The organism is Aeromonas sp. 5HA1 (genome assembly GCF_029237245.1).
GTDB lineage: Bacteria > Pseudomonadota > Gammaproteobacteria > Enterobacterales > Aeromonadaceae > Aeromonas > Aeromonas salmonicida.
Genome location: NZ_JAACFW010000021.1, coordinates 1 through 85341, shown reverse-complemented (window position 1 = coordinate 85341; position 85341 = coordinate 1). Strand labels below are relative to the sequence as shown.

Annotated in this window: 78 protein-coding genes, 1 pseudogene and 1 riboswitch; of the genes and pseudogenes, 50 read left to right on the top strand and 29 right to left on the bottom strand. The window is 60.0% G+C overall.

The genetic code is table 11. The features are described 5' to 3' along the window. Window positions 1–166: 166 nt before the first annotated feature. Window positions 167–1264 carry a calcium:proton antiporter gene (locus GWQ27_RS17600; protein WP_159165178.1) on the bottom strand — a complete coding sequence of 366 codons (1098 nt, stop codon included), beginning with the start codon at window positions 1262–1264 and terminating at the stop codon, window positions 167–169. A 280-nt stretch (window positions 1265–1544) separates the two neighbouring features. Between GWQ27_RS17600 and GWQ27_RS17595 the strand changes: the two genes are divergently transcribed. Together GWQ27_RS17595 and GWQ27_RS17590 are read left to right on the top strand one after the other, a co-directional pair. Next, window positions 1545–2195 (top strand): histidine kinase, encoded by a 651-nt coding sequence (locus GWQ27_RS17595; protein WP_275907905.1) that lies wholly within the window; start codon window positions 1545–1547, stop codon window positions 2193–2195. A gap of 662 nt (window positions 2196–2857) precedes the next feature. Next, window positions 2858–4786 carry an EAL domain-containing protein gene (locus GWQ27_RS17590; RefSeq protein WP_096117708.1) on the top strand — a complete coding sequence of 643 codons (1929 nt, stop codon included), beginning with the start codon at window positions 2858–2860 and terminating at the stop codon, window positions 4784–4786. A gap of 22 nt (window positions 4787–4808) precedes the next feature. On the opposite strand, the gene GWQ27_RS17585 is transcribed toward GWQ27_RS17590, so the two are convergent. Then, window positions 4809–5756, bottom strand: coding sequence for a pyridoxal-phosphate dependent enzyme (locus GWQ27_RS17585; RefSeq protein ID WP_275907904.1), 948 nt, complete (start codon window positions 5754–5756; stop codon window positions 4809–4811). Between the two features lie 69 nt (window positions 5757–5825). Here GWQ27_RS17585 and GWQ27_RS17580 point away from each other — a divergent pair, with 69 nt between their 5' ends. The 26 genes from GWQ27_RS17580 to tldD all read left to right on the top strand — a co-directional run bounded on the left by GWQ27_RS17580 (window position 5826) and on the right by tldD (window position 34695). Next, window positions 5826–6689, top strand: a complete 864-nt coding sequence (locus GWQ27_RS17580; RefSeq protein ID WP_005316385.1) for a hypothetical protein — start codon at window positions 5826–5828, stop codon at window positions 6687–6689. Next, complete coding sequence (locus GWQ27_RS17575; protein WP_275907903.1) at window positions 6689–7282, top strand: PilN domain-containing protein; 594 nt, start codon at window positions 6689–6691, stop codon at window positions 7280–7282. The genes GWQ27_RS17580 and GWQ27_RS17575 overlap by 1 nt, the downstream gene beginning before the upstream one ends. Further along, complete coding sequence (locus tag GWQ27_RS17570; RefSeq protein WP_275907902.1) at window positions 7282–7929, top strand: MSHA biogenesis protein MshJ; 648 nt, start codon at window positions 7282–7284, stop codon at window positions 7927–7929. The genes GWQ27_RS17575 and GWQ27_RS17570 overlap by 1 nt, the downstream gene beginning before the upstream one ends. After that, a complete protein-coding gene (locus tag GWQ27_RS17565) occupies window positions 7922–8242 on the top strand; it encodes an MSHA biogenesis protein MshK (protein WP_125608582.1) in 321 nt (106 codons plus the stop codon). The genes GWQ27_RS17570 and GWQ27_RS17565 overlap by 8 nt, the downstream gene beginning before the upstream one ends. A gap of 70 nt (window positions 8243–8312) precedes the next feature. Continuing rightward, window positions 8313–9983 carry a pilus (MSHA type) biogenesis protein MshL gene (gene mshL, locus GWQ27_RS17560; RefSeq protein ID WP_275907901.1) on the top strand — a complete coding sequence of 557 codons (1671 nt, stop codon included), beginning with the start codon at window positions 8313–8315 and terminating at the stop codon, window positions 9981–9983. A gap of 92 nt (window positions 9984–10075) precedes the next feature. After that, a complete protein-coding gene (locus GWQ27_RS17555; RefSeq protein WP_169047238.1) occupies window positions 10076–10966 on the top strand; it encodes an AAA family ATPase in 891 nt (296 codons plus the stop codon). Next, window positions 10963–12027 carry a tetratricopeptide repeat protein gene (locus GWQ27_RS17550; RefSeq protein WP_275907900.1) on the top strand — a complete coding sequence of 355 codons (1065 nt, stop codon included), beginning with the start codon at window positions 10963–10965 and terminating at the stop codon, window positions 12025–12027. Before GWQ27_RS17555 ends, GWQ27_RS17550 begins: the two co-directional genes overlap by 4 nt. Window positions 12028–12059: 32 nt before the next feature. Next, a complete protein-coding gene (gene mshE, locus GWQ27_RS17545; protein WP_275907899.1) occupies window positions 12060–13769 on the top strand; it encodes an MSHA fimbrial ATPase MshE in 1710 nt (569 codons plus the stop codon). A 74-nt stretch (window positions 13770–13843) separates the two neighbouring features. After that, a complete protein-coding gene (mshG, locus tag GWQ27_RS17540) occupies window positions 13844–15064 on the top strand; it encodes an MSHA fimbrial biogenesis protein MshG (protein WP_059168885.1) in 1221 nt (406 codons plus the stop codon). A gap of 234 nt (window positions 15065–15298) precedes the next feature. Further along, the gene (locus GWQ27_RS17535; protein ID WP_058394768.1) at window positions 15299–15760 is read left to right on the top strand and encodes a hypothetical protein; all 462 of its coding nucleotides are present in this window, start codon (window positions 15299–15301) and stop codon (window positions 15758–15760) included. A 77-nt stretch (window positions 15761–15837) separates the two neighbouring features. Beyond that, window positions 15838–16509 (top strand): type II secretion system protein, encoded by a 672-nt coding sequence (locus GWQ27_RS17530; RefSeq protein WP_058394769.1) that lies wholly within the window; start codon window positions 15838–15840, stop codon window positions 16507–16509. A 14-nt stretch (window positions 16510–16523) separates the two neighbouring features. Beyond that, a complete protein-coding gene (locus GWQ27_RS17525) occupies window positions 16524–16961 on the top strand; it encodes a prepilin-type N-terminal cleavage/methylation domain-containing protein (RefSeq protein WP_169047241.1) in 438 nt (145 codons plus the stop codon). Window positions 16962–17017: 56 nt separating this feature from the next. Continuing rightward, window positions 17018–17506: a prepilin-type N-terminal cleavage/methylation domain-containing protein gene (locus GWQ27_RS17520; RefSeq protein ID WP_275907898.1), complete on the top strand. Its 489-nt coding sequence runs from the start codon at window positions 17018–17020 to the stop codon at window positions 17504–17506. Continuing rightward, complete coding sequence (locus tag GWQ27_RS17515; protein WP_275907897.1) at window positions 17493–18056, top strand: prepilin-type N-terminal cleavage/methylation domain-containing protein; 564 nt, start codon at window positions 17493–17495, stop codon at window positions 18054–18056. The genes GWQ27_RS17520 and GWQ27_RS17515 overlap by 14 nt, the downstream gene beginning before the upstream one ends. Then, window positions 18056–18967, top strand: coding sequence for a type II secretion system protein (locus tag GWQ27_RS17510; RefSeq protein ID WP_275907896.1), 912 nt, complete (start codon window positions 18056–18058; stop codon window positions 18965–18967). The genes GWQ27_RS17515 and GWQ27_RS17510 overlap by 1 nt, the downstream gene beginning before the upstream one ends. A gap of 37 nt (window positions 18968–19004) precedes the next feature. Beyond that, window positions 19005–19430 carry an MSHA biogenesis protein MshP gene (locus tag GWQ27_RS17505; protein WP_275907910.1) on the top strand — a complete coding sequence of 142 codons (426 nt, stop codon included), beginning with the start codon at window positions 19005–19007 and terminating at the stop codon, window positions 19428–19430. Further along, entirely contained in the window at window positions 19430–23113 is a 3684-nt protein-coding gene (locus GWQ27_RS17500) for a DUF6701 domain-containing protein (protein WP_275907895.1), read from the top strand. The genes GWQ27_RS17505 and GWQ27_RS17500 overlap by 1 nt, the downstream gene beginning before the upstream one ends. Before the next feature lie 204 nt (window positions 23114–23317). Beyond that, window positions 23318–24358: a rod shape-determining protein gene (locus tag GWQ27_RS17495; RefSeq protein WP_005308111.1), complete on the top strand. Its 1041-nt coding sequence runs from the start codon at window positions 23318–23320 to the stop codon at window positions 24356–24358. A 42-nt stretch (window positions 24359–24400) separates the two neighbouring features. After that, complete coding sequence (mreC, locus tag GWQ27_RS17490) at window positions 24401–25291, top strand: rod shape-determining protein MreC (RefSeq protein WP_159165191.1); 891 nt, start codon at window positions 24401–24403, stop codon at window positions 25289–25291. After that, complete coding sequence (mreD, locus tag GWQ27_RS17485) at window positions 25291–25776, top strand: rod shape-determining protein MreD (RefSeq protein WP_005316354.1); 486 nt, start codon at window positions 25291–25293, stop codon at window positions 25774–25776. The genes mreC and mreD overlap by 1 nt, the downstream gene beginning before the upstream one ends. 100 nt (window positions 25777–25876) lie before the next feature. Next, window positions 25877–26464, top strand: coding sequence for a Maf family protein (locus GWQ27_RS17480; protein WP_058394774.1), 588 nt, complete (start codon window positions 25877–25879; stop codon window positions 26462–26464). A 94-nt stretch (window positions 26465–26558) separates the two neighbouring features. Beyond that, window positions 26559–28028 (top strand): ribonuclease G, encoded by a 1470-nt coding sequence (gene rng / locus GWQ27_RS17475; protein WP_005316349.1) that lies wholly within the window; start codon window positions 26559–26561, stop codon window positions 28026–28028. After that, window positions 28029–31928, top strand: a complete 3900-nt coding sequence (locus GWQ27_RS17470) for a YhdP family protein (RefSeq protein WP_275907894.1) — start codon at window positions 28029–28031, stop codon at window positions 31926–31928. A gap of 49 nt (window positions 31929–31977) precedes the next feature. Next, window positions 31978–32298 (top strand): Dabb family protein, encoded by a 321-nt coding sequence (locus GWQ27_RS17465; protein WP_275907893.1) that lies wholly within the window; start codon window positions 31978–31980, stop codon window positions 32296–32298. A 29-nt stretch (window positions 32299–32327) separates the two neighbouring features. Continuing rightward, window positions 32328–33161, top strand: a complete 834-nt coding sequence (locus tag GWQ27_RS17460; protein WP_275907892.1) for a carbon-nitrogen hydrolase family protein — start codon at window positions 32328–32330, stop codon at window positions 33159–33161. Window positions 33162–33246: 85 nt separating this feature from the next. Further along, a complete protein-coding gene (gene tldD, locus GWQ27_RS17455; RefSeq protein ID WP_058394778.1) occupies window positions 33247–34695 on the top strand; it encodes a metalloprotease TldD in 1449 nt (482 codons plus the stop codon). Window positions 34696–34820: 125 nt separating this feature from the next. Here the strand turns inward: tldD and GWQ27_RS17450 are convergent, their stop codons facing one another. From GWQ27_RS17450 to GWQ27_RS17440, 3 genes are all read right to left on the bottom strand, one after another. Next, window positions 34821–35024 (bottom strand): hypothetical protein, encoded by a 204-nt coding sequence (locus tag GWQ27_RS17450; protein ID WP_170321042.1) that lies wholly within the window; start codon window positions 35022–35024, stop codon window positions 34821–34823. A gap of 163 nt (window positions 35025–35187) precedes the next feature. After that, a complete protein-coding gene (locus GWQ27_RS17445; protein WP_005316335.1) occupies window positions 35188–35904 on the bottom strand; it encodes a MarC family NAAT transporter in 717 nt (238 codons plus the stop codon). A gap of 143 nt (window positions 35905–36047) precedes the next feature. Continuing rightward, complete coding sequence (locus GWQ27_RS17440) at window positions 36048–37364, bottom strand: MFS transporter (RefSeq protein WP_275907891.1); 1317 nt, start codon at window positions 37362–37364, stop codon at window positions 36048–36050. A 181-nt stretch (window positions 37365–37545) separates the two neighbouring features. Here GWQ27_RS17440 and GWQ27_RS17435 point away from each other — a divergent pair, with 181 nt between their 5' ends. Continuing rightward, window positions 37546–38226: an adenine nucleotide alpha hydrolase gene (locus GWQ27_RS17435; RefSeq protein ID WP_270687695.1), complete on the top strand. Its 681-nt coding sequence runs from the start codon at window positions 37546–37548 to the stop codon at window positions 38224–38226. Here the strand turns inward: GWQ27_RS17435 and GWQ27_RS17430 are convergent. From GWQ27_RS17430 to GWQ27_RS17410, 5 genes are read right to left on the bottom strand one after another with little or no spacing between them, the layout of a single operon-like run. Further along, window positions 38223–39344: a two-component system response regulator gene (locus tag GWQ27_RS17430; RefSeq protein ID WP_275907890.1), complete on the bottom strand. Its 1122-nt coding sequence runs from the start codon at window positions 39342–39344 to the stop codon at window positions 38223–38225. The genes GWQ27_RS17435 and GWQ27_RS17430 overlap by 4 nt on opposite strands. A gap of 9 nt (window positions 39345–39353) precedes the next feature. Continuing rightward, on the bottom strand, window positions 39354–42020 hold the full coding sequence (locus GWQ27_RS17425; protein WP_275907889.1) for a response regulator: 2667 nt from the start codon (window positions 42018–42020) through the stop codon (window positions 39354–39356). Further along, the gene (locus GWQ27_RS17420; protein ID WP_275907888.1) at window positions 42021–43085 is read right to left on the bottom strand and encodes an ATP-binding SpoIIE family protein phosphatase; all 1065 of its coding nucleotides are present in this window, start codon (window positions 43083–43085) and stop codon (window positions 42021–42023) included. 6 nt (window positions 43086–43091) lie between these two features. After that, window positions 43092–43463 (bottom strand): anti-anti-sigma factor, encoded by a 372-nt coding sequence (locus GWQ27_RS17415; protein WP_345893575.1) that lies wholly within the window; start codon window positions 43461–43463, stop codon window positions 43092–43094. A 15-nt stretch (window positions 43464–43478) separates the two neighbouring features. Next, the gene (locus tag GWQ27_RS17410; protein ID WP_265420747.1) at window positions 43479–44699 is read right to left on the bottom strand and encodes a PAS domain-containing protein; all 1221 of its coding nucleotides are present in this window, start codon (window positions 44697–44699) and stop codon (window positions 43479–43481) included. A gap of 259 nt (window positions 44700–44958) precedes the next feature. Between GWQ27_RS17410 and aphA the strand changes: the two genes are divergently transcribed. Then, complete coding sequence (gene aphA / locus GWQ27_RS17405) at window positions 44959–45669, top strand: acid phosphatase AphA (RefSeq protein WP_234575870.1); 711 nt, start codon at window positions 44959–44961, stop codon at window positions 45667–45669. Between the two features lie 124 nt (window positions 45670–45793). On the opposite strand, the gene GWQ27_RS17400 is transcribed toward aphA, so the two are convergent. Then, window positions 45794–46057, bottom strand: a complete 264-nt coding sequence (locus GWQ27_RS17400; protein WP_275907886.1) for a hypothetical protein — start codon at window positions 46055–46057, stop codon at window positions 45794–45796. A 175-nt stretch (window positions 46058–46232) separates the two neighbouring features. On the opposite strand from GWQ27_RS17400, the gene GWQ27_RS17395 reads away from it, so the two are divergent. Together GWQ27_RS17395 and GWQ27_RS17390 are read left to right on the top strand one after the other, a co-directional pair. After that, a complete protein-coding gene (locus GWQ27_RS17395) occupies window positions 46233–47054 on the top strand; it encodes an HDOD domain-containing protein (RefSeq protein ID WP_275907885.1) in 822 nt (273 codons plus the stop codon). 116 nt (window positions 47055–47170) lie between these two features. After that, window positions 47171–47692 carry a GNAT family N-acetyltransferase gene (locus GWQ27_RS17390; protein WP_275907884.1) on the top strand — a complete coding sequence of 174 codons (522 nt, stop codon included), beginning with the start codon at window positions 47171–47173 and terminating at the stop codon, window positions 47690–47692. A gap of 146 nt (window positions 47693–47838) precedes the next feature. Here GWQ27_RS17390 and GWQ27_RS17385 read toward each other — a convergent pair whose 3' ends face one another. After that, complete coding sequence (locus GWQ27_RS17385; RefSeq protein WP_021139540.1) at window positions 47839–48015, bottom strand: hypothetical protein; 177 nt, start codon at window positions 48013–48015, stop codon at window positions 47839–47841. A gap of 467 nt (window positions 48016–48482) precedes the next feature. Further along, complete coding sequence (locus tag GWQ27_RS17380; protein ID WP_275907883.1) at window positions 48483–49760, bottom strand: sodium:proton antiporter; 1278 nt, start codon at window positions 49758–49760, stop codon at window positions 48483–48485. A gap of 215 nt (window positions 49761–49975) precedes the next feature. Between GWQ27_RS17380 and metH the strand changes: the two genes are divergently transcribed. Together metH and rimK are read left to right on the top strand one after the other, a co-directional pair. After that, window positions 49976–53671, top strand: a complete 3696-nt coding sequence (metH, locus tag GWQ27_RS17375; RefSeq protein ID WP_275907882.1) for a methionine synthase — start codon at window positions 49976–49978, stop codon at window positions 53669–53671. A gap of 239 nt (window positions 53672–53910) precedes the next feature. Continuing rightward, a complete protein-coding gene (gene rimK, locus GWQ27_RS17370) occupies window positions 53911–54807 on the top strand; it encodes a 30S ribosomal protein S6--L-glutamate ligase (RefSeq protein ID WP_005316298.1) in 897 nt (298 codons plus the stop codon). A 70-nt stretch (window positions 54808–54877) separates the two neighbouring features. On the opposite strand, the gene GWQ27_RS17365 is transcribed toward rimK, so the two are convergent. Then, window positions 54878–56137, bottom strand: coding sequence for a HAMP domain-containing sensor histidine kinase (locus tag GWQ27_RS17365; protein ID WP_059111654.1), 1260 nt, complete (start codon window positions 56135–56137; stop codon window positions 54878–54880). Window positions 56138–56178: 41 nt separating this feature from the next. Then, window positions 56179–56847, bottom strand: coding sequence for a response regulator transcription factor (locus GWQ27_RS17360; RefSeq protein ID WP_275907881.1), 669 nt, complete (start codon window positions 56845–56847; stop codon window positions 56179–56181). Between the two features lie 90 nt (window positions 56848–56937). On the opposite strand from GWQ27_RS17360, the gene GWQ27_RS17355 reads away from it, so the two are divergent. From GWQ27_RS17355 to GWQ27_RS17305, 11 genes are all read left to right on the top strand, one after another. Beyond that, window positions 56938–57354 (top strand): hypothetical protein, encoded by a 417-nt coding sequence (locus GWQ27_RS17355; protein WP_275907880.1) that lies wholly within the window; start codon window positions 56938–56940, stop codon window positions 57352–57354. 86 nt (window positions 57355–57440) lie between these two features. After that, window positions 57441–57920 carry a hypothetical protein gene (locus tag GWQ27_RS17350; protein ID WP_275907879.1) on the top strand — a complete coding sequence of 160 codons (480 nt, stop codon included), beginning with the start codon at window positions 57441–57443 and terminating at the stop codon, window positions 57918–57920. Window positions 57921–58219: 299 nt separating this feature from the next. Further along, on the top strand, window positions 58220–59698 hold the full coding sequence (gene aerA / locus GWQ27_RS17345) for a beta-barrel pore-forming toxin aerolysin (protein ID WP_275907878.1): 1479 nt from the start codon (window positions 58220–58222) through the stop codon (window positions 59696–59698). A gap of 105 nt (window positions 59699–59803) precedes the next feature. Beyond that, window positions 59804–59917, top strand: a riboswitch (TPP riboswitch). Between the two features lie 262 nt (window positions 59918–60179). Then, window positions 60180–62186, top strand: coding sequence for a phosphomethylpyrimidine synthase ThiC (gene thiC / locus GWQ27_RS17340; RefSeq protein ID WP_275907877.1), 2007 nt, complete (start codon window positions 60180–60182; stop codon window positions 62184–62186). Then, the gene (gene thiE, locus GWQ27_RS17335) at window positions 62183–63757 is read left to right on the top strand and encodes a thiamine phosphate synthase (protein ID WP_275907876.1); all 1575 of its coding nucleotides are present in this window, start codon (window positions 62183–62185) and stop codon (window positions 63755–63757) included. Before thiC ends, thiE begins: the two co-directional genes overlap by 4 nt. Continuing rightward, window positions 63747–64520, top strand: a complete 774-nt coding sequence (locus tag GWQ27_RS17330) for a HesA/MoeB/ThiF family protein (RefSeq protein WP_275907875.1) — start codon at window positions 63747–63749, stop codon at window positions 64518–64520. Before thiE ends, GWQ27_RS17330 begins: the two co-directional genes overlap by 11 nt. Next, complete coding sequence (thiS, locus tag GWQ27_RS17325) at window positions 64517–64729, top strand: sulfur carrier protein ThiS (RefSeq protein ID WP_125608607.1); 213 nt, start codon at window positions 64517–64519, stop codon at window positions 64727–64729. The genes GWQ27_RS17330 and thiS overlap by 4 nt, the downstream gene beginning before the upstream one ends. A 1-nt stretch (window position 64730) precedes the next feature. Then, the gene (locus GWQ27_RS17320) at window positions 64731–65498 is read left to right on the top strand and encodes a thiazole synthase (protein WP_275907874.1); all 768 of its coding nucleotides are present in this window, start codon (window positions 64731–64733) and stop codon (window positions 65496–65498) included. Between the two features lie 29 nt (window positions 65499–65527). Beyond that, window positions 65528–66748, top strand: a complete 1221-nt coding sequence (gene thiH, locus GWQ27_RS17315) for a 2-iminoacetate synthase ThiH (RefSeq protein ID WP_275907909.1) — start codon at window positions 65528–65530, stop codon at window positions 66746–66748. A 676-nt stretch (window positions 66749–67424) separates the two neighbouring features. Next, window positions 67425–68030 carry a peroxidase gene (locus GWQ27_RS17310; protein WP_265433499.1) on the top strand — a complete coding sequence of 202 codons (606 nt, stop codon included), beginning with the start codon at window positions 67425–67427 and terminating at the stop codon, window positions 68028–68030. A gap of 12 nt (window positions 68031–68042) precedes the next feature. Then, a complete protein-coding gene (locus GWQ27_RS17305; protein ID WP_275907873.1) occupies window positions 68043–69164 on the top strand; it encodes an XRE family transcriptional regulator in 1122 nt (373 codons plus the stop codon). Window positions 69165–69510: 346 nt separating this feature from the next. Here the strand turns inward: GWQ27_RS17305 and GWQ27_RS17300 are convergent, their stop codons facing one another. Continuing rightward, complete coding sequence (locus GWQ27_RS17300; protein WP_275907872.1) at window positions 69511–70011, bottom strand: hypothetical protein; 501 nt, start codon at window positions 70009–70011, stop codon at window positions 69511–69513. Between the two features lie 22 nt (window positions 70012–70033). Next, the gene (locus GWQ27_RS17295) at window positions 70034–70672 is read right to left on the bottom strand and encodes a Vat family streptogramin A O-acetyltransferase (RefSeq protein ID WP_345893574.1); all 639 of its coding nucleotides are present in this window, start codon (window positions 70670–70672) and stop codon (window positions 70034–70036) included. A gap of 221 nt (window positions 70673–70893) precedes the next feature. Between GWQ27_RS17295 and GWQ27_RS17290 the strand changes: the two genes are divergently transcribed. Continuing rightward, on the top strand, window positions 70894–71475 hold the full coding sequence (locus GWQ27_RS17290) for a penicillin-binding protein activator LpoB (RefSeq protein ID WP_275907908.1): 582 nt from the start codon (window positions 70894–70896) through the stop codon (window positions 71473–71475). A gap of 67 nt (window positions 71476–71542) precedes the next feature. Here GWQ27_RS17290 and GWQ27_RS17285 read toward each other — a convergent pair whose 3' ends face one another. Together GWQ27_RS17285 and GWQ27_RS17280 are read right to left on the bottom strand one after the other, a co-directional pair. Then, window positions 71543–71959 (bottom strand): GNAT family N-acetyltransferase, encoded by a 417-nt coding sequence (locus GWQ27_RS17285; protein WP_155602136.1) that lies wholly within the window; start codon window positions 71957–71959, stop codon window positions 71543–71545. Window positions 71960–72105: 146 nt separating this feature from the next. Continuing rightward, window positions 72106–72423 (bottom strand): hypothetical protein, encoded by a 318-nt coding sequence (locus GWQ27_RS17280; RefSeq protein WP_005316246.1) that lies wholly within the window; start codon window positions 72421–72423, stop codon window positions 72106–72108. A gap of 877 nt (window positions 72424–73300) precedes the next feature. Here GWQ27_RS17280 and GWQ27_RS17275 point away from each other — a divergent pair. Continuing rightward, a complete protein-coding gene (locus GWQ27_RS17275; RefSeq protein WP_275907870.1) occupies window positions 73301–74356 on the top strand; it encodes an HAAAP family serine/threonine permease in 1056 nt (351 codons plus the stop codon). A 68-nt stretch (window positions 74357–74424) separates the two neighbouring features. On the opposite strand, the gene GWQ27_RS17270 is transcribed toward GWQ27_RS17275, so the two are convergent. Next, complete coding sequence (locus tag GWQ27_RS17270) at window positions 74425–75063, bottom strand: exopolysaccharide biosynthesis protein (RefSeq protein ID WP_005316240.1); 639 nt, start codon at window positions 75061–75063, stop codon at window positions 74425–74427. Between the two features lie 247 nt (window positions 75064–75310). Here GWQ27_RS17270 and GWQ27_RS17265 point away from each other — a divergent pair, with 247 nt between their 5' ends. Further along, entirely contained in the window at window positions 75311–75931 is a 621-nt protein-coding gene (locus tag GWQ27_RS17265; RefSeq protein WP_111589218.1) for an outer membrane beta-barrel protein, read from the top strand. A gap of 27 nt (window positions 75932–75958) precedes the next feature. Here the strand turns inward: GWQ27_RS17265 and GWQ27_RS17260 are convergent, their stop codons facing one another. Further along, on the bottom strand, window positions 75959–76216 hold the full coding sequence (locus GWQ27_RS17260; protein WP_275907907.1) for a YdhR family protein: 258 nt from the start codon (window positions 76214–76216) through the stop codon (window positions 75959–75961). Here GWQ27_RS17260 and GWQ27_RS17255 point away from each other — a divergent pair. Beyond that, window positions 76193–76372 (top strand): annotated as a pseudogene (locus GWQ27_RS17255) (winged helix-turn-helix transcriptional regulator); the annotation flags it as partial. The gene GWQ27_RS17260 and the pseudogene GWQ27_RS17255 overlap by 24 nt on opposite strands. Here GWQ27_RS17255 and GWQ27_RS17250 read toward each other — a convergent pair. The 7 genes from GWQ27_RS17250 to GWQ27_RS17220 all read right to left on the bottom strand — a co-directional run bounded on the left by GWQ27_RS17250 (window position 76369) and on the right by GWQ27_RS17220 (window position 83918). Next, a complete protein-coding gene (locus tag GWQ27_RS17250) occupies window positions 76369–76803 on the bottom strand; it encodes an N-acetyltransferase (RefSeq protein ID WP_111589217.1) in 435 nt (144 codons plus the stop codon). The pseudogene GWQ27_RS17255 and the gene GWQ27_RS17250 overlap by 4 nt on opposite strands. A gap of 125 nt (window positions 76804–76928) precedes the next feature. Continuing rightward, entirely contained in the window at window positions 76929–77501 is a 573-nt protein-coding gene (locus GWQ27_RS17245; RefSeq protein ID WP_096117769.1) for a hypothetical protein, read from the bottom strand. Window positions 77502–77651: 150 nt separating this feature from the next. Continuing rightward, window positions 77652–78689 carry an acyltransferase family protein gene (locus GWQ27_RS17240; RefSeq protein ID WP_275907869.1) on the bottom strand — a complete coding sequence of 346 codons (1038 nt, stop codon included), beginning with the start codon at window positions 78687–78689 and terminating at the stop codon, window positions 77652–77654. A 177-nt stretch (window positions 78690–78866) separates the two neighbouring features. Next, window positions 78867–79487 (bottom strand): PepSY-associated TM helix domain-containing protein, encoded by a 621-nt coding sequence (locus GWQ27_RS17235; protein ID WP_275907868.1) that lies wholly within the window; start codon window positions 79485–79487, stop codon window positions 78867–78869. A 66-nt stretch (window positions 79488–79553) separates the two neighbouring features. Next, window positions 79554–81596: a TonB-dependent siderophore receptor gene (locus GWQ27_RS17230; protein WP_275907867.1), complete on the bottom strand. Its 2043-nt coding sequence runs from the start codon at window positions 81594–81596 to the stop codon at window positions 79554–79556. A gap of 250 nt (window positions 81597–81846) precedes the next feature. Next, window positions 81847–82734, bottom strand: a complete 888-nt coding sequence (locus GWQ27_RS17225; RefSeq protein WP_275907866.1) for an ABC transporter substrate binding protein — start codon at window positions 82732–82734, stop codon at window positions 81847–81849. 122 nt (window positions 82735–82856) lie between these two features. Further along, window positions 82857–83918 carry a porin gene (locus GWQ27_RS17220; RefSeq protein WP_021138938.1) on the bottom strand — a complete coding sequence of 354 codons (1062 nt, stop codon included), beginning with the start codon at window positions 83916–83918 and terminating at the stop codon, window positions 82857–82859. Between the two features lie 217 nt (window positions 83919–84135). Between GWQ27_RS17220 and glpX the strand changes: the two genes are divergently transcribed. Continuing rightward, window positions 84136–85146, top strand: coding sequence for a class II fructose-bisphosphatase (gene glpX, locus GWQ27_RS17215; RefSeq protein WP_005316208.1), 1011 nt, complete (start codon window positions 84136–84138; stop codon window positions 85144–85146). A gap of 16 nt (window positions 85147–85162) precedes the next feature. Here glpX and GWQ27_RS17210 read toward each other — a convergent pair. Beyond that, a partial coding sequence (locus GWQ27_RS17210; RefSeq protein WP_275907906.1) for an integrase core domain-containing protein occupies window positions 85163–85341 on the bottom strand: 179 nt, incomplete at its 5' end.

Genomic DNA, 85341 nt, shown 5'->3' with positions numbered 1-85341 from the left:
GTTTGTGCTGCCGGCACGAAGGGAACGAAGCTACCCCCGCTGCGTGAAGCCAAGGCCACAGAAATACAGTGTAAAAAAAGCCAATAAAAACAATGCCAGTCAGGCTTAACTGACTGGCATTAGCCCATCGGGCGGTCTTTTCGTTGCTGGCGTTGGCTGGCGCGGGTTATTCGTGTTCAAACATCAGGAACAGATAAACCACGAACAGCACCAGGTGGGTAGCGCCGTGCAGCACATTGGTGCGGCCGCTGCTGAAGGTGACCTTGCATACCATAAGCGTGGTGACGAGCAGCACCATGTCGGCGGCGGAGAGGCCGAGGCGCACCTCCTGGCCCAGCATGGCGCCGATGAACAGCACGGCCGGTACTGTCAGGGCTATGGTGGCCAGCACAGAGCCGAAATAGAGGTTCATGGCCCGTTGCAACTGGTTGTTGAAGGCTGCCTTGATGGCACCGACTGCCTCGGGGGCCAGTACGATACAGGCCACGATAAAGCCACCCAGCGCAGGAGGCGCCGCCATGATCTTCACGCCGAAGTTGATGGGCACGGCCAGGGTCTTGGCCAGCAGGATCACCACCACCAGGTAGGCGAGCAGCAGTATGGTGTGATAGACGTTGCTGCGCAGCGGGCCATGATGCTCCTCGTAATCCTCGTGGTCGCTGTCGACGAAGAAGTGGCTGTGGCTGCGGGTCTGGATCAGCAGGAAGATACCGTAGAGCAGGATGGAGATGATGATCAGCATCCAGGACATGGGGCTCGACATGCTGCCAATGGTGCCACCCCGGGTGAAGTTGGGCAGCACCAGACAGAGCAGGGCCAGCGGTATGATGGCGACCAGATAGGATTTGACCCCATCCAGATTGAAGCTCTGGGTGTGGTAGCGCCAGCCGCCAAACAGCAGGGTGAAGCCCACCAGGCCATTGGTGACCAGCATCACCACTGCAAACATGGTATCGCGGGCCATCACGGGATTGGGGTCGCCTGTGAGCATGACGGAAGAGATCATCACCACTTCCAGCGAGATGACGGAGAGCGTCAGGATAAGGGTACCGAAGGGTTCACCCAGCTTGATGGCGAGGGCATCCGAGTGGCGCACCACAGAGAAGATGGCCCAGGTGACGATGGCAAGCAGCGCCGCCGAGACAGGCAGATAAATCCCGAGCGGAGTCGCCTCTGTCAGCAGCTCGCTCCCTGTGGTCTTGAAGAACAGCAGGGTCAGCAGGCCAACGGGCAGGGCAATCTCTTGCCGGATAAATGACTTCATAGGCAATGGTTCTCATCTCGGGGCGGCATGAGCCGACGGGGTATGGAGGCAATGATGCAAGGTCACGGCAGGTGACGACCCCGACAATGATAAAGGCTGTTGTCCGGATCGGGAAAAATCATTTTGTTACAAACCAAGTAGTGATGGGCTTGTCTGACACCCGTGGTCAGCCGATGGTCGGGATATAGATAGCTAATCTGACCGTATGCTGCGTAGCATGGACTATGCCGATCGCATTCATGCTCTTGTGGATCTGGCGGCATTCCGACCAAGGACTCCCATGTCTGTTGTGCGTCTGCGCTATCACACCATAGAGTTTGGCGAACTCGACATCCACTTGCGCACCCTGCGCGACAACCAGCAATTCTCCGATGACGAGGGGGAGGCGGAGGCGCTCGGCATCTCTTCAGCCTTCTGGCCGCTATTCGGTATCGTTTGGGATTCCGGCAATGTGCTGGCCCATCTGATGGTGGAGTACAAGATAGTTGGCTTGCGGATCCTGGAGGTGGGCTGCGGCATCGCCTTGGCGAGTCTGGTGCTCAACCACAGGCTGGCCGACATCACGGCCACTGATTATCACCCGGAGGCGGGCGCCTTTCTGGCGGAAAATGTGCTGCTCAACAAAGGCAGCCTTATCCCCTTTATTCGCACCGGTTGGGCAGATGCCACCACGGCGCTGGGTCGCTTCGATCTCATCATCGGCAGCGACCTGCTCTATGAGCGTGGTCAGGTCGAGACCCTGGCCGCCTTTATCGAACAACACGCCAAGCCCCATTGCGAGGTGATCCTGGTGGACCCGGGTCGTGGCCTGCATGCCCGCTTCAGCAAGCGGATGGTGACCCTGGGCTATCAGCACAGTCAGCACAAGCCACTGGATGTGAGCTATCTGAGCCAGCCATTTCGTGGCCAGATACTGCAATACCGGCGCTAGTCATCGGCAGTATGGGCTGCCGTCGCGCCAGGCTTCCCTATCCGGTAGTGGTTTCTTTATCGACCCGGTGGGCGGTCAAGGCCGCGGCGGCATAAGCCTGAGGGCGGGATTTGTCGCAAGGGGGAAGGGTTTGATACACGGATGGGATGCAAATGGGAGGCGTTGTTCTGGTGCATTAGCTGTATCAATTTGATCCGCAGGGAGTGCCGTGGCAATGATAAATTATAACTCAATGATAAATATGGATTTTATAAAATACGCTGATGAAGATTCAATCGCTTACCTGTCATAAGTGACAATTGTCCAGCTTATCTGAAATGGCTAGAGTAGCCGTGCGGTTTGACTCACCGTGTGTTCAATACTCCTGTATCTGTTTTTTTGTCAGTAGCACAGAGTGTTAGTTTTGATATGAGTGTTTCTTTCGGTCCCCTTAGTGGGACCATTTTTCTGCCTGAAATTCCCTGATCCTGTCGCCCATCTTCCGTTTCCTGCCCCTGTGGTCATTTTTCACGGCCGACTCGCCGTCAGGCTTGGTGTTCCTGTGTCCATTTGGTTATGCTCGCCCGCTTAATTCCAGAAGCGGGATCTTCGTCCATAGGCGCGCTTCGGCGTTGGCTGATACGATGAAGCCACATGGATGTTGTCGGGCATACGGAAGGCATATGAAACTGACTACTCAGCTTGTCTCGTTTATTACCCTGTGCGTGATCGCCTCCATGGCCATGGTGCTGCTCGGTGGTGTGTTCAGCTTTCGTGAGCTGGGGATGGAGCTGCAGCAAAAGAAGGTCAACTCTCTGGTCGAGGTGATCGACAAGCAGCTGGAGGTGGCCGATGACCATCAGGAACTCACTCGCTGGTTGCCGACCCTGCTGCGTTCGGCTCACGTGGTGGAGCTGGAGATCCGTCAGGGCAAGCAGCGGATTTACTGGTTTCGCGACGTGCAGCAGCAGACCGACGAGAGTCTGTTGATCCCCTACAGTCAGCCCATCTCTCATCAGGCAGGCATGCAAGCCGACTTCAAGCTGGAGCGACCGTTCAAGGAGTTCGAATACTCCATGAAGGCCATGTCCGGCATCTCTCTCGGTATTTTCATCGTCATCTTCGGGCTCTGGTACTCCATTCGCTGGTTGCGGCTGCAACTGCGAGGCGCCGAGCTGCTGGCCGAAAGGGCCCAGCTTATTCTCGACAATAAGCTCACCAAGCTGGCCCACGATCCGGCGGAGGAGTGGCCCGTCTCCGCCAGTCAGGCCCTGGATCATCTGCTGGCCGAGCTGGCGGATGCCCGCAAGGAGCGCAGCCGCTTCGACAACTTCATCCGCAGCAACGCCTTCGTCGACAAGATGACCGGCATAGGCAACCGCCTGTTCTTCGACAACCGACTGGAGAGCGCCATCATGGAGGCGAGCGTGATGAGCGGCGGCGTGCTGCTGATCGAGCTCGCCGGTCTGGAGGACCTGGATCCCGAGCTGAGCGGGCGCCAGAGCCAGGATCTGCTGATGGAGGCGAGCGCCTCCATCGCCGCCTTCGTGCGCAAGCACAGCGGCGCCCTGCAGGCCCGCTATGCCGGTCAGGTGTTCGCCGTGCTGCTGCCCAACATGTCCGAGAGCGAAATGGTGGATGGCGCGGGTCAGCTGCACAAGAGCCTGCAGCGACTGCACTGGCCCGCGGCGGTCAATGTCGAGACCGCCGTCTACCTGGGCGCCGTCTGCTATCAGGCGCAGGATTCCCTGCTCAAGGTGCAGGAAGAGGCCGAGCTGGCGCTCAAGAGCGCGCGGCTGCAGGGTCATACCGGCTGGTTCCTCTACGAGAAGCAGCTGGATGAGGAGCAGAGCAGCAAGGGCACGGTACGCTGGCGCACCCTGATAGGGCGCCGCATCGAGGAGCATGGCATCGATTTTTACGTTCAACCGGTGCAGCAGGAGCGGGATCAGGTGGTGTTGCAGCAGGACTTGCTGATCCGCATTTACGACGAGCAGGGGCGGGCGTTGCAGGCCGGTGTCTTCATGCCGATGGCCGAGAAGGCGGGGCTGCTATTGCCGCTGGATCGGCTGGTGGCGGAGCAGACCCTGCGGCTGCTGCGTCAGCGCTCAGAGCAGAGCTGCCCCATCAGCCTGACCCTCTGCGCCCAGAGCCTGCTGCACCGGGAGTTCCAGCGCTGGCTCTTCTTCGATCTGTTCCAGCTGCCGCGCAGCACCAACGAGCGGCTTATCCTGCAATTGTCAGAAGCCCAGGTGACTCGCCACTATGAGGCACTCAAGCGGCCGCTGCGCGCCCTGCGGATGCTGGGCTGCCAGCTGGCCATCGATCACGCCGGTCAGGATGTGGTGAGTACCCAATACATCAAGGAGTTCGAGATCAACTTCCTCAAGCTCCACCCCAGTCTGGTGCGGGAGATCCACACCCGACAGGTCAACCAGATGGCGGTGCGCAGCCTGGTGGGAGGCTGCGCCAACACCCGTACCCGGGTGATCGCCGTCGGGGTGGAGAGTGGCGACGAGTGGAAGATGTTGCGCCACCTCGGTGTTCATGCCGGTCAGGGACCCTGGTTCGCCGAGCCGGAGCGGCTGGTGATGGAACCGGCCGGCGCCTGATGGTGTGGCCGCAGGGCTGCCCTCAGATCCGGCCCTGCTCCTTCAAACCCGCCAGTCCCTGCATGCCACCCGTGTGGATAAAGACTATCTTGCTGCCACGGGGGATGCGCCCGGCGGCCAGCTCGCGAAACAGGCCCCACATTGCCTTGCCGCTGTAGATGGGTTCCAGCGGCAGGCCTGTCTCGGCGCTGAAATCCTGCACCCACTGCCACAGGGCCGGGCTGAATTTGGCATAGCCACCATCATGGTGATCCAGCGCTATCTGCCAGCCGGGCGTGCTGGCAGCGGCGGGATGGAGGCGACACACCTCGTCAGCGATAAAACCGCCCCCCTTCAGTACCGCGATGGCGAGTATCTGTTCCCGATCCCGTTTGCCGGCGATCAGGCCAGCCAGGGTGCCGCCGCTGGCGCAGGGCAGCACCCAGAGATCCGGCGAGAAGGGCACCTCGTCGACCAGCTCGGCCACCCCGGGAATGGCGAGCGGGCTGCTGCCTCCTTCCGGCACTATCAGGGTATCGGACGCCGCAAACTGGGCCAGCCAGTCGGGGTCCTGACGCCGCCGGTAACTCTGGCGGTCGACAAAAATGAGATCCATGCCCCAGCCTTTTGCTGCGCTCAGGGTGGAGTTGCTGACGGCCTCTGCTTCACCACGTATGATGCCGGTAGTTCTCAGGCCAGATTGACTCCCAGCTGCCGCCAGCGCATGAATGTGGTTGGAATAGGCACCGCCAAACGAGAGCAGGTGCTGCATGCCCTGTTCCCGGGCATGTTGCAGCTGGTACTTGAGTTTGCGCCACTTGTTGCCCGAGATGGTCGGGTGGATCAGGTCATCTCGTTTGCACCAGAGCTGGACGTCGTATTGCCGCAGCAGAGGGTGGGAGATGGCTTCCAGTGGCGAGGGCAGCCGGGCCGGTTGCAGGGTAAACGCCTGCGGGCGGGTCGAACTGGGTAACAATGAGTAATCCGTCATTTATCTGGAGGCTAATGCCCTGTTTATGCTAAGGTTTAATGCGTTTTATGCAGCCAGGTGCGGGTTTCAATGAAACAACTTTTCAGACGTTCAACCCCAAGCCGTCAGGTGGGGCTCCTGCTTGCCAGCGACCGGATCATGCTGGCCTCGCTGGGCAACCCCCCTGTCTTCGCCACCCGCGCCATCAACGGCCCGCAAGAGTGGCCGCTTGCCATGAGCGAGCTGTTCAGCCGCCATGGCCTCGCCAAGTCTAAAGTGCGGGTCGCCCTCGCCGCCACTCTTTATCAGCAAGTCCAGATCGACAAGCCCGCCGTGCCCGAGGCAGAAATGGCGGGCGCTCTGCCCTGGGCCATCAAGGATTATGTCAACGAGCCCGTGTTGCAGCTCGCCATGGATTACGTGGACTTGCCCACTCCGCCTGCTGGCAGGCCGCGGATCAACGTGATCTGCGTGCCCAAGGCGCGGGTGCAGCAACTGGCGGATGCGGTCAACAGCATAGCGAGTCTGGATGCCATCGTCAGCGACGAGTTGGCCATGACGGCGCTTTATGAGGCCGACAACACAGTACGCATGTTGCTGTGGCAACCCAGGGGGCAGGATCTGCAACTGCTGGTATTCCATCAGGGCGGGCTCTGTTTCTCCCGCCAGCTGCGTGGTTTCACCGCCCTCACAGGCGAGCATGAGCCGGACAGCATGCTGCTCGATTCGCTGGCGCTGGAGATCCAGCGCTCCCTCGATTATCTGGCCGGCCAGCTCAAGCTGCCGGAGCTTGGCCAGATGCAGCTCGCCATCGCCTCCTCCTTCATCGGCACCCTTGTGCGCCACATGGAGCAGACCTTCGGTTTTGCCGTCTCCGCCATGGCCAACAAGGCTGTGTTGGCCGGTGTCGAGTACCTGTCGGCCTACGCCGCAGCCATCGGGGAGCCTGCCTGATGAAACGTCAGATAAACCTCTATGGTGCAGAATTTCGCCCCAAACGCCAGTGGGCCAGCCTCAATCAGATGGCGCTGGTGTGGGGGGGCTGCGTGATCCTGTTGCTCTGCATGGCAGCCTTTTACGGCTGGCAGCAGCAAGAGGTCAGCCGTGAACTGGCACAGGTGCGCGCGGCGCTGGAGGTCAAACGTGGGGAGGCCCAGCGGCTGGATGCCGCGCTGACTCGCCATCAGGCCAACACACTGCTGCAACAGCAGCTGGCCAACAAGCAGGAAGAGTTGACTGCCAAGCAGGGGCTGATGCGTCAGCTGGGCAGCCTGGCGTTGCAAAAGTCCCAGGGCTACGCCGGCCTGATGGCCGATCTCTCCCGCATTCGGGACAAACAGCTCTCCTTGCAGCGGATCGAGATCGCCGAGGGGCGCATCAATATCTCCGGCTTCGCCGGTCGCAGCCAGGATGTGCCCGCCTGGGTAAACCGTTTCAAGCAGACACCGTCGCTGGCGGGCAAGCAGTTTGGTGAATTGACCCTGAGCCGTGACAAGGAGGGCCGCCTGGCCTTCCAGCTCAGCGGTATCGAGCGGGAGAAGCCCTGATGAGCCTGAAAGCACAATGGCAGGCGTGGGCAGACAAGATTGCCACCCTCAGCCAGCGCGAGCGGATATTGATACTGTTGACCGGGCTGGTGCTGGTCTGTGCCGGTGGCATTTATGGCTGGCTGGATGATGCCACCCTGCGCCTTGAGCAGGAGCGCGCGGCCTTGACCTCGGCCCAGCGGGATCTGGAGATCATGGATCTCGAGAATCTGGGCAAGCAGGCGCGTCTGGCGCGGGATCCCGATCAGAATGTACGGGAGCAGCTGGCGCGGGTTGAGGGTGAGCTAGGCAAGCTGGATGCCGAACTCAAGGCCCAGACGGTGGATCTGATCCCGGCCCACGAGATGCCGGAGGTACTGGAGGTCTTGCTGTCACGCTCCACCAATCTGCACATGCTGGCGCTGACCTCCCTCGCCCCTGAGCCGCTGATGGCGGGGGATCAGGGCATCAACCTGTTCAAGCACGGTATTCGTCTCAAACTGGAAGGCGGTTATTTCGATGTGTATCAGTACCTGAAAGCGCTGGAGGCGCTGCCTCGTCACTTCTACTGGAAGCAGTTTGACTATCGGGTGGAAGCATACCCCAAGGCGGTGGTGGAGATGGAAATCTACACCCTGAGCACCAGCAAGGAGTTTATTCGTGGTTAGATGGCTGACGCTATTGTGTTGCCTGCTGGGCTCAGTGGCCCAGGCCGAGGTGCTGCAGGATCCCACCGAACCGCTCGAGGGAGTCAACAGCCAGGCGGGGGCGGTAGAGAGCCAGAGCGCCGGTTTGCCCAAGTTGCAGAGCGTGGTGCTGGGCAACGGCCCGGCGCTGGCGGTGCTCAACGGAAAAAGTTACCGGATAGGCCAGCAGGTCGAGGGATATCGACTGGTGGCCATCAGTGCAGATGCCGTTGTGCTGGAGAAGGGGGGCAAGCGCCAGTCGCTGACCCTGTTTGCCAGCAAGGTCCGTATCTGAACGGGCCCTGCCCGGGATGGGCGGGGCAAGGTTTGTCGAGTTTAATTGCAAGTCAGGGTGCACTCATTACATGAAAAAAAATCATCTCTGCCTGATCTCCGTAGCCGTTCTGGCTGCAGGCTGTACCAGCTACCGGCACCCCGAACCCGTGCAGGCCAAGGACGCACTGAAACACGCCATGACCGAGCAGAACAAGGTCGGCGCCCTGGCGACCGTACCCAAGTCGGTACAAAGCGAACTGCTGCAGATGAATCGGCCGCCCCAGGCCATCAGCATGCCGGAACAGCGGCTGCGCATCGCCGCCCACGATGTGGAGGCGGTGGAGTTTTTCGGCTCCCTGTTCAAGGGCTCCCGTTATAGCGTGGCCGTGCATCCAGGGGTGGGCGGGCTGGTTTCCGTCGAGCTCAAGGACGTGACCCTGCCCGAGGTGCTGGCCGTGGTGGGTGACATGTACGGCTTCGACGTGCAGCGCAAGGGTAACGTGTTCCACGTCTATCCGGCGGGCCTGCGCACCGAGACCATACCGGTGAACTATCTGATGATGTCCCGCCGGGGTCTGTCCCGCACCTCTGTCAGTACCGGCGGTGTGACGGCCAACGACAACAACAGCAATAACAGCAGTGTCGACAATGCCAACGGCAACAGCAGTGGCAGCAACAACTCGTCCAACGGCAGTTCCGGCTCGAACAGCAGCAATGGCACCCGTATCGAGACAGACACCAACAGCGACTACTGGACCGATCTGCGCGGCTCGCTGGAGATGCTGATCGGCAGCGGCGATGGCCGCGCCGTCATCACCAGCCCGCAGGCGGGTCTGGTCACCATCCGTGCCTATCCCAAAGAGCTCAAGGCGGTGCGTGAATTCCTCAGCCAGTCCGAGACTCACCTCAAGCGTCAGGTGGTGCTGGAGGCGCGGATCCTGGAGGTCGCCCTCAACGAGGGGTACGAACAGGGGGTGGACTGGAGCGGTCTCTCCGCCAGCTGGGATGGCAACAAGGGCATTACCGGTGGTGGCTCTCTCTCGCTGACCCAGTTGCCCACGACTCCCAATCAGATCTTCACCGCACTGGGTGGCGGGGCCGGTTTCAAGATCTCCGACGGCAACTTCAACGTGGCGGTCAATCTGCTCAAGACCCAGGGGGATGTGAATACTCTCTCCAGCCCCAGGGTGACGGCGACCAACAACCAGAAGGCGGTGATCAAGGTGGGGACGGACGAGTACTTCGTCACCAAGGCCTCGACCACCATCACCAGCAACTCGTCTGGGGTGTCGGATAGAACACCGAACGTTGAGCTGACACCTTTCTTCTCCGGGATTTCGCTGGACGTGACGCCGCAGATCGACGAAGAGGGCAAGGTGCTGCTGCATATCCATCCTTCCGTTATCGATACGGAAGAGCAGAACAAGGTGATCGACATGGGCACCTCCGGTGGCCGGCTGGAACTGCCGCTCGCCAAGAGCTCGATCCGCGAGTCCGATACAGTGGTACAGGCCAACAACGGTGACATCATCGTCATTGGTGGCCTGATGAAGACCGACAAGCAGGAGATCGTCAGCAAGGTGCCCTTGCTGGGGGACATTCCCTGGATTGGCGAAGCCTTCACCAACCGCCGTGAGAGCACCAAGAAGGTGGAACTGGTGATCCTGCTCAAGCCAACCGTGGTGGAGAAAGACACCTGGCAGAACGAGCTGAAACGCAGCGCCGATCTGCTGGACAAGTGGTATCCGCCCAAGGGCTAAGCCATGAAGCAGCGCGCGGTCAGCCTTACTCCATGTGCCCTCCTGCCCTGCGTCACCGCAGGCTTCTTGCTCGGGATGGCAGGTAACAACCCATGTACCTGAACCACTTCGGCTTGCAGGAGGCGCCGTTCGGCCTCACCCCCAACACGGGTTTTTACTATGGCTTGCCGCCCCACGAAGAGGCGTTGCAGGTGCTGAACTGGGCGCTGGCACAGGGGGAGGGCTTCATCAAGGTGACCGGCGAGGTAGGTACCGGCAAGACACTGCTCTGTCGCAAGCTGCTGAGCGAGCTGGGGTCTGAGGCTCACCCCGTGCGTCTGGCCTGGTTGCCCAACCCGCACCTCACGCCGGCCGAGCTGCGCACAGCCCTGGCGCTGGAGCTGGGATTGTCGGTGCGGGAGGGTGCCGAGCTGGATCTCACGGATCGTATTCATCGCCACCTTATCAGCCTGCATCAGCAGGGCAGTCGAGTGGTGGTACTGATCGACGAGGCGCAGGCCCTGCCGGACGAGACCCTGGAGGCGATCCGGCTGTTCGGCAACCTGGAAACGGAGTCGAACAAGCTGCTGCAAATCGTGCTGTTCGGTCAGCCCGAGCTGGATGTCCGGCTGGCAAAGCCTCATTTGCGCCAGTTGCGTCAGCGGATCGGCTTCTCCTACTGCCTGCGTCCCCTGCGCTTTGACGAGACCCGTGCCTATCTGGAGCACAGATTGCAGATCTCCGGCTATCGCGGTGCGCCGCTGTTTGCCGGTCGTGCCATGCGCCTGCTGTGGCGGGCGTCGCGCGGGATCCCCAGGCTTATCAACATACTGGCGCAGAAGTGCCTGATGCTGGCCTATGGCCAGGGGGCGCGCCAGATCGACAGCCGTCTGGTGCGGCTCGCCATTCGTGATACCGACGATGCCAGCCGCTTTGCGCCGTTGCGCTGGTGGCCCCTGTTACTGTTGCTGGGGTGTGCCCTGGCTTATGGAGTCTGGCCATGAGCGTGATCAACCAGATGCTCAAGGATCTGGAGCAGCGCCAGCAGGGCGGCGAGGGGGCCGTCTATGTGCCGCCCGTGCGGCAACAGGGCTGGTGGATGCTGGTGCTGACCCTGATCTGCGGCCTGGCCCTCGGCATTCTGGGCTGGCGGACCTGGATTTACTGGCAGCAGAGTCTGGTCCAGGCCAGCGAGCCAGGGCCTGATGCCGTTGCCCGCGCCGTGCCCGCCACGCCGACCTATGTAGAGCAGGAGCCGGTGGATCTGGTGGTGGCTTTGCCCACCCCTGGCTCCGGGCCCGAGACCCGCTCTCGGCCTGCAGTCGAACCCGGGCTGGCGCAAAAGCAGGATGAGATCGCCTATGAAGAGGCTCCGCCAAGCGATGAAGAGCTGCAACCTGAGCTCTACGCCGAGCTGGAAGCGGAACAAGAGGCGGTCGCCCCGCCGCCGCGCAAGCCGGGGGTGCTGAAGATAGAGACGGTGAACCTCTCCGAGGCCGAACTGGCCACCCTGGCCGAGCGCAAGGCCACTACCGCCATGGCCAGAGGGCAACTGCGCGACGCCCAGGACAACTACTATCAGGTGCTGGTTCACGACCCCCACAATCAGGGCGCCCGCGAACAGCTGGCGGGTCTGCTCTACGGCGAGGGGCGGTTGAGTGAGGCTGGCCAGTTGCTGGAAGAGGGGATACGGCTCGATCCGGCGCAGGCGGATTTCCGTCTGCTGCTGGCACGGCTTGCCATCAGCGGCGGCGATCAGCTCAAGGCTCTTGGCTGGCTGACTGGTTATCAACCTGACTTGGCCAGCAATCTGGATTATTACGCCACCTGGGCCGGGTTGACCCAGGAGCTGGGCCGCAACGCCGAGGCGGCAGAGATCTATGTGAAATTGCTGCGTCAGCAGCCGGATCAGGGGCGCTGGTGGCTCGGGCTAGGTGTGGCCGAAGATGGCCAGGGCCACAGCCTGCGGGCGCTCGATGCCTATCGCAATGCCCAGTTGCATGGCAACCTCGGCGAGGCGTCGACCCGCTGGATTGAACAGCGAATTGCCCAGCTCGCTCCCTGACGGGCGGGACGGTTAACTTTTTTGGAGTTTGCATGGCACAACCCAGACTGAAAATGCGCCTCGGCGACCTGCTGGTACAAGAGCAGATCATCTCGGATGATCAACTGCAGCTCGCCCTGCAGCAGCAGCGTCAGACCGGCCGCAAGCTGGGCACCACACTGATCGATCTCGGCTTCATCAGCGAGGTGCAATTGCTGCAGTTCCTCGCCCGCCAGCTGGACGTGCCCTTCTTCGATCTCAACAACCTCACCATAGACGCCTCTGCGGTGCCGCTTCTGCCCGAGGTTCAGGCGCGCCGTTATCGCGCCCTGGCGGTCAATCTCACCGACAACCGGGTGACTGTGGCCATGTCGGATCCGGCGGATCTGAGTGCCCTCGACGCCATCGCGGCCTTGCTCAGCCCCAGGGAAATGGTGCTGGCGGTGGCGCGGGAAGGTCAGCTGCTGGAGTATTTCGATCGCCTCTATCGCCGTACCCGCGAGATAGAGAGCTTTGCCGAACAGCTGCACGAGGAGTATCAGGACTCCGGCTTCGAGCTGGGTTCCAGCAACCTGGGCGCCGGCGACGAGGGGGAGGCGACGGTGGCCAAGCTGCTGCGTTCCCTGTTCGAGGATGCGGTGCAGGTGGGGGCGTCCGATATCCATATCGAGCCGGATGAGAAGGTGCTGCGCATTCGCCAGCGGATCGACGGCATACTGCACGAGAATATTCTCAACGAGGTGCGTATTGCCCAGGCGCTGGTGCTGCGCCTCAAGCTGGTGGCCGGGCTCGACATCTCCGAGAAGCGGCTGCCCCAGGATGGCCGCTTCAACATGAAGGTGCGCGGCCGGGACGTGGATGTGCGTATGTCCACCATGCCGGTGCAGTACGGTGAATCCGTGGTGATGCGGCTGCTGGATCAATCCTCCGGCATATTGTCCCTGAGCGAAACCGGCATGCCGCCGGAGATCCTGACCCGCTTCCGTCGCCAGCTCAAGCGCCCCCACGGCATGATACTGGTGACAGGCCCGACCGGGAGCGGCAAGACCACTACCCTCTACGGCGCTCTGTCTGAACTCAATCAGGCCAGCAACAAGATCATCACGGTGGAAGATCCGGTGGAATACCGCTTGCCCAGGGTCAATCAGGTGCAGGTCAATCCCAAGATAGGCCTCACCTTCTCCCATGTGCTGCGCTCCACCCTGCGTCAGGACCCGGACATCTTGCTGGTGGGGGAGATGCGGGACAACGAGACGGTGGAGATAGGCCTGCGTGGCGCCATCACGGGCCATCTGGTGCTAACCACACTGCACACCAACGATGCGGTCACCAGCGCCCTGCGTCTCATCGACATGGGCGCGCCTGGCTATCTGGTGGCGAGCGCGCTGCGTGCCGTCATCGCCCAGCGGCTGGTGCGGCGGGTGTGCGAGCACTGCGTCGAGGAGAAGGCGCCTGACGAGGGGCAGGCGACCTGGCTGAGGGTGCTTTCCGGCGAGGCGCCGGGTCAACATGTCTACCACAAGGGGCGTGGCTGCCAGAGCTGCAACTTCACCGGCTACTCTGGCCGGATCGGGGTCTACGAGCTGCTGGAGCTGGATCAACCCATGATGGATGCCCTGCGCCGCAACGATGCGGAAGGCTTTGCCAAGGCGGCGCGTCAGCATGAGCACTACCGGCCGCTGGCCCTGACAGCGCTCGATTATGCCCGCCGGGGGATCACGTCGGTGGACGAGGTGCTGCGGTTGGCAGAGGACCTGGGGTAAGTGATGACCAACTTCATCGGCAATGAGCAACCCGGACGGCAGCGCCCTGCCACTCGGCTTGTGCGGGGCGCGGCATGAATACCTTCGCCTACAAGGGTCGCGACAGTCAGGGCAATGCCGTCAATGGCGTGGTCGATGCTGCCAACGAGATGGCTGCCGCCGAGCAGCTGATGCGCCGTGGCGTTATGCCCACCGAACTCAAACCCGGCAAGGCGAAATCCGCGGCCATCGACTGGTCTTTGCTGCTGGAAGGTGGCGTCAAGCTGGACGAGCTGGTGGTATTCAGCCGCCAGATGTACGCCTTGACCCGGGCAGGTATTCCCATTCTGCGTGCCATCGCAGGCCTGGAAGAGACCGCCCACAGCAAGCCGCTCAAGCGGGCGCTGCATGCGCTGGGAGAGGATCTCGGCAACGGTCGGCCCCTGTCCAGCTCTATGCAGGCGCACCCCAGGGTGTTCAGCAGCCTGTTCGTCGCCATCATTCACGTGGGCGAGAACACGGGTCAGCTGGAAGAGGCCTTCCTGCAACTGGCCAACTATTTCGAGCTGGAGCTGGAGACCCGCAAGCGGATCAAGACCGCCATGCGCTATCCCAGCTTCGTGATGATTGCCATCGGCATCGCCATGGTGATCCTCAACATCATGGTGATCCCCGTCTTCGCCGGCATGTTTGCCAAGTTCGGGGTCGAGCTGCCGCTGGCCACCCGCATTCTGCTCGCTACCTCCCACTTTTTCGTCAACTACTGGTGGCTGCTGCTCGGCATTCTGCTGGCCATGGTGTTTGGCTGGCGGCGCTGGGTCGCCACAGTCAAGGGCAAGCTGACCTGGCACAGATGGCAACTCAAATTGCCCATCGTCGGCACCATCATAGAGCGCTCCCTGCTGGCCCGTTTTGCGCGCAGCTTTTCCATGATGCTCAAGGCAGGTGTGCCGCTCAATACCGCACTGACCCTGGTGGCCGATGCGGTGGACAACGCTTATATGGCGGGTCAGATCCGCGACATGCGGGCCGGTATCGAGCGGGGCGAGAGCCTGCTGCGCACCGCCGGCAGCAGCGGTCTGTTTACTCCCCTGGTGATGCAGATGATAGCGGTGGGGGAAGAGACGGGTCAGGTCGATGATCTGTTGCACGAGGCGGCGGAGTATTACGAGCGAGAGGTGGATTATGACCTCAAGAGCCTGACCGCCCGCATCGAGCCCATCCTGATCGGGATCGTGGCCGTCATGGTACTGGTGCTGGCACTGGGTATCTTTACGCCCATGTGGGACATGATGAGCGCCGTACGCGGCAAGTGATGATCTTTACTCCTCCTGATGGGGGAATGATGAGTGCCGTACGCGGCAAATAAGCAGGTATCTTTACCCTCCCGATAGTGGGACATGATGAGTGCGGTGCGCGGCAAGTGATGATCTTTACTCCTCCTGGTGGGGGAATGATGAGCGCCGTACGCGGAAAATAAGCAGACTCTTTATTTCAACGTAGGGGCCTGATGCTGAGTGGGTGGTCAACAGGGTGCGGGAGAGGTGCGGTTGAACAGACAGTCACAACAGGATGATCGCTGGCTGGGAGGGTATCGACGGATGGCCGTGCTGATCTTGCTGCTGATCATGGTGGCGACCCTGGCCCAGAGCTATCGTAGCCACAGGGCCGAGGCGCTGGCCCTCAGCCTGACCCTGCTGGGGGAGCAGTTTGCCGAGCGGGTACAAAGGTTGCACGGTCTCTGGCTGGATCAGCGCCGTCCCGCCGTCCTGCATGCAGATGGGGTGGCCTGGCAATTCGATGCCAGGGGCTGGCCTCTGGGTGTTGATGCGCTGCTGGCCCCTTCGGAAAATTGCCGCCAGCTCTGGTCGTCGATCATTGGCACACAGAGCCAGGCCCTGCCGCCGTTGCAGGCCATGGCGAGCCGAGATGGCACGGGATGCGAGTTCGGGTGGGAAGATAATTGGCTGATTTATCAATTTTATGATGGCAGAGTGACACTAAAGCCTTGAATGAGGCCGATAGTGTGGTTCAGTTAAATGATTTTTTTATATCTGCATGAAATAATGCGGGTTATTACGGAGGGACCATGGCAACAAATCGAATGGCACCAAGACATCCCGCGTCGATGATGACGAGTCGGGCTGCCGGTTTCTCGTTGATCGAGCTGGTGATCGTCATCGTTATCTTGGGGATACTGGCGGTGACCGCCCTGCCTCGCTTCCTCGATGTGACCGATGAAGCCAAGAAGGCCAGCGTGGAAGGGGTCTCTGGCGGTTTCGCCACTGCGGTTTCGCTGGTACGGGCCCAGTGGGAGGCAGAAGGACGTCCCAAGGAAGACGGTCAGAACACTGTGCTGTATGACGGCTCTCGTTTCTATCTGACGACCCCGACCGAGACGCAGGTCAGCAATGGTGAGCTCTCGCCTGGCTATCCCATGGATACATCGGCAGGGGGTGGCATAGATGTTGATCCGGCCAACCTGACAGCCCAGCGCTGTCTCAAGATTTGGGAGGGATTATTACAGAACCCACCCAAGGCTACCGCCAGCTTCAACGAGGTGAGCGGTAGCGGCAATGACCTGAAATACTATGTCAGTGTGACCAATAACGGCCTGGACTCGGTCTGCCGCTACTATCTGGTCAATAGTTTGAGTAAGGGTAGTGATGGCAAGTATCAGGATCCGCAAGGTAGTACTGATGCATTCATGAGTTTCAGTTACCGTCCGGCTTCCGGTCAGGTGACCACCAATATCAATTGACAGAGGATAGTAAAATGAAAAAACAGGCGGGTTTTACCCTGATCGAACTGGTCATAGTGATCATCATTCTGGGCATTCTGGCAGTGACCGCTGCGCCCAAGTTCCTGAATTTGCAGGATGATGCACGTAAGGCTGCTGCGGATGGCGTGAAAGCATCACTGCAAAGTGCTGCTCAGATGATATATAGCAAGGCTGCCATAGTTGGAATTGAGAGTACTTCTGGAGCAGTCTCTGTAGCGGGAGCGACCATCAACACCCTGTTTGGTTATCCGGTGACTGCTGATGCGGCTAAGACTGTTGCGTTGGATGGTTGGGCGGAAGTATCTGGCTCTGCGGGGACGTTCAAACCGAGTAATGAGCCAAACAGCAAGTGTGCTGTGACCTATGCCAATTCTATTACTACAGCGGGTGGTGTTCCCTCCATTGCCGTCAGCGCTGACTGTGGTAAGTAATGGCTAAAAAGGCGAGGCTTCGGCCTCGCTTTCTCTTTCCCCTTGTGAGAATCCCAATGCCTGCAGCCAAGGGCTTTACCCTGATTGAATTGGTCATTGTGATCCTGCTGCTCGGGATTCTGGCCGCCTTTGCCGTGCCCAAGTGGCTGGGCAAAGGCGGCGTTGAAACTCAAACCGTACGCGACGAATTGCTGGCCCGGCTGCGGCTGGTGCAGACCGTCAATATGCACGAACCGGCCAATCGTTGTACCTCACTGCGGGTTGACGCGGGCCAGTTTGGCCACAGCACGCTCTCCCCTTGTGGCGATCCTGCGGCCATATCGAGCTGGAACGCTAATCAGCTCACCCGTGGTCGTCCGGTGACTCTGTCTGCCGGGATCACCCTCTCCTCGAACAAGGGCACGCCTCCTTTTGTGATCCGCTTTGATCAGATGGGCCGCCCGCTCGGTAGCTGCGCCGGTGGCTGCGAGCTGCAAGTCACCAATGGCCGCGAGAGTGGCCGTATCAAAATTGAGTCAGAGGGATTTATCCATGAGATCCCCTGATGGCGGTTTTACCCTGATTGAGCTGATTGTCGGCATAGTGCTGTTGGCGGTGGCGCTAACCGGCATTCTGGGGCTCTTGATCAATCAGGCGCCCCAGGCGGTGGATCCGGTGCAGCAGGTGCGTGCCGCCCAGCTGGCCCAGCGTCTGGCCGGCGAAATGCTGCAAAAATCGTTCGATGAGCAGTCTGATCATAACGGTGGCCGCTATCGCTGTGGTGAGACGGTCACGGGCGTCACGATTCCTGCCTGTTCGAGTAGCTATGGCCCCGATGGCGAGCCAGCGCCTTATGCCTACAACGATGTGGATGACTTCGATACCGCGGGCAACTGGGTGGATGCCAATCGGTTTACCCAGACTGCGGCGGGGATCAGCGGCGAGGAGTATCGCAACTACCAGGTGAAAATTGCGGTGAGCGGGGTCGTTTTTAATGCTGATGGTAGCTTCGATAGTTGTAGCGATCACTGTTCGATGGGCAAACGCATCGATCTGCAGATCAAGTTGCCTGACGAGAGTCGGCTCGACTTCTCCTTCTATCGGGGGAACTACTGATGGGTCGGCTTTGCGATCGTATCCGAGTGTCCGATCTTGCTTCCGATGTCCGATTACGCCGGCCGGCGAATCGAACCTGCGCCAGACGTGGGCGTGCCCGCGGTTTTACCCTGGTCGAGCTGGTGATGGTGATCCTGCTGCTGGGCATAATGGCGACCTTTACCAGCCAGTTTATCGGCATTGGCAGCCAGATCTATGGGGATGCCAGCAGTCGCGAGCAGCTGATGAGCGATGCCCGCTTCGCCATGGAGCGACTCAACCGCGAAGTTCGCGATGCAGTGCCCGGCTCGGAGCGGATCGAAACGACAGATGGGGTCTGGGTCGATTCGGGCGCCTGCCTGCGGTTCTGGCCCATCAGCACCTCCAGCCGCTATCTGGTGCTAAACCGCGCCATATCGGGGAGCACGGCCACCCTTGAGCTGGTGATGGCGACCCCGGCCTCTGCTGCCAATCCACTGGATGTGGATGCCACCGCCGTCAAAAAAGATGATCAGCTGATCGTATTCCCTGTGCCGGACAAAAATGCCGGTTCGCTGACCGCTGGCTGCGATTATGGCCGCTGCGTAGCCAAGGTCACTGATGTGCTGACTCCCGTCTCCGGGGCGCAAACCATTCGCTATACCAGCGCCGAGAGCCTGGCGGGCCTCTCGCCCGGCAGCCGAGTCTACTTTGCCAACCAGCAGGTACGTTACTGTGTGGAAGGGAGCACGCTCACCCGTACCACAGCTCCCATTGGTGCATCTTTGCCTGCGCAGGGCGTGTTGATGGCAGATTCCCTTCGTATTGGCGCTTTCTATCGGGAAACCTCTGCGTTTAACGCTGAAGGGGAGTTTGGCATGCGCTTTGTGTTCGAGCGCAAAGGGGAGTCAGTCACCTTCAACCACAAGATAGAGGTGCTCAATGTGCCCTGATACACACGCGCTTGGACGCATGCGTGGCAGTGCCCTGATGATTGCCTTGTTTGTCATTGTGGTGATGGCGCTGCTGGCGGCTGCCATGGGCCGCTTTCTGGTGGACAGCAGCGAGAAAAATACGGTAGAGGTGCGCAGTGTACGCGCCTTGCTGGCGGCACAGAGCGGACTGGAAATAGCCTTGTATCAACTGTTCCCCAATAGACCGACACCGCCATCACCGCTTGATCGCTGCGAGTGGGTACTCTCATCACTTGTGTTTAATGGCAATTCTGGACTGGCTGGCTGCGAGGCAAGGATCAGTTGCGTGCAACTGCCCGTGACCTATAACGGAGAGGTGACCAATGGCTACCGCCTGCTCAGTGTCGGCTCCTGTGGCTCGACCGACCTCGGCAGTGCCAACCCCGACTTTGCCGTGAGCAGGACAGTGACGGCCGAAGCCTATGATGGAGGTAACCTCTGATGCGCCGCTTCTGGTTAGCCATATCTATTTTGTGCTGTGGTTCTGCAAATGCATTTCAGGCTATAGATACATCCGTCTATTTTCCCGCTGTCGTTCAAGGACACAGAGGTGATACCAATTGGTCCTGTAATACTCTCGGCAACCCCCCGCTGAACCAATACAATCAGGCAAAAATATCGGGAACTGGTGGTGCTTCGCTGAGATTTTGCAGTTCAAATCAGGGCTCTGGCATGCCCACGGATGGTTGTGATAATGCCAATGGTTCTCGTCGTTTATGTACCGTCAACAACTCAACCATTCGGGGCTTGCCGATCACTGTCGGCAGTGGCAATAGTTTTCAGACCAGTAGCGGGGCACATGGTGGGATCGGTTTTTGCTCTGCCGGGCAAGCACTGACACTCGGAAGCGCCAGCCAAAATCAGTTTTCTGCTATCTCGTTGTATGACGCCTGTACCTTGAGTTTTGCTCAGAACCAAACTGACTACCGTATCCAGAGTCTCTCTGTGGGCGGCGGCGCCACAGTCGTATTCACAACCGGCGATTACTGGATTGATTCACTGTTGCTGAATCAGGGGGCCCGGATTGAGGTCCAGGGGGATGTTCGAATCTTTGTCCGTCAGTCAGCCCAGCTGAACAGTGCTCGTATCAATGAGTCAGGTCTCGGCTCCTTGCTGTTGTTCGGGTACAACGATATAGAACTCAATGGCGATACCTTGATGGATGGCTATCTCTACTCACATCAGGCCGTGAGCATGAATGGTTCTTCCACTATCAATGGCCGGATGACAAGCCGTTCTTTGTCCATGACCACCAGCTCTGCTATCAACGATCAGGCTTTTACTCCGCCCCTGACCTGTTTCAGCGATACGTTCAGCTCATCCCCGCTGAGTGATGACTGGGTCGTTGCCCGCAGCAGCGGCAACTTTACGCCTTCCATCGTTGGCCAGCGTTTACGCCTGACCCAGGCGGTTGGTAATCAGTCCACCTCTACGACTTATCAGCGCCTGTTCCCCGCCGCCAGCAACCTGGTCACCATCGAATTCAACCACTATGCCTATAACGGCAGCGGTGCTGATGGCATCGCCGTTGTGTTGTCGGATGCCAAGGTGACTCCTCAGCCGGGAGCCTTTGGCGGGCCGCTAGGGTATGGTTTCAAGCCCGGTATCTCAGGCTTTGCAGGTGGTTGGCTCGGGATTGGCATTGATGAGTTCGGTAATTTTTCGGGTGAGGGTGGCGTTGCCAACGTGGGGCAGCGGCGTCAGTCTGTGGTGGTGCGGGGCTCAGGGGTTGGCACCAGTGGTTACAACTATCTGAGAGGCACTTGCAGTAACGGCACCACCAGTATCAATGGCAACTGCCTCAATCCGAGGGTGGACAACAACGGTAGCGCCAACCACGGTTACCGGCTGACAGTGGATTCTCGGGTTGTGGGTCAGTCCATGGTCAAGGTCGAACGCAATACCGGCTCTGGTTATGTCACGCTGATCGACAGTTTCAATGCCATGGCTCAGGCCGGTCAGGCAGCTGTGCCAGAGGATTTCTTGTTGTCGTTGACCGGCTCCACAGGGGGCTCCACCAATATTCACGAAATCGACAACGTACAGATCTGTGCCCTGCGATCCAGCCCGGTCGGCGTACAGATCGACCATTTCCAACTCGAACACTCCGGTCAGGCGCTGACGTGCAATCCGGAGACGGTCACTATCAAGGCCTGTGCCGATGCGGCTTGTAGCGCCCTGATTACCGACCCTGTTACGGCGACCCTGAGTCTGACGCCGACGTCCAGCAGCAATGGCTGGATCGGCGGCAATACGGTGACCTTCAGTGGCGGCTCCACCACGGTCCAGCTTCGCAATAACACCGCCTCGGCGGTCACTATCGGAGTATCAGGCTCGACCCCGACCACCAAACCATTCAGTACTACCTTGTGCAAGTCAGGTAATGGCACCCCCAGCGTGGCCGCCTGCACCCTGAGTTTTGCCGATAGCGGCTTTTTCTTCGACGTGCCGGATACCTATTCCAACCAGCCGCAGACGGTGACCATCAAGGCGGTCAAGAAGAGTGACGTGACCAAACAGTGTGTGCCCGGGTTTGCCAGCCAGACCAAGAGCATCAAGTTCTGGGGCAGCTATATCTCTCCGGCCAGCAATCCTTACAACAGCAATATGAGCGTTAACAATAGTGTGCTCGGTACTAGTCAGGGGACTGCTGTCTCCGTGTCCCTGGCGTTTGATGCACAGGGGCAGTCGACCATGACGGTCAAGTATCCGGATGCAGGCAAGGTGCAACTTGATGCCCGTTATGATGGCACGGGCAACGAGGCGGGTCTGGTGATGCTCGGCTCAGACCAGTTCGTGGCGCGTCCTGTCGGCTTGTGCATTACACCCCCGCAAGGGGTCTGCGCGGTAGGTGATAGCAGCTGCCCAGTGTTCAAAAAAGCGGGGGAGACGTTCCAGGTAGATATCAAGGCGATGGCCTGGGAGTCGGCCAATGATGGGGATATCTGCGCGGGGAATCAGACAACCCCCAATTTTGTGCTGAACGGCATTGGCTTGGGCAGCACCCTGGTGGCGCCAAGCCCAGGTACCAATGCGACAGTGGGTACCACCACCTATAACCATGTGGCTGCGACCGACAGTCTCAACAGTGTCAACCAGACGGTGAGCGAGGTGGGGGTATTCAGGATGACGGCGACACCGCTCGCCAGCAACTACTTCGGATATACCATCCCTTCTGCTCAGAGCCAGCCGGTGGGCCGTTTTATCCCCGCTGATTTTGAGCTGGTCAGTGGCGACATAGTGCCTGCCTGTAGGGTCTTCTCCTACATGGGCCAGCCATTCGGGGTGACGCTGGATATCATTGCCCGCAATGTGGCGGGGGGACAGACCCGTAATTACACCGGCGACTTTGCCAAGGGCAATGCTTATATCACCACCGCCAATAGCAAGAATGGTACTTCTCTATCCAGCCGCTTGCGCAGCCTGCAACCTCTGCCCTGGCTAAATGGGCAGGCGGCGTTCAGCGGCAGCAGCGAGTTTGTGCGCCTCTCCGATACCCAGCCGGATGGCCCCTTCAAGGCACTGCTGTTTGGCCTCTATATGCAGGATAACGATGGCGAACGCACCCTGATGGCCAGCCCCGATTTCAATGAGGTGGTGACTGGCGATTGCAGCGGAAGTAACTGCAATGCTCGCCTTATCGATGCGACACCCATGAAAGCCTATTTTGGCCGCTTGCTGGCGGGCACTGGGGCTGGGCTCGCAGCAGCGCCGCTGGCCATTCCACTGCAAATGCAATATTACGAATCAGGCGACTGGCTGCTCAACGAGGAAGATCAATGCACTCTGCTCTCCCTCGCCGGTGATGGGATCAACTTCATCAATCCGAGTCACACCTTTGATGCGGCCATCCGAGACCTGAATTTGGGAGCAAATCGCAAGATCAGGCTTGGGTTGGGTAGCACGCCTCCAGGGGGGATATCGGCAGTCGCCAAAGATGGCGAGATCCTGTTCCACTTTGCCAAGCCGGATATCTCGGTACGCATTCCCTACAAGGTCGACTTGTCAAAACAGCCGGCTCAACCGCTCTGGTTATCTGACCCCGTTAGCCTGCAGGGTGAGGCCATTTTTGGCTCCAGCAGAGGTAATGACAGAATTATTTATCGGCGGGAAGTGATGCAGTAGCGGAGGCGGTGCGGCGGATCTTCGGGATCTTCCCCCCTATTTTCTTGTTTATTAGCGTTCGTCGGCCTGTGCGAGTGAGTGATGACTCGCATTTTTGTCGCGACTGATTGATTGGCGACAGTTTGAGCGCTTGCCCATTGGGGTAGGCATTGGTAAAGTTAGCCGGTTTTCTGCACCTCCAAATTCTTAGGATTTCCCGTAGCCATGTTCAAAAAGCTCAGAGGCGTCTTTTCCAACGATCTGTCGATCGACTTGGGAACTGCCAACACCCTGATCTACGTAAAAGATCAAGGGATCGTCCTTAACGAACCCTCAGTTGTCGCCATTCGCCAAGAGCGCGGGAACGCCAAATCGGTCGCTGCCGTCGGTCATGCCGCCAAGCAGATGCTGGGTCGTACCCCAGGCAACATCTCCGCTATCCGTCCGATGAAAGACGGCGTCATTGCCGACTTCTACGTGACCGAGAAGATGTTGCAGCACTTTATCAAGCAGGTTCACGACAACAACTATTTCCGCCCCAGCCCCCGTGTGCTGGTGTGCGTGCCGTGTGGCTCTACCCAGGTAGAACGCCGCGCCATCAAGGAATCCGCACTGGGCGCTGGCGCCCGTGAGGTTTACCTGATCGACGAACCCATGGCTGCCGCCATCGGCGCCGGCTTGCCGGTCTCCGAAGCGACCGGTTCCATGGTGGTCGATATCGGTGGCGGCACCACTGAAGTGGCCATCATCTCCCTGAACGGCGTGGTTTACTCCCAGTCTGTCCGTATCGGTGGCGACAAATTTGACGAAGCCATCATCAGCTACGTCCGTCGCAACTACGGCAGCCTGATCGGGGAAGCGACCGCCGAGCGCATCAAGCACGAAATCGGCTCCGCCTATCCGGGCGAAGAGGTGCGCGAGATCGAAGTCCGTGGTCGCAACCTGGCCGAAGGTGTGCCGCGCAGCTTCACCCTCAACTCCAACGAGATCCTGGAAGCGCTGCAAGAGCCGCTGTCCGGTATCGTCTCCGCCGTTATGGTGGCGCTGGAGCAGTCTCCGCCGGAACTGGCGTCCGACATCTCCGAGCGCGGCATGGTGCTGACCGGTGGTGGCGCACTGCTGAAGGATATCGACCGTCTACTGATGGAAGAGACCGGCATACCAGTCGTGGTTGCCGAAGATCCCCTCACCTGTGTGGCCCGTGGCGGCGGCAAGGCGCTGGAGCTGATCGATATGCACGGTGGCGACCTGTTCCACTACGAATAAGACCCAAAGCCGGCCAGCGCGCCGGCTCTTTTTTGACGACCCATGAAACCCATTTTTGGTAGAGGCCCTTCGCTTCAGTTACGGTTGTTTCTCGCCGTCATCATCTCCATTGCTGCCATCGTAGCGGACTCCCGCTTCGGTGTGTTTACCCACGTCCGCGTCTACCTCAGTTCCCTTGTCAGCCCGCTGCAATACATAGCCAATGCGCCAGGTATCATGCTCGATACCATGTCGACCCAGGTGCAGACCCGGGCAGGCCTTATCGAACAGACCAAGCAGCAGGAACAGCAGCTGTTCACCCTGCGTTCGCGCCTGCTCAAGATGGATCATCTGGAGCATGAGAACCAGCGTCTGCGTGAGCTGCTCGGTTCGCCGGTGCACAAGGAGTCCCGCAAGATGGTGGCCGAGCTGCTGTCTGTGGATTCCGACCCCTTCAGCCATCAGGTGCTGATCAACAAGGGGGCGCTGGACGGTGTCTATAACGGCCAGCCGGTGATCAACGATCAGGGGGTCATAGGTCAGGTGCTGCACGTGGGTTCCACCACCAGTCGCGTCCTGCTTGTGACCGACTCCAGTCACGGCATTCCGGTGCGGGTGCTGCGCAATGACCTGCGCGCCATTGCCTCCGGCAGCGGCGAGCTGGACAAGCTGGAGCTGCGCAACCTGCCGCGCAACACAGATGTGCAGGTCGGCGATCTGCTGGTCACCTCCGGGCTCGGCGGCCGCTTCCCGGAAGGTTATCCGGTAGCGACCGTGACCCGCTCCGACTATGTGGAGGGCAAACCCTTCGCCCAGGTCGAAGCCAAGCCGCTGGTGGCGCTGGACAGATTGCGCTACCTGCTCTTGCTGTGGACCGACAAGAAACCGGATGTGCATGATGATGACGTGGCGCCAGCCGCGCCGGCAACCTCGGCAGCGGGAGCAACACCCTGATGCTAGAACCCGCCAGCGGCAGGATCTGGATCTGGATCTCGATCCTGCTGGCTCTGTGCCTGTCGATCCTGCCGCTTCCCTTTCAATTTGAACCCTTCCGTCCGGACTGGCTCGCCATGGTGCTCATCTACTGGGCGCTGGCCTTGCCGCACCGCACCAACGTCGGCTCAGCCTGGGTGGCGGGCCTGCTGCTGGATGTGCTGCTGGGCAGCACGCTCGGCGTGCGGGCCATGGCCATGGCCATCACCACCTATCTGGCGGCCTTCCAGTTTCAGAAGATCCGCAACTTCTCCCTCTGGCAACAGGCGCTGATCATCGGCTGTCTCTCGCTGGTGGGCAAGGTGACCATCTTCTGGGCCGAGCACCTGTTCAGCCGTGCCAGCCTCAATTTCGCCTACTTTTGGTCGACCCTGAGCACGATGCTAATATGGCCCTGGGTTTTTCTGGTCTTGCGCAAGGTGCGCCGTCGCTTCAATATCAAGTGAATATGAGCAAAAACAACGAACTACAACTTTACCTCAGCTCATTAAGCGAATATGAATAAGCACAGCGAACTGCAACTCTACCTCATCTCATTAAGCGAATATGAACAAGCACAACGAACTGCAACTCTATCTTGCCTCGGGCTCGCCCCGCCGCCATGAACTGCTTGCCCAGCTGGGCTACCGTTTCGAGGTACTCAGACTGGACGTGCCAGAGCGGCGTGAAGAGGGTGAAAAGGCACAGGATTATGTCTGTCGCCTCGCCCGCGACAAGGCGATGGCCGGGGTGGCAGCCGCCCCGACCATGCTGCCTGTGCTGGGTGCCGACACCATAGTGGTGCTGGGTGATCGGGTGCTCGAGAAGCCCTCCGACCTGCTCGACGCCAAAGACATGCTGGAAGCGCTCTCCGGCAAGGTGCATCAGGTGATGACGGCGGTGGCGCTGGCCACTCCGGATCGCTGCGATGTGCGACTGGTCACCACCAATGTGGCGTTTCGCAAGCTGGATGAGGCCGAGATCGAAGCCTACTGGCGCACGGGTGAGCCCTGCGACAAGGCCGGTGCCTATGCGATCCAGGGGATTGCCGGCAAGTTTGTCAGCCGGATTGAGGGGAGCTACAGCGCCGTTGTCGGTCTGCCCCTGCTGGAAACGGATCTGTTGATCAAGCATCATCTGGAACAGGTCCGATAATTTTTCGTCAGCTGTGCTCTGCTGCGTTCTCCCTTGCGCGCGTTGTACCGGATTGGCTTTATAGAATTCAAAACTGGAACAGGCAAGGTAACTTATGTCGGTAGAACTGCTGGTGAACGTCACCCCCTCCGAAACCCGTGTCGCCCTGGTCGAAAACGGTCTGCTGCAGGAAGTGCACGTAGAGCGTCAGGCCAAGCGTGGCATAGTGGGCAATATCTACAAAGGCAAGATCAGTCGGGTTCTGCCCGGCATGCAGGCGGCTTTCGTCGATATCGGCATGGACAAGGCTGCGTTCCTGCACGCTTCCGACATAGTGCCGCACACCGAGTGTGTGGCGGTGAAGGAGAAGGAGCAGTTCCAGGCCGGCAACATCGCCGAGCTGGTGCGCCAGGGCCAGGACATCATGGTGCAGGTGGTGAAAGATCCGCTGGGTACCAAGGGGGCCCGCCTCACCACCGACATTACCCTGCCATCCCGCTATCTGGTGTTCATGCCAGGCAGCGCCCACGTCGGTGTCTCCCAGCGTATCGAGTCCGAAGCGGAGCGCGAGCGCCTCAAGCGTACCGTGGCCGGTTATGTGGACGATCTGGGGGGCTACATCATCCGTACCGCCGCCGAAGGGGTGGGTGAGCAGGAGCTGGAGCAGGATGCCGCCTTCCTGAAACGCCTGTGGCGCAAGATCCTGGAGCGCAAGCACAAGTATCCTCCCTGCAAGATCCTCTACGAGGATCCCAGCCTGGCGTTTCGGGTGGTGCGCGACTTCGTCGGTGCCGAACTGGACAAGATCCGGGTCGATTCACGCCAGAGCTTCGATCAGCTCAAACGCTTCACCGAGGAGTACGTGCCCGAGCTGGCCGGCAAGCTGGAGTATTACCCGGGCGAGTCGCCGATTTTCGATCTCTACGATGTGGAGAACGAGATCCAGCGCGCGCTGGAACGCAAGGTAGAGCTCAAGTCCGGCGGCTACCTCATCATCGACCAGACCGAAGCCATGACCACTGTGGACATCAACACGGGCGCCTTTGTGGGTCATCGCAATCTGGAAGAGACCATCTTCAATACCAACGTCGAGGCGACGGCGGCCATCGCCCGCCACCTGCGCCTGCGCAACCTCGGCGGCATCATCATCATCGATTTCATCGACATGCAGTCGGAAGATCATCGTCGCCGTGTGCTGCACAGTCTGGAACAGGCGCTGGCCAAGGATCGCGCCAAGACCAACGTCAACGGTTTCTCCCAGCTTGGTCTGGTGGAGATGACCCGCAAGCGCACCCGCGAAAGCCTGGAGCACGTGCTCTGCTCCGAATGCCCCGAGTGCAAGGGGCGCGGTCGGGTCAAGACGGTGGAGTCGGTCTGTTTCGAGATCCTGCGGGAGATCATCCGGGTCAACCGCGCCTATGATGCGGATCAGTTCACCGTTTACGCCGCACCGGCCGTGATCGACTATCTGCGCGGCGAGGAGTCCCACAGTCTCGCCGAGCTGGAGGTGTTCATCGGCAAGCAGGTCAGGGTGGTGAGTGAGCCCCTCTGTGGTCAGGAGCAGTTCGACGTGGTGATGATGTAATTGGTCTATCGCTGGTTGAGTCGGGGCTGGTTGGCCCTTGGGGTCTTCTTCGTGCTGCTGGCCATTCTGGTCAGTCTGGTGCGCGTTGGTGGCCCCTTGCTCAATCAGCACAGACAGGCACTGCTCGATGCCCTGCTGGCCGGCAATCAGCTGGAGGCCAGTGTTGAACACATAGGCCTGGACTGGACCCAGCGTGGCCCGGCGCTCGAGCTGCAACAGCTGGTGATAGCGCCGGATTCGGGTCGCTTCGCCCTGCGTCTTGGCAAGGTGTGGGCTCACCTCGACTTCTGGCGCTCCCTCAATGAACTCAGGCCTGTGTTCGGCCAGCTCATACTGAGCGATGGTGACATAGCGCTGGATCTGGCCCGGTCCGCCGAGCCCGATACCGGTGGCGGCGTCGATCAGCAGCAGGCGTTGCTGCGCTTTTTTCTCACCCAGCTCTCCACTTTCGATATTCACGATACCCGCCTCAGCCTGACGACGGCGCTGGGGGAGGTGCGGGCCCTCGATATCGCCCAACTGCGCTGGCAGAACCGCGGCAAACGCCATCAGGGGGTCGGCAAGGCCTATCTCATCAACGGGGTGGGCGAGAGCACCATAGATCTCATCCTGGATGTGGATACCCCAGAGGATCGGTTCGATCGCTTGCGGGGCCAGCTCTACCTCGGCGCCAGCCAGTTCGACGTCAGCCCCATGCTGGCGCGGATCCACGCCGGTGAGCCCAAGGTCGCTGGCCAGCTCGATTTCCAGCTCTGGAGTGAATTTGCCGATGGCCAGCTGGGAGAGTCCCTGCTGGCGTTTGGCGACAACTACCTGATCTGGAAGGATGAGAAGCAGGATGTCATGCACCGTCTCGGCCTGCAGGGTGGCAAGATCCAGCTGCGCCGGGATGGTGAGGAGTGGCAGCTCGCCAGCCATGACATGACCTTCAAGCTCGATGGCAAACCCTGGTTGCGCAGCCGCTTGCAGCTCGAGCGGATCGGCTCCCGCATCCAGGGTTATGTGCCTGCCATCGACCTCGATCAGGTCGCCAACCTGAGCCAGCTGGTATCGGGTCTCTACCCCGAACTGACCGAAACCCTCAAGCGTACCCAGCCCAAGGGTCAGCTGCAGGATCTCATTTTGCAGGCCGATGCCGGCTGGCGGGGGCTCTCTCTCAGCGGCCGGCTATCCCACATCAAGGTCAGCGCCTGGCAGGATGTGCCCGGCGTGCAGGATCTCAATGGCGAATTCTGGCTGACCCCAACGGGGGGCAGTGCCCGACTGGCCCTTGCCAATGACAAGGTGGATCCGGCCCGCCACTTCAAGGAGCCGATCCCGGTGGACAGCTTCTCGGCACGGCTCGACTGGTGGCAAGTCCCGCAGGGCTGGGTGCTCTATGGTCAGGATGTGGCGCTGGACAACCCGGATTTGCGCCTCGACAGCCGCTTCAGGATGGATCTGTTCGAACATACTTTCCTCGCGCTGACAGGCCGCATCGACGTCAAGAATGCGGGCAATGCGGATCGCTACTACCCGTTGCAGGTGATGGACAAGAGCCTGGTGGATTACCTGAGCGGCGCCATCAAGGGGGGTCAGGCCAAGGGCGCCGACCTGCTCTGGTACGGCGAGTTCAAGGATTTCCCCTACAGCAAGGGCGAGGGCATCTTCCAGGTGGCGGTTCCGCTCGAGCAGGCGACTTTCCAGTTCTTCCCCGGTTGGCAACCCCTCACCGACCTGCAGATCGATCTGCTGTTCCAGAACGCCAGTCTCGACATGAACAGCCGTTCCACCCACCTTGGCAAGGCCAGCTCCGATTCGGTCCATGCCTGGATCCCGGATCTCTATCCCGGCGCCCATCTCTATGTGGATGCCAAGGTAGAAGGTGAGGGCAAGGCCATCAGCGACTACTTGCAGGACTCTCCGCTGGGGGATTCCGTCGGTCAGGCGCTGCGTGAGATAGAGATCCGCGGCCCGCTCAAGGGGTCGGTCAAGCTGGATATTCCCCTCGATGGTGAAAGCGAGGTCAAGGCGAGCGGCGATGCCCTGTTCAACAACAACAAGGTGCGGGTCGCCAGCCTGGATCTGCCGCTGGAGCAGGTACAGGGGCGCCTCGAATATGACAATGAGCAGACCCGGTTCAGCAACCTCAAGGCCAGCCTGTGGAACCAGCCGCTGACCCTGGATTATCAGGGCAAGCAGCTGCCGAACCGCTATCAGGTGGATCTCAAGTTCAAGGGGCAGTGGGACAGCCGCCGCGAGCAGCGCAAGATCCCCGCCCTCGATATCCTCAAGGGGCGCAGCAACTGGGCTGGTACCCTGGGGCTGACCCTGCCCAATGACAAACCGTTCAGCTTCCAGCTGGCGATGGACTCCAACCTGCAAGGCATGGCGCTGGATCTGCCGCTCCCCCTGACCAAGGTAGCCAACAGCCGATTGCCGCTCAAGGTGACAGTGCGCGGGCGTGACGGCAGTGCCGACATTCGCACCGTGCTGGGGGCCGATGTGGATTTGCAGAGCCGACTGGTTTATGGGGACGGGGTTCCTTACTTCAGCCGGGTCAGGGTGAACATAGGCCAGCCGGGGGCACGGGTGCTGCGTGACAAGCCCATGCTGCTCGCCATCAACCAGCAACAGGCCGATGTGGCTGGCTGGCTGGCCAGACTCAAACAGTGGGTGCCTGCGAGCAGTGAGCCGAGCGGCAGTGCCGTGGTTGGCCCTCCTTTCCTGCCGCAGGAGTGGTGGGTGGATGGCCAGCTGGCCCGCGCCGATATCGGCAGTGCCAATCTCAGGGCTGTGCACTTCACCGTAGGCCCGGTCAAGGACGCCACAGAGGTGATGATCGACAGCCCGGACGTCATGGGGGTGATCCGCCTGCCGGTGACTGACCGTCAGCCCATCGATGCCAAATTCGCTCGCATCCATTGGTCCGGCAAGAGTTCGGATCTGAGCCCAGAGCCTGATGCGCGGCAGGACAAAGCCATCATGGATGCCATTCCCTGGCTCACCTTCAGTTGCGTGGATTGCCGCTTCGGCGAACTGCCGCTCGGCGAGGTGAAGGGAGAGCTGCTCCCCGGGGCCAACAAGCTGACCCTCAAGGGGCTGGATATGCGGCTGGCGGGCAGCCAGCTGACAGGTACAGTGGATTGGCTTGCTGAGGCAGGCCGGATGCAAACCCATGCCAGAGCCAAGATCACCAGTAAAAACAGTGAATTGCTTCTAAAACGGATCGGCTATACCTCACCCATTGGCGATGCGCCTGGCAAGATGGCACTGGATCTGAGCTGGAATGATGTGCCCTACCGACTGAGCCTGCCGACCCTGGCTGGCAGCGCCAACTATCAACTGGAAGGGGGCACACTGCGGGAGGTCAATGACAAGGGTGCGCGATTGCTCTCCCTGCTCAGCCTCGACTCCCTGCTGCGCAAGTTGCGGCTCGATTTTCGCGATGTATTCGACAAGGGCTTCTACTTCGAGTCCATGTCCGCCTCGGCCAAGATCAAGCAGGGGGTGATGGATAACAAGGACTTCTACATGAAGGGGGCTGCGGGCAACCTGCGTGGTGAAGGCATCGCCGATCTGGTGCGCTGGCGGCTTGACTACGAGCTGAGTTTCTCCCCCAATCTGGGCGGCACCCTGCCGGTGGTGGCGGCCTTCTCGCTGACGCCGATCACGGGTCTTTATGTGCTGGCACTCTCCAAACTGCTGGAGCCAGTGGTGGATGTGGTGACCCGCATCGATTTTCGGGTTGAAGGGCCGCTGGACAATCCCAAGCTGATCGAGGCCGGACGAGATAGAGCCCGCATCAAGCTCAACCAGCAGCAGAAACAGGCGGTGGATACGGTGGCGCCCAAGTTGCCTGCCGCCGAAGTCACCCCCTTCCTGCTGAATTCACAACCGGGTAGCCCGCGTCAGCCCTGATGCTGGCGCCATCCCTTATTTCGACCTGCTTACGCTCAAGGAGAGAGCCATGATCCGACATATTCTGCTGATTGCCTTCAAAGCGGGCACCCAGGCTGACGATATTGCCGCTGTCAGGGCGGCTTTTCTCGGCATACCCGCCAGGGTCAATGGCGTGGTGGCGGTCGAGTGGGGGCAGAATGACAGCCCCGAGGGGCGCGCCGAAGGCTTTACCCACAGCGTCTTGATGACCTTTGCGGACGAGGCGGCCCGTCAGCGTTACCTGCCCCATCCGGATCACGAGGCCCTCAAGGCCATTTTTCGTCCCGTGCTGGACCGTATCATAGTGCTGGACTACACACTGCAAGCCAAAGACGCTGTCAGCCTCTGACGGCTTGCACCAAGGACAAGGAGCGCGTCATGTGGTTAGCCGCAATGCAGCTGGTATCAGGCCGTCACTGGCAGGATAACCGGGAGCAGATCGCCGCCGAGCTGGCGGCGCTGCCAGCCGAGCGTCCCTTGCTGGTACTGCTGCCGGAAAACTTTGCCCTGTTTGGCGAGCGGCAGGGCTATCTCGATGGCGCTGAACGGATCGGTGAGGGGCCTATCCAGCAGCAACTGGCTGCCTGGGCCAAAGAGTACGGCATCTGGCTGGTGGCTGGTGCCATGCCCACTACTATCGCAGGTTCAGACCATATCCATACCAGCTCGCTGGTGTTTGACCCGGCAGGGGAGCTCAGGGGTCATTACCACAAGATCCACCTGTTCGATGTGGACGTGGCCGACAATCAGGGACGCTATCGGGAGTCGGAGACGTTCAGTCCTGGTCAGGACTGCGTGCTGATAGACTCCCCCTTTGGTCCCCTCGGCCTCTCTATCTGTTATGATTTGCGCTTTCCTGAACTCTATCGCCAGCTGGCACGCGCCGGTGCCAGGGTGTTGCTGGTGCCTGCCGCCTTTACTGCCGTGACCGGCGAGGCGCACTGGGAGCCGCTGCTGCGGGCCCGCGCCATCGAAAATCAGTGCTATGTGGTGGCTGCCAATCAGGGGGGCACCCATGAAACCGGGCGCCATACCTGGGGCCACAGCATGGTGATCGACCCTTGGGGCAGGGTGCTGGCATGCCAGCCGTCGGGCCGCGCGACCGTGTTGGCTGCCATGGATCCCGAGCTGGGCGACGAATTGAAGCGAACCATGCCAGTGCTGCAGCACGCCCGCCTGTTGTCGGCGGGTCAGGTCTCTGACAACGAATGAACAAGGCACGCCCCGCGTGCTGACCCATGCCGCCTATGGCATGGGATCTTATTGTGAAATCCCGGATCGGGAGTGGAGAGAAAGATTGAGTCTATTGAGCCAGGTTAGTGCCTCCCTGTTGGCCCCGAACGACCTCGACGAAGGGCGGCTGCAGCAGCTGCTCGGCAGCCTGATGAGCCACCAGGTGGAGTTCGGCGATCTCTATTTCCAGCGCAGCTGGCACGAGTCCTGGATGCTGGAGGACGGTATCGTCAAGGATGGCAGCTACAACATCGACCAAGGGGTCGGGGTACGCGCCGTCAGTGGCGAGAAAACCGGCTTTGCCTACTCCGACGAGCTGAGCCTGCTGGCGCTGCAACAGTCGGTCACGGCTGCCCGCGGCATTGCCGCTGCCGGTGCTCAGGGCAAGGTGAAGGCCTGGGCTCGTACAGAGGCCAACCTGCTCTATCCGGCCATGGATCCCCTGCAGACCCTCGACAAGCACCAGAAGATTGCCTTGCTGGAGCAGATGGACAAGTTTGCCCGCAGTCTTGATCCCGTTATCAATCAGGTGATGGCCTCCATCAGCGGTGTCTATGAAGAGATACTGGTGGCAGCCACCGACGGTACGCTCGCTGCTGACATACGCCCCCTGGTTCGGCTGTCGGTGACCGTCATCGCCGAGAAAGGCGAGCGCCGCGAGCGTGGCAGCGCCGGTGGTGGTGGTCGTTGTGGTTATGACTATTTCCTGGAGCTGGACGGGCTGGAGAGCCGCGCCTTTGGCTATGTGCGCGAGGCCGTGCGTCAGGCGCTGGTCAACCTGGAGGCCATTGATGCTCCCGCTGGCACCATGCCGGTGGTACTCGGTGCCGGCTGGCCCGGCGTGCTGCTGCACGAGGCCGTGGGCCACGGCCTGGAGGGGGACTTCAACCGCAAGGGCTCGTCTGCATTTGCCGGCCGTATCGGCGAACAGGTGGCCTCCAAGCACTGCACCATAGTCGATGACGGCACACTGCCGGGTCGGCGCGGCTCCGTCTCCATCGATGACGAAGGGACGCCGGGCGGCTACAACGTCTTGATCGAGAACGGTATCCTCAAGGGTTACTTGCAGGACAAACAGAACGCCCGCCTGATGGGGGTTCCGCTCACAGGTAACGGCCGTCGCGAATCCTACGCCGCCATGCCGATGCCACGCATGACCAACACCTATATGCTGGCGGGTCAGTACGATCCGGCGGAGATCATCGCTTCGGTGAAGAAGGGTATCTATGCTCCCAACTTCGGCGGTGGTCAGGTGGATATCACTTCCGGCAAGTTTGTCTTCTCCGCCTCCGAGGCCTACCTCATCGAGGATGGCAAGATCACCACCCCCATCAAGGGCGCGACCCTGATAGGCAATGGTCCGGAAGCCATGAGTCTGGTTTCCATGGTGGGCAGTGATCTGGCACTGGATCGTGGTGTCGGCGTCTGCGGCAAAGAGGGGCAGAGCGTGCCGGTCGGTGTCGGCCAGCCCACACTCAAGCTGGATCAACTCACAGTGGGCGGCACCCAGTAAGGGGTTTAACCCACTATGTTGTCAATGACCCCGGCCATGTGCCGGGGTCATTGTTTTGGGTAGTGCAAGCCAGACAACAAAAAGCCCCGGCGACTGGCCGGGGCTGCTGGATACGGGTGACAGTGTCAGTTGACCGATATGGCTCTGGCATCGATGTAGAAGCGGGCATTGCCTTGTTGGTCGACCCTGATTTGGGCCACCAGACGATCGCTTTTTTTGTACTCCCATCGGGTTTTGATCCGGGCCAGGGCTGGGCTGGCTACACCAACTACATTCAGATATTCATGAAACAGGCTGTAGCTTCCAATTTCGGTCAGCATCTTTTCCATCATTTGCACATCTCCTGAAGTAAGTGGGCGCCTGCCTGCAAACCTAACAACTGATCTCTGAACCGAATCTGTATGAAAAACACACTAACTCATTTGTGTGTCAGTAACATGATCAAGCGCAAGATCAGTGACGATTTTCGAGGCTTTTTGACACCGTTTTCAGTCAGGGGTGGCGCGGCTCCTGTCGTTGATCAGGAGTGTCTGGCAGGGATGGCAAGGAAGGCGTGGTGTGTATCGAGTGTGCGCCGTGGAAGACAGGATCCTGTGCCACTTCCTTGATGCCGTTGATACAGAATTGCATGCCCATGCACACCAGCAGAAAACCCATGATCCGGGTCATGGCATCGATGCCGGTGGCGCCGAGGATCTTGCAGACCGGATCCGCCAGCTTCAATACGCCCCAGCTGATCAGACTCATCAGGGCAAACGCTGTGACCATGGCGCCGTAGATGGTGAGGCGGTTGTACTCGTCGGGCAGCTCGGCAATCTGGGCTGCCCCGCTGATCACCAGCGCCATGGTACCCGGCCCGCACATGCTGGGCATGGTCAGTGGCACGAAGGCGATGCTCTGGTTGATATCGACCCCGTTGGTCTGACTGGGGGCTGGGAACAGCATGCGAAAGCCGATAAAGCCGATGATGAGACCCCCTGCCAGCCGCAAGCCCGGAATGGATATCCCGAACAGATCCAGAATGGAGGAGCCGATAAAGAAGGTGATGCAGAGGGTGAAAAACAGATAGATAGCCGCCAGGTTGACCTGGCGGCGCACATGCTCCCGCGACATGCCCTTGCTCAGCCCCAATAGCAGGGTGGCCGTGGTTGGCGGGTTGACCATGGGCAGCAGCGCCAGCAAGGCGAGAAATACGACTTGAAAGAACATCTTGAGCCTCGGATAACGGAATTGGGTGACAGTCTGGAGCCAGGTATTCGCCTGGCCCTAAGGGGGGAGGCTATCCTATGTCGGCCGTACTGAACACAAGGACAATAAAAAAGCCCCGAAGATGTCCGGGGCTTTTTCGTTGGTCAGGCGGCTTGTGGCGCCGTCTGCCGCTGGTTGCGCTGTTGCAGCCACAGCAGCACACCGATGGCAAAGCCCAGTGCCGACAGGCTCACCACATAGTGGGAGGGCGCCAGTACGTCGTTCTTCATCCACAGGGTCACCAGCATGGGGGTGAGGCCGCCGAAGATGGCGTAGGCCACGTTGTAGGAGAACGACAATCCCGAGAAGCGCACTACCGCCGGGAAGGCGTTGACCATGACGTAGGGCACGGCCCCGACAATTCCGACCGCGAAGCCCGCCAGCATGTAGAGCGGCACCAGCTGCTCTGTGCCCGCTACCAGACCGTGATAGAAGGCGTAGCTGGAACCTGCCAGCAGCAATGAGCCCAGCATGAAGGTGGGGCCGCTGCCGAGGGCATCGATCAGCCTGCCATAGACGATGCAGCCCAGGGTCAGGGCCAGGATGGCCAGAGAGTTGGCAGTCAGGGCATCGGCCGGGCTGATGCCATGTACCTTCTGCAGATAGGCGGGGGTCATCAGTATCACCACCACGATACCGGCGGAGAGCAGCCAGGTCAGCAGCATGGAGATCACCACGCTGCCCTTGTGGCTGCGCAGCACCGTCTTGAGCGGCAGCTCCTCTGCCAGCGCCTTGTTGGCCTGCATTTCGGCAAAGACAGGGGTTTCATGCAGCCAGCGGCGCAGATACATGGCGACTATGCCAAAGATACCCCCCAGCAGGAAGGGAACCCGCCAGCCCCATTCACTCACCTCGGCCGGAGTCAGGTTCTTGTTGACCGCGGTGGCGATGAGGGAGCCGAGCAGTATGCCGGCAGTCAGCCCGGCGGTGAGGGTGCCACAGGCGAGCCCGACCCGGCGGGCGGGCACATGCTCCGCCACGAACACCCAGGCGCCCGGTACTTCACCACCGATGGCGGCTCCTTGCAGGATGCGCAAACCCAGCAGGGCCAGCGGTGCACCTATGCCCAGTACCGCATAGGTGGGCAAAAGGCCGATCATCAGGGTGGGCAGCGCCATCAGCAGTATGCTCAGGGTAAACATCCGCTTGCGGCCGATGAGATCGCCAAAATGGGCCATGATGATGCCGCCAAGGGGGCGAGCCAGATAGCCGGCGGCGAAGATGCCGAAGGTCTGGAACTGGCGCAGCCACTCGGGAATATCGGCCGGGAAGAACAGCTCGCCGATCACCACGGCGAAGAAGACGAAGATGATAAAGTCGTAGAATTCGAGGGCTCCGCCGAGGGCTGCCAGGCTCAGTGTCTTGTAATCCTGTCGGTTGAGGGGGCGGCTGTGGTCGTAAGCTTGCGTGACTGTCGTCATATCCTTATGTTTCCCATCGTTTTTTTAGTTATTGTTCCCCATCCTTTCAGGGGAGACGCTCATTACCGAGGGTATGCTTTTGCATCCCGGTATGTAAATCGCACAATTCGCAATACAGTCTTGCAGCTTTTTGGTGCAGCAAGACCGGCAACATCATGACGAAGAGACAGTGGGAGAAATCATGACGAAGAAAAAGGTGCTGCTCTCCTGGAGCAGTGGCAAGGACAGCGCCTGGGCACTGCACAAATTGCAGCAGGATCCGGCCATCGAGGTAGTGGGGCTGTTTACCACCCTCAATCAGGCTTTCGAGCGGGTGGCCATGCACGGAGTGCGCAAGCAGTTGCTGATGCAGCAGGCCGAGTGTGTGGGGTTGCCGCTGACTACCCTCGATCTGCCCTGGCCCTGCACCAATGAGGATTACTCCCGCATCATGACCGATTTCATCGCGAGCGTGGTGGCGCAGGGGATCCGCCACATGGCGTTTGGCGACCTCTTCCTCGAGGATGTGCGCGCCTATCGGGAGAAACAGCTGGTGGGAACGGGCATAGAGCCCTTGTTCCCGCTGTGGGGCAGCAAGACGGACGAGCTGGCTCGGCAGATGATGGCGGCGGGGCTGAGGGCCAGGATCAGCTCCCTGGACCCGAAAAAGCTGGATGCCAGCCTGGGCGGTCACGATTTCGATCCTGCCCTGCTGGCGGCCTTGCCGCAGGGGGTGGATCCGTGCGGCGAGAACGGCGAGTTTCACACCCTGGCCTATGATGGTCCCATGTTTCTGCGCCCGTTGACGATGTACGTGGGAGAGACGGTGGAGCGGGACGGCTTCATCTTCACTGACTTGTTGCCTGCGGACTCCGCCGCCTAGTCGAGGTTGGTCTCCTTGTCATCGTTGTAGCGCAGTGCAATTTCGTGAAACAGCAGGTGGATGCGGGCGAAGGCATCCGTGATGTCGGGATCGAAGTGACTGCTGCGTCCCGCCAATATGATGGGGACCACCTCCGTATGGGACATGGCCGCCTTGTAACACCGCTTGCTGATGAGGGCATCGTACACATCTGCCAGTGCCATCAGTCGGGCCGACAGGGGGATTTCATCCCCCATCAGACCGTAGGGGTAGCCGGTGCCATCCCATTTCTCGTGGTGGTAGCAGGCGATCTCCTTGGCCAGCCGCAGAAACTCGACCTCCACTCCCAGCGCTTCCTCGGCGTGGACTATGGCCTCCTTGCCAAGGATGGAGTGGTGCTTCATCTGGGTGAACTCATCCGCATCCAGCTTGCCGGGTTTGAGCAGGATCCGGTCCGGTACGCCGACCTTGCCGATATCGTGCAGGGGGGCAGACTTGAACAGCAGATCTATGGTCTTGGGGGTCAGCTCTGCACGAAAGCGAGGGTGATCGCACAGGGTTTCCGCCAATAGCTTCACATAGTGCTGGGTGCGCAGTATGTGGTTGCCGGTCTCGTTGTCCCGGGTCTCGGCCAGAGAGGCGAGGGAGTGAATGGTGATGTTCTGGATCAGCTCGTTTTCACGGGTGCGCCGTTCCACCTCCTGTTCCAGATAGGCGTTTTGGTCATGGAGCAGATCCCGTGCAGCTTTCAGCTCAAGGTGGTTTCTGACGCGGGCCAGTACGATGGCGGGAGAGATAGGCTTGTGGATATAGTCCACGGCGCCGAGTGCCAGTCCGTGCGCTTCTGCGCTCTCCTCTACCTTGGCGGTCAGGAAAATCACCGGAATATGCCATGCCTGCGGCATCTCCTGCAGTGCCTGCATCACCTGATAGCCATCCATCTGGGGCATCACCACATCGAGCAGGATCAGATCCACCCGGGTGCCTGATGACAGTATCTCCAGCGCCCGCTGGCCACTGATGGCCACCTTGACCCGATAGTGCGGGCCCAGCAGGGCGCTGAGCAGGGAGAGGTTTTCAGGGGTGTCATCGACCACCAGCAGGGTGGGTTTGGTGTCGGGATCCAGCAAGTTGAGCATAGTGGTGCCTCACTCTTGGTTGAACAGATCGGGCCTGAGGGCCCGGACTTGTTGCAGGTGTGCCAGTGCATCCGTAAAACGGAAGCGGGTCATGGCGTCTGCCATCGTCGATGCTGTTTCTCCCAGCTGTCCAGTCAGCTGTTTCTGATGTTGCTGGAACAGGGTCAGTGCCTCTGCATCATCTTCCACCAGCAGTTGGGTCAGCTGCGCCAGCAGGGGCGCTATGTTTGTTGGCTCTTGCTCCGGCAGGTCCGGGGCTGTCTGGGTGGGCAGCAGGGCCAGCACGCCATCGCTCAGTTGCTGTTGCATCTGCAGCCCCTGTTCGGCCAGCGGTAGCAGGCTGGTGGTGTCGTCTCCGCGGGAGAGCGCACTCTCCAGCTTGGCCGAGATATCTCGCAGTGGATCGGCGCCCAGAGTGGCGGCAATCCCTTTGAGGGTATGGGCTTGCCGATGGGCTTCCTCCCTGTCGTCTGTCTGCAGGGCGGTGATCAGGCTCTGCATGGGTTGGGTTCCTTGTTGGGCAAACCGTTGCAGCAGGTCCTGATACCACTCCCAGTTGTGTATCAGCCGTTGCAGGGCCGCCTCGACATTGAGCCCGAGCGCCTTTAGCTGCGGCAGCAAGGGCAGGTCCTGTGGTGAGGGTGAAGTCTTGCGTGTTGCATCGGTTTCACGGCTGAAGGCGGGCACCCAGCGCAGCAGGGCGGCATAGAGCTTGTCGGGGTCGATGGGCTTGGCGATGTGGTCATCCATGCCCGCTGCCAGGCAGCGCTCTCTGTCACCGGCCATGACATTGGCCGTCATCGCCAGGATGGGGATGTGCTGCCCCGCGTCTTCCTGTTCGCGCAGTTGACGGGTGGCGGCCAGTCCATCCATCACCGGCATCTGCATGTCCATCAGGATCAGGTCGTATGGCTGTTGCGCCGCCATTTGCAGGGCAATAGCGCCATTGCCGGCGATGCTGACGTCGGCTCCCACCGCTCGCAGCAGCTCCATCGCCACCTGCTGGTTCAGTTCGTTGTCTTCTGCCAGCAGTATGCGGAGTCCGTCGAAGCGATAGTTGTGGGTGGGCTGGGGGGTCTTCAAGGTTATCGCCGTGGTTTGATGGCCAAACAGTCCTATGATGGTATCGAACAGTACTGAGGCACACACCGGCTTGACCAGCACCCGGTCAAAACCGGCGGACTGGGCTTCGCGAAAGACCTCTTCCCGCCCATAACCCGTCACCATGACCCGATAGAGCCGCTTGCCAAGACCGCGGGCGATGAGGCGGCGACCCGTCTCTATGCCGTCCAGCCCCGGCATGTGCCAATCCAGCAGCACCACCTCATAAGCGTTACCTTCCTGCTCGGCGCTGGCGATCATCTGCAAGGCCTGCTGACCCGATTCGGCGGTGTCCACCAGGAAGCTCATGCTGCGCAGCAGGGCAGCCAGTATGGTGCGGGCGCTGGCACTGTCGTCGGCTACCAGCATGCGGCGCCCACGCAGGTCCAGACTCGGCAGATAGCGTGATCTGTATCTGCCACGGCCGAGTCGGGCGGTAAACCAGAAGGTGCTTCCCTTGCCCGGTTCGCTCTGCACGCCGACCTCACCCCCCATCAGTGCAGCCAGTTCGCGGGAGATGGCGAGCCCGAGGCCGGTGCCGCCGTATTTGCGGGTAGTGGAGCTGTCCGCCTGCTGGAAAGACTGGAACAGCCGTTGCTGCTGCTCCTGGCTCATGCCGATTCCCGTGTCCTGTACCGAACAGTGCAGCAGCACCTCCTTCGGCAGTTTCTCCAGGCAAGTGACCTTGACCAGTATCTCCCCCTGCTCGGTGAATTTGACCGCATTGTTGGCGTAGTTGATCAGGATCTGGCCGAGCCGGAGGGGATCGCCATAGAGCAGGGTGTCGAGCTGGTGGTCGACCTCGAACAGCAGCTCTATGCCCTTGGCTTCGGCCTTCTCGCCCACCAGAGTCGCCAGATTTTCCAGCACATGGTCGAGATCGAACTCGATCTGTTCCAGATCCAGCTTGCCTGCCTCTATCTTGGAGAAGTCGAGGATATCGTTGATGATGCCGAGCAGGTGCTGGGCCGAGCGCTGGATCTTGCCCACATAGTCGGCTTGCTGCGGATCGAGCCGGGTTTGCAGGGCGAGGTGGGCCATGCCCAGGATGGCGTTCATGGGGGTGCGGATCTCGTGGCTCATGTTGGCGAGAAAATCGCTCTTGGCCCGGGTCGCGCTTTCTGCCAGCTCATAGGCCTGCTCCAGCTCCTGATTCTTGGTCTGCATCACGGCGAACAGCTCATCCCGGGTCGGTTCGGCGAACTGCTGCTGCATCTGCAACAGCAGAGCGTCATCGGGCCAGTGCGGCAGGTGGCACACCAGGGCGATGTCAGTGTCAGAGTGAGGAACCAGCCGGATGTTGCCATGGCCAGCGCCGGATGGACTGTGCTCCAGTGGCTCGTCCGCAGAGAGGGAGACCCACAGCTCCTGCGTATGGCTCTCCAGCCACAGCTGGAGTTGCAGCGAGTCGGTGGTCGCCGTCAGCTGGCGTACCAGCTCCGAGGTGGTACCCGCCAGCGGCGCCACGAAGGTGGGGTTCTTGTCGATGCAGGTGAGCACCTGGATCACCTTGCGTCTGGCGGTGAGGGCTGCCGCCGGGCCAGAGAGCCTGATATCACCGATCCGCTGCCGCATCTAGCGCTCCTTCTCCGGTTGTACCCGCAACACGATACAACTCGCATCGTCCGTGCTGCGGCCGCTGTGGTCCATGACTTGACGGGCCAGGATGGCGGGATCCGCCCCCAGATCCAGTGCGCCGTCACGCAGGTTGAGCGACTCGCTGATGCCATCCGAATAGAGCATCAGCACATCCCCCGGCTCCATGGGCTGGCGTTGCAGCAAGGGGGTGGGGAAGCGCTCCCCCAGCACTCCATCGCGGGAGATGCCGCGCCAGAGGTCATGGCCGCGCAGACAGATGCGGGTGTTGCCGATACCGGCGTAGCTCAGTTCCCCCCGGTCACTGTTGACCAGGGCTATGCCAGCTGCCGCTCCCCGGGTACCGATGCAGTGTTGATGCAACAGCTGAAGCAGAGGTGCCGGCTCCTGCTCATGGGTGTTTTGCAGCGCCTCTTCCAGTGTCAGTGCCAGCTTGTTGGCCGAGGTGCCGTGGCCGCTGACATCGATCAGCACCAGCAAGACGCCGTCGGGGGAGGGACGGATAAAGACCAGATCGCCGGAGACCTTTTCCGGATAGCAGGGCCTGTTTTCGCTGGCCCATGCCAGTTTCAAACCAGGCTGACCCCATGGCTGGGTTGGCATAGTGAGGCGTATCGTCGAGGGTGCCGAGCCCAGCCACTTGCGAGCCTGCACCAGGGTGCCCCCTTCCGGCGGTGTGCTTATGGTGAGCTCTGACATCATGCGCCGCACGCCGGGCAGCCCCAGCCCCAGGGTGCCCGAGGTGCTGTAGTGATCCTGCAGGGCCTGATGCACATCCGGTATGCCGGGCCCCTTGTCACGGGCGATGATGTCGATGCAGGCTCGTCCCTTGGGGTGATGGAGGATCAGGGTGATCTCTCCCTGCCCGGCGTATTTCAGGATGTTGCTGCCAAGCTCGGAAACCACGGTGGAGAGCATGGCACGATCCACGTCAGACAGGCTGGCGATATAGGGGAGTCGACGCACCGCCATCACCGTCAGGTGCAGATCGATATCGTGGCGCAGCGGATAGTTGGCCTCCTGAGTCGCATGCTCTTGCATCATGGCGGTTTACTCCTCGCCCTTGAGACGGCGGACGTGGGCGAAGGCGTCGTCCATGTCGATGAAGCAGCGCAGCGGCCCGGGCTGCGCTTCGGCCAGCGACAGAAACGCGGCGATCCCGGCATTGAGCCCCACCAGCAGGCAGATGGCGCCTAACAGGCGGCACACCTCCGCCAGCTTGCGTACCTGTCTGAACTCATGGTGATCCAGCAGCATGACGCCGGAGAAGTCGAGCAACACTGCATGGTGACGCCCGTGTACCAGTCGCTGGGAGAGGGCCTGCATCAGCATCTGCATGCCATCGTCACCGAGATCGGGACGCATGCTGACCACTATGCAGTCGGCCACATCGGCGATGCCAAGATCGTTGTTGAGCTGCATGGTCATGGCCGTATCCTAGAGGGTGGAACCGACCCGTTTGAGCGCTATTTCGAAGGCATCTCTCAGGGTTGCCGTGGTACGGACGTCGCCGACCGACACCCCCAGCTCCACCATGGTGCGGGCAATGGCGGGGGAGACTCCCGAGATGATGGCCTCACAGCCCATGAACTGGGTCGCCTTGGTGATCTTGATCAGCTGGTTGGCGACGCCGGTATCCACGGTGGCGACACCGGCAATATCCAGCACGAAGACCCGGGCCCGGGTTTCGGCGATCTTGGTGAGTGACTTGTTCATCACGTCGGCGGTGCGCATTGAGTCGATGATCCCCACCAATGGCAGCAGCAGGATCCCGTCCCAGATAGGGGTGACAGGGGTCGACATCTCCTGCAGCGACTTGTGCAGCTCCTCGCGCACTCTGGCGGCTTCTTCCGCTTCCACCATGGCACGCTTGAGCTGGCGGTGCTGCTCCACCTGCGCCGTGATGTCGGTGGCAAATTTGACGATTTTGCTGGGCTTGCCGTTCAGATCCAGCACCGGGTTGTAGGATCCCTGGATCCAGACCTCCTGTCCCTGCTTGCCGAGCCGGCAGAATTCGCCTGCGAGAAACTCGCCCCGTCGCAGGGTTTCCCAGAAGGTGCGGTAATCCGCCGACTGGGCGTAGTCCGGGTCAACCAGCAGCCTGTGGTGCTGGCCCTTCAGCTCCTCCAGCCGGTAGCCCACTATGCCGAGAAAGCGTGGATTGGCATCCAGTATGGTGCCATCCAGCGAGAATTCTACCTTGCCCATGACCCGGCTCAGGGCATTGAGCTGGCCCTCGAAGCTGGCAGTGAGCTGCTTCTGCCCGGTCAGATCCATGGCGTATACGATGATGCGGGTCAGCTGCCCCTCGGCATCCAGAACCGGGCTGCAGGCACCCCGGATCCAGATATCCCGCCCCTGTTTATCCAGCAGGTGAAACTCGCTTTCCTGTGACGTGCCGCTGCGCAGCGTCTCCCAGAAAGTGTCATAAGTGGCAGATTGGGCCTCATCCGGGGAGAGCAGCATGTCGTGGTGCTTGCCCTTTAGCTCATCCAGGGGGTAGCCCATGATGGCGAGAAAATGAGGGTTGGCATCCAGGATCAGCCCCTCTTGCGAGAGTTCGAGCCGGGCCAGCACCTGATCGATGGCGTCCATCCCGGCCTGATGAGGGGAAGGGGCCGAGCCTGTGGTATTGGAAGAGGAAGTGTGCGCGTCCATGGCATCTCCAGTGAGAGGGAGTCGTTGATTTTGATGTCAATAAAGGGTGCTAAGCAGTTATAGCCCACTCCGGCTCTTCCGGCTGGAATAAAGGGTCAAAAGAGGCTTGTCATCTTCCGGTTGCTGGATGTTTATTCCGAGGGGACAAAACAGGGCGGGATCTGTCCACCGAGCCCAGTTTTGTGGCGAGTTTCACGGTTTGCATCGGCAGCATGGGGCAGGATTGGCACCCCGTTTCATTCACGTCATGAGTTGTGCCATGCCCGCTTTTTCCCGTCTTGCCCTGATAGCATCTCTGTTTGCCGCCACCTTCAGCCTGCCCGCCCTGGCCGATCAGGTCATGACCAGCCCGGCTGGTGTCACGACTGTGACCCTGGCACAGCAGGCTCCTGTTCACTGGGTCTCGGTAGAGCAGATTGCCAAGAGTCTGGATGGTCTGCCCCCGATGGCGGTAGGTTTTGATATCGACGATACCCTGCTCTTCTCCAGCCCGGGTTTCTATCGCGGCAAGCAGGAGTTCTCGCCCAACGACGAGAGCTATCTGAAGAACCCCGCCTTCTGGGAGAAGATGAACAACGGCTGGGATGCGTTCAGCATGCCGAAAGAGGTGGGCAAGGCGCTGATCGCCATGCACCTCAAACGCGGCGATCACATCTATTTCGTCACTGGCCGTTCGGCCACCAAAACGGAAACCGTGAGCCAGACCCTGCAGCAGACCATGGGGATCCCCGCCGATCGCCTCAATCCGGTGATCTTCGCCGGCGATCAGCCTGGCCAGAACACCAAGGTGCAGTGGCTCAAGGACAAGCAGATGAAGGTCTTCTACGGCGATGCGGACGGGGATATCAAGGCTGCGCAGGAAGTGGGCGCCCGCGGCATTCGGTTGCTGCGGGCGGCAAACTCCAGCTATCGCCCACTGCCGCTGGCTGGCGCCCTGGGGGAAGAGGTGATCGTCAACTCCCAGTTCTGAGCGGCGTAACCGCTATAAAAAAGCCGGATCCTGTCAGGATCCGGCTTTTTAGTCAGTCTGTGTCGCGGAAGTTGGCATCGTGGCATGGGTTGCCGACAAGTTCCCCTTGTGCGCGTACGGCGGTTTAGTCCGCCCAGGGCATCTCGGGCAGGGAATCCAGAAACTGGGCGTAGCGCTCTAGGTTGAAGGGGCCCTGTTCAGCCTCCATCGCCATCAGCTCGGCCCCGAGGGCGCAGGCGATATATTGCAGCGCCTCTTCCCGTGGGGTGCCCTTCATCACCAATCGCATCAGGGTCGCCTTGACCTGCAACGGATTACCGTCGATCAGCTGGTTGTCGACCATCTCCAGCAGGGTTTGCTCGTCAAAGAACTCGGTGGATTCGCTCATGGTGTACTTCCTCGTCATGCCATAAAAGATGCCAGTATAACGAAGCTGGCATTAACACTTTGAAATATTGCGATAAAAACATTTCTGTGGCGCCAGTTTTTGTTACTCATACTTATCTGTGGGTTTGCTGTCAGCAAACGAAAACCATCATAAAATTGCATGGACGGATATCGATATGCCCACCATAGACTCTCTGTTATCCCATCCCCAAAACCTGCCCAATGTACCCGAAGTCATGCGCGATCTGGTACAGACCTTCAATGAGAATGAGCCAGATATCCTGTTGATCGCCAAGAAGATCAACAAGGATCCCGTCATCTCTGCCAAGCTGCTGCGGCTGGCCAACTCCGCCAAGTTTGGCGGCAATCGTCAGGTTGCCACCGTCAACGAAGCCGTGGTGCGGCTCGGAGTCGATGTGGTACGCAATATGGTGCTTGCCTGCGGCCTGACGGGATCTGTTCATTCGGTGCCCGGCATCGATCTCAGGCACTTCTGGGGCAACGTGTTCGATGTGGCCGAGCTGGCCAGGTTGCTGGCCAAGATAAAGGGCATGAAAGGGGAGGAGGTGTTCACCTGTGCCCTGCTGTTCGACATGGGGCGCCTCATCATGCATGTGGGTCTGCCGGAAAACATGGTTAACCACATTCAGGATCTTGAACCCAGCAAGGGGCGCGCCAAGGCAGAGGAGCTGGTGGTTGGTTTCAACTATGCCCAGACCGGGGCCGAGATGGCCAGGCGCTGGCAATTTCCCCTCAGTATCTGCCATGCGGTGGAATACCACTACAACCCCATGCTGGCCAAGGAGTTTTCTGTCGAAGCTGGCCTGATCCATCTGGCCATCGCCCTGGCGGCCCAATCGGATGTGGGGGAGGTAGCGCCGCCCGAGTGGCCAACTCAGGTAGCAGACCGACTTGGTCTGCCATGGTCTGACTGCGCCGCCGTGCTGGTGGCGATGCGGGAACACGGCAATGGCTATGCGGGTTTGCTGGCGGCCTGAGCCCGTTCATATTGTCACCGGGCCGCAATGCGGCCCTTTTTCATGGGGTTTGCCTTGCCAACCCTGCGGTGCAGAGGCAGTCTTGAAGGCCTGTATTTTCTGAAAGAGCCCTTGTCATGATCCTCTCCGAGCGCCTGCTGCTGCGCGAACTGACCATCGCCGATGCTCCCTTTATTCTTGAGCTGCTCAACGACAGCGATTTCCACCGTTACATTGGCGATCGCGGTGTGCGTACCCTGGCGGATGCCGAACACTACATCCAGCAAGGGCCCGCGGTCAGTTATGCTCGCCATGGCCACGGCCTCTATCTGGTGGCGCGCAGAGGCGATGAAGCCAAGATCGGCATCTGTGGTTTGATCAGGCGAGACACCCTGCCCTGTGAAGACATTGGCTATGCCTTCCTGCCCTCCTATCGTGGTCAGGGTTATGGCATAGAAGCGGCAAAGGCGGCGCTGCAGGACGGCCGGGAAAGGTTGGGGATTGTGCGTGTCATCGCCATAGTCACACCGGGCAACGAACGATCACTGTCACTGCTGGCCAAGCTGGGGCTGGTACAAAGCCGGCTGGTCAAGTTGAGCGAGGATGCCGACGCGTGTCTGCTGCTGGAGGCTGCCGGAGCCGAAACGAACCTGGCCTGAGGTATGAAACGGGGATGCAGCTGACAGCCAGTGATGGAAGGCGATGCTGACGGCGCTGGTTCAGGAGAATAAACAGGAGTTGAAGCAAAGAGGCCGCCGTGAGTTGCGGCCTGTCTGCATCGGGCGCTGCCGGAGGGCAGGCAGGATCAGTTGAGGTCTTCGATGGAGAACTCGCCAGCGATACCATCACAGGAGATGGCGAAACCGCCGCTGAAGCGGGTGCTGAACTGGATCAGGAACGCATCGGAATCCTGCTCTTGCACAGGCAGGTTGATGGGTTTGCTACGACGCAGGGGTTTGTGTGTATGTATGGTTTTCATCATGGTATTTCTCTATATAAATTAAGTGTTTGCTCCTTGTGTTGGCAAATGTCAGGTTAATGGACGCGGTTGACTTTGTGGTCAACAAGCGCGCAGGAATACCCAGCCCTGTCAGGGGCGTCTGCACTATCAAGGAATATGCTGATGCATAAATCAAATTGGGTGGGCAGAGCGGGTCTGCGCCGTGAGAGCCGGGCAACGCAGGCAGACAGCCTGACGGTTCTCGAGGCGAGTAAATCAGAGGGAGGTTATGCGGATACTGACAGGATTCATCGTGAGTGAAGCATTGCAGGGTAAACATAAACAGGGCTGATTAACTAGCCGGCGCGCATTCTCTCCTCGATATGAATAAAAAGCAAACAATTATTTGGTGATTTTGTGCCAGATCCGTTTTTGTCGTGTTATCCGAGATAAAAAGGGCTCCCGTCGGGAGCCCTTTTTCAGCAGGTCAATCACTGTCAGACGGTGACTCAGTAGTCGCCGCTGGCCTTCTTGGCGGCGGTTATCATGGGGGTAATGGTCATGCCCTGCACCACGATGGAGAACATCACCACAGAGTAGGTCATCACCAGTATGACCTGACGCAGATCGACGTTGTGCCCGGGTATCATCATGACACCGGAAGGCAGTGCCAGCGCCATGGCCATGGCCAGACCGCCACGCAAGCCGCCCCAGGTAAGGATGCGGATGGTGAAGCGGTTGTAGGTGCGAAAACGGCGGAAGGCCATGAAGGGGACAGAGACGCTGATGAAGCGCGCGGCCAGGCAGAGCGGTACCGCGATAACCAGCAGGATCCAGTCACGCCAGGCGAGATCCAGCAGCACCAGCGCCAGGCCGATCAGCAGGAACAAGAGCGCGTTGAGGAACTGGTCCATCAACTCCCAGAAGTGATCCAGATAGTGGCTGCTCTGCTCGGAGAAGCCGGAGTGACGGGTCCAGTTGCCGATCATGATGCCAGTCACCACCATGGCCAGGGCACCGGAGACTCCCATCATGTTGGCAAGGGCAAAGCCGGCCGTCGGGATGCAGAGGGTCAGCAGCAGCTCCAGGGAACCATCGTCGGTGGCACTGATCATCACGTGGGCGAGCAGCCCCAGCACGGCGCCGAACAAGATGCCGCCGAGGGCCTCGTGCAGGAACAGACCGGCGACGCTGCCGAAGGTCGGTTCAACGCCACCAAAGGCGACGGCAAAGACGGTGGCGAAGATCACCAGACCGGTACCGTCGTTGAACAGGGATTCCCCTTCGATCTGGATGGCGATCTGGGGGGGCGCCTGCATCTTCTTGACGATGGCCAGCACGGCAATGGGGTCGGTGGGGGTGATCAGGGCCCCGAACAGCAGGCAATATACCAGCGGTACTTCCCAGCCCAGCAGCTTGGCGATGAACCAGAAGCCGTAACCGATCAGGAAGGTGGAGAGCAGGGTGGAGAAGATCGCCAGTATGGTGATTTCCCACTTCTGGCTGCGCAAGGCCTTGAGGTTGATGCCAATGCCGCCAGCGAACAGCAGGAAGCCCAGGATCCCCTTCAGCAGGAAATTCTGGAAGTCGATGCTCTTCATGGTTTCGATGGCCAGGGGCTCAAGGTTGAACCAACCCAGTTTGCCAAACAGCACCATCAGGGCGGAGATCAGCATGGATCCGGCAGTGATGGCGATGGTGGTCTGGATCTTCACGACATACTGGTTGGCAAAGGCGATCAGGATCGCCAACGCTGCCAAAAAGCAGAGTGTGTAGTAGACGCTCATGGTTATTTTTCTCGTTAGTAAACAGCAAGCACGTATCCTTCGCTGAGGACCGGCATAGGGTACTCTGGGGTCACATGTTACTCATTACCTATTTATGAGTATCCGTCGGTTATTGTGGACTCCGCCGTGGACAGATAGACGGCTAGATTTCCATTTGATTTGTTTGCTGCTAGGATGACCTTCACGCAGTTGCATGGATGTAAGAGGAGCGAGCGGTGTTGAACGAAAAGCCGAGCATAAAGTCGGACCCAACAAAGAAACTGGAATCCTGTCTCAAGGAACGGATCCTGATCATCGACGGGGCCATGGGCACCATGATCCAGGGCTACAAGCTGGGCGAGGCGGATTATCGCGGTGAGCGGTTTGCCGACTGGCATACCGACATCAAGGGCAACAACGACCTGCTGGTGCTGACCAGGCCCGGGATCATTCGCGAGATCCACGACCAGTATTGTGCCGCCGGGGCCGACATCCTCGAAACCAACACTTTCAACGCCACTCGCATCGCCATGGCCGATTACGAGATGGAAGAGCTTTCGGCCGAGATCAACCGCGAGGCGGCCAGGCTGGCCCGTGCCGTGGCTGACGAGTGGACGGCGAAAGAGCCCCACAAGCCCCGCTTTGTCGCCGGTGTGCTGGGCCCCACCAACCGCACCTGCTCCATCTCGCCGGACGTGAACGATCCCGGCAAGCGCAACGTCACCTATGACCAGCTGGTGGCTGCGTATACGGAGTCGACCCATGCCCTGATCGAGGGGGGCGCGGACCTCATTCTGATCGAGACCATCTTCGATACCCTCAACGCCAAGGCGGCTGCCTTTGCGGTGGAAGGGGTGTTCGAGGCGCTGGGCTATGCGCTGCCCGTGATGATCTCCGGCACCATCACGGATGCCTCGGGGCGTACTCTCTCCGGCCAAACCACCGAAGCCTTCTATCACTCCCTGCGCCATGTCAAACCCATCTCGTTCGGTCTCAACTGTGCGCTGGGGCCCGACGAGTTGCGTCAGTACGTGGAGGAGTTGTCGCGCATCAGCGAGACCTTTGTGAGCGCCCACCCCAATGCCGGTCTGCCCAATGCGTTCGGCGAGTACGATCTCGACGCGGGTGAGATGGCTGACCATATCCGCGAGTGGGCCCAAAGCGGTTTTCTCAACATGGTGGGCGGCTGCTGCGGCACCACCCCGACCCATATTCGCGCCATGGCTGATGCCGTGGCCGGCATCAAGCCGCGCACCTTGCCCACGTTGCCGGTCGCCTGCCGCCTGTCTGGCCTCGAGCCCCTCATCATCACGGCGGACTCCATGTTTGTGAACGTGGGTGAGCGTACCAACGTCACAGGTTCCGCCAAGTTCAAGCGGCTGATCAAGGAGGGGCTCTACGACGAAGCCCTCGATGTGGCCAAGCAGCAGGTGGAGAGCGGTGCCCAGATCATCGACATCAACATGGACGAGGGGATGCTGGACGCCGAAGCGGCCATGGTGCGCTTCCTGAACCTGATCGCCGGTGAGCCTGATATCGCCCGTGTGCCCGTTATGATCGACTCCTCCAAGTGGGAGGTGCTGGAAGCCGGCCTCAAGTGCGTGCAGGGCAAGCCGGTGGTCAACTCCATCTCCATGAAAGAGGGGGAGGAGAAATTCATCCAGCAGGCCAAACTGCTGCGCCGCTATGGTGCCGCCGTCATCGTCATGGCGTTCGATGAGGTGGGCCAGGCTGACACTCGCACCCGCAAGTTCGAGATCTGCCAACGGGCTTACCGGATCCTGGTGGATCAGGTGGGTTTCCCGCCGGAAGACATCATCTTCGATCCCAATATCTTCGCGGTGGCGACCGGCATTGACGAGCACAACAACTATGCGGTGGACTTCATCGAGGCGGTGAAGGACATCAAGACCCATTTGCCCCATGCCATGATCTCGGGCGGTGTCTCCAACGTCTCTTTCTCGTTTCGCGGCAATGAACCGGTGCGCGAAGCCATCCACGCTGTCTTCCTCTACCACGCCATCCAGAACGGCATGGACATGGGTATAGTCAACGCCGGTCAGCTCGCCATCTATGAAGACATACCGGCAGAGCTGAAGGCCAAGGTCGAGGCCGTGGTGCTCAACTTGAGTGACAGTGCCACCGAGGATCTGCTGGCCATCGCCGAGAAGTATCGCGGTGCCGGAGCCCAGGCGGAGGATCCGCGGGATCAGGAGTGGCGCAGCTGGCCGGTGGGCAAGCGGCTGGAACACGCTCTGGTCAAGGGCATCACCGACTTTATCGAAGAGGATACGGAAGAGGCGCGGGCCGGTGCCGAGAAGCCGCTGCACGTGATCGAAGGGCCCCTGATGGATGGCATGAACGTGGTCGGCGATCTGTTTGGCGCGGGCAAGATGTTTCTGCCTCAGGTGGTCAAATCCGCCCGGGTGATGAAGCGGGCTGTGGCCTATCTGCAACCCTACATCGAAGCCGAGAAACAGGGCGGCTACAGCAACGGCAAGATAGTGCTCGCCACCGTCAAGGGTGACGTGCACGACATCGGCAAGAACATCGTCGGCGTTGTGTTGCAGTGCAACAACTACGAGATAGTGGATCTCGGGGTCATGGTCTCCTGCGAGACCATTCTCAAGACGGCGCGGGAAGTGGGGGCCGATATCATAGGGCTGTCTGGCCTGATCACGCCGTCTCTCGACGAGATGGTGCACGTGGCCAAAGAGATGGAGCGTCAGGGCTTCAAGCTGCCGCTCTTGATCGGCGGTGCCACCACCTCCAAGGCCCACACAGCGGTCAAGATAGAGCAGAACTACAGCGAACCCGTGGTCTATGTGTCGAACGCGTCGCGCGCCGTCGGGGTGGCCCAGAGCCTGCTCAACCCTGAACTCAAGCCTGCGTTTGTCGCCCGCATCGACAAGGAGTACGAGGTCGCCCGGGATCAGCATGCCCGCAAGCAGCCGAGATCCAAGCCGGTCAGTCTGGCCCATGCCCGAGCCAACCGGCAGCAGCTGGACTGGGTGAACTATCAACCGCCGGCCCCCCGTGAGCCGGGCGTGCAGACGTTTGAGAACGTGCCCGTCTCGGTGCTGCGCCCCTACATAGACTGGACGCCGTTTTTCCTCAGCTGGGAGCTGGCGGGCAAGTATCCGCGCATTCTCGAAGACGAGATCATAGGTGAGGAGGCGACCAAGCTGTTTGCCGATGCCAACGCCATGCTGGACAAGCTGGAGCAGGACGAGAGCGTGCGCTGCGCCGGCATCATAGGTCTGTTTCCGGCCAACACGATCGGCGACAGCATAGAGGTCTATACCGACGAGTCGCGCAGCAAGGTGCGCAAGGTGCTGCACCACCTGCGTCAGCAGAGCGAGAAGCAGGGCTTCCCCAACTACTGTCTGGCGGACTATGTGGCACCGAAAGAGAGCGGCAAGCCGGACTGGATCGGTGCCTTCGCGGTGACTGGCGGTATCGGGGAAGAGGCCATCGCCACTGCCTACAAGGCGGATCATGACGACTACAACGCCATCCTCATCCAGGCGGTGTGCGACCGTCTCGCCGAGGCCTTCGCCGAGTATCTGCACGAGCAGGTGCGCAAGCGGCATTGGGGTTATGCCCAAGATGAGGCCCTCAGCAATGAGGATCTGATCCGCGAGAACTACCGCGGCATCCGCCCGGCGCCCGGTTACCCCGCCTGTCCCGAGCACACTGAAAAAGGGAGCATCTGGGAGCTGCTGGGCGTGGAGCAGGCCATCGGCATGAAGCTGACGGAATCCTACGCCATGTGGCCGGGGGCGGCCGTGTCGGGCTGGTACTTCTCCCACCCCGACAGCAAATACTTCGCGGTGGCGCAGATCCAGCAGGATCAGGTGGAAGATTACGCTGCCCGCAAGGGGATGACCCTGGCGGAAGCAGAACGCTGGCTGGGGCCGAACCTGAACTGAATCCCGATCTCCCGAGTGACATTGGTTGATCTTTGACGAGAAACGGCGGCATCCTTGGGCTGGTGGACAGACCAGCTTAGGGCCGCCGTTTGACATATCGGTGACAACGGGATTGCAGTGTGCAGTTCTGCGTGGTTTGTCTTGTTGTCAGGAGAAACAATTGGCGTTGTCTTGGCGCTGTGGCACCTTATACTCTCCCGCCCCATCCTGCCCAGGCACTGCCTTCTAGCGGAATTGTCATGAAGATCGCCATTTTATCCCGTGAGCCCAGAAACTATTCCACCCGCCGTCTGGTCGAGGTGGCGCAGGCGCGCGGTCATCAGGTAGAGGTGCTCGACACCCTGCGCTGCTACATGAATATCGCCTCCCACAGCCCCTCCATTCATTACGAAGGACGAGAGCTGGAGAGTTACGACGCCGTGATCCCGCGCATCGGCGCCAGCATCACCTTTTACGGCACCGCCGTGCTGCGCCAGTTCGAGATGATGAACACCATGGCCCTCAACAGCTCTGTGGCCATCTCCCGTTCCCGCGACAAGCTGCGGGCCATGCAGTTGTTGTCGCGCCACGGCATAGGTCTGCCCATCACCGGCTATGCCCACAGCACCCATGATGTGCCGGATCTCATCACCATGGTGGGGGGCGCCCCTCTGGTAGTGAAGCTGCTGGAAGGCACCCAGGGAATTGGCGTTGTGTTGTGCGAGACCCACAAGGCGGCCGAGAGCGTGATCGAGGCCTTTATCCAGACCAACAACAACATCCTGGTGCAGGAGTATATCCGCGAGGCCAACGGCGCCGACATTCGCTGTCTGGTGGTCAATGGCAAGGTAGTCGCAGCCATGCGCCGTCAGGCCCAGCCGGGGGAGTTTCGCTCCAACCTGCACCGTGGCGGCACTGCCGAGGCGATCAAGATAAGCCCCGAAGAGCGGGCCACCGCAGTGCAGGCGGCCAAGATCATGGGGCTGGATGTGGCCGGTGTGGATATTCTGCGTTCTGCCCGCGGTCCTCTGGTGCTGGAGGTGAACTCTTCCCCCGGTCTACAAGGGGTGGAAGCCGCCTCCGGCAAGGATGTGGCTGGCAAGATCATCGAGTTCCTGGAACTCAAGGCGAGCCGCAAGAACAAGCCTGCCGAATAAGCCGCTGACGGCTTGCATAGCGGTATAAACACAAGGCGCCCTCGGGCGCCTTGTGTTGTTTACGTGTCGGTTACTCCCGCATTTCCAGTCTGGCGCTGAAGACGCCAGCCTCCAGCCGGGTGTCTATCTGCCAGCCGAGCTTCTCGCAGATGCGCTGTATGATGGTGAGGCCGCAGCCGTAGCCGAGGATCTGATCCGGCGCGGCCGCAGTCGGGTTGCTGATGGTGAGCACGGGCCCGCACAGCTCGATCTCGATATGCCCCTCGGCATAGCTCAAGGCATTTTTCAGCAGGTTGCCGAGGGCAATGGCGAGCAAGGAGAGGGGGGCATTGACCTCGCTTGCCTCGTCCAGGGTGAGCCTGATATCGAGCGTCTCTCGCTGCAACAGCGGGGCGAGGCGCACCAGCTCCTGCCGGATCAGTGGTTCTACCCGTTGCAACGAACGCTCCACCGCCTCCTTGCGACCCAGCAGCAGGAAGGTCTCTGTGAGCAGCGCCATTTCGTCTGCTGCGGCGCGAATGCGGGTGGTGGCACGGGCGGCGGGGGCGGGCAAGTCCGTTACCTTGCCGAGCAGCGCTGCCGACCCCTGGATCACCATGTTGGGGGTGCGCAGCTCATGGCTGGCAAAACGGCTGAACTCCTGCTCGCGGGCGAACACGGCGGCCACCTCGTGTTTGCCGGTCAGCAGTGCCAGCTCGATCTCCCGCAACTCCTGCCAGGGGGCATCAGGCACGAAATCCGCCTGATCCGGGGTGAGGTGGGCGACCCTTTGCTGCAACCGCTGCAGTGGCCCCGTGATGTGACGCACCAGCCAGATGCCGAAACCGATGCACGCGATCAGCAGGGTCAAGCCTATCAGCCTGGTAGCCAGATGTAGCTGATCTTCGTAAGGATCCAGATAGTCGTCGGCGTCGTCGTTGAACACCAGATAGAGCAGCCCCTGGCCGGAGGGATGGGGCCTCACCAGGAAGTGCTTGTCCTCCTCGCCAAGCTGGTGCTCGAAGAAGCCCGGGCTCTGATAGGGCTTGAGCCAGGCTGGCAGTCGGCCCGCTTCGGTCCAGTAACTGGAGAACTGGCGCGGACTGGGGGCGGGGGCCGCCATGCCGAGCTGCAGCCAGTCATCGTTGTAGCGGGTGACCTCAGCTTCCAGCCAGTGACGCAGGCTCAACTCTTCCATCTTGTCTTCGGCCACCACCATCAACAGGCTGATGATGATCAGCAGCAGCATGCCCGCCCCGCTCAGGGTCAGGATCAGGCGATGGCGCAAACTGGGCAGGCTGACCTGGGTATCCGGCTGTGCCTGGTCAAGGCCTCCCGCTGGCTGGTTCATTGAATCACCCGATGGGGATGGGTCATGGCCTCCGGGTTTGATCATGATGTCACCAGTCGATAGCCCTGACCGTGGAGGGTTTCCAGTATGGGGGTAGGGAAGGGTTTGTCGAGGGCGTTGCGCAGGGCATAGATGTGGCTGCGCAGGGCATCGGAGTCTGGCTCCTCGTCCCCCCAGACTGTCTCCAGCACTTCTTGCCGGCTCACCAGATGGGGGGCGCGGCGCACCAGCAGGGTGAGGATCTGGAACGGGATCTTGCCGAGCTTGAGCTCGACTCCGGCGCGGGTGGCGCGGCCACTGGCGGGATCCAGAGTCAGCTCGCCCACGCTGAGGGCCCCCATGTCGCTGCGGGGGCCACGCAGGGCCAGCGCCTGCAGCCGCACTTCCAGCTCCTCCATGGCGAACGGCTTGACCAGATAGTCATCGCCACCGGCCCGAAAGCCCGCCAGCTTGTCATCCAGACTGTCGCGGGCGGTGAGAAACAGCACAGGGGTTGCTATGCCATCGGCCCGCAGCCGCTCAACCGTGGAGAGGCCATCCAGACGCGGCATCATGACATCCATGATGATGACGTCGAAGCGCTGCTCGGCCAGCAGTTGCAGGGCAGCCTGACCGTGATAGGCGCAGTCCAGCCTGTGCCCGGCCAGCTCCAGGTAATCCATGATGGTTTCCGCTACCTGGGGATTGTCTTCCACCACCAGTATTTTCATGTTTTGATCTCCTGGTTTTGACCGATATTTCACGGTCATCTCACACTGGACGAGGCATCCTGTGTGGCAGTGTAACCCCGAGGATCCCTGATGAAGAAGTCTCTGTGCGCTCTGCTGCTGTTTATATTGTTGCCACTTGGCACTGTGCAGTCGGCCGAGTTCAAGTTGACCGGCCGCACCACCTGGCAACTGGGCCAGCTGATGGTCAACGGCATCCCCTTCGTGCTCGACGAAGGGACCCGCTTCAAGGATGGGCTGAGCGAGGACGATCTCGGTGGCCGCTGGGTCGATCTGGAAGGGGTGGTTGAGGAAGGGGTGAGGGTGATCCGCGAGGTGGAGGCGCTGGACGAAGAGGACGAGATGGAGCTGGAGGGACCGGTGGCGCAAGGACGGATCTGGGGCTATGTCACCTCGGATAACAGCCTGGCTCCCTTCGAAGGGCGCTGGCTGGAGCTGGAGTGCAAGTTCGACGGCATGCGGTTGAGCCGTTGCCGCCAGGATGATTGAGCAGCAGGCGCTTCTGGCGACCGGAAAAATTGCCCGCCCAGGCCCATAGTTAAACCTCATCAGGGTTTGACCATGGGTCTTCTGTCATGACACGCACCTCCCTCCTGCTGCTGGCTCTGCCGTTCTGCACCCTTGCCGTCGATGGCGAGCTCTGGCAGGTGGAGCTGGAACACAACGATGGCATTCGGTTACAATTTCAAGGGGCCGAGCTGGAGCTTGGCAGCGCCGCACTGGCCGGGGTGCGTCAGTTTTCCGACCTCAAACCCGGCATGAAGCTCGCCATCCTGAGTCGCAACGGCGTCGCCGAACATATTCGCCTTGATGGACACGCACCTGAGTCAGAACCGGCTGCCCAGTGGCGCCGGGCGGAGGGCACCTTGTTCGCCGTGACGGGCCATGCGCTGCAATTGCAGGGGCTGGGCACAATGACATTTGATGCCGGTACCCGCTGGCTCAACGGCAGCCCCGCCGATCTGCAACCGGGGCGTACCCTGGTGCTGACCCGTGACGAGACGGGCCGCGTGACCGAGATACTGATCCCGAATCCGGAGGATGAGCCGAAATAATGCCGAGGCCTTGGTCATTTAATTTTGCAATATTTAAATTGCTAAATTAGAACTCGCTTTTTTAAGATGTTCTTAAATATGATTAAGTGACGAATAAAATAATAGAGTGCATGCTCTGATATTATATTGCTCAATATAAAACAATTCTGAATTAATCTTCTGGTTAATTTTTTATATATTAAAGTGTGGACTTGATCGCATAATGAAATTAATGCGACTGATACTGTCATACTCACATGCTGCCTGTTGATATATAAATCGGGTGAATGCATGTCAGTGTTTAATATATTGGGGTTGCTATGAAAAAACTAAAAATAACTGGCTTGTCATTAATCATATCCGGCCTGCTGATGGCACAGGCGCAAGCGGCAGAGCCCGTCTATCCAGACCAGCTTCGCCTGTTTTCACTGGGGCAAGAGGTCTGTGGCGACAAGTATCGCCCCGTCAATCGAGAAGAGGCGCAGAGCGTCAAAAGCAATATTGTCGGCATGATGGGGCAGTGGCAAATAAGCGGACTCGCCAACGGCTGGGTCATTATGGGGCCGGGGTATAATGGTGAAATAAAACCAGGTTCAGCGTCCAATACCTGGTGCTATCCGACCAATCCTGCTACCGGAGAAATACCGACTCTGTCTGCCCTGGATATTCCAGATGGTGATGAAGTAGATGTGCAATGGCGGCTGGTACATGACAGTGCGAATTTCATCAAACCAACCAGTTATCTGGCCCATTATCTGGGCTATGCCTGGGTAGGGGGAAATCACAGTCAATATGTCGGCGAAGACATGGATGTGACCCGTGATGGCGATGGCTGGGTGATCCGTGGCAACAATGACGGTGGCTGCGACGGTTATCGCTGTGGTGACAAGACCTCCATCAAGGTGAGCAATTTTGCCTACAACCTGGATCCTGACAGTTTCAAGCATGGCGATGTGACCCAGTCCGACCGCCAACTGGTCAAGACGGTGGTGGGGTGGGCTATCAACGACAGCGACACGCCTCAATCCGGTTATGACGTCACCCTGCGCTACGACACAGCCACCAACTGGTCCAAGACCAACACCTATGGCCTGAGCGAGAAGGTGACCACCAAGAACAAGTTCAAGTGGCCGCTGGTGGGGGAAACCGAGCTCTCCATCGAGATTGCTGCCAACCAGTCCTGGGCCTCCCAGAACGGGGGCTCGACCACCACCTCTTTGTCCCAGTCCGTGCGCCCGACAGTACCGGCCCACTCCAAGATCCCGGTGAAGATAGAGCTCTACAAAGCCGATATCTCCTACCCCTACGAGTTCAAGGCCGATGTCAGCTATGACCTGACCCTGAGCGGTTTCCTGCGCTGGGGCGGCAACGCCTGGTATACCCATCCGGACAACCGCCCGAACTGGAACCACACCTTCGTCATAGGGCCATACAAGGACAAGGCCAGCAGTATCCGCTACCAGTGGGACAAGCGTTATATCCCGGGTGAAGTGAAGTGGTGGGATTGGAACTGGACCATACAGCAGAACGGTCTGCCTACCATGCAGAATAACCTGGCCAGGGTGCTGCGCCCGGTTCGGGCCGGGATCACAGGTGATTTCAGTGCCGAGAGCCAGTTTGCCGGCAACATCGAAATCGGCGCTCCCGTGCCGGTCGCTGCCGCCAGCCAGTCGAGCCGTGCACGCAACCTGGGTGCCGGTCAGGGTCTGAGACTGGAGATCCCGCTCGATGCACAAGAGCTCTCAGGGCTTGGCTTCAACAATGTCAGCCTCAGCGTGACCCCTGCTGCCAACCAATAATGGCAGTGTGTTGCAGTAAGAGAACCGGGCCTATGGCCCGGTTGTTGTTTGCACTGGTCGGTCTTGTTAAAGGCTTGTGCTTTCCATTTCCCCACTTATACTGGCGCCATCTTGTCGGAGTGCCAACCGTCGAACGACGCAAGGCTGAGACCGTTAATTCGGGATCCGTGGAACCTGATCAGGCTAGCACCTGCGAAGGGAAACAAGGGTAACCAGTGGGTTGCCGCGCCGGGGAGGAACAAGCTTTCCCGCTCGCCGAGAGGAGTGATCCGACCGGCAAGCCAGTGCGCACAAGAGGGAGTCTGCCATCCTGTTCTGTCGCCTTGTCCATCAGGGGGAGTACAGAAGATGCGCAGGAGGAAGCCAAGGCTTCAGTTTTGCTCCCTCTTGAATGCAAACCTCACCCACAGGTTCATCACTTCTCCTCGAACTCCAGACAAGCAAACACCCATAACTTCAATCAGTTAATGTGAGTTTTGCTATGTCTACCTCAAAAACTTCCGTGCCGGAAAATGCCAAGTCAGTCCCCGTCGGCCGCCGCGAGCAGCGTGCCAGTGCCCAGCGTTTTATCGACAATCTCAAGGGGATGGCCCATCCCAACTCCAGCCGCATCTTTATCGAAGGTTCTCGCCCCGATATCCGGGTGGGGCTGCGCGAAATTGCCCTGGCCGACACCCTGGTGGGGGGCAGCAAGGATAACCCTCAGTTCGAAGCCAACGAGCCTGTCCCCGTCTACGACACCTCGGGTGCCTACGGTGATGAGCATGCCGTCATCGACGTGCGTCTCGGTCTGCCACGCCTGCGGGAAAGCTGGGTACGGGAGCGCGGTGATACCGAAGAGCTCGATGATCTCAGCTCCGCCTTCACCCAGGAGCGTCTCGCCGACGAGGGGCTGGATCACCTGCGCTTCGATAACTTGCCCAAGCCACGTCGCGCCAAGCCTGGCCGCCGTGTAACCCAGCTGCACTATGCCCGTCAGGGGCTGGTCACCCCCGAGATGGAATTTATCGCCATCCGCGAGAACATGGGCCGCGAGCGGGTGCGCTCCGAGCTGCTGCTGCGCCAGCATCCGGGTCAGGGTTTCGGTGCCCGCCTGCCCGAGAACATCACCCCCGAATTCGTGCGTGACGAAGTGGCCGCCGGCCGCGCCATCATTCCCAACAACATCAACCACCCGGAAACCGAGCCCATGATCATAGGCCGCAACTTCCTGGTGAAGATCAACGCCAACATAGGCAACTCGGCGGTCAGCTCCAGCATCGAAGAGGAGGTGGAGAAGCTGGTCTGGTCCACCCGTTGGGGCGCCGACACCGTCATGGATCTCTCCACCGGTCGCAACATCCACGAGACCCGCGAGTGGATCCTGCGCAACAGCCCTGTGCCCATCGGCACTGTGCCCATCTATCAGGCGCTGGAAAAAACCAATGGCATCGCCGAAGACCTCACCTGGGAGCTGTTCCGCGATACCCTGCTCGAACAGGCCGAGCAGGGGGTGGATTACTTCACCATCCATGCCGGCGTACTGCTGCGCTACGTACCCATGACCGCCAAGCGTCTCACCGGCATCGTCTCCCGTGGCGGCAGCATCATGGCCAAGTGGTGCCTGTCCCACCATAAAGAGAACTTCCTCTACCAGCATTTTCGCGAGATCTGCGAGCTGTGCGCCGCCTATGACGTGGCCCTGTCGCTTGGGGACGGTCTGCGTCCCGGCTCTGTCTATGACGCCAACGACGAGGCCCAGTTCGCCGAGCTGCGCACCCTGGGCGAGCTGACCAAGATCGCCTGGGAGTACGACGTCCAGGTGATGATAGAGGGGCCGGGCCATGTGCCCATGCACATGATAGAGCGCAACATGACGGAGCAGCTGGAGCACTGTCACGAGGCGCCTTTCTACACCCTGGGCCCGCTCACCACCGACATAGCTCCCGGTTATGATCACTTCACCTCCGGCATAGGTGCCGCCATGATCGGCTGGTACGGCTGCGCCATGCTCTGCTACGTCACCCCCAAGGAGCACCTGGGGCTGCCCAACAAGGAGGACGTGAAGCAGGGCCTCATCACCTACAAGATCGCCGCCCACGCCGCTGACTTGGCCAAGGGTCACCCGGGTGCCCAGATCCGCGACAATGCCATGTCCAAGGCGCGCTTCGAGTTCCGTTGGGAGGATCAGTTCAACCTGGCGCTGGATCCCGAAACCGCCCGCGCCTACCACGACGAGACCCTGCCCCAGGAGTCCGGCAAGGTGGCCCACTTCTGCTCCATGTGCGGCCCCAAGTTCTGCTCCATGAAGATCACCCAGGACGTGCGCGATTACGCGGCCAGTCTGGAGGCAGTCGAGGTGAAACTGGTGGGCATGGATGGCCGGCAGGAGCGGGTAGTGGCCGAGGTCGAGAGCGGCATGGCGCAGATGGCAGAAACCTTCAAAGAGAAGGGGAGCGAGCTCTACCATCAGGCGGCGGCCCTCAAACCGGCGCGGGAGGAGGCATGAACAGCCGACCCATCGTCTGGACCATAGCCGGTTCAGATTCCGGGGGCGGTGCCGGCATGCAGGCCGATCTGCATACCTTGCACGATCTCGGTGTGCACGGTTGCTCTGTCATCACCGCCATCACTGCCCAGAACTCGGTGGCGGTGAAGATGGTCGATCCCGTGCTGATGCAGACTTTCACCGCCCAGATCGACGCCCTCGGCGTCGACTTGCCCCCGGCGGCCATCAAGATAGGCCTGTTGCCGACCCGGCTCCATGTGGAGGTGCTGGCCCGGCGGCTTGATACCCTGACGGCCCCCTTCGTGGTCTATGACCCGGTGGCCATCGCCAGCACAGGCACCCCCATGGCCGAAGCCAACATGCTGGCGGCGGTGTGCGAACATCTGCTGCCGCGCCTCTCCCTCATCACCCCGAACGGCCCCGAACTGGAGGCGCTGACTGGCATTCCCGCCAGCAGCCCTGAGCTGGTGCGGGCGGGGGCGGCGCGACTGCGCGAACTGGGCGCCCGCGCCGTGCTGGTCAAGGGCGGGCATCTGGGCTGGAGCGACGAGCTCTGCCTCGATTACTACCAGGACGAGCACCGCGAGTTCTGGCTGGCGGCGCCGCGTATCGACACCCGCCACGGCCACGGCACCGGTTGCTGTTATGCCAGCGCCATCGCCGCCGTGGTGGCGCAGGATCACCCGGTCGATGACGCCATCACGCTGGCGCGCGCCTACCTGCAACAAGGCTTGGCTGGGGCGCAAGGGGTGGGGGCAGGTCCTGGCCCCATCGCCCATCTCGGCTGGCCAGCGGATCTTGCCCACTTCCCCCGCGCCGTGCTGGCGGGGTCGAGCCTGGATCGCCGTTTTGGTCTCTATCCCGCCTGCGAGGCCCGCCTGCCCGGGGGCCCCTTTGCCGCGACCGAACAGCATCTGGGTCTCTATCCTGTGGTGGATTCGGTCAAGTGGCTCAGGCGCCTGCTGGGAGCCGGGGTCAAGACCCTGCAACTGCGCATCAAGAACCTGCCCGCCGCCCAGGTGGCACCGGCCATTGCCGAGGCGGTAGCGCTGGGTCGCCGCTTTGGTGCGCGGCTCTTTATCAACGACTACTGGCAGCAGGCCATAGCCGCGGGTGCCTATGGCGTGCATCTGGGGCAGGAGGACATGGAGACGGCGGATCTCGCCGCCATCCAGGCCGCCGGCCTGCGCCTCGGTCTCTCCACCCACGGCTACTTCGAGCTGATGCGGGCCCGCGAACTGGCCCCTTCCTACATAGCGCTGGGTCATATCTTCCCCACCAACACCAAGCAGATGCCGTCCCGCCCCCAGGGGTTGGTGCGACTGCAACGCTACCAGGCACTCATGCGCGACTGGCCGACGGTCGCCATCGGCGGCATCGGCGAGGATCGCGTGGCTGCGGTACAGGCAAGCGGGGTCGGCAGCATTGCCCTTGTGTCGGCCATCACGGCAAGCGATGACTGGCAGGGGGCAACAGCCCGATTGCTGGCAGCAGTGGGGGCGGGGGATGAGCCCTGCTCTGCGCTTATCCATCAGGTCATCACGCAGCAGGAGGCCGATCATGCTCTCTGATGCGGAATACCTGCGCTACGGCAGGCAACTGATGCTGAGCGAAATCGGCGAGGCGGGGCAGGCGAGGCTGAAAGAGGCATCCGTGCTGATCGTCGGCCTCGGCGGGCTCGGCTCGCCGCTGGCCCTCTATCTGGCCGGAGCCGGGGTGGGCACCCTCTGGCTGGCCGACGGCGATACGGTGGATTCCAGCAACCTGCCGCGCCAGATCCTGTTCGATTCCGAGGCGGTCAATCACTCCAAGGCCGAGCTGGCCCGCGAGCGGTTGGCGGCCCACAACCCCCATGTGGAGCTGATCGCCATCAATCAGCGGCTCGATGAGCAGAGCCTGCCCGCCTTCGTGGCCGAGGTGGATCTGGTTGTCGACTGCTGCGACAACCTGGCCAGCCGTCACGCCATCAACGCCGCCTGTGTGGCCCAGCACAAGCCCTGGATCTCGGCTGCCGCCGTCGGCTGGCAGGGTCAGCTGATGGTACGAACCGCCCCCGAGCACGCCTGCTACGCCTGCCTCTATCCGCTGGATACCCGCATCACGGAGAGCTGCCAGAGCAGCGGCGTCACCGGCCCCCTGGTGGGGGTGATGGGCGCCTTGCAGGCGCTGGAAGCCTTGCGTCTGCTGCTGGGCAAACCCAGCCCGGTGGAGGGAACCCTGCGCCGTTTCGATGCCCTGACCCACGAGTGGCAGACCCTGGGGTTGTCCCCCGATCCCGCCTGCCCAGTGTGCGGCAGCGTCACCCTTGCCCAGCCCATGGAGGATGCGCAATGAAGATCCGATTGAACGACAGCGAGCTGGTGCTGACGACCAGCCCGGATAACCAGATCAGCGTGGCCGAACTGCTGGCGGCCCGCGAGGTTGCCCCGCAGGGGGTGGCGGTGGCCCTCAACGGCGCCGTGCTGCCCCGCAGCCGCTGGCCAGACACCCGGCTCAATGACGGGGATGAACTCCACCTTTTCACTGCCATCGCCGGAGGCTGAGATGCTGACCATAGCCGACCATGAATTTTCGTCCCGCCTCTTTACCGGCACCGGCAAGTTTGCCCGCCCGGATCTGATGGCGGCCGCCATCGAAGCAAGCGGCTCCCGGCTGGTGACCATGGCCATCAAGCGCCTCGAACCCGGCAAGCGCCACGACGATATCCTCACCCCGCTGCTGGCACTCGGGGTCAAGCTGCTGCCCAACACCTCGGGCGCCAAGACGGCCGCCGAGGCGGTGTTTGCCGCCCATCTGGCCCGCGAGGCGCTGGGGACTAACTGGTTGAAGCTGGAGATCCACCCCGATCCCAAATACCTGCTGCCCGATCCCATAGAGACCCTCAAGGCCGCCGAACAGCTGGTGAAAGAGGGTTTCGTGGTGCTGCCCTACTGCGGGGCCGATCCCGTGCTCTGCAAGCGGCTCGAAGAGGTGGGCTGCGCCGCCGTCATGCCGCTCGGCGCCCCCATCGGCTCCAATCAGGGGCTGGTGACCCGGGATTTCCTCGCCATTATCATCGAACAGGCGCGGGTGCCCGTGGTGGTGGATGCGGGGATAGGTGCGCCGAGTCACGCCGCCGCCGCCTTTGAGCTGGGGGCCGACGCCGTGCTGGTGAACACAGCCATCGCCGTGAGCCGGGATCCGGTCGCCATGGGCCGCGCCTTCGCGCTCGCCTGTGAGGCAGGTCGCAGCGCCTATCTGGCGGGCCTCGGCGCGCGCGGCCTGCAAGCCAGCGCCTCCAGCCCGCTCACCGATTTTCTGGGGGCGTTATGAGCCTGATCACAGGGCAAGACTCGGTGGCGATGGCCTCTCTCGTCCCAATTCCCGAGATGGATGGGGTCAGCTCCCCTCTCCCTCTGGGAGAGGGGCTGGGGGTGAGGGCATCAGAGGCGAGGGCCGAGACCGCGTCTTTCGTAGACCGCTGGCGCGAGCTGGAGTGGGACGATATCGGCATGCAGATCCGCGCCAAGACCACTCGGGATGTCGAGCGAGCGCTGGCCAATCCACGCCGCACTCTGGCCGACTTTATGGCGTTGATCTCGCCAGCCGCCGAGCCTTTCCTGCCCCAGATGGCGGCTGAGGCCGAGCGCCTGACCCGCCAGCGTTTCGGCAATACGGTGGGCTTCTATGTGCCCCTCTATCTGTCGAACCTCTGTGCCAACGACTGCACCTACTGCGGCTTCTCCATGAGCAACCGCCTCAAGCGCAAAACGCTGGATGCAGAGGAAATTGAGCGCGAATGTCTGGCCATCAAGGCGCGCGGTTTCGACAGCGTGTTGCTGGTGACCGGCGAGCACGAGAGCAAGGTGGGCATGGCCTATTTTCGTGAGCATCTGCCGCAGATCCGCCGCCATTTCAGCGCCTTGGCGATGGAGGTGCAGCCACTGTCGCAAGCGGATTACGCCGAGCTAAAAACCCTGGGGCTGGATGCCGTCATGGTCTATCAGGAGACCTATCATGCCCCCAGTTACGCCCGCCATCATCTGCGCGGCAACAAGCAGGATATCGACTGGCGGCTCGCCACCCCGGAGCGACTGGGCAGTGCCGGCATCGACAAGATAGGGCTGGGGGCGCTGATTGGCCTCTCTTCGGATTGGCGTGCCGACAGCTATTTCGTGGCCGAACACTTGGCCTGGATGGAACGTCAACACTGGCAGAGCCGCTATTCGCTCTCCTTCCCGCGTCTGCGCCCCTGCACCGGCGGCCTGCAGCCCGAGGTGGTGATGTCGGACAGGCAGCTGGTGCAGCTTATCTGCGCCTGGCGCCTCTTCTCGCCGACCCTGGAGTTGTCGCTCTCCACCCGGGAATCCCCTGCGTTTCGCAACGGCGCCCTGCGCCTTGGCATCACCCAGATGTCGGCGGAATCGCGCACCCAGCCCGGCGGCTATGCCGAAGGAGATGCAGAGGAGCTGGAACAGTTCGCCATCCATGACGACAGATCCCTCGGTGAGGTCGCGGCCGCCGTGCGGCAGGCTGGGTTGCAGCCGGTGTTCAAGGATTGGGAACCCTTCTTGGGCCGATAGGGGCGGCCACGCCCCCTTTGCCAGTGGCATTCGGTGAGTTCAGTCAAACTCCGTGCCTGTGGCGAGCAGGCACGGCTGCGCCGTGCAATCGTAGGGTCGATTAGCCGTCAGGCGTAATCGTCCGCTTTGTTGTGTGGGGATGGTGGATGGCACGGCTTCGCCGTGCAGGATGCGAGGCCGCTGGCCTCGACGGGGTTTCGCCCGCCCTTCGGGCTTGGGCGAGTGACTTTTCTTTGCGTGGCCAAAGAAAAGTCACCAAAAGAAAGGCCACCCCCGCTTATTCGCCCGACTTACGTCGGGTTCCTTCGGCTCACCCGCTTGTCCGACGGCACGCGCCGACGGGCCGTCCCTGGCCCGGCGCCGCTCGCTCGACATCCTGTCTCGCGGCCTGGACAAGCGTGCTCGCCTCAGCGAATAAGAGGGGGAAACCAAGTCGTGCCTATCCTGTCTCTCCGAGTTGGGGGGCAAATCCCACCTTACTTGTGTAGTTGTCAAAGGGTGGGAGCCTCAATGCCGTTGCACCTATTACTACTCAAGCTAGTGAAGTGAATAATCAAAACCACGCTGACATTTTTTCGGTAGCTTGACAAATTGATGAAATCGCAAGATCATGCAAGGACATTTCACCGAGCACCCTATGGGCTACACCAACTCTTTGGCAGAGGATCTCTAAAGTATGAACAAACCGTGGGAATTAAATCCGGCATTATCCCAAGAAAGACTAAAGCAACTTGCATCTCTTATCCGAAATGTCAGAGATGATGTTGTTGATAGACACGATGATGAGCTTGGTGATACTGCTCGCGCGACAGGTATGAGGGCTTATGAGTGCTCGCGTAACCGAATTATTCGTGCCGCTGCCGATAATGCGGGATGGCCATGGCTTGGAATTGTCAAACCAGATGGGAAATTTACGTTCTCTGTTGGATCTGTTCCTGTTCGACTGTATCGCGGGAGACCTTCTTGCCCAGAGGAACGCAGATTAATTCCTTCGGTTGAGGCAATGAAACAAATGTCGCTATTGCCTCCAGAAATTGGAGATGCAGCAACCGTACTTTGGTTTTTTGCTATTGAAGTAGATGAGTTTCGCTATGTAGAACGAGTCACATTTTCTGGTTTTCAGAATGGTGTTCAAATTTCCATTTGGGAAATTTCACTTGATGAACGTGTCCCTGCTCTGGGTCTTATTAACGAAGTTCTTCCTGAGCCTATTAAAATTGATAAAGCATCTATCTCCATTAAGAGAAAAATCAAAAAGGTGGAGGATAGTGATAATGGTTAGTAGATTATGTCCATGACTTTCTATGGTGAGCGACTTCGTCTGGCTCGCATATTAAATGGCTTTACCTTGCAAGAGTTGGGTGAAGCTGTATCTGTATCTAGGCAAAGCATACATCAGTATGAGAGTGATATTCGTGCTCCTGCATCTGATGTCACGAATGCTCTTGCCGAATCTCTAAGAGTACAGCCATATTTTTTTGAAAGACCTCTTTCTGGCGATGTGAAACCAGAACAATGCCATTTTAGAAAGAGACAGACCACCCCTGTTGGTGTAAAAGAGCGAGTCCAGGCATATAGTACAGTCCTCGAACAACTAGTGGCAGAGTTGCATGAGCATTTGGATATGCCTGAGAATAAATTCAATCTCATCGACAACAGTAAAATAGATGAACTAACTTCACCGATAATTGAAAAAATTGCGGAAGGTGCCAGAGCAAGATGGGGGCTATCGCTAGATGCTCCCATAGACAATATGATTAATGTTGTTGAAAATCAGGGTGCAATTGTTACTTGCTTTGATGGTGTGTCTGAAAAGGTTGATGCACTATCAGTTAATAGAAAATATCCCATCATAATTCGAAACTCTGCCAAAGAAAGTGTATGTAGAATGCGTTTTGATTTAGCCCATGAGTGTGGGCATTTAGTTATGCATGATGGGATTGAAACTGGTTGTAAGCAAACTGAACGTGAAGCGGATGCCTTTGCTAGTGCCTTTCTTTTTCCTCGTAGCTCTTTTGCTAGAGAGTTTCCACCTTGCCTAGGAAGAGACGGAATTATTAATTGGAAAAAAATATATGATCTCAAGGTTAGATGGAAGGTGAGTGCAAAGGCGATAATATATCGAGCCCATTTTTTGGGCTTTATTAACGCGCAACAATATAGAGGTGCCAATGTTTGGTTTAGTCAGACACGGCAAACAAGAAAAGAAAGATTAGATGATGAAATGGTTATGGAAGAGCCACATGTTTTACAGGAGAGCATCTCACTGCTCAAGAATGAATTAGGAATATCATTTGATATGCTTGCTGAGAAGCTTGGGGTACATGCAAGACTTTTAGCAGATATCAGTGGTGTTGACTATGAAGAAGTTGATGATATTGCATTTGATGATGTAGTCGTTCCATTTAATTTTTGATATTTATAGTGGCCCCGTTAGGGGCCATGTTTATTTTGACAAGGATATATTATAGAGTTGTTATGTATGTCTGCCTCATAGAACATGAGTAATGGTATTTTCAAAATAGTAGTAATTTATTTTTTCTTGTTTGTGGAAGATGGGGCGGGTGAATCGTAACGCTCATATGCTGCTGACTTACCTTGTTCGTATATAGTTGATTGTTTCTCCGCTGAGACGATTTGACTTAGCTACTTTGTAGCAGCGCAAAAATCGATATCAGCATCTTCCCTCTGGATGCGGTCAAGCAGGCTATTCTTGATGCCCGATTTCCAATGACAGAAGCAAGTTGGTCATCCTTTCCAGTTTAAAGCTGCTTTAGGTAATCGGTTAGCGAGAAGGGCTGAGCAAATTCCTTCATGCCTACCAATCTGTCCAGCTCTGCCTGACCAATCTGCTGCAACTGGGTTTGCTGGGCCGGAGTTAGCGTAGTGGCCCTCGCCTTGATCAAGGTGTCGAGAAAACTACGGTCTCCCTCTACGGCTTGATGAAATGCCTTGAGCGCCAACGCATCGACCTCTGCTGCAGTGCAGCGTTCCATGCTTTTCTCATGCAGATAGATAAGCACGGTCGCCTGTTGCTCCCTCTCCAACGACCAGAAGGAGTCGCTTTGCGCGGGCAGTGCGGAGCTGTGTTGTGACTTGATCGCTTCACAGCGCTCAAACGCCGGATCCAGATCGTGCAGTGACAGTGCAAGGGCGTTTGAGCTGATCGCAAGTAGCGGGAAGAGCAAAGCAAGACCGTTGAGGCCGTTGCGTAGGACCTCAACGTCATTGGCTTGCGGAGGTTGGGGGTTGGTTAATTGCATAGTACTTCCTGCTTGATGGTGTTTATCGTGCCGCAGCTTCCAGCGCGGCTATCTCGCCACCGCTTATCAACGGCAGATTCCGGCTGATCTGCTCCACCGGCCAATTCCACCAGGCGAGGGCGTTGAGGCGGGCTATGGTGTCGTCGTCAAAGCGGTAGCGGATCACCCGGGCTGGGTTGCCGCCGACGATGGCGTAGGCGGGTACGTCTCCGGTGACCACCGAGCGGGCGGCGATGATGGCGCCGTTGCCGACATTCACGCCCGGCATGATCAGCGCGTCATAGCCAATCCAGACATCGTTGCCAATCACCGTATCCCCCTTGTAAGGCAGCGTACCCGGCGCGGGGACTGCGCTCTCCCAGCCGTTGCCGAAGATAAAGAAGGGGTAGGTGGAGAAGCCGGAGCTCTGGTGGTTGGCGCCGTTCATGATGAACTTGACCCCGCGGGCGATGGCGCAGAACTTGCCGATGATGAGCTTGTCGCCGATGAAGGGGAAGTGATAGAGGACGTTGCGCTCAAAGCCTGCCGAGTCTTCCGGGTCGTCGTAATAGCTGTAGTCACCCACCTCGATATTGGGCCCCTTGATGGTGTTCTTGATAAAGCACACCTGGGGGAAGCCCTTCATGGGGTGGGGATCGGCGGGATCGGGTCCGTGCAAGATGCTCTCCTTTCGAATCTGTCGGCACACTACCGTAAAGGAAGTTGATGATGGCATGCCACCTTTTTGTGGTGGTGCACTCGCCAGCCTTTGTCGCCCCGTCGTCATGTGCGCATCGACCCGGGGCGGGTTTGTCTCTAGCATGGAGCTGATGCGGGGCCTGGGCTCCGTCACGGGCTTTTGACGAAGTCCGTTCCACGGACTGATGGCGGAGAGAAGAGATGATGAATATGCGTTCCTTGTTGATGGTGGGGGCCCTGCTCCTGGGCGGTTGCAGTATCAATCCCTATGGCGGTACCCCGGCGCCTGTCACCGAGCCGGATCAGCCTGTGATCCAGCCAGAGAAACCTGTGACCAAGCCGGATGCCGGGGCGCCACTACCCAAGCCGGTGGCCCCGACCGGGCTGGCGCTTTCCGTGGCGGATGCCTTCGTGCAGGCCCCCGAGGTGCGGGAGCTGGCGCAGAGTGGCAATGCCGTGCTGCTGCTTACCCCGCCCCGAGACGGCACCAATGACGAGCTCGATACCAGCACAATGGCGGCGGCCATGAGCAAGCGGATCCAGTCCAAGAGCGGTTTTCGCTTCGTCGATCCCGGTCAGGTGGCCGCCATCACGGGGCAGCTCGAGTATCAGCAGGGGAGAATGAATCCGGCATCCTTGGTACGACTCGGCCGCCAGACCGGGGCCGGTTACATGCTCTATGGGGATCTGGTGTCCGAGGGGAGTCGCTATCGGCTCACCATGAGCCTGATGGAGCTGCGCAGTGGCGAGCTGCTCTGGAACGGCAGCCGCTCCGCCAGCCACTGAACATGACAAAGAGGCTTGATTGCGATTGCATTCAACCCTCTTGTTTCCATGACCCTGGCTGCGCCTGTTACTGCCCCGTCTTCTTCAGAAAATAGGTGATATGCCCAGGCGGCATATCCGGCAGTTCGCCAAAGACGGTGTAGCCCTGCTTCTGGTAGAAGGGCAGGGCCTGGAAGCTGGTGGTTTCCAGATGAAAGTGGGTGATGCCCTTGTCGCTGGCATATTGCTCCATGGTGGCGAGCAGGCGGGCGCCCCAGCCGTCCTTGCGGATGCCTTCGTCGATCCAGAGCCAGTCCACGTGCAGCCAGCCCCACTTGATATCGGCGACTATGCCACCGAGCACCTTGCCTTGTTCATCCTTGATAAAGCTGGCGATCCGCTCGCGCAGGTGTGTACCAGCCTGGGCTGTGTTGTAGCCAGACAGGCCGATCCGCAGGGCATCGAGCTCCTCATCCTGCGGCGGTAGGGGCGGGGTCAGTCGCATATTGGCTCCAGGTCCATGAAAAGAGCCTCAATAAATAAGGGTTTGGACTCAATCTGGTCAAGCCTTCCGGCCACAGAACCGGAAATTATCTATTCCCGGTGACCTGTTTCGACGCTCAGATAAAAGCTTTACGACCGGGGGACTCGTCAAATCTCTGGAAAATAGCAGGCGGCGATATCGACGGGCTGATCCGGGCAGCCGGGCAGATAGAAGTGCCAGCCGGCGTCGGAGAAAGCGCGCAGCTCACTTTCGACAAATTTCAGGGCCAGGCTCAGGGCCTGCAAGGCGTCTATGCCATGGATAAAGGTCTTGTCGCCAAGCCCGGCCAGCTTCACTTTGCAGCGATAGTCGCCACTGGTGGATTTGGGGTCGGGTTGCGGGGCGCCAATGGCAATTTTCAGGGTCACCTGTTCGCCCTCCAGGCTCACGGCATCGAATTTGGCGGTGACTATGGTTCTCTTCATCTGGATATTCCTTCTCCGGTTGACGGCCGTCCTCGCTTGCTGGCGCTGAGCTGGCGTCCCTGGGCGGCTGATGGGGTGGCAATAGACTCAAGATGGTCAGCCTAAAGGAACTGCCCCAGCGAAACAATCACTTGCCTGTGCGCAGTGTGAGCGGGATCGGCTTCTCCGGGGACAGTGCTCGGCCCCGCATCACAATCCGCAGGCCCGGCTTGCCGGGGTGAAGGATATTCAGAACGCAGTCTTGTCATTGCTGAAGTCAATTAATTCAGAAGACGGCATAATTGTTTTTCACAAAACCATTATCTATATTTTTGATATTACCAGATGGATTGTTGGTCATGCTTATATGATCGACTGATTAATGTATCGTTTGCCGTGATGTTATGATTCTGAAATCAAGCGGTTGTATTCTGGTCGAAATGATACATTCTGTTTTCATTTCAAACAAAGTTATTCAAACAGTCATGAATTATTAACCTTGACCTTGATTGCGTTTTCAACGATGGTAGCGTGGCATATCCGTTTCATATTGGCTGTCCTGTTGACCGCTGACGGGTTTGTGTTTTCTAAAAAATGAGTACGATGTGCGCAGACATATCACCTGCCTATTACACGGGCCAATAAAATAATGTGACAGACAAATAAGGTGTATATCGCAATGAGTATAGCTATTGCTGAAAAGAATAATTCAGTCTCAAAGTTGAAATGGGAGAGAAGTGATTCGGTATGGACCATGGGCTTATATGCCACAGCCGTCGGTGCCGGAACCCTTTTTCTCCCCATTACCGTTGGCAGTAATGCTCCGATCATACTGCTGTTTATTTTATTGGCAGCATTTCCGCTCTCTTATTATTCCCACCGCGCCTTGAGTCGCTTCGTGTTATCCAGTTCCCATCGGGAAGGGGATATTACCCATGTGGTGGAGGAACATTTTGGCCCCAGGGCGGGCAAGCTGCTGATGCTGGTCTATCTGATGGCCTTCTACCCCATCATTCTGGTCTACAGCATCTCCATCACCAATGCCATCGAGAGCTTCATGGTGCATCAGATGGGCGGCGCAATGGTCAGCCGTGGCTGGTTGGTGCTGGCGGTGATGCTGGGGCTGCACCTGATCTTGCTGACCGGCAAACAGGTGGTGGTCTCTGCCATCAGCGTGCTGGCGCTGCCGATGATCGCCTTCCTGCTGGGTATCTCTTTCTACCTGTTGCCCCAGTGGAGCCTCTCCTATTTCACCGAGAGTCAGGCGGTGGATTGGCGTGATCCCGCCGTCTGGAAATCCCTCTGGCTGATAGTGCCGGTGATGGTGTTTTCATTCAGCCATGCGCCCATTATCTCCTCCTTTACCGCCGCCCAGAAAAAGCGCTGCCATGTGAGCGCCCATGTGCGCAGCCAGCGCATCATCAAGTGGAGCAGCCTGCTGATCTGCGGCAGCGTGCTGTTTTTTGTCATCAGCTGTGTGATGAGCCTGAGTCAGGCGGAAATGGCGCTGGCTCGTACCGACAATATTTCCGTGCTGTCGGCGCTGGCGAACAAATTTTCCAATCCGCTTATCGCCTATGTGGGTCCGCTCATCGCCATTCTGGCCATGTCCAAATCCTTCCTCGGCACTTCAATGGGGGTGAACGAGGGGACTGTGAGCATGGTGAGCGGCGCTTGCCGGGGGCTTGGGCTCTCCCTCGGGGAGGTCACCATAGCCAGGGTCTCATCCGTCATCCTGTTCGTGGTGACCGGCGTCATCACCTATCTGAACCCCAATGTGCTGAATATCATAGAGAAGGTGAGCGGCCCCCTGATAGCGGTGATCCTGTTCCTGCTGCCCGCCTACGCCATCTATCGTCTGCCGGCGCTCAAGGGGTATCGCGGTGCGAGCACACTGTTCGTGATGGTGGTGGGTCTGCTCGCCATCTCCGCGCTGATCTATGACCTGATCTGACGGCCTGCATGCCGCATGAAACAAAAGGGGCGACCACCTGGTCGCCCCTTTTTCGTCTGCGTGACGGGTCAACCCAGCAGGGTCGAGACGCTCTGCCCCGCCATCAGCAGGCCTATGGCCAGGGCGCTGAACCAGACCAGGGTCGCGCTGACCAGCAGGTAGCCGCTGGCGACGAACAGGCCGTCTCGCTGCAGCATGCCGATGGCCAGCAGCAGAATGGCCCAGGCGGGCATGGCGTTGGTGAAAGGGATAGCCCCCAGCGGCAGCATCAGCAACAGGGCGGCCAGCATGAGCAAGAGGCCGTTGCAGCGGTTGATGGCACTGCTGCCGGTCAGCAGCAAGAAGCGTGGGCGAATGAAGCGATCGATGCGGGCCAGCAAGTCAGCGCCCTTGTGCAGGGTCGGCTTTAGCTGATCGGCGGCGAAGCGGCGTTCCATCAGGATGGCGGGCAGCCAGGGCACACGGTTGAGGGTGATGCCGATACCGATAAACAGGATCAGCAGGCCAAACGGGGTACTGACGCCCGGGATGGAAACCGGCAGCAGGAAGGGCACAGTGAGCAGCACGCAAAACAGCAACATGCCCTGTTCACCCACTAGGGCCAGCATCTGACGCAGGCTGATATGGCTCTCCTCTATGGCGTGGGCGGTTGCCCGCAGTGTGTCGGAGAGCTTGTGTTGTGGGTCCTTGAGTTGCGCGGCAACCATTCCCGAGTTTCCTTCTGATGAGTGGAATCGGGTCACCATGACCCGGTTGCGCGCCAGCATACGTGGCAGAGGTTAATCGCCGATGAATAACGGCGGCGGCGATGAGTGGCCTGGTGGCGGGATATGGTCGCGGCAGCTGAGTGTGATCCTCCCTGCGAAAATGGGTTGATACAGGCCTGGTTTAGGATGGGGGTCAGGGGGCTCTGATATGCTTGGTGGGCACTGGTGCACGAGCAGAGGAACTGTGATGAAACGAGCGGGGATCATGATGATGGGGCTCTTGCTGCCGCTGGGGCAGGCATGGAGCGCCGACGGCGAGGCAGGACTTGGCTGGCAGGTGACGCCGTTTTTCGGCTACAGCTCGTCCATCGACTTCGAGGCGAACGATGACCCCCAACCCGTGCCTGTCTCCACCAAGCTGGAGTCATTGCAGGGGGATAGTTCCGGCAGCTGGGGCCTGTTCATCAGCAAGGAGGTGGATGACCCCGGCATGATAGAGCTGCTCTACAGCCACCAATCCACCCGCCTCTCCCCGGATCAGTCGGAGCGGCTGACGGTGGATACCCTGCACTTCGCCGGAGCCCTCACCCTGTCGGACAACCTGATGGCCCCCTACATAGGCGCCGGCATAGGGGCGACGCGCTTCGCCGCCTACGACAGCGAGCTGGCTCCTTCCATGTCGCTGGCGCTCGGGGTGCAGCCACGCCTGACCGAGCATCTGGCGCTGCGGGCCGAGGTGCGCGGCTACGGCACTCTGGTCAACGACAACAGCCAGTTTCTCTGCAACCCGGACGACTGCGTATTCAAGGTGCGCGGCGAGCTGGTGACCCAGTGGCAGGCCAATATCGGTCTGACCCTGAGGTTTTGATGCCTGTCAGCGCTGTGGAGTGCAGTGTCAGACAATGCCGCGGGTGGTCCGGCTAAGGGGCTCGTTGACGTCAAACAGCTTGTACTGCACAGCGCTGGCGCCCATGGCGAGCACCCGCTGCTCATGCATCTTGGCGTAGTTCAGGGCGCTTGCCTCATCCTCGAACAGATAGATGCCACCCGCCTCGCCGGTGCGCGGGTTCTCGGTCCAGATCTTGGAGATAAAGCCAGGATCAAGGGTGATGGACTTGGCCAGCGGCATGGCGTCATCGCTCGCACTCTCCATCCCCAGGTGCCCCCCAGAGTGGAATATGCCCTGAGCCCGCTTGGTATTGCTCTGCTCCCGCTGTTGCAGCAGATGCACGACTTGGCGTTGAGCCACGCTGAGCTGCTGGCGCAGAGTGGGGATGGCCCCGACTCACCGGCTATCGAACCGGGCTAGCCTGCTGCCGACCAGGCCATTACCCATTCGGCGCAGTGGGTGTGGGGATCCTGCTGTTCGGCCTCTATCTGGAAGCCCTGAGCGAGATAGAAGTCGCAGCTGGCACGATTTTGCTGGTACACCTGCAGGCGCAGCGCTGGCCGTTGCCGTTTGGCGTGGGCCAGCAGAGCCTTGCCATAGCCGCGTCCCTGCTGCGCCGGAGCTACGAAGATGGCGGCCAGGGTCTCTTCATACAGGGAATAAAACCCCAGCGCAGTGTCATCTTGCCAGAGCACATAAGAGTCGGCGGCGGGCAGGTAGGTCTCCCGCATCGGCGCCAGGTTGGCGTGCCAGTAGGCCGGGTCGATGAAGTGGTGCGCCTGCAGAGAGGCCTCCAGCCAGATGGTGAGGACGTCCTCCATGTCGGACGGAGTGAAGGGGCGGATCTGCATGGGTGTCTCGTCTGGATTCGTTACAAAAGGAGCATGGTAACAGCGCCAGTCTCGCCGTCACCTTGTGGGTGGCCAAAGTGCTGCCCTCATAACAAAAAGGCGACCCGCAGGTCGCCTTTTGCCGCTTAACCGGCGTAGGGGAGAGAAGAGTGGTGCAACACTATGCGGACTTTGCCGTCATCCCCCTTCTTGAAGCCCCAGGTCTTGTCGACCGTGGTCTCCTTGTTGTCCCTGTCTGTCAGGTGAACCTTGCCCATGGTCAGGGCCATGTCGCCGTTGATATAGATGGCAGCGTTGTCGTAGTTGTAACTTTTCCAGTTCTTGAGGGCGAAGCCGGTGTCGGCGGGATAGGCCTTGTTGTTGCCGACGAAGTAGGCCAGCGCCCCTTCCTGATTGATGCGGAAGGTCTGTTCGCCTCCGGCCAGGGTGGGCTTGAACAGGACAGGGCCATTGTTGTAGCCGTAGGCGCTGTCGAGCACTGTCGTGGCCGTCGTTTTGGCCTTCTCTATGCCGCCGGTGCGGTAGTCGTCGCTGATCTGGATCAGGGCCTTGCCCCAGGCATCCTGCGCGGCTTTGATCTCGGCTTCAGTGATGTTGTTGTTGGCGATCTCGGCGGCACTGAGGGAGCCGCTGGCGGCGAGCAGAACGAGGACAAGGCCGTATTGCTTGGTAAATGACTTCTTGGTGAGCAACTTCATGCGGTCATGACTCCAGGTTGGGTTTCGCGTTAAGGAGACCGGAGTTTATCTGTCGGCGATGAATAAAAATTGAACCACCCGTTCAGTCGCGAGTAGGGAGGGATCGGCATAGCTCCCGCCTCCTCTCCTCTCAGTCTCACATATCCCCCCTCAACGGGCGCGCAGCAAGCTGCGGCTGGCCCGGGTTGCCGCCAGCAGCCGGTAGGCGAGCAGGGAGAGGGTGATCAAGGCCGGTACCTTCAGCAGTTCCCACCAGAGCAACTTTCCCTGCGGGCCAAAGATCATCAGCCACACCACCAGCATCATGTGCAGGCAGTAGAGACCCAGCACCCTGGGTGCCTGGCGTTCCAGCCAGCTGCCCCTGCCCCAGCCAGGGTTGGCCAGCAGCAGGCCGAACAGGCCCAGGCCCCAGGGGAGCGAGCCGAGCAGGAAGTCGTGACGACTGAGGGGCACGTCGGCGAAGTACAGCAAGCCCCAGGCTTCCAGTGCATAGATCCCCATTCCCACGCCCAACAGCAGGGCGCTGCGTCGGGTGTCCGGCCGCCAGTGACGGGCCCGCAGCTCGGCGCCCAGCGCCACGAAAATCGAGGAGAAGAAGGGACCGTTGCGGGTCAACAGTGCCCACTCGCCCCCGAGAAGCGGCTGGCCATAGGATCCGCCGAGCAGGGCCAGCAGGTAGAGCAGCCCGCCGAGCACCAACGCCAGCCGGGGCAGCCCAATCCTGTGACACAGTGCCTGCAGCAAGACGGCCAGCATCAGGGCGGGCAGGAACCAGAGGTGGATCATGCCACCCACCCACCAGGCATTGAGGGGGTCCCCCAGCTGCATCTGCCACTGGCTCGCCATGGCCGGCAGGTAGCCTTGCTCAATCGCCGCCAGCGGGTTGAAGGGCATCAGCAGATAAATGAGGCTCCACACCAGCCAGAGTCCCAGCAGAGGGCGGCAGTAACGCAGTGCTGCCGTCATGGGGTTGCCTGCGGCGAGGGCTGGTTGCAGGAAGTAGCCGGCGCACAGAAAGAAGAGCGGGACCGCGAAGCGGCACAGCTGGTTGATGATGCCCCCCAGCCAGAGGTAGAGGGCGTCATTCCACAGTGTGGGGTCGAACGGATTGCTGAAGGGGGAGAGGTGAATGGTCATCACGGCCATGATGGCCACTACTCGCCCGCACTCTATGCTGGAGATGCGCATTATGCCTACTGCCGTCTGGAGTCGAGGCCGCACCCTAACAGTCGCGAGCGGCCCCCATCCAGTCACGGCGCCGACAAGTGTGACCCCCATCGGCAGCCGGTTACCCTTTGTTACTTCGGCGGCGAGCGGGGTTACCGCCCGTGAGAGCCGGATCCCGCTTTGGTGTCGGTAAATGGGCTAGAGCAGAGCGACCAGCACAGTGGCGACGGCGCCTGTCAGCAGCAGGGCTATGCCTCTGCCGGCCGGGCCGTGCAGCTTGTTCCACATCAGCAAACTGGTGAGCGCCAGCAGCAACATGGCCAGCGCCGCCAGATCGCCGAACAGCTGCCAGGAGAGGCCTGTACCCATGCCGCGATGCAGCCGGTTCAGGCTGGCGGCGAAGTTGGCCTGCTGCAATTCGGTGCGAACCAGCAGGGTCCCCTCCACATAGCTGGCCGCCACGCTCTGGCTGAGGGTGACGCCGCGCATCTCCCAGCGGGCCGGCAGTGTGAGAGGGCCCATCGGGGTGGGCAGGGTCTGGGCCGGTGTGATCATGGCGCGTCCCTCCTCAAAGCCCTCCGGATAGCGCTGTTGCAGCAGGGTTTTCAGCTCGTCCGGGCTGGCCAGCGGCGCATTCAGCGCTATCTCCTCGCTCGACTTGTCGGTATGGGGGCCGGGAATGGGGAGCGCGGCCCTGTGTTGCAGCCACAGGCCGGTCAGGCCGTAGAGCAGCATCAGGGTAAGGGTGGCAAAGCCGGCCCAGGCATGGATGCGGCGCACCCATTTGTTGTTGTGAAGAGGGAGTTTTTTGCGTTTCATATTTTGCGCTTCATAAAAATCTGGCCAGCAATCGCTGGCCAGGGGTCATCTGTGATGAAAGGAAGATCAGAAACGGTAGGCTGCGCTCAGATTCAGCTGGCGGGGCGTGCCCGGCAGGATCTGGGAGGCACTGGTGGCGCTGACGAAGTAGTCGTGGTCGGTCAGGTTCTCGGCGCTCAGCTGGGCTTCCCATTGCTGCCAGCGGTAGCCTGCGCGGGCATCGAAGCGGGCATAGCCGGGCAAGGTGGTGGTGTTGGCGTTGTCGGCGAAGCGATCGCCTACCGCAGTCACGCCGGTTTCGCCGAACCAACCCTGCTGGCCGCTCTCATAGCCGGCAAACAGCTGGCCGTTCTGGCGGGAGACGTTCATCGGCCGCTTGCCCTGCAGATCCGCATCCGCCTTCACCTGCTCGGCGTCCTGAATGGCGATGCCGCCGCGCAGGTAGAGCTCGTCGGTCAGCTGGGCGCGGGCACTCAGCTCTATGCCATCTGTGCGCTGCAGACCGGTGAGGGTCACCTTGGTGGGATCCAGCGGGTCTTTGCTGCGCTTGTTGTACATCTCCAGCCGGTAGAGAGAGAGGGTGGTCGCCAGGCGGCCATCCAGCCAGTCGCTCTTCACGCCCCCCTCGTACAGCCGGGTGTTCTGGGGATCCAGACTGTTGTTCTTGTCCCCCGGTGTGATGCCGATAAGCTCCCCGCCAACCGGCGTGAAGGTCTTGCTGTAGGAGCTGTAGAAGGCGTGATCCTCGAGGGGATTCCACACCAGCCCCAGCCGCGGGCTCAGGCTGGTGACCGAGAGGGTCTCTTCCTTGTTGAGGTCGTTGCGGCGGCTGGTGACGGTGAAGTCGTCGCGGCGCAAGCCGCCTACCAGATGCCAGTCACCCAGGCTGAGTTGATCCTGCAGATAGAGACCGTAACCGCGCACCCTGTGGTTGGCGTCGCTGGATAGCTTCATGGCGCCATCATAGGTGGGCAGTGAGCCGGGGTCGTAAAGATTGCCGGCCGGGATGGGGCTGGCGTTCTGGTAGAGCTTGGGGGTGCGCTCCTGCCAGTTCTGCTCCAACCCGATCAGCAGGCGATGCTCGACGGGACCGGTCTGCAGCTGGCCTTCGGCCTCTGTGTTGCTGATCAGGCTGTTGGCCTTGAGATCCTGCTGCCAGCGGGCACGGGTGACCTGATCCCCTTTGACGCTGGTGACATAGGTGTTGTCGAACTGGCTGTCGAGGGTGCTGTAGCCCAGCTGCTGGCGCAGTTGCCACTGATCATTGATGTCCCAGGAGAGGCGGGAGCGAGTGGATTGCGCCACGTCGTCGATAAAGTCGCGGCGGGTGTCGCTGTAGACATATTCCTTCGGCACGTCGGCCGGACGGCCATTGACGCCGGGAATGCCGCGATCCGGGGTGCGGTCGTGGGCATTGCGCTCGTACTGTACCAGCCAGTTCAGCTTGCCGCTGATCTCCCAGTTGGCGGAGGGGGCCAGCAGGGTGCGCTTGCTGGTCACGTCGTTGCGAAAACTATCCTTGTCTTCCTGTGCCAGGTTGAGGCGCAGCTGCACCCGTTCACCCGCCTCGGCATTGAGGTCGGCGGCCACGCGCCTGGTATCGAAACTACCCACCAGGGCGGTGACGCTGGACTCCTGGCCCTTCTGCGGTTTCTTGCTGACCCGGTTGATGATGCCGCCCGTGCTGCCACGGCCGTACAGCACTGCCGCCGGGCCCTTGAGCACCTCGACCCTCTCTATGTTGCCGAGATCCCGGGTGTACTGCATGTCATCGCGAAAGCCGTCCAGATAGAAGTCATTGCTGGCACTGAAGCCACGGATATTGACGCTATCGAAGCGGGTGTCACCGCTGGCGTTGACCCCAGGAATACCGGTCAGGGCCTCGCTCAGGGTGGGTTGGCCGAAGGCGGTCAGTTCGCTGGCCTTGACGCTGTCGATGGCCTGGGGCACCAGTTTGGCCGGGGTGTTGGTGCGGGTCGCGGTGGCGACCTCTTCATGCTGGCTGCGTTTGCCGACAACCGTCATGGTCTCGTCTTCGGCGCGAGCGCCGGCACTCAGGGCCAGCAGAGCCACGCCCAGCAGGGCGCGTGGGTGATTCGGTGTGTACATGTTGCGTGTTGACTCTTGAGGAAGCGACCTGATGGTCTGAACTTATTGATTTATTTATAATTATTGATTTATTTATAATTATTGGTTTCTCTCATTCGAGAGGATGCTAATGATATTGATTTTCATTAGCCCTGCAACATAAAGATGTGATGCAAATATGCAGGGGGATCGGATGGAGCGCACATGATGTCAGGCCCGTGTGGCTGGACGAGTGACTGGGGGTTGAGGGTATGGGCAGAAAAGTCCGGTGCTATGGCGCCAGTTGCTTGCCCAGCACCAGTCGCGGAGCCGGATCCGTCTGCAATGGTATCTCTTGCAGCGGCGTGCCCTGCAAGTGGCGGTGGATGATGCTGGCCGTCATTCGTCCCAGGGTGTCATAGCTGCTGATGGTGCTGACGGTACAGTCGTGTTGGACAAACTGCTCGGCGCTGCAGATGGTGGGGATGCCCGCCTCGTTGAGGGCGGCCAGCAGCTCGGGGGCGATGGAGAGCAGATAGCTGTCGGCGGCAAGGAAGACGATGCTCTGTTTCGCATCTTGCTGCAGGCGCTTGAGCTCGTTTGTGAGCCGCCGTTTGTCCGGTGCTATGCGCCAGGTCGTGAGGTCCCACTGGTAGCGACGGGCCTCGCGCAGCAGCATCTCGCCGGTCAGCAAGGTGTTCTGCTCGCGCGGGTTGAAGGGCAGCAGCAGCCCCTTGCTGTTGGGCAGATGTTTGCGGGCGTTGGCGAGCTGGAGTGCCATGGGCACCAGGTTGCTGGAACCTGCCACCATGGGGTTGTCGCTTCGCTCTTCTGACAGGATCCCTGCCCCGACAGGGTCAGACACTATATTGAAAATCAGTGGCTTGCGCTCACCGATCAGACTCTTGACCATGGTGGTGGCCGTGGTCCCGAAGCTGTAGATATAGTCGTATTGGGCGAGGGAGGGCAGCAGTTGCTGGCGCAGCAGTGTCGCCAGGGCAGAGCGATCCTGATTGGCGTTGAAGGTGATGAAGGTGGGGTTGTATCCCAGCCGGATCAGTTCGGCACGAAAGCCCCGCTCGGCATCGGTTTCACCGCGCCACAGCACCATGGCGATGGTCAGCGCCTGAACGGGAAAGGTGAACAACAGGCAGCAGCAGACAAGCAGGCGTAACAGCATGGTGATCTCCTCTTCATGGTTCTGTTGAGCCTAGGTCATGGCTGGATGCCGGGTTGACAGGGGGCCACAAAAAAACGCGCCGGCATAAGCCAGCGCGTTGTTTTTCTTGCTGAAAACCCGACTTAGAAGTCGTAACGGGCCGCCAGCTGGAAGTCATCTTTGTTGGCGGTTGCTTTACCGGCAACGCTGTCCAGGTTGTTGATGCGGTACTCGCCGATGACGCGTAGGTTCTTGTTGAACTTGTACTGGGCGCCCAGGGTGTAGTAATCCAGATTGTCTTTCTTGGTACCCGCCTTGTCCTGTTCCTGCTTGTTCCACAGTGCCATCAGGCCGAAACCGTTCTCGAAGTTGTAACCGAGCGCGGCTTCCCAACCTGTGTGGTCGGTGCCGGTGGCCAGGAAGTCGGTGCCGTCGGCATAGCTCAGGGCGGCATAGACGGCCTTGTTGTCGTATTTGGCGGAGATGAGCCACAGCTTGGCATCTTCTTCACCGTTCTTGTCACGGATCCCCACGTTGTAGGCGGTACCCAGTGCCAGATTGAACGGGAAGGTGTAGGCCACGGCGGCACCGTAGGCGGCATCGCTGTCCTTGCTGGTGGTCTCTTCGGTATCACCGCCATCGAACTTGTAGCTGGTGTCTATCTGGAAGCCGTTGAACAGGCCGGAGTATTTCAGCACTGAACCGGCACGGTTGGTGGCGAAGGTGTCGGTCTTGGCGCCGAGGGCTTCGTTGCCATAGCCATCGGAGAGGGAGACGTCAGTCCAGTCGGCAAGGAAGCCGGGGGCTCCCTTCTGGCGACCGAAGGTGATGTTGCCCCAGTCTGCGCCCACACCGGCGAACGCCAGGCGGGTCCGCAGGTTGTCCGAGTTGTCGCTGATGGTCTTCTCGCTGTCATTGATGTACATCTGCACTTCGTACTGGGCCAGCGCCTTCAGTTGGCTGTTGATCTGGCTATCCACCTTGGCGCCGAAGCGGACAAACTGGTTTGCACCCTGCTTGGCACTGTAATCATGAGTGCCATTCGGGTTTGCAGTGTCGACCCCTTCCTTCTTGTCACCGAAGAAATGGCCAGCGTAGATACGTCCATACAAATCCACCATCGTGGTGTCGTTTTTGTACACTTCAACGGCCTGAGCCTGGAAGGCCGCGGTGAGAGCCAGTGCCACTACAGTCAGCTTTTTCATCTTGATCCCTTGTTGCAAGCTTTTGTTTTAAAAGACGGGGCCATGCTAGGCAGGGGGAATGACGGCGGGGTGACAATCCCGTTAAGTGTCGATGGCGGTTTGATGTCAGTTTGGTGACGGTCCGGGATTTGTGTGACCATCCGCCACTTTTGCGCGCAAAGGTTTGCCCTTGTGATAGAATGCCGCCCGTTTTCGAGCTCCAAAGGTTGGATATGCGATGAGACGTGAACTGGCAATCGAGTTTTCCCGAGTGACGGAAGCGGCTGCACTGGCTGGCTACAAGTGGCTCGGACGTGGTGACAAGAATATCGCCGATGGGGCGGCCGTAGCGGCCATGCGCCATATCCTCAATCAGATCCAGATCGATGGTGAGATTGTGATCGGTGAAGGTGAGATCGACGAAGCCCCCATGCTCTACATAGGCGAGAAGGTGGGGACCGGGCTGGGTGATGCCGTGGATATCGCGGTCGATCCTATCGAGGGTACCCGCATGACCGCCATGGGTCAGGCCAACGCCTTGGCTGTGCTGGCGGTCGGCGACAAGGGTTCCTTCCTCAAGGCGCCCGACATGTACATGGAAAAACTGATCGTGGGTCCCAAGGCCAAGGGGGCCATCGACCTGGATCAGGCCCTCGAGCTGAACCTCAAGGCCGTGGCCAAGGCGCTGGGCAAGCCGCTCTCCCGCCTGACCGTGATCACCCTGGCCAAGCCGCGTCACGACAAGGCGATCAAGGAGATGCAGGGGTTGGGCGTGCGGGTGTTTGCCATCCCTGATGGCGACGTGGCAGCGTCCATCCTGACCTGTCTGCCGGACAGCGAAGTCGACATGCTGTATGGCATCGGCGGCGCGCCGGAAGGGGTGATCTCGGCGGCGGTGATCCGTGCGCTGGATGGTGACATGCAGGCTCGCCTGATGCCCCGTCATCAGGTCAAGGGCGACAGCCCGGAAGTGCGTGCGCTGGGCGAGCAGGAAATTGCTCGCTGCGTGGAGCTTGGCATCGATGTGACCAAGGTGCTCAAGCTGGAAGATCTGGCCAAGAATGACAACGTCATCTTCTCGGCGACCGGCATCACCAAGGGTGATCTGCTGGACGGCATCACCAGCGATGGTGTCATGGCGACCACAGAAACCCTGTTGATCCGTGGCAAGTCGCGGACGATTCGCCGCATCAAGTCGATCCACTTCCTGGAGCGCAAAGACAGCGTGGTGCGCGACATCATTCTGTGATGCGCTGACGCTGTGTCTAGTCCTGAAATAGGTTTACACATTTTCGGCTAGCATTTCTCCACTCAGAACCCCGATGCACTGCATCGGGGGTTCTGTATTTCAACGCATGATGCGGCCGCTCCACGTTGTAGATATCCACCGCCTCACGCACCATCTCCCGCGCTTGCGCCAGGTCCTGTGGGCTTTGCAACAACA

Bases quoted from the DNA above. Each gene is read 5' to 3' on its own strand.
- GWQ27_RS17225 (WP_275907866.1), bottom strand. From the start codon at position 82,734: ATGCTGTTACGCCTGCTTGTCTGCTGCTGCCTGTTGTTCACCTTTCCC.
- GWQ27_RS17430 (WP_275907890.1), bottom strand. From the start codon at position 39,344: ATGCTCAACTTGCTGGATCCCGACACCAAACCCACCCTGCTGGTGGTC.
- GWQ27_RS17600 (WP_159165178.1), bottom strand. From the start codon at position 1,264: ATGAAGTCATTTATCCGGCAAGAGATTGCCCTGCCCGTTGGCCTGCTG.
- GWQ27_RS17460 (WP_275907892.1), top strand. From the start codon at position 32,328: ATGTGGTTAGCCGCAATGCAGCTGGTATCAGGCCGTCACTGGCAGGAT.
- GWQ27_RS17270 (WP_005316240.1), bottom strand. From the start codon at position 75,063: ATGGTTGCCGCGCAACTCAAGGACCCACAACACAAGCTCTCCGACACA.
- GWQ27_RS17585 (WP_275907904.1), bottom strand. From the start codon at position 5,756: ATGACGGATTACTCATTGTTACCCAGTTCGACCCGCCCGCAGGCGTTT.
- GWQ27_RS17380 (WP_275907883.1), bottom strand. From the start codon at position 49,760: ATGAGCGTCTACTACACACTCTGCTTTTTGGCAGCGTTGGCGATCCTG.
- thiE (WP_275907876.1), top strand. From the start codon at position 62,183: ATGAACAGCCGACCCATCGTCTGGACCATAGCCGGTTCAGATTCCGGG.
- GWQ27_RS17310 (WP_265433499.1), top strand. From the start codon at position 67,425: ATGAACAAACCGTGGGAATTAAATCCGGCATTATCCCAAGAAAGACTA.
- GWQ27_RS17450 (WP_170321042.1), bottom strand. From the start codon at position 35,024: ATGGAAAAGATGCTGACCGAAATTGGAAGCTACAGCCTGTTTCATGAA.
- mshL (WP_275907901.1), top strand. From the start codon at position 8,313: ATGAAAAAAAATCATCTCTGCCTGATCTCCGTAGCCGTTCTGGCTGCA.
- GWQ27_RS17515 (WP_275907897.1), top strand. From the start codon at position 17,493: ATGAGATCCCCTGATGGCGGTTTTACCCTGATTGAGCTGATTGTCGGC.
- GWQ27_RS17555 (WP_169047238.1), top strand. From the start codon at position 10,076: ATGTACCTGAACCACTTCGGCTTGCAGGAGGCGCCGTTCGGCCTCACC.
- GWQ27_RS17580 (WP_005316385.1), top strand. From the start codon at position 5,826: ATGAAACAACTTTTCAGACGTTCAACCCCAAGCCGTCAGGTGGGGCTC.
- mreC (WP_159165191.1), top strand. From the start codon at position 24,401: ATGAAACCCATTTTTGGTAGAGGCCCTTCGCTTCAGTTACGGTTGTTT.
- GWQ27_RS17365 (WP_059111654.1), bottom strand. From the start codon at position 56,137: ATGAACCAGCCAGCGGGAGGCCTTGACCAGGCACAGCCGGATACCCAG.
- thiH (WP_275907909.1), top strand. From the start codon at position 65,528: ATGGCCTCTCTCGTCCCAATTCCCGAGATGGATGGGGTCAGCTCCCCT.
- GWQ27_RS17525 (WP_169047241.1), top strand. From the start codon at position 16,524: ATGAAAAAACAGGCGGGTTTTACCCTGATCGAACTGGTCATAGTGATC.
- mreD (WP_005316354.1), top strand. From the start codon at position 25,291: ATGCTAGAACCCGCCAGCGGCAGGATCTGGATCTGGATCTCGATCCTG.
- GWQ27_RS17240 (WP_275907869.1), bottom strand. From the start codon at position 78,689: ATGCGCATCTCCAGCATAGAGTGCGGGCGAGTAGTGGCCATCATGGCC.
- GWQ27_RS17350 (WP_275907879.1), top strand. From the start codon at position 57,441: ATGACACGCACCTCCCTCCTGCTGCTGGCTCTGCCGTTCTGCACCCTT.
- GWQ27_RS17495 (WP_005308111.1), top strand. From the start codon at position 23,318: ATGTTCAAAAAGCTCAGAGGCGTCTTTTCCAACGATCTGTCGATCGAC.
- GWQ27_RS17305 (WP_275907873.1), top strand. From the start codon at position 68,043: ATGACTTTCTATGGTGAGCGACTTCGTCTGGCTCGCATATTAAATGGC.
- GWQ27_RS17330 (WP_275907875.1), top strand. From the start codon at position 63,747: ATGCTCTCTGATGCGGAATACCTGCGCTACGGCAGGCAACTGATGCTG.
- GWQ27_RS17320 (WP_275907874.1), top strand. From the start codon at position 64,731: ATGCTGACCATAGCCGACCATGAATTTTCGTCCCGCCTCTTTACCGGC.
- GWQ27_RS17280 (WP_005316246.1), bottom strand. From the start codon at position 72,423: ATGAAGAGAACCATAGTCACCGCCAAATTCGATGCCGTGAGCCTGGAG.
- rimK (WP_005316298.1), top strand. From the start codon at position 53,911: ATGAAGATCGCCATTTTATCCCGTGAGCCCAGAAACTATTCCACCCGC.
- GWQ27_RS17570 (WP_275907902.1), top strand. From the start codon at position 7,282: ATGAGCCTGAAAGCACAATGGCAGGCGTGGGCAGACAAGATTGCCACC.
- GWQ27_RS17480 (WP_058394774.1), top strand. From the start codon at position 25,877: ATGAACAAGCACAACGAACTGCAACTCTATCTTGCCTCGGGCTCGCCC.
- GWQ27_RS17595 (WP_275907905.1), top strand. From the start codon at position 1,545: ATGTCTGTTGTGCGTCTGCGCTATCACACCATAGAGTTTGGCGAACTC.
- GWQ27_RS17550 (WP_275907900.1), top strand. From the start codon at position 10,963: ATGAGCGTGATCAACCAGATGCTCAAGGATCTGGAGCAGCGCCAGCAG.
- glpX (WP_005316208.1), top strand. From the start codon at position 84,136: ATGAGACGTGAACTGGCAATCGAGTTTTCCCGAGTGACGGAAGCGGCT.
- GWQ27_RS17230 (WP_275907867.1), bottom strand. From the start codon at position 81,596: ATGTACACACCGAATCACCCACGCGCCCTGCTGGGCGTGGCTCTGCTG.
- GWQ27_RS17520 (WP_275907898.1), top strand. From the start codon at position 17,018: ATGCCTGCAGCCAAGGGCTTTACCCTGATTGAATTGGTCATTGTGATC.
- GWQ27_RS17445 (WP_005316335.1), bottom strand. From the start codon at position 35,904: ATGTTCTTTCAAGTCGTATTTCTCGCCTTGCTGGCGCTGCTGCCCATG.
- GWQ27_RS17290 (WP_275907908.1), top strand. From the start codon at position 70,894: ATGAATATGCGTTCCTTGTTGATGGTGGGGGCCCTGCTCCTGGGCGGT.
- GWQ27_RS17575 (WP_275907903.1), top strand. From the start codon at position 6,689: ATGAAACGTCAGATAAACCTCTATGGTGCAGAATTTCGCCCCAAACGC.
- GWQ27_RS17425 (WP_275907889.1), bottom strand. From the start codon at position 42,020: ATGCGGCAGCGGATCGGTGATATCAGGCTCTCTGGCCCGGCGGCAGCC.
- GWQ27_RS17590 (WP_096117708.1), top strand. From the start codon at position 2,858: ATGAAACTGACTACTCAGCTTGTCTCGTTTATTACCCTGTGCGTGATC.
- GWQ27_RS17510 (WP_275907896.1), top strand. From the start codon at position 18,056: ATGGGTCGGCTTTGCGATCGTATCCGAGTGTCCGATCTTGCTTCCGAT.
- GWQ27_RS17505 (WP_275907910.1), top strand. From the start codon at position 19,005: ATGATTGCCTTGTTTGTCATTGTGGTGATGGCGCTGCTGGCGGCTGCC.
- GWQ27_RS17285 (WP_155602136.1), bottom strand. From the start codon at position 71,959: ATGCGACTGACCCCGCCCCTACCGCCGCAGGATGAGGAGCTCGATGCC.
- GWQ27_RS17235 (WP_275907868.1), bottom strand. From the start codon at position 79,487: ATGAAACGCAAAAAACTCCCTCTTCACAACAACAAATGGGTGCGCCGC.
- rng (WP_005316349.1), top strand. From the start codon at position 26,559: ATGTCGGTAGAACTGCTGGTGAACGTCACCCCCTCCGAAACCCGTGTC.
- GWQ27_RS17465 (WP_275907893.1), top strand. From the start codon at position 31,978: ATGATCCGACATATTCTGCTGATTGCCTTCAAAGCGGGCACCCAGGCT.
- mshE (WP_275907899.1), top strand. From the start codon at position 12,060: ATGGCACAACCCAGACTGAAAATGCGCCTCGGCGACCTGCTGGTACAA.
- GWQ27_RS17435 (WP_270687695.1), top strand. From the start codon at position 37,546: ATGACGAAGAAAAAGGTGCTGCTCTCCTGGAGCAGTGGCAAGGACAGC.
- mshG (WP_059168885.1), top strand. From the start codon at position 13,844: ATGAATACCTTCGCCTACAAGGGTCGCGACAGTCAGGGCAATGCCGTC.
- GWQ27_RS17395 (WP_275907885.1), top strand. From the start codon at position 46,233: ATGCCCACCATAGACTCTCTGTTATCCCATCCCCAAAACCTGCCCAAT.
- GWQ27_RS17300 (WP_275907872.1), bottom strand. From the start codon at position 70,011: ATGCAATTAACCAACCCCCAACCTCCGCAAGCCAATGACGTTGAGGTC.
- GWQ27_RS17250 (WP_111589217.1), bottom strand. From the start codon at position 76,803: ATGCAGATCCGCCCCTTCACTCCGTCCGACATGGAGGACGTCCTCACC.
- GWQ27_RS17415 (WP_345893575.1), bottom strand. From the start codon at position 43,463: ATGCAGCTCAACAACGATCTTGGCATCGCCGATGTGGCCGACTGCATA.
- thiC (WP_275907877.1), top strand. From the start codon at position 60,180: ATGTCTACCTCAAAAACTTCCGTGCCGGAAAATGCCAAGTCAGTCCCC.
- GWQ27_RS17530 (WP_058394769.1), top strand. From the start codon at position 15,838: ATGGCAACAAATCGAATGGCACCAAGACATCCCGCGTCGATGATGACG.
- thiS (WP_125608607.1), top strand. From the start codon at position 64,517: ATGAAGATCCGATTGAACGACAGCGAGCTGGTGCTGACGACCAGCCCG.
- aerA (WP_275907878.1), top strand. From the start codon at position 58,220: ATGAAAAAACTAAAAATAACTGGCTTGTCATTAATCATATCCGGCCTG.
- GWQ27_RS17400 (WP_275907886.1), bottom strand. From the start codon at position 46,057: ATGAGCGAATCCACCGAGTTCTTTGACGAGCAAACCCTGCTGGAGATG.
- GWQ27_RS17360 (WP_275907881.1), bottom strand. From the start codon at position 56,847: ATGAAAATACTGGTGGTGGAAGACAATCCCCAGGTAGCGGAAACCATC.
- GWQ27_RS17260 (WP_275907907.1), bottom strand. From the start codon at position 76,216: ATGGAGAGTGCGAGCGATGACGCCATGCCGCTGGCCAAGTCCATCACC.
- aphA (WP_234575870.1), top strand. From the start codon at position 44,959: ATGCCCGCTTTTTCCCGTCTTGCCCTGATAGCATCTCTGTTTGCCGCC.
- GWQ27_RS17355 (WP_275907880.1), top strand. From the start codon at position 56,938: ATGAAGAAGTCTCTGTGCGCTCTGCTGCTGTTTATATTGTTGCCACTT.
- GWQ27_RS17410 (WP_265420747.1), bottom strand. From the start codon at position 44,699: ATGGACGCGCACACTTCCTCTTCCAATACCACAGGCTCGGCCCCTTCC.
- GWQ27_RS17385 (WP_021139540.1), bottom strand. From the start codon at position 48,015: ATGATGAAAACCATACATACACACAAACCCCTGCGTCGTAGCAAACCC.
- GWQ27_RS17220 (WP_021138938.1), bottom strand. From the start codon at position 83,918: ATGAAAAAGCTGACTGTAGTGGCACTGGCTCTCACCGCGGCCTTCCAG.
- GWQ27_RS17245 (WP_096117769.1), bottom strand. From the start codon at position 77,501: ATGAAGTTGCTCACCAAGAAGTCATTTACCAAGCAATACGGCCTTGTC.
- GWQ27_RS17390 (WP_275907884.1), top strand. From the start codon at position 47,171: ATGATCCTCTCCGAGCGCCTGCTGCTGCGCGAACTGACCATCGCCGAT.
- GWQ27_RS17440 (WP_275907891.1), bottom strand. From the start codon at position 37,364: ATGACGACAGTCACGCAAGCTTACGACCACAGCCGCCCCCTCAACCGA.
- GWQ27_RS17420 (WP_275907888.1), bottom strand. From the start codon at position 43,085: ATGATGCAAGAGCATGCGACTCAGGAGGCCAACTATCCGCTGCGCCAC.
- GWQ27_RS17500 (WP_275907895.1), top strand. From the start codon at position 19,430: ATGCGCCGCTTCTGGTTAGCCATATCTATTTTGTGCTGTGGTTCTGCA.
- GWQ27_RS17265 (WP_111589218.1), top strand. From the start codon at position 75,311: ATGAAACGAGCGGGGATCATGATGATGGGGCTCTTGCTGCCGCTGGGG.